Consider the following 115,343-nt stretch of genomic DNA (forward strand, 5'->3'; position numbering starts at 1 on the left):
CGCGCGTGAGAGGCGTGACATTACAGTCCCTACGGGAATATCAAGCATAGTTGCTGCTTCGCCATAACTATATCCTTCAACGACGATCAGCATCAGGACCGAGCGATTATCTTCCGGCAGACTGTTGATGGCTTCTTCAAGCTGTTGCAACTGAAAAGGATCGCTTTCCGTTGAAGGAGAGCTGATGTTTTCAGCAGCATCCAGCGTTTCGTGCCGGGTGCGTGCTTTGCTTTTATAGCTGTTGCGATAAAGGTTGGTCATCATCGTGAGTATCCACCCACGCAGATTGAGGCCTCGCCACTGGCCGCGCCGGGACAGCGCTTTGGTCACGCAATCCTGCAAAAGATCTTCGCCTTCGGCATCGGATTTTGCAAGACTGCGCGAATAGCGCCGCATGATCGGCAGGAGGGCCAGAAGCTGGCCCTCGAAACTGTCGGGAGCAGGACGGCTCACATCGGCCTCATGGCTTTGCGACGTGCCAGACTCCATTAACGCCGTCTCCAGTCACGTCGCCGGCTTTTTTGTCCTTCATCCAGTAATAAAGCGGCATTCCGTCTTTTGCCCATTGCTCGCTGCCATCCTTGCGCTTTACCAGTGTATAGGTGCCAGAAGCCTTGTCACCCTTAGCTGCCATAAAAGGCGGCCAGTTCGTGGCACAAGTATCATAGCAATTGGACATGCCTTTGCTATCCTTGTCAAAAGTGTAGAGCGTCATATCTTTGGCACCAGCCAAAACCTGACCTTTGGATGTTTCCATCGTTTTGACCATGGGCGCTGCGAGCACTGAAGTTGCCGATACTGCTGCAATAGCCAAAACAGACATAAACGTTGCGGTTCTCATGGTTTGCCTCACATGGGTTCCAATCGCGACATGCGATATGACGTAAGACAATCGCGACACTCATTTTATTCCCGCAGTTCGGAAAAAATATTCATTTGACTGGGTAACGTTTTCATTAGCTGGCACAACATTAGAACATTATTGATTGCTGCCCGATTGTGAACTATATATGTAGCTACTCATATTATAGATAGCTATACAATGTCTCAGTCCAAACTAGAATTAGAAGCCGCATTCACGATGGGCCTTTCAACCGCCGCTCGAAAAATGCGCAATCTTTTTGACTCTCGTGTTCGCGAACGCGGGCTAACGCTTGCGCGCGCTCGCGTATTGCTGCTGCTTGCCGAGCAGCGAGACTGGAACCAGCGCGAACTTGCCGATGCTCTTGAGATTGAGCATCCGTCTGTTGTGCGTCTCCTTGATGGTCTTGAAAAGCAGCAGCTTATCTATCGCGCGGCTGTGGAGGGCGACCGTCGTGCCAAGCGCATTGAACTGACTGAAGAGGCACAGGCTCAGGTCAAGCAACTTCAGGAAATCACACAAGCCATCCGCGCGGAGCTTCTGCAAAAGATTGATCAGAAGTCGCTCGAAACAGCGCTAACCGTCCTTCAGGAAATCAGCCAGACCGTTGAAGCAACGCTGGCTGATAAAGACAGGTGATGCGCTATGTCCGAGAGAGGCGATGATAAACCGATAGCAGCAAAAGAGCCTGTCGCTCCGACACAGGTTGCAACGCCTGCCGTTCCGCATATGCCGGTTTACATGTCTGCAATCTATATAGCAGCGTCTGTTCTCATGTGGTCGACGCGCGGCCTCAGCATGTATTTCATCTCGGCAAACACGCAGCAGATTCAAGGTTCGCTCGGCGCGACCTTGACCGAAACCTCATGGGTGATTGCCGCCTACATGGCGCCCTATGCGAGCCTCACCATTCTTCTGGTAAAGATCCGCACGCAGTTTGGTCTACGCCGCTTTGCAGAAATCGCGATTGCAATCTTTCTGGTATCTTCGCTGCTGCATCTGTTGGTCTATGACATCTGGTCAGCGATCCCCATCCGCTTCATCGCCGGTGCTGCCGCCGCACCCGTTTCGACCATCGGCTTTCTCTATATGCTGGAAGCTTTTCCGCCAGCAAAGAAGATGACCTGGGGACTTAGCCTCGCGCTCACCTGTTCTGCGGCGGCTGGTCCATTTGCGCGTGTAATCTCGCCGATGTTGTTTGATATTGGACAGTGGCAGCAGCTCTATATGGTCGAGATTGGCCTGTCGCTGGCGGCTTTTGCCGTTGTTTATGTACTGCCAATGACACAGGTTCCGCGTGCCAAAGTTCTGCATTGGCTCGATTTTGTGGCCTATGGGCTGATCGCTATCGGCTTTGGTCTTCTGGCGGTCATTCTGGTTCAGGGCAAAAACTATTGGTGGTTTGAAGCGCCATGGATTGGCGTGTGCCTTGCGATATCAATCGCGGCTTTGGCTTGCGCCGCAGCGATAGAACTCAACCGCGAACAACCGCTGATGAATTTGCATTGGCTGTTTTCGCCGGAAATCCTGCGTTTTACGCTGATCCTCTTTGTATTCCGCATTGTGCTTGCGGAACAGACAACTGGTGCTGTGGGGTTGTTTCAGGCTTTCGGTTTGCAGGATGGGCAAAGTCAGGGACTATATCTCATCATTCTCGCCGCATCACTGGCGGGTGGCCTTGTTTGTGGCATGTGGATGAGCCTAGAACGCGTCTCGACTATCTTCGGGCTGGCGCTGATTTTCATCGCGATGGGTGCCTATATGGATAGTCACGCGACCAATCTCACGCGTCCTCACAATGCTTATCTTAGTCAGGCGCTGATTGCCTTTGGTGGCGCGTTGTTCCTGCCACCTGCCATGTTGACGGGCATCACGAAGGCGCTCAAACAGGGTCCGACCTATATGACGAGCTTCATCGTCATCTTCCTGTTTACGCAGAATATTGGCGGGCTGATCGGCTCGGCAGTGTTCAGCACCTTCATTGCGATCCGCGAAAAATATCATTCGGCTCATCTGGTCGAACAGCTGGTGATGTCCAATCCGGTGGTTGCACAACGCGTTCAGGCGCTTTCGGGTACTTACTCGAAGCTGCTGGCCGATCAGGGGCTAACCAAGGCTGAAGGGCTGGCTTTACTCGGGCAACAGGTTACGCGTGAGGCAACAGTGATGGCTTACAATGATGCCTTTCTGGCAATCTCCGTAATCGCTGTCGCCTCGCTTGGCTGTCTGATCGCCTATCGCATTTATGAAAATATGCAAATCCGTCGTCATCCAGAAGTGACGACCGTTCGTTAATCGATGAGTGTTTGAAAATGTCTGTTGGAAAGCAATATATTCGCGGTGGTTTAGCCCTTATCATCGGCCTTGCAGGTGTCCTGATGGTTCTCTGGGCGTGGCAATTGCCGCCCTTCAAGCACAGCATCGAGACGACCGACAATGCTTATGTCCGGGGGCAGGTCACGGTCATAAGCCCGCAGGTTGCGGGTTATGTTACTAAGGTCGATGTAACCGACTATCAAACGGTCAAACAGGGACAGCTTCTGTTTGAAATCGATAGTCGCAGCTATCAACAGAAGCTGGATCAGGCAGAGGCTTCGCTTGCCAGCAAAAAGGCAGCGCTAGCCAATTCCGAGCAGAGCCAGCGTTCTGCGGAGGCAACGATCCAGTCGCGGCAGGCACAGATTTCAGGCGCTAATGCAGCGCTGGAAGTGGCGCAGGCCAATGCGAAGCGCGTAGAGGCTTTGCTGCCGCGCGGTGTTACAACCCAAAGCTCGGCCGACACAGCGCATGGTACGTTATTGCAGGCGCAGGCTTCCGTTGAAGAAGCGCAGGCAGCTCTTGCGGTTGCAAAGCAGGATCTCCAATCCATTATCGTCAATCGAGACAGCTTGAATGCCGATATAGCCAATGCGGAAGCAACGGTGGAACTGGCAAAGATCGACTTACAAAACACCAGGATCATGGCTCCGCGTGATGGAAAACTCGGCGAAGTTGGCGTGCGGCTCGGGCAATATGTGACGGCAGGCACTCAGCTTGTCTCGCTTGTTCCCAACACTAAATGGGTTGTTGCGAATTTCAAGGAAACCCAGCTTTACGGCATGAAGGTTGGCCAGCCGGTGACATTCACCGTCGATGCACTTCGCCACGCTGAGTTGAAAGGCCATATCGAGGCGTTTTCACCAGCTGCGGGTTCGGAGTTCAGTGTTATCAAATCCGATAATGCGACTGGCAACTTCACCAAGATCACACAACGCTTGTCTGTCCGCATCGCCATCGATGAGGGGCAGCCGGATGCTGATTTGCTTGCACCCGGCATGTCTGTTGTGGTTCGGGTTGATACGGCTGCGAATTAACAGGCCTTAAAGATCAACCATGGCTGGCATCATTCGGAACGAGGGGCTCTGTCTTTTTCACCTTGTCACGGTGGAAGATGAACAGACCAGCCAGAACAATGATTGCAGCCCCAAAGAGGGTTTGGCGATCCGGTAGATCGTTGAAGAACATCCAACCGAACACGATCGCCCACAGCAATAGCGTGTATTGTAGTGGCGCCAATACCGATGCCGGTGCGAGCTTGAGTGCCCGGGTAATCAGCAGATGTGCAAGGCAGGCAACGATACCAAGCAGAAGCAAAGCCAGCAATTCGCCTGTGGTAAACGGCGTCCAATGTCCGATACTCAGAACACCACCAACAACAAGACAGCCCAACGTCTGCCAGGTTACGAGCGTCGCGTCTGGTGTGGAGCGCAGAACACGTCCTAGTACCAGTGTCATCGCGAAGGAAATACTGCCCAAAAGGCCGAAAACGGAAGGCCATGACAGCATCGCTGAAGATGGACGCAGCGCGATGATAACGCCGATAAAACCAATGAAGACAGCAAGCCAGCGCCGCCAGCCGATGCGTTCACCAATCAGGAAGTGCGAGAGAGCTGCGACGTAGATTGGGCCTGCCATGTAGAAGGTCATCACGTCTGCTAGCGGAAGGAAAGTAACCGCCGCATAGAAAAGGCCTGTATCTGCAGTTGCCAGAACCACGCGCGCCAATTGAAGCGAAGGCTTTTCAACCTGAAACAATGCGCTTGCCGGCTGGCGCGATAACATCGGGCCGAGCACAAAGAAGGCACCAAACGAGCGGATCAACAAAACTTGACCAACTGAGAAACTGGCTACAAGCCATTTGCCCATGGCGTCGTTTAACGCGAACATGAAATCGCCAAGCAGCATCAGAAGGATACCGGCCAATACAGCGTTGCCGCCCACGGCAAGTGCCGCTTTCTTATTCATAATTTCTGGGTGCCCCGACCACTGGCTCAACGCGTTCTCGTGCGCAAATCCATTGCTGAAGTTTGCCGGATAATCTCGCTGCATGTTTGAATAGAATCTGCTTACTCCTCGCTTCATGCCTTTGCAAGATGCTCGGTGGCCTACGTACATCAGAACAAGCCTTCTCAAGTCACTCGTCCTGAGCTATAGCGGCTTCGCTTCACTGTGAGGTCATCATGGATTCTGGAAACGCTGAGTCGAAACCGATTTTCGGGATCGCGCTTGCCTCTGCAGGTTATGCCTGCTTCGCCTTGCAAGATGCCATTGTTAAATGGCTGGTTGCAGATTATGCGGTTCCGCAAATTCTATTCATGCGAAGCCTCGTGATTGTAGTCATTACCGGTGGGCTTGCGTGGCGGCTTCGCCATCCCTCAATTTTCAAGAGCAAGTATCGCGGCACTCTTGTGTTGCGCGCTGGTCTGATGCTCTTGGCTTGGCTTCTGTTCTATAATGCCGCCCGTCATCTTGGCCTTGCCGAGCTCACAACACTTTACTTCTCAGCGCCGATCATGGTGATGTTTCTGTCGATCTTTATTCTCAAGGAGAAGATCGGGGCAGGGCGCTGGGTCGCGTGTATGGGCGGCTTCGTCGGTGTGTTGATTGCGGCCAACCCAACCCATACTCCAAACCTGATACCCGCTATTATGTGCGTGATTGCAGGCTTTTGCTGGGCTCTGAGCACGATTTTGATCCGCCTCGTTAGCCGGACCGAAACGACTTTGACCCAGATGTGGGCCACAAGCCTTCTTTTTGGTATTGCCTGCGCTGTGTCCTTCCCATGGGTGTGGAAGACGCCTGACGCATCGGCATGGGTATTGATGATTGGCCTTGGCCTTGTTGCAACGATTGGACAATATCTTCTTTATGAAGGTTTTCGTCACGCACCAGCCTCGGCGCTTGCGCCGACAGAGTTTACTGGCCTCATTTGGGCGTTCCTCTATGGTTACGCAATCTGGGCGGAAATCCCGGCTTCAAATGTCGCTTTCGGCGCTGTGCTGATTGTTTGTTCGAGCCTTGTTTTGGTTGCCTGGGAGAAGAGCACGGCACGAGCACGGGCAGTACAACCTGGTTGAGTGTTGTGATCTCTGATCTGCTTTCGGGTTGATATTTAAAGAGGAATGCTTTTCGGTTGTGAAAGTTTGATGTATCGACGGGCATCACTGGAGACCGAAATGCTGACCACATCTTCTCAAGATTCGGTATTGAGACAGCGCTTTGAAAAGCACCGTTCGGAGCTGACACGCTCCGAGCTGGCGGTCATCGAGTATCTTTTGTCGATGCCCGTTGAAGAAATGATCTTTCAGAATGCTGAGGACATAGCTGCAAAGAGCGGAACCAGTGACGCGACGGTAATTCGTGCGGCACGTCGGCTGGGTTTCAGCGGTCTGCCGGAGCTCAAGCGGCTTTGCAGCCGTCCCATAGCAAAGGCACAGCCAACGACTGAAAGGCTGTCCCAACGGTTTCGCGCAACTGGCGATGACCTCTCGGTCGTCAAGAAGCGGGTTTTTGAAACAGCCCGCGAAATTGTAACCTCCACTGAAGAAAAGCTCGAAGCGGATGCGCTTGCGCAAGCTATGCAAGTGCTCGAACAGGCTGACACCATTTGGTGCATCGGCATTGGCCGCTCCGAAGTTGAAGCGAAACACTGTTCCATCGCATTGAGCCGTGTCGGGCTGCGGACAAGGTTTAGCGGTGAAGCCGGTTTTTCGCTCGCCAACGAGCTCATTGATCTGCGTTCGGGCGATGTCATTGTGCTTTTTCATGCAGCGCGCGAGACCAAAGAATTTAAACTCATTCTGGATCAGTTTGCGGCCATTGGCTGCCACGTTATACTCGTATGCGGCGCGCAGCTTAGGGATGCTTATCAGGATAAAGTGGCGGCAGTTTTGTGCTGCGTCGGCTCTGCGACAGGACTTGCCAGCTGGACGGTCGGTGCCATTGTCGTTTCTGAGACTCTGGCTTACAGCATCGCAACAAAAAATCAGCAACGCGCCCTCGATACAAAAAAGAAGCTCGCTGATTTCAGGAGCCGCCTAGCGTAGTTGATCGGACTCGTTGTGTTTGATAACTAAAAAACCTTTTAGTATCATATAATTATAATGGTATGCTCTCCGTATCTCTTTCTTCAAAAATAGAAATTCGATCCTCATCGAAAAAAGATGAGGGTTATGGTAATGTTTATTGAAATTCTCACTTCAGTAATGTAGTAGTCACAACATTGCCGCAATCGGCGGTGACCCAATTTCTGTTTTTGAGGCGCAGCAGATGAAATCCATTCCTGAGATATTGTTCTGACAATAGGTCATGACGGCAGGGTCGCCTTCATCTGACCTGCACCGCTTTCTGTCTTCCTTTCCGAGCACAATGCCAAAATGCGAAATGACATTTTCGCAGCGGCTCAGTGCAACTTTTTTCCGCCCTGAGGAACTTCCATGGTTCGCCATCGCATTATCGCCACGTCCGCTCTGCTGGCTTCCGTTGCCATCCTGCCTTTTCATGCTTTCGCTCAGGATGCTGAGAGCAGCCAGAAAATTGATGCTGATCGTGGAATTGTCCTGGACGCGATTACCGTTGTGGGCAACTGGCTTGATGCGCCCAATAAGGAAAAGATGCTCAAGCATCCTGGCGCACGAACAATCGTGGATCGCAAGGAGTTCGAGGAACGCGGCGCGCAGGATATTCGCGACGCGCTTAATCAAATTCCAGGCGTACAAGTGCAGGAAAGCAATGGCACCGGCGGCAGCGATGTTTCTTTGAACCTCGGTGTTCGCGGTCTGACATCCCGCCTGTCGCCACGTTCGACGGTACTGATGGACGGTATTCCTCTGTCTTACGCACCCTACGGGCAGCCGCAGTTGTCTCTGTTTCCGCTGACTTTAGGCAATGTGGAAACCATCGACGTGGTTCGTGGCGCAGGGTCGGTGCGGTATGGTCCGCAAAATGTGGGCGGCATCATCAACTTTGCTACCCACCCAATTCCTGAAGATTTCACAGCACGTTTCTCGGCGGGTGCTGAAATGAATGGTGGCACCAAGGCAACGCCTAGCGTGCTTATCGGCGGCACGAATGCTGACGGGTTTGGCGCAGCGCTTCTGTATTCAGGCATTCATGGCACTGGTTATCGCGACAGCAACGATCGGACTGATATTGATGACCTCATCCTGAAGGGCAAATACGAACTCTCGGATACGGATACATTAAGCGTTCAGTACCATCACTATACTGGCAAAGGTAAAATGCCGGGTGGGCTTACAACCGCTGAATTTGCAGAGGATCCGTTCCAGTCCACGCGCCGCTACGACGAATTCACTGGGCGTCGTAACGATATTTCGCTGCGTTATCAGCACAATGACGGTGTCAACAATCTGGAAATTCTTGGCTATTACGTCAGCTCATTCCGAGGCAGCCATGTCGAACAGCAGGGCACCGGGGCGAATGCAGGACGCTATCGTTTGACATCGGCACCGCGTGATTACTCCTATTATGGCATCGAGCCGCGGTATTCGCGTGTGATTGAGCTGGGAGAAACCACCCATGAAGTCACTGTAGGCTATCGGTATCTTTCGGAAGAAAGTTCGGAGGTCGCGGCGAGAACGGCATTCTATAACCGTGCCTCGGGCGTTAATCCTTATGCGCTTCCGATGAACACCTATCAGACGAGCGATGGCGGAACGACTGCTCATGCCGTCTATATCGATGACAAGGTTCAGTATGGAAACTGGACGATTACACCGGGTGTTCGTTATGAAATAATCAACACCAACAATACAGTAACCGATTTCAGTAATGGTGCAGTGACTGGGCAGAAATCACCGGAACTGGATGCAAAAGAAGCGCTGCCAACCATTTCCGTTGCTTATCAGGTCAATGATGTCTGGAGTGTCTTTGCAAATGCGGGTGTATCGTTTGGCCCGCAACAATATAGCCACCTCGCTTCGACGACCGAAGGTCTTCAGCCTGAGAAAGCCAAGACCTATGAAGTTGGCACGCACTATGAGGGCGACAGCCTGAGTGCTGAGTTCACGGCTTTCTATATCGATTTCGACAAGGAGCTTTATCTGGGCCGCACGATTGTTGGTGAAGGCATCTGGACCAACCTCGGCGCAACTGAACATAAGGGCATTGAAGCTGCCGCTCGGTACGATCTTGGTGGGGTATCACAAGCGCTGGAAGGCTTGTCCATCTATGGCAATTATACCTATACGGAGGCGACTTACAGCGCTGGAGCGTTCAAGGGGAAGGACTTGCCGTTCTACTCACGCCACACGGGAATGATCGGTGCGAGCTATCGTTATGCTGATTGGCTGTTCAATGCCGATGTTACAGCACAGTCCAAGCAGCGTTCGCCGGGTAATGCTACCGATGGCGCGACCTATGTGACCGAAGAGGACGCGACCGGCCGTCTGGGTGACATTCCCGGTTATGGGCTCGTTAATCTTCGGGTTGCTTATCAGCCTGAAGACATGAAATACGCCCCGAAATTTGCCTTCGGTGTTAAAAACCTGTTTGACAAAGAGTATTTCACGAGGGCGACCGATAACAATGGCGGCAAATTTGTTGGCCAGCCACGGACGTTCTTTGTGAATGCATCGGTTACGTTTTAAGAGCATACATTGCTACGCTGGGATTTCCCTGGCGTAGCTACCTACTGTGAGAGCTTTTCTCGGGCGCGCCGGGTAATGGCTCAAAACTTCGGATGAGTACATGGCAGGCATCAACCGTCGCGAATTCAATTTAGCGTTCATGAGCATGATCGTAGCGCAGGCCTGTGCGGCGTCTGTACCGGCATTGGCAGGTGACGACATTCGCTCAATAAAGCATGAACTTGGAACAACTGAGATTACGGGCAAGCCAACGCGTGTCGTTGCGCTTGAATTTTCGTTTTTACAGACCCTTGATGTATTGGGCGTTGTTCCGGTTGGTATATCGGACGACAATCAGTCAGCACGCGTCGAGCAACTGCTTAGCAAGAAGATTGATTATGCATCTGTCGGTACACGTCTGGAGCCCAATCTTGAGCTGATCAGCACGCTCTCGCCCGATTTGATCATCGCCGATGTGACCAGACATTCTGCCGTTTATCAGCAGTTGAGTTCCATTGCGCCGACCATCGTACTCAATAGTTGGGAAGGGGACTACGACACCATCAAGTCTTCGGTTATTACAATTGCCGAAGCGCTCGGTGAGCGCGCCAAAGGTGATGAAGCAATTGCGCGACATTCAGAAGTTATGTCGAAAATTATTGCTCGGATTCCGGCCACTGAACAGCGACGTATCCTGCTTGCAGTGGCGACACCGGATTCGCTTAGTCTACACACATCTTCTTCGTTCACAGGTTCCGTCTTTAAAGCGATGGGACTAACGCCTGCCATACAGTCGGATAAGCCTGTTGAAAGTGGTGCAAATCTTGAGCGCCTGATTGCCGTAAGCCCAGAGATTCTACTCATTGGTGTCGATTCCGGCGGCACGATTGTCGATCAGTGGAAAGATAACACTGCATGGACCAATATTCCTGCTGTTCAAAACCATATGGCGTTTGAAATAGACCGCACGCAGTTCGTGCGTTTCCGCGGGCTGAAAATCGCAGAATTGCTCGCTCAGGAAGTGCTTTCAAAAGTCTATGGCGGAAAGTAAGTAGCTGTGACAATGGAGGCCGGGCATAAGCAGACGTCAGGTTTGATCAACCCTGTTCTTTTGGGCGCGATCCTGCTGGCTGTCTTTTGGGTGGTGCTTCTGGCAAGCATTGCCTTTGGCGTATCTGATCTTTCTATCGGTCGTGCGTTACAACACCTGTTTCAACCAGATGGCTCAGCACAAAGCGCGCTTGTGTGGGATATACGTTTGCCGCGTGCCGTGCTAGCAACGCTGGTCGGCGCTAACCTCGCGGTTGCGGGTGTGCTGATCCAGACGCTGACCCGTAATCCGCTGGCCTCACCACAAACATTCGGCATCAATGCCGGCGCATCACTTTCAATCGTGATCTGTCTTATCGCTTTTCCGTCATTTCGTGGTGTTGGAACTGTCTGGCCTGCTTTTTTTGGCGCGGCAATCGTCGGTTTTGCGATGTGGATGCTGGCGATCTCCGGACGCATGAGCGATATAAAACTGGCTCTTGCCGGTATTTCGATCCAGCTCGTCCTCTCTGCGCTGGTTCAGGCGATTTTGATTGCCAACAACTCCGCGCAGGACATCATCTATTGGCTTGCCGGTTCGCTCAACGCGGCCCAATGGGCAAAGGTTTGGATTATTCTGCCATTCTCGCTATTGGGCGGATGCATTGCGCTTCTTGGTTCACGGCATTTTGCCATTCTGGCGCTCGATCAGAATACGGGTGCTTCACTTGGGCAAAATGCTCAGCGTGTAGGTGGTGTTGCTGCGCTACTTATCGTCATTCTGGCCGGTTCCGCAGTGGCCGTCAGTGGACCAATCGGTTTCGTCGGATTGCTTGTACCTCATGCTATGCGGCGTTTGGTCGGCGCAGATCAGACGAGTGTCATTGCCCTTTCAGCCATTGCTGGACCGTTGTTGTTGAATGCTTCTGATTTGCTAGGGCGTGTTCTCGCTTTTCCAGCCGAAGTGCCGGTTGGTATTGTGACGGCACTGATTGGCGCACCTGCTTTTCTGTTCATTCTTTATGGTAGGCGGCTTAAATGAACACGTCTGCCGAACATCAGGCTAACCGAAGCGCATTTGTAACATGCAGCTTTATTTTTGCGCTGCTTGTCGCGATTTCCATTCTTAGTATCATGGTTGGCGCGGTGCGTTTGAGCCTGTCCGACATCATAACCGCAATCAGCGGCGGTAAAAACGCTTTCATCGTCATGCAATACCGCCTGCCGCGCCTCGGCGTCAGTATATTGGCCGGAGGTGCGTTCGGATTGGCAGGGGCTTTCCTGCAGGGTGCATTGCGTAATCCGCTCGCTTCGCCCGATGTCGTGGGCATTACGAAATGGGCCGGTCTTGGCGCATTTTGTGCTGCGATGTTGGCGCCAGCTGCCTGGAGTGTTTGGGCCATTCCGCTTGGTGTTGTTTTAGGTGCCTTGCTGGGTGCCGCGACACTGTTTCTGATTGCACGGCAGTTCGGTGGAAGCATTACTGCACTGGTTCTGACAGGTGTTGCGGCAGGCATGATGGCGCACGCATTAATGCAATATATGATGGTCCTGTTTCCGACACGCGCTGATCAGTCCATGATCTGGCTTGCAGGTAGTGTCTATGGACGAACGCTGAATGATGTCGTCATCCTGGCGGTCTGGCTTCTTGCCTGCCTGCCATTGGTGGTCCTTGCTGGGAGCAAGCTTGACGCCAGCGGCTTTGGCGACGACACGTTGAACAGCATCGGATTGCCGCCTGCCATTTTACGAGGCGGGCTCGTTCTCACATCCGTATTGCTTTCCGCCGGTGCGGTTGCGGCTGTAGGCAGCATGGGATTTCTCGGTCTGTTGGCGCCGCATATTGGCCGCTTGATGGTTGGTTCTCGCAGTCGCTATTTGGTTCCGGCAAGCGCTTTGCTGGGAGCCTTGGCGCTATGTCTTGCGGATTTGATTGGGCGCGTGATTGCACTACCCAATGAGATACCAGCAGGCATCATTGCTGCAGTTGTCGGCGGGCCGTATCTCGTTTTTCTCCTTTTCAAGGAAGCAGGTCGAAATGGCTGATATCCATCCTTCTCGGCTATATGCCCGCAACATCACGGTTGGCTATGCGCAAGCCGACGTCCTGAAGGATGTTGATGTAACTATTCCTAACGGCCAGATCACGGCTGTTGTCGGTGCTAATGGCTGCGGAAAATCCACCTTATTACGTGCACTCGCGCGCCTTATTCAGCCGACAGAAGGTACCATTCATCTAGGTGAAAAACCTATTGCGTCGATGACTAGCAAATCTGTAGCACAACAACTCGCTTTTCTGCCACAAAACCCTGTTTCGCCTGATGGCTTGACCGTGCGGCAACTGTGCCGGTTTGGGCGCCATCCGCATAAAGGTTTTCTGTCGCCTCTCACGAAAGACGATGACAAGCTGGTTGAGCAGGCACTGGCATCAACCGGATTGATCGATTTTGCGGAGCGCCAGCTTGATCAGCTTTCAGGCGGTCAGCGGCAGCGAGCATGGATTGCCATGGCATTGGTTCAGGAAACGCCACTACTGTTGCTGGATGAGCCGACGACCTATCTTGATATTGCTCACCAGCTTGAAGTTCTTGAGCTTTTAAAAAAGCTTAATCAGGAGCGTGGACGTACCATCGTCATGGTTGTGCACGATCTTAATCACGCCGCTCTATATGCGCATCATCTGATCGCGATCAGCGAGGGCCGCGTTTATGCTTCGGGTTCACCAGCGCAGCTTTTGACACCGAAACTGGTGAAGGACGTGTTTGGGATTGAGGCGCTGGTCGTGCCACACCCGCTCTATGAAACCCCATATTGCTTTCCAATCGCGGCTCGATAAGCGGCTGCGACTAACATTTGGCGGCTCTAGCTGTCTGTCTGCGCATGTTTAAAGCGACACCTGTTCCCACTTTTATCGGGATAGTTTAATATGTCCTATAATAAGCCTATATTACATAAAAGAGACATTTCATCTCATTGAGGCATACTGAATGCAAACAATAGCTTTTGTGGTCTTCGACGGATTTTCATCAATGGCTCTGGCCGCGCAGCCGGTTTTCGAGGCAGCCAACTCGATTTTGGGTGAGGAGAAGTATCACGCGGCTGTCTTCTCAGAGCATGGCGGGCTTGTCAGCTCGTCTGGTGGTCTTTCGATCATGACCGCTCCTTTTGAAGACAATAAATTTGATACTGTGATCATCGCAGGTGGGACGACGGCTTTTGAGGACGCTTCCGAAGGGCTGATCCGCTTTGTGCGCAGCAGTTTTGAATCGTCGCGTCGTGTCGCTTCCATCTGTACTGGCGCTTTTGTTCTGGCACAGGCAGGGCTTCTAGATGGCCGACGGGTGACGACCCATTGGGCTTGTGCGCGCAGCCTGAAAGAACGTTTCCCAACCGTCATTCTGGATGAAGACCGCATCTTTGTGAAAGACGACAAAGTCTGGACATCAGCGGGTATGACTGCAGGTATTGATCTGGCACTTGCAATGGTGGAGGAAGATCATGGCCCAGATGTTGCCCGCCGCGTTGCGCAGGCTCTTGTGATGTACCACAGGCGTGCTGGCGGTCAGTCGCAGCATTCTGCTCTGCTTGATATGGGCGCAAAGTCGGATCGTATCCAAACAGCCCTTACATATGCACGCGCAAATCTCTCGCGGGCTTTAACGGTTGAAGATTTGGCTGAGGTTGCAAGGCTTAGTCCGCGTCAGTTCAGCCGCGCCTTCAAAGCGGAAACCGGACATTCTCCCGCGAAGGCAGTTGAAAATCTTCGCCTTGAAGCCGCGCGTCTTATGATGGAGCAAAGCCGACACAGCATTGATGAGATCGCCGGGCAAACCGGTTTCCTTGACCGGCGGCGGATGCGTGAAGCTTTTCTTCGTGGCTTCGGCCAGCCACCTCAGGTCATCCGTCGTAATGCGCGGCAAGGGGCGATCTAGTCGCACTCTTTGCAGAACAGAAGATGTCCTAATTACGTAATATATACGTCATTTGAGACGTGAGGCTTCTGGCTTATTTTTCAGATATCGGGTCGTTCCGACCATCTGGAGAACTAGAATGTCTGCGAATTCATTAGGTAAAGCCCTCATAACTGGTGCCTCAACTGGCATCGGTGCTGTCTATGCCGATCGTCTTGCCAAACAAGGCTACGACCTCATCCTCGTGGCGCGAAGTGCGGATAAACTCGAAGCTCTTTCGAATAAACTCATCGCTGCGACAGGGCGATCAGTTGAAGCGCTTCCAGCGGATCTGACGAACGCTCATGATGTCCGCGCCGTGGAAGATGTACTTAAATCTGACGAGAATATCAGTCTTTTGATCAACAATGCTGGAGCGGGTGGCGTGAAGCCGCTGCTCGATAGCGATGTGGACGATATGGAGAAGATGATTACGCTCAATATCACCGCACTGACACGGCTGACTTATGCCGCCGTACCTGGGTTTATCGCGCGGGGGCGTGGGACAATCATCAACATCGCGTCAGTTGTTGCGATAGCACCAGAGCTATTGAATGGCGTCTATGGCAGCTCGAAATCGTATGTTTTGAGCTTCAGCCACTCCCTCAACCATGAGCTGGCAGACAAGGGTATTCGTGTTCAAGCAGTTCTACCGGGCGCGACGGCCACCGACTTCTGGAGCATTGCTGGTAAACCAGTGGAAGAGCTGCCGCAAAGCATTGTGATGTCAACGGATGATATGGTCGATGCTGCACTTGCTGGTCTCAAAAATGGTGAGTGCGTTACCATTCCAGGGCTGCATGATGTTGAGAAATGGACAGGTTTTGAAGCTGCGCGCGGTGAACTATCCACGTTGTTTGGCAATTCAAAGCCCGCTGCGCGATACCTTTAAACATACTCCGAAAACTGTGATGCTGGGCGAGAAATCGCCCAGCACATTCATCAAATTAGGTGATCGCATATCGTGATATGAAATATCATTCATGCACGATAAGCTGGAACCAGGTGTCGAGAAAACGACTGCGTTTTAATCCGTCGAGATAAACCAGAAGCTCCGGTCCAAGCTCGACAGGTTGCAGTGATGCAACGTCCGAGGGACTCGTTTCTGATACAAGACCAGTTTCTTGAAGGATCGCCTGACCGTTAGAAGACAGAAGAAATGTGATCGCCTGCTCGGCGATGTTTGCGTGTTTGCTTCGATCCGGGATGAGTGCGGTCCAGGGCAGGGCGACAACGTAATCCTGTGGTACGATGACTGCAAAATCCCGGGCGTCATATTGCCATTTGCTTACGTCTGACAACGGCACATTATAGGCGAGATCGATGTTGCCAGCCGACAACGCCTGTAATAGCTCCTCACTTGTATCGAAAATTCGCGCTTGTGACGCGCCGAAAGCGCGGACGATACGCCAGAATAGTGGCGATCGGATCGAATCCTGAGCAGCCAATGTGTAACTGACATTATCAATGCCAATATTGACGACCCCGACACGCCGTTGAAACCGCGTTGCGTTTTGCTCCAGCAATCGTGCGAGTTCGATGCGTGTCGTTGGTAGTTCATTGTCGAGCGCACGGCGTTTGACAACACTCACCGCTGGATCGAAACCGATGCTGAACAATTCGCTGCGCCAGTGAGCTTGTGGTGCTAATCCGGCATTGCGGACAATTCCATTTCTTGGCTGCGCGCCGCCTTCATTGGCGATGAGTACCGCAAGATCGGGTGTCGAGAGGATAACGAGATCGGCGGCACTCGCTTCTTCGGCACCAGCTAGAAGCCGCGAGGTCCATTCGCCCGGTCTGATCTGTCGATAGGCGATATTGACGCTAGGCAACTGACGGGACAGACCAGCTTGTACGGGGGCTATGGTTTCGGGTGCGATGTCACCGACAATCTGAAACTCGGGCTTTGATGCCGGGTCATTTTGCGCATGCGTGTTATGCCATGAAGGAACAATCAATATCAGAACGGCACAGAATTGCAGGATGATGCGTTTCATGTGCGCTGCTCCGGTGTCGTTGCGGGCAATGTCACCAGCACGCTTGTTCCACCACCTTCGCGGTCACGCAGTTCGATCTGGCCGCCTAGTGCTTCCGCAACCATTTTTGCTATCGACAAACCAAGGCCGGAACCGGGCTTTGACTGATCCACTCGGACAAAACGCTCGAAGACACGGTCTTTCATGTCGGTCGCAAGCCCAGCGCCTCTGTCATGAACGCCAAGCGTGATCGTAGCTCCATTCTGGCTAAGGCTGATTTTAACAGGGCCGGGTGCATGAACGAGTGCGTTTTCGACGATATTGCGTATCATTTCTCTGAGGCTGATGGTTTCGCCACTCACATAGAGTGGCTCATCAGGCACATCAAAGCTGATGGTTTGTTGCAGATCAGAATAACTGCCTTCAGCGCGCAGTCTCCGGACTGCTTCCTGTGTAACCTGCCGCAGATCGAGCGTTTCAAGCTTTCGCGACTGAATACTGTGCAATGTCGTCGCTTCAGACAGAAGCTGATTTGCGAGAAGGCTTGCGCTTATGGAATTGGCATGGACGCGGGCAAGGATTTCCTTTTGCCGGTTTGGATCAGTTTCTTCGAGCGACAGTTCGGTCAGGGCACGCAAGGCCGTGAGTGGCGTGCGCATCTGATGCGCTGCGTCAGCTGTGACCAGCTTCAATCCGGCAAGCACATTGTTCAGACGTCCCATGAAGTCATTGAGTGCTGCGACAAGCGCGCTGACTTCCTTAGGAATAGGACCGGCCAGCGGGTTGAGATCGGATGAGGAACGCTGGCGCAGATCAGACTCAACCGTCCGCAGCGGTCTGAATGCAAATCGGATTGCGAGCCAGATAAGGACCAGTGCGAGCAAAGCCACTCCAAGCGCAGGCAAGAGAGTATTGAGGCTTAGTTGCAAGGTCAGCTGTCTCCGTGCTTCGCGCGTTTCCCCAACCAGGACATCGACCCAGCCGCCGCCTTTTGCGTCGCTGTGATAGCGTGCGACTGCAGCAATTCGTACTTTTTCCCCGCGATAAATACTGTCGCTGAGGCGAACGCGGCTATTATTGCCATGCGGAATTTCTAGCCCGAGAATGGGCGAACCAGTCAGGAGGCTGCCATCAGGTGCGACGACACGATAGAAAATGCGATTGAGACGAGAGGTGCCCAGAATGGAAAAGGCCGAGTGTGGGAGATCGACGCTGAGCGATCCATCCTGCAGAGTTATCGTGTCTGCGATGGATAGGGCAGCTGCACCAAGAACACGATCAAATGCTTCATCGGCCGCACGATGCGCATACCAGCGGCCAAGAAAGAAGAGCAGAACGGTGACAGCAAGCAGCGTCAATCCACTGCCCACCAGAATGCGGCGCTGGATTGAATATTCCCTGTTTGCTGCTCCTTTGACCATCAGAGTTGCGGCGCTTTAAGCCTGAGCAGATAGCCCACGCCGCGTTGTGTGACAATTTCAACTGTGCTGTTCTCGAGCTTCTTCCGCACGCGTGAAACCAGCAGTTCGATAGCATTGGGTGTGCCGGTATCTTCATGCCCAAACAGTTTCAGAACCAGCATATCTTTTGGAACCGTGACATTGAAACGAGTGGCAAGCATTTCCAGAACGTCGAATTCGCGCCGCCCGAAATCCAGTGGCTCGTCACCCTGCATCACTGATCTTTGTGTCAGGTTGATCGATAGTTCGCCGATCCGCAAAACCGGCTGCGCCACGCCCATATGCCGTCTTGCGACAGCTCTGATACGGGCAACAAGCTCCCTGAGATCGAAGGGTTTGACCAGATAATCATCAGCGCCAAGCTCGAGAAGGTCGATCTTGTCGGCAATCTGATTGCGAGCGGTGATTACCAATACCGGACATGACAGGGATTGTTCGCGCATACTGCGCAGGATGGCAAAACCGTCACGTCCCGGAAGGTTGATGTCGAGTACGACCAGATCAAAGGAGCCATTCACAGCCAGATCTTCCCCCTGCACGCCATCATAGACAGTCGTGACAGAGTGGCCTTCTTTTTCAAGCTTTGAAGCAATAGCAAACGCAATATCGATTGTGTCTTCTACAAGAAGGATACGCATGTTGTGTTCGACGATTCTATTCAAGGTTTTCGGGACGACAGGATTCTGACAGTTAGAATTGCTAGTATCTGAGACAATACTGGATGAGGCTGCGGCGCTTGTATCATAGCAAGTGTCCAGGGAGGAAAAAATGTTCTGGCGCGGGTTGGCATGTCGTATCGGCATGACCTTGTTTGGGCTTCAGCTGTGCATCGCTTATGCGAATGCCGCTGATGCTGCTTGCGCTTATCGCGGTGCGCTGGATGAGCGTTATTGCGACGAGAACCGCGACCTTGTCGCAGATACTCCCAAAGACGCTTCCCAGTGGCGTGATCCGCAAACACTCGTATGGGCTTATTCGCCCATCGAAGACCCGGCGGTTTATGCGCGGCTTTTCAAGCCGTTCACCCAGCATCTTGAGGCCTGCGTTGGACGGCAGATCGTTTATTATCCGATTCAGTCCAGTGCGGATGAAGTTGAGGCGATGCGTTCAGGACGTCTGCAATTTGCGGGCTTCTCTACAGGGCCGACAATTGAGGCGGTCAATCGTGCAGGTGCTGTTCCTTTTGCCGCCAAAGGCACTGGCGATCAGATGCGCGGCTATCGGCTGGTGGCGGTCGTGCGCGCGGAATCGCCCTATGAAAAATTGGGTGATCTTAAAGGGCATCGCGTCGCCCATGCATCATTGCTCTCAAATTCTGGCAATGTGGCGCCACGCGCTCTCTTTCCAAAAGAAGGTCTCACGCCGGGGCAGGACTATGCGCCTATCATGTCGGGCGGACACGATAAATCGATCCTCGGTGTTGTCGCCGGTGATTACGATATGGCGGCGGTTGCCTCCGATGTGCTTGAACGCATGATCGAGCGGGGGCTTGTGAAGCGTGATGCCGTTCGTCTGATTTATCAGAGCGATCTGTTTCCGACCTCTTCATTTGCTTATGCTCACAATCTTGCGCCGTCGCTCGTGGCGGAGATGAAGCGCTGCTTCTTCAATTTCACATTCACGCCTGAAATGAGAGCCGAGTTTCAGGGCGACGATCACTTCATTCCCATAGATTATGCAGCCGCGTGGTCCGTGGTGCGCGAGGTGAGCGAGAAGGCTGGCGCACCGCCTCCATAATTCGCTTCACAGCAAGCTATCAATTCGCATGGCATTTCTCTGAGTGCCAGCTCCCGCAGCAAGCCAGAACACAGTCAACTGCAACCCGATTGGGTTTCGGTCGGAGTCTCTTCGGCTCAAAGTGGATAAAATAATGAGTTTTTACAAGCAACTAACCTACAAATATAAGGTCTATAATGCAGACCCCACGACACTGATCGGGGTTATGCTGGCAATCGTTTTTGCCTATCTGATTGCAGCGCCAATCGTGCTGCTTTTGTCGGATGCAGTGATTGTCCAATTTGCTGATCGGGCACGCTCGGGCCAGCAGATTGGTGAATTGACCTTTTATTATCTCAACCGTGCGTTCTTCTCGGCGATTTCGACCGATGTGTTCTGGCGTCCGCTTTGGAACACAGCAATCATCGCACTTGGTTCGATTGCCTTTGCGCTTGTCACGGGCATTCCGCTGGCATGGCTTTTAAGCCGCACAAATTTGCCGGGCAAGAAGTGGTTCTCGACAGCATTGATCGTTCCTTACATGCTGCCTTCGTGGACCTTCGCACTGGCTTGGCTGACCCTGTTTAAAAACCGCACCACCGGTGGTCAGCCAAGCTGGATGGAAGCTTTGGGCTTCTCGCCACCTGATTGGCTTGCTTACGGCATGTTGCCAATCACGCTCATCCTGGCCATGCACTATACGCCATTCGTGATCCTGCTTTTCGGTAATGCGTTGCGGCAGTTTGATTCCACGCTTGAAGATTCAGCCCGTGTCATGGGCGCAGGTAAATTGCTGATCGCGCGCCGTATCATTCTTCCATTGATGCTGCCCTCGCTAGTGTCGGCTTCAACACTGATCTTCGCCAAATGCCTTGGTGACTTTGGTGTCGCCTATATTCTTGGTGTGCCGGTTGGTTTTGACGTTATGGCGACATCTCTTTTCCGCGCGATTTCGACCAGCCAGGCAGGCATGAGTGCCGTTCTTGCGGCAACCATTGTCGTGCTTGGTAGCATTTCAATCTTCCTCGATATGTATCTGCTCAAGGAAGCGCGCCGTTTCGTCACTATTGGAAATAAGGGTTCTATGAACCGCGAGACAGACCTCGGTCGTTTCCGTGTGCCTGCATTCAGCTTCGCCGCACTCATGTTCGTTGTTAGCGCGTTCATTCCGCTGATGGCGCTTCTGCTGACGACGGTTATGCGCGTGCCGGGCGTTTTCACGCTGGATAATTTCACGCTGGATTTCTGGATCGGCACCGATCTTAACACCACTGCAATGAGCAATGGCATCCTCCTGACAGGCGAGTTCTGGAAAGCGACCTGGAACACGTTGTGGATCGTCGGCTCGGCTGCATTGGGTGCAGGTCTGCTTGGTCTTCTGGTCGGCTATGTCGTGGCTCGTACGCCTGTTTCGCTTGTTGGCACGTTTCTGCGTCAGGTGACATTTCTGCCTTATCTGGTTCCGGGCATTGCATTTGCTGCGGCCTATCTCACGATGTTTGCAGTGCAGCGTGGTCCGCTTCCCGCCCTTTACGGAACGCCGATCCTGCTGGTTCTCGCGATCCTTGCCGATCAGATGCCGTTCGCATCGCGTGCGGGTATCTCTGCAATGATGCAGCTTGGCAAAGCGCCTGAAGAAGCGGCCCAAATCGCCGGTGCCGGTTTCTGGCGTCGTCTGGTTTCGATTGTCGCGCCGATCCAGAAAGGCTCTCTGGTTTCAGGTATTCTGCTGCCGTTTATCTCCGGCATCAAAGGCTTGAGCCTCGTTGTTGTGCTGGCTGTGCCGGGCACGGATGTTCTCACCACCTATGCATTGCGCCTCGTCGATTACAGCTACAGCCAGGCCGCAAATGCAGTCGTTTTGATGATCTGTGTCATCGCCTTTGGCGGCACGGTCATCGTTCAAAAACTCACCAACAGCAAATTGTCTGACGGATTGGGAGGCAAATAATGTCGAGCATTACTATTCGCGATGTCAGAAAGAGCTACGGCAAAGCCGCCCGCGCCGCAGTTGAAAAGCTTTCACTCGAAATTCCAAAGTCGGAGTTTCTCTGCCTGCTTGGACCTTCGGGTTGCGGTAAGACGACGACGCTCCGCATGATTGCGGGTCTTGAATATCCTACCGAAGGTCAGATCCTCGTTGATGGTCAGAAGATCGTATCGGTGGATGACGGCATTTACGTACCACCAGAAAAGCGTGGGATGGGGCTGGTGTTCCAGAACTATGCCCTTTGGCCACATATGACGGTCGAACAGAATGTCGAGTTCGGCTTGAAGTTGCATAAGGTCGCCAAGGCTGAGCGTCAGCGTATTATCGATGACGTTCTGCAGAAACTCGGCATCGAGCGTTATCGCGACCGTTTGCCAGCACAAATGTCTGGTGGCCAGCAGCAGCGCGTAGCGCTTGCGCGTATGCTGGCGCTTAAGCCCGATATTATTCTGCTCGATGAACCGCTTTCCAATCTCGATGCGAAACTGCGTCTCGAAATGCGCGCGGAACTCAAGCGTATTCATCAAGAAATGGGCTCGACTGTCGTATTCGTAACCCACGATCAGTGGGAGGCCATGACTTTGGCAACCACGATTGCGGTGATGAGCGAAGGCGAGTTGCAACAGCTCGGCACGCCTGACGACATCTACGAGCGCCCGGCCAATCGCTTTGTGGCTGAATTCATCGGCAATCTGCCGATCAATATCATCGAGCTTAATGACAGCAATAACGGCGCGTTGGCGACATGGGCACGCGATTACCTCAAGGCGCAGAGCATCGCGGCAAGCAATGTCGGATCCGTCGGTATCCGGCCGGAATCCGTGCGTCTCAGCGATACGCCTGTTGAGCAGGGGGGTGTGGCCAAAGTGGTCGATATCGTGCCCACCGGCGGTAGCTGGATCGTCGAAATGTCAGTTCATGGCGAGCAGTTTTTTGCAATCGCCGCAGATGCTCCAGCCCAGAAAGCTGGCGGTGAAATCTGGTTCCATGTCGAACGCAGTCACGTCCATGTGTTCGACAGAGAAGGCAAGCGCATCAGCGACTGAAAAGAGGCGCATCGAATGCGCGTCGATGCTTTCGCTTTCACACAATAATTATCAACTTTGGAGGAAATAATGAGTTCAACCCTTCGCAAATATGCGGCCCTTTCGTTGAGTGCCGCACTTCTGGCAAGCACAGCTGCCTTCGCAGAGCCTGTCGCTGAAATCGGCATCAATGATGCGGATTACTCGCTCGAAGCACTGATTGAAGCGGCCAAGAAAGAGCCGGGCATTACCGTTGTGGACGCCACTGGCAAGATCGTCACTATGGCTGAAGCCTTCACCGCAAAATACGGTGTGAAGGCTACAGGCGTGAAGATGAACGGCCAGAACCAGGAACAGGTCATTCTGCGTGAAGCGGCTGCGAACAATGTTCGCACTGATGTCTTCAACATGAGCAATCTGCCATCAGTTACATCGGAAATCATCGTTCAGGGCGCAGGTCTCAGCTGGCTTCCCGTCGATCTCAAGGATCAGGTGCCTGCGGAATATCAGAACCCGGCCATTACCAGCCTTAACCCATGGGTGTGGGCTTATAACTCAGATGTCCATGGCGATAAGTGCCCAATCGACAATATCTGGGCATTGACCACGGAAGAATGGAAGGGCCGCATTGCTATTCCTGATCCGCTCCTGCGCAACGAAACCATGTTCTGGTTCAATCAGATTGCCGAGCATGATGATGAAGCTATGCGCAAGGCCTATGAAGAGTTCTTCGGTGAGCCACTGAAAACCGATGAAGCAAGCGCGACTGCTGAGTGGGTCAAGCGCTTTGCCAAGAACCGCCCGAGCGTTACGCGGAGCGATACGGAAGTCGGCCCGATCATCGGTGCAAAGGGGCAGGAAAAGCCATTCATGGGCTTCCTCAGCACCTCGATTTTCCGTGATGCCAAGAAGAATGGCTACACGATGGGCATTTGTGCAGGCATGAAGCCTTGGGCCGGTCAGCTGACGCCACGCGTTGCCGTTATCGCATCCGGTACGAAAAGCCCGAATGCATCGAAGCTCTTCGTGCATTACATGATGACGGAAGAGGGCATGGCTCCGCAGTTGGCAGACGGAAAAATTTCGTCGAACAAGGGCGCCAAGATTCCAGAAAGCGAAGTGTCTGGCATCGTGAAAGTCATCGACCAGCTCTATGTTCCACATTCTGAGACCGCTGAAAGCGACTATTCAAAGCTTCAGGATTGGCAGGATTTCTGGACCATCAATTCGCGCTAAGTCGTGATTGAGTTCGTCTAACCGGCAGAAGGGCGGTCATCGCCCTCCTGCCACCAATGCCTTGTTTGCGGCTTATTCATTGTTAGAAATGTTAGAGCCGACAGCCTATTCAATGTGCGATACTGATCGGCAAGCAATAACTATCCTGCTTGAAAGGTCTCTCAATGAAGACGGTAGCATTTACACTTACTGCGTTTGCTTTTTGCGTGGGCTCTGCTCATGCATCCAGTCCGGCTGCTTGGGAGGCGCTTCATACCAAAGTCGTCAGTTCATGCATGGCGAAATCATCCATGGTCAGTCCATTTGTTTCCGAGCCTGTCGACTTTGATGATAGCGTTGGGAAAGTAGCACTGCTTTTGCGTGAAGGATCGACCCGCAATCGCAAGCAACCCAAAGATACAACGGTTGTTTGCCTCTACGACAAGCGTTCAGGTAAAGTCGCGATTGAAGAGGTTCAGTGGAAGAAGAACTGATCGGGTTTTGCTTTTGCAGCTGCATCAGGCCGTTGCCATAATTACCAGGCTTTCGATGCTATAATGTGTCGAAAGCCTTAGTTTTTTAAACTATCAGTCTTCGTCAGGATGCGCGAATAACACTTTGAAATCATTCGCATTGTAGCGATATTTGACGGAAACTTGTTACCAACCAATCATGGCCTGATCTTCGTGTATAGAAGGTGTAGAAGCACTTGGTATGTTCGACATATCAGGGAGTTTCAGTTCCTTTATAACGTTCTCCGCGACGTGTTTCTTGTACCTCTCCGTTATATTCACCAGCAACGGCTTGCGTTTTGGTTCGGCTCCATTGATAGGCTTGCTCGTTTGCGCTCAGCTTATAGATATTATAGGGAGGGCCATAATCGAGCATGACGCTACTGATGGGTGCGCCAATATAGTTTTTCATGATTTGCGAAGCACAGCCTGTCAGCATTACAGCTGTGCCAAGAGCGGCTATTCCCCAGTGGGAGGCAGGAAATAATCTGATTGCCATGATTGTTCCTATCGGTTGCTATTGGCAGCAACGATATGAGCCAAGATTGCAAGTACATTGCACGTTTTGGTTGTTCAGAGATGCCCTTAGCCACTGTTTAACAATGCCGCTCGGAAAGCTTATTGCAAGGTGCTAAATAGTAAGGGATGCCAATTGCAATGTAGTCGCAATGTTCGATGGCTAGTTGGGGGAATGAGGGCAAGAACTGGCCTCTGAGGGAAAATCATTGCGTATCCTGCTTCTTGAAGATGAACCTGAAATGGCGCGCGCTTTACTTGAAGCGTTGAGGCGACATGAAGTGCTGGTTGATCATGTCAGCACCATTGCCGATGCCGATGCTCTGGCGCGTGATGGCAATTACGATGTGCTGGTTTTTGATCGTCGTCTGCCTGACGGAGAGGGGCTCAATCTGGTCGCAGCGCTGCGCAAGAGTAAGCTCTCCGTACCCATTCTTGTTTTAACTGCGTTGGGAAGCGTCGATCACCGCGTCGATGGGCTAGATGCAGGTGCAGATGATTATCTTGCCAAGCCTTTTGCCATTGAAGAGCTGCTTGCACGACTGCGCGCACTTAGAAGACGGGGAACTTCGTTGTCAGATAAGTTTATGAGTTTCGGAAACCTTATCATTGACCCTCGGACCAATCAGGTCACTGTGCTTGATGCGGTTATTGATTTTCCGCGGCGAGAATATCTGGCACTGGAAGCGTTAATGCGGCGACCAAACCGTATTGTAACCCGTTCCAACCTCGTCGAAGCCGTTTACACGCTTGATGATGAGATTGAGTCAAACGCTCTTGATGCTCACATTTCCCGTATTCGGAAGAAACTGGCTCAAGCCGAAGCGACCGTCGAGATTAGGGCGGTGCGAAACATTGGTTATTTGATCCGGTCAAAAGCATGAAAAAGATGCGTAGCCAATCGCTGCGATGGAGTCTGATGAAACGCCTTTTCGTACTGCAGGCGTTTTTACTTGTGCTTTTCGTCATTCTGCTCGTCGGATGGATTTGGATCATCAACCCCGAGCTGGAAGATGCCAATGAAGAAGCAGTGCGCGTCGTTGCCGAAAGCGTGATGAAAGACGGGCAGGGCCATGTTCAGCTATTAGAGACGCCGCAATTTACGACGCTCAAACAACGGTATCCTGATCTGTGGTTCATCGTGAGAGATGAAAATGCGATTGTCTTGCAATATGGAAAGATACCGTGGGCCGGTCTTGATGCGACCTTCCCGTGGACCATTGACCGTGCGCGTGTGCAAACGGCCAATACGACGCGTGCTACAGTAGAAAATCGCAATACCTCCGTTGGCAAACTTCAAGTGATAGCGGCCACGGAAAAGGGGTTTGAAAACGACGGGATCAGCCTTTGGATCAGCATGCAGGTGGATCTCGCAAAATATCCTGATGGGGAAATTCATTGGTCCAATGTGTTGCCGGGCCTGGGTATCATCGTCCTTATCGCTGTCGTGCCGATGTTGATCCTGACTAGCATTGCGACATTGATCGTGACACCACGGGCTGTTGGCCGCTCCCTTCGCGGTCTCATGGAAACTGTGAAACAAGCGCAGGCTATCAATTTTGAGAACCGTTCTGCACGGATTGACCGGTCCAAGGTTCCGCAGGAAATCATTCCGCTGGTCGACGCCTTCAACACCGCGCTTTCGAAACTAGATGAAGGTTATAATCGCCGAAACCGCTTTCTTGCAGACGCTGCTCACGAGCTTAGAACACCAATCGCCATAGCTCGCACACGAGCTGATCTTCTAGCCGATGATGATGTAAGCAAGCAGTTGCGATCCGATATTGATCGTCTGTCTCGTGTGGCACATCAGTTGCTTGAAATGCAGGCTATTGGTGTTGTTGAACTGCGTGCTGAACGCCAGGATTTGAATGTGCTTGTTCAGCGACTGGCTGCTGATCTTGCACCGCTGGCGCTCGACGCCGGTTATGATTTTGATTTCGAGCCGAGCAGCAAAGAAGCTATTTTCACCGTTCAGACTTCGGTTATCGAGATGGCAGTCGTTAATCTGATCCGCAATGCGATCGACCATGCGGGCGGCAAAGGGGCTATCGTTATCAAAGTCGGCGCTTCTGGCATTATCGATGTTTGTGATGAGGGTTCTGGCATTCCTCTTTCTGAGCGCGAGCATGTGTTTGAGCCATTTCGGCGCATTAATACACATTCATCGGGTGCCGGACTTGGATTGAACCTTGTCCAAAAGGCTGCAGAAATTCACGGCGGAAAAGTCGTGTTTTTTGATTTGAAGCCTGGCTTTTGCGTGCGTCTACAGATTCACTCAGTCGCGGCGAGATCAGGCGCGGATCTAAACAAATAACAGCATTGAGCGGTTCATGTCTCAAAGCATAATTGCTTACTATTTAGTTAAAGAAATACGTGTAAATATATAAAAATAATAAATAAATTTTATGAAATTAATGTCCCTGCAATCTAGACGCAACTCTCGCGAGGAGAATGCCAGCATCTTCTGAATTAGTCAGCGCACATTGTTGATTGGGTTGGGAGATCAATAGGAGCCTGCTTCGGGCTCTCCAACGCGAACTGAAGCTTTGTAAGCGTCAATGAATGATGCGCTGGCTTCGTCTGGAGTTATACATGTCTTTTATCGCAAAAACCCTTGCGACCGCGACCGCCGCCCTGGCGCTCGCAACGAACGCATATGCAGCTGATCTCAACTACAATTCAGGGTCCTACGATTACGAAACCCCGCCAGCATTTTCATGGGGCGGCGCATATATCGGTGCTCATGGTGGTTTGGCTTCGCCGAAGATTAATCCGTTTACTGGCGGCAAGGGCATGACCGGCGGTGTGCAGGCTGGTTACAATTTCCAGTTTGGCCCTGCTGTTCTTGGTGCCGAACTTGAAGGTTCGTACATGGGAAATGAAGCGCGCGTACCGCATGGCCGGTTGAAAGAGCGGTTTCGTGGTGCAGCGAAGGCCAAAGCTGGTCTCTCGTTTGATCGGTCATTGGTTTACGGCACAGCAGGTTTGACCATGACGAAATTCAAAGACGGCGATGACGTTACCGGTCCTAACGGCTGGAAATCTGGTTATCTTCTGGGCGGTGGTATCGAACAGGGATTTGGCGGCGGTCTGTCGGCAAAAATCGAGTATAACTACGTGACAACCAAGGATGTCTCGAGCACGACATCATATGGTACCACCAAGACGAATGTGCATGACCATGTCATAAAGGCAGGCGTAAACTACCGCTTCTGATGAAGTTATTCTGACGCCTATAACAGGGAAGGCGTTCAAACCAGTTCTGCAGCATTAGTTTCGAAGGCGATACTTCCCCCGCCAGTCGCCAATGTGGAACGATATGTCATTTGAGAAAACACTTAAGATAAGCCGATCTCATTCCGAAAGTTCATATGGCTCAAGCTCAACTTGTGCTGCGTAAGCCCGAGCACGTGAACGAATGAAAGCCATTGAGAAAGGCTTTGGGTTACACGATTAGTCATTCATATGCAGAAAGGCCGGAGGTTTTGCCTCCGGCCTTAATGTTTTAGACTTCAGCGTGAGCATCCAGTATTTCTACTTTCGGTCCAGCATGTTTCAGCGGACGTTCGCCGGTCAATTTGCGGATCAGCACATAAAACACCGGCGTCATGAAGATACCGAAGGCCGTCACGCCGATCATTCCTGCAAACACTGCGATACCCATTGCCGAGCGCATTTCCGCACCAGCCCCTGTCGATATGACAAGCGGCACGACGCCCATGATGAAAGCCATCGAAGTCATGAGGATCGGACGCAGACGCAGCCGGCTTGCCTCGATAGCTGCTTGAACTGCCGTTCTTCCAGATAGTTCCAGCTCACGGGCAAACTCAACGATCAGGATCGCATTCTTGGCGGACAGCCCCACCAGAACGATCAAACCAATTTGGGTGAAGACATTGTTATCACCTCCTGTCAGCCAGACGCCGATCAGTGCGGCCATGATGCCCATTGGTACGATCAGGATGATCGAGAGTGGCAGAGTGAGACTTTCATACTGCGCAGCCAGCACGAGATACACCAGCAGCAGCGCCAGCGGGAAGACAAGGAAACCCGAATTGCCAGCCAGAATTTGCTGATATGTCAGGTCGGTCCATTCATAGGCAATGCCTGCAGGCAAGGTCTCTTCCGCAATCCGCTCAATGGCAGCCTGCGCCTGACCGGATGAAAAGCCGGGAGCCGGGTTGCCGTTGATATCGGCTGAAAGGAAGCCGTTGTAACGGATTGCGCGCTCTGCCCCCACGGTCTGCTCAACTTTAAGAAGGGCGGACAATGGGATCATCTCACCAGACTGCGAACGAACCTTCAGCTTGCCGATATCTTCGGCATGGCTGCGATAATTCGCGTCTGCCTGAATACGCACGCTGTAAGTGCGGCCAAAGGCATTGAAGTCGTTGACGTAAAGTGAACCAAGATAGATTTGCAAAGTTTCGAAAACATCCGTAACGGCCACGCCCAGCTGGCGTGCCTTCACGCGGTCAATGTCAGTGAAAAGTTGCGGAACGTTGATCTGATAGCTCGAGTACAGACCCGCCAGTTCCGGTGTCTGATACGCCTTGGCAAGAAATGCCTTGGTTGCATCGTCAAGCGCGCGGAAGCCTAAACCATTGCGATCTTCCAGCTGAAGCTTGAAGCCGCCGGTGGTGCCCAGTCCCTGTACGGGAGGGGGTGGGAACATGGCGATGAAGGCATCCTGAATGGATCCAAACTGCTGGTTGAGCTGCATGGTGATGGCATTTGCAGAGAGTTCAGCTGTCTTGCGCTCTTCAAACGGCTTCAAGGTTACAAACACAATGCCGGAGTTCGACGAGTTGGTGAAACCATTGATCGACAAGCCCGGGAAGGCGATAGCATTGGCGACGCCAGGTTGCTTGAGTGCAATATCCGTCATCCGGCGGATAACATCTTCCGAACGGTCGAGTGTCGCCGCATCCGGCAATTGTGCAAAGCCGATCAGATATTGCTTGTCCTGCGCCGGAACGAAGCCGCCGGGCACTGCACGGAACAGAACGAAGGTGACGCCGAGCAACACGACATAAAGGCCCGTCACAAGCGACTTGCGTGTGAGAATACCACCAACACCGCGACCATAGGCATTTGAACTTGCACCAAAAAAGCGATTAAAGCCGCGGAAGAACCAGCCAAACAGCTTGTCCATAATGCGGGTCAGCCGGTCTTTCGGTGCATTGTGGCCGCGCAGCAGCAAAGCTGCCAACGCTGGCGACAGCGTCAGTGAGTTAAAAGCCGAGATCACGGTCGATATGGCGATAGTCAGCGCAAACTGACGATAAAACTGGCCAGTCAGGCCGGTAATGAAGGCCAGCGGTACGAAAACTGCCACCAGCACCAATGCAATGGCGATAATCGGGCCGGACACTTCCTGCATGGCGCGATAGGTCGCCTCAATCGGAGAGAGGCCCTGTTCAATATTGCGCTCGACATTTTCCACCACCACGATCGCGTCATCGACGACGATACCGATCGCAAGCACGAGGCCGAAGAGGCTTAGTGCATTGATGGAGAAGCCAAATACATACATCACCGCAAAGGTGCCGACGATGGAAACGGGAACAGCTACGAGAGGAATGATCGAGGCTCGCCATGTCTGTAGGAACATGATGACCACGATTACCACCAGTACGATGGCTTCAAGCAGAGTGTGAATAACCGACTCGATAGAGGCTTTAACGAACGCTGTTGTGTCATAGACGATATCGAAGTCCACGCCTTCCGGCATGGTTTTCTTCAGATCAGCCATGGCAGCATGGACGTTTGTGGAAATATCAAGGGCATTGGAACCGGGCGCTTGAAAAACACCCATACCGACGGCTGATTTATTATCGAGCAGCGAGCGCAACGAGTAATCCGCTGCCCCCATTTCAACGCGCGCAACATCGCCAAGGCGCGTAACTTCACCCTGGCTGCCGGATTTCACAACGATATCGGCAAAGTCTTCAGGTGTTTGGAGACGTCCCTGAGCATTAACTGAAAGCTGCAGATCGAGACCTGAAACGGATGGGGAAGCGCCAATAACACCAGCTGCGGCCTGAACGTTTTGCTGGCGGATAGCGTTGGCAATGTCTCCGGCCGAAAGTCCGCGTTCAGCGGCCTTTTGTGGATCAATCCAGACGCGCATCGAATAGTCGCCACCGCCGAAAATCTGCACCTGACCGACGCCTGGAATACGAGCAATACGATCCTTGACGTTGAGAACAGCATAGTTGCGCAAGTAGTTCACGTCATATCGGCCGTCGGGCGATATCAGATGAACAACAAGCGTAAGATCGGGCGAGCTCTTAGCTGTCGTGACACCGAGCGTGCGTACTTCTTCCGGCAGGCGTGGCTCGGCCTGCGAGATACGGTTTTGCACCAGCTGCTGGGCCTGATCGGGATCTGTGCCGAGTGCGAAAGTGACTGTCAGGGTCATGACACCATCAGCGGTCGCCTGGCTTTGCATATAGAGCATGCCTTCGACACCGTTGATCTGCTCTTCAAGCGGTGTTGCGACAGTTTCTGAAATAACGGCTGGATTGGCGCCCGGATATTGTGCACGCACCACGATCTGTGGTGGCACGACTTCCGGATATTCCGAGATCGGCAAACCTGTCATGCCGATCAGACCGGCAACAAAGATCAGAACCGACAGAACGCCAGCGAAGACCGGTCGGTCTACGAAAAAGCGTGAAAAATTCATCTTATTATCCCCCTTTAGGCGGATGAGCAAAAGACTCTCCCGTTCCCGCGAAAACATGTGTTCTCGCGGGATGAATAGGCTGAGCTTTTTGCGTTTGCGCGCGCCGACAGACGCGCCGTTTCAATTAATTCTTGGCAAGTGTTTCGGTTACGGGCTGCGGTGCAACGACTACGCCTGGGCGAATACGCTGCAGGCCGTTGACGACGATGTTTTCGCCGGGCTTCAACCCGCTTTCGACAATACGCAGGCCGTCATAGTTACGACCAAGCACCACCTGCCGGTATTCAACCTTGTTGTCTGCACCGACCACGAAGACGAATTTCTTGTCCTGATCCGACGAAATTGCGCGATCACTTACCACGAGCTTCTGATCAGGGTCCGGTTCGCCAAAGCGAATGCGGACAAACTGTCCAGGAATGAGCCTGCCATCCGGATTATCGATGGCTGCACGAACACGGATCGTGCCTGTCGTGGCATCGACCTCGTTGTTGATAAGCTGAATATGTCCTGAAATCGGTGTGCCATTATCCGCTGCCGTTCCTATCTGCACGGGGATGCGCTCGATGGAATTGCCGCCGGGGGATGTCGCGAGCTTAGCAAGCGCTTTGGTGACAACTTCTTCATTGGCACTGAAGCTTGCATAGATCGGGTCGACCGATACGAGTGTCGTTAGTACTGGTGATGCTGAACTTGCTGCGACCAGATTACCAGCCGTTACTTCCAGACGTCCGACACGACCGGAGATTGGTGCGCGCACCTCGGTATATTGGAGGTCAAGTTCAGACGAGCGCAGTGCTGCCTTTGCAGAACGCAGACTTGCCTGCGCTTCATCAAAGGCGCTTGAACGCTGATCAAGGCCGCTTTGTGCAATGGTACGGGTTGTCACCAGCTGGCGTCCGCGTTCCAGTTCAGCTTTGGCGAGTGCTACACGCGCTTCTTCTGCTGAAACCTGTGCCTTGGCCTTTTCAACGGCAGCGGCATAAGGTTCTGGATCGATTGTGACGAGCAGATCGCCCTGCTTTACCAAAGCACCTTCGCGGAAATGTGCCTTCAAGATTGCGCCGCCGACACGCGGACGAATTTCAACGCGGTCAATGGCTTCCAAACGACCGGAAAATTCTTCCCAACTGTTGATGGCGCGCTGTTCGGCTGCTGCAACTGAAACCGGAACTGCGGGCGGTGGAGCAGATACATCGGTTGCGGCGTCGGCTTTCAGGTGCGGCATACCGAAAAGAATGGCGCCACCACCTGCTGCAGACAATAGGATACTCAGGCCGGCGCCCCATAGGGCCCGGCGGGCAATGTTCGATGTCATGTTGTATCTCCTAACCGGTGGGGGCCGGCTTCAAATTGAGCGTCAGGCCAAAGGTTGGGAGACCGTTCGAGCTGACGTTATGCTTCGATTTGCTTAGCACCTGCTTGCCGGAAGAAATCCGAAAACAGGTCGATCAGTGTCTTTTCCTGCGGCGTCCAGTCCGTGCGCGTGACTTTGTTCTCGGGTATCCAGCCGGCTTGTCCGGGCAGGACATGCGACTGAACCTTGACGCCGGCCTGACGAAGACGCTCTGCATAGGCCCGCGTTTCGTCACGCATTGGACATTGGGCACTGGTGACGAGCAGAGTTGGCACCAAACCACCAAGCCGCGTACAAAGGGCGGGCGCGGCATAAGGGTGGGTGAACCCTGCACATTCGCCAAGATAGTTCTGCCAGCCGTCTGCAATCGTCTGAACGGCACTTTCCGGACAATATTTGCGGAAAGATGCCGTGGCGAGGCAGGGATCAAGCATGGGCGAGAGCAATATCTGACCCTTAAGGTCTGCCAGATGCTGATCGCGCGCCATGAGTGCCACGCCGGCTGCAATATTACCGCCCGCCTCTTCACCGGCGACGAACAGCATTGACTTCTTATGCGCAAACTCCGGGCAACGCGCGCGCATTGAGGTCATTATCGAATAAGCCACATCTAGCGCCGCCGGGAACGGGTTGAGACAGGCCGATGAATATTCAGGCGACACGACCACCGCACCTGCCTCGGCAAGTGTTTCGGCAACGCGTTCGCAGGCACCAAGACAGCTGTTTGAGAACGCTCCCCCATGCAGGTGTAAAACCACTGGTGGCGGTGAAAGCAACTTGGCACCGCGATAAATGCGTGCCGTGCAGGTGGCATCACCAGCTTGCATTGTTCCAACCGTAAATTTCTCGCACATCTTTCTTGCTTTCGTGACTAGCGGTCATTTGATTCTGACATTTGTTCGACCTTTGTAACTCGTAAGAGCAAATGTCGGAATCAAACCACTAGCGGCAAACTGCCATGTTGAGATATTATCATTGTCTATTATCTGGAATAGTCCCCATGTATTGGTTACACTATCCAAAATTTCGAACAATGATGGCTATTGAAAATGGATCAGCTCTCCGCCATGCGCGCATTTCTCCGGGTTGTCGAAACCGGTAACTTCACGCGCGCGTCTGCTTCTCTCAATGTGCCGAAGGCAACAATCAGCAATCTTATTCAAGGATTGGAAGCCCATCTTCGTACAAAACTCCTCAATCGTACGACCCGCCGTGTTCTCGTAACACCAGATGGCGCACTTTACTATGAGCGCGCTGCACGCTTGCTTTCCGATCTCGAAGAACTGGACGGCAGCCTCTCAAGCGCCCAAACACTGCCCAAAGGCCGCCTGCGCGTAGAAATGGCGAGTGCGGTTGCCAATCTGATTATCATCCCGGCACTAATCGAGTTCCATCAACGCTATCCCGATATTCAGATTGATCTTGGCGTATCAGACCGCCCTGTCGATTATGTGGCGGAAAACGTCGACTGTGCGATTCGGATCGGCGAGTTGAGCGATCAGTCGCTGATTGCGCGCCGGATAGGTGATATGCATTTTATCGCCTGTGCGTCTGCGGAATATCTTAATCGGTGCTTCACACCTAAACATCCATCCGACCTGAGCAATAATTGTCATGTAGTGGGTTATTTCCGGCCTTCAACCGGCCAGCAAATGCCATTTCACTTCAAACGAGGTACAGAAGAAGTCGAGGTCAATGGACGCTATGTTGTCGCGGCTAATGAATCGACCACCTATCTTGCCGCTGCGCGTGCTGGCTTAGGCGTGGTGCAGGCGCCCTTATTCATGGTGCAGGAGGATATAGCGAACGGCACCTTGCGCCCGGTATTGCAGGACTGGCAGATCGAACCGATGCCGATCCATCTCGTCTACCCACCCAATCGCCATTTGAGCAATCGCCTCCGCGTTTTTGCTGATTGGGTCGTTAAAGTCGTTGCGCGATCTCAGAATCTTGCACCGAACGGGACGAATGGATCAGCAAAGTAGGTGATTCATGGCTTCATGCTTCCATATTTGCCAAAACGACAGGGATGTTCGCTGTTGCAAGCAAGGTGGATAAAACTGGGGCTGGCATCTCGTTGGTTATGACGGCGGTAATGTCGTGAACCGATCCAAGTCTGACCATCGCTCTTTTGCCAAATTTTGAGCTGTCAACTGCGAGCAGCTTGTGTGCCGCTTGTCGCAATGCGGCTGAAACGACGGCCACTTCCGTATGGTCGTCGTCACAAAGATCACCGTCATCATCAACGCCGCTGACGGAAATGATTGCATAGTCGAACTTGAAGCGTCGGATGAATTCCGGTGTATCTTCCTGAAACATCCCACCATCGATAGGTCGAACAAAGCCACCAGGAACGGCTAAAGTGAAATCCGTTTTCTCACTAATAATGGCGGCGGATCTTAGGCTATATGTGACAACATGCAGGCGTTCTCTGCTTACAAGTGCATTGGCAATCGCTTCGCATGTGGTGCCGGTGTCAAGAAAAATAGTGGCGTTATCGGGAATGAGCGCGACCACAGCTTCAGCAATTCGAGCCTTTTCATCTGCCCTATCATGCCTGCGCTGACGATAGGTGACGGGGTCCAGCGGAGCTAGCTGTGATACGCCACCATGTAGCCTTCTGACTTTGCCCTGATGCTCCAGATCCGCAATGTCACGTCGGGCTGTTTGCGTGGTAACGCGGAATCGTTCAGCGATCTCCTCCAGCGAAACATAATGGCTGTTCTCAATCCACTGAAGCAGCATTTGCTGCCGTATTTCTTTCTTTTTGCCACCGGAACCAGAAAGTTCGCTCATATTTGCTGTCGCATCCTTATGCGCGTGGTTGCTCACATCCATCTCTCATTCCCAGGTTGAAATAGGCAAGGAAATTGTGGGCTTAGGCCACAAGAACTCCCAGAGGCGATAGCAAATAAAAATGTAATATTAATGACATTTACTGTTCATGGGGCGAAAGAATTGAGTCTTCCAAAGTCGCTCTAGAGTAAAATGTAATAAAAGTGACATTGAACTCTGTCATTTCAGCATCAGGTGAAGTTGGATGATCAATCCGGCTCTCACATTGATGAAATGGATGCATTTTCCAAGAAAAGGACTGAGGGATGGTACCGGGGACAACCAAACGTAACCGAAAGCTTCTGGCTTTAACTGCGCAGCTTTTATGTGGTGTTGCAGTTGCAGGAATAGCCGCGGCTCCAGCACGCGCGGCCGATAGCTATGACATTCGTGTCATGACGCTCAATATCTGGAACAAGTTCAAACAGAACCCGGAACTGACCGCGGATTTTATGGCAGCCGCCAATTTTGATGTCCTCGGTATGCAGGAAATCAACGGTAGTACTTATGTTACGCGTATCCCCGATTTCCTCCAAACCGCTGGTCGTGGCACTTACGGCAACGTGCAGGTCGGCGATGTGGGTATTATTTCGCGTCTCCTAGGCACGTTTGGAACACTTAATCTGGGTGGATCGACGCAGGGGCGCTATGTCAGCTACACTCAGCTGGATGCCCAAGGTTCCCGCCCGCAGACAATGATCGGTACGGTTCATCTTGATTATGCAGACGGTTCAACTGGTCGCCTGAACGAAGCCAAAGCCCTCAATACGTGGGCAAAAGGATTTAACCAGCCCATCATCGTTCTTGGCGATTTCAATGCTGGTGATGTTTCTGAGCGTGGTCTTCATCACATTGATGCACAAATTAGGCTGATGCAGCAGTCTGACGGCAATACATTTTACCGCGACCTGACACGGCAATATGTTCTCAACGCCAATCAGCAGACTATGCGCGCGGTCATACAGGAAGCATATGCTGGACAAAACATCGACAGCCTGTCGTGGAAGCAATGGGGTGACGCTCTTTCAGCCGCCTACAGAGCTGGTAAGGATGTTGGTCTGCAAGAAGAAACCTATGCGGTTGATAACAACACGCCGGTTACCATGAATGTTCTCAAGAAGCAGTATATGCTGCTTCAGACTGATGCGGCCCGTGAAGGTTTCAAGCCACATGATCTCAACGATGGTAGCACCACATGGCCATCGGCAGGCGAAGACGCAACCAATACCTGGGCGAGCTGGGACCGTGCCAAGATCGACCATTTCCTCGTCTCGCGACCATTCGGGAAGTGGTATGAGATTGTAGATGATCCCAATGATCCCTACATCGGGGTGATTAAAGACGTAAAAGTCACGCGGCCGGGCCGCCAGCCAGAAGCAATCTCGGATCATGAACCCGTTGCGCACGATTTCCGCTGGGTCGGGCCTCAGTTGCAGACCTATTCGGAAAACCAAGTGCAGAAAACACGCCTCGTTTGGGGTGCGAATGCTTATGGTTTTGCGGACAAGAACAAGGAATTTGTTCTAACGCGAAACAACCATCGTACAGATATCTATCTTGGCCAGATTTCGGATGCCAATGGCAAACCAATCCTGAACGATCTGACGCTTGAAGAGAAGAAGACATTGCTCAACTGCGATAGCACCGATGCGCGCTTCCAGCAGGCCATCAAGGACTATTGTATTGATGATCATTCCTTCATTGGTGAAACAGCAGTCACCGACGGCGGAACGATCCTCGTCAGCGAAGATGCGGCTCTTGGCAATGCCGCTGCTCGCCTGCGTCTCATTGATGGCGGTTTGCGCATAACCGGCAGCGATATGAAAACGCTGGATCGCACCGTGTCGCTTGAAGGGCTTGGATGGATCGACATTGCTGATGCAAACAACCGTGTGACGTTGTTGCAGCAAGCCACGGGCGAGGGCGCTCTGCTCAAGCGTGGAGCCGGTACGCTCGTACTGGGGCAGGCAAACAACTATACGGGCGGAACCTTGGTTGAAGGCGGTGTTCTTCAGGCTGGTGTAGATGGTGCATTCGTCAACAACACGGCTTTCGCCGTGAATGGTGGCAAGCTTGATCTCAATAATTTCAATGTGAGCATGTCGTCACTGATGGGTGAGGGCGGAACATTGAGCCTTGGCTCTGCAGCTTTGACTGTAAACCAGTCTGCCAATACGCGTTTTGACGGCAACATTGATGGTACTGGCAGCCTTACGAAGTCCGGCTCAGGTGTTCTGGTTCTTAATGGTGCCAACACCTATACAGGTGGTACAACTGTAAAAGAAGGCGGACTGGTCATCGGTGATGCATCCCATTCAGGTGCATTCCTTGGCGGCACGGTTAGCGTTGAAAATGGCGCACATCTTAGTGGTGCAGGCTTCATCGGCGGACTTTACGCCGGTGCTGGCAGTATCATAGCGCCGGGCAATTCTATTGGCACGCTGAAGGTTACCGGCAATCTGGCATTTGATGCGGGAGCTACTTATGTTGCTGAAATTGATGCCGCCGGTAAAAGTGACCGTATCGATGTGAGTGGAACGGCAGCGCTTGGTGGCGCTAAGGTTTATGTAGAAAAGGCCGCTGGCACCTATATGCCGGGCAAGCGTTACACCATTCTGAGTGCTGAAGGCGGCATCACAGGTACATTTGGCGATATGAGCCAGAACATGCCTTTCGTAGATCTCGGTTTGGCTTATGACGCCAATGCGGTTTACCTCGATATCGCTCGTAACGATGTCGACTTCATTGCTACAGCAAAGACAAGTAATCAGAAGTCGGTAGCCCTCGCTGTGGAAGAGCTTGGTGCTGGCAACGCTGTTTACGACACGGTCGTCATGCAGGACAGCGAAGACAATGCGCGCCGCGCATTTAATTCTCTTTCGGGTGAAGTTCATGCTTCAACGCGAACTGCGATCATCAATGACAGTTCCATTGTTCGAAATGCAGTTATGGACCGCATTGGTGCAGCATTTGGTGGTGAGCGAAATGCTGCATCCTCCTCGGTCGCAACGGATGCTGATTCAGCTCAGATTTCCGCACCGCGCGCAGCAATCTGGGGACAGGCGCTCGGTCAATGGAGTGAAACCGGAGCTGACGGAAATGCCGGTAAGTTGAAGCAATCCACGGGTGGCTTCGTTGCAGGTTATGATGCGGAAGTTGTCGAAAACTGGAGGCTGGGTGCTCTCGCAGGATATAGCCGCACCAACTTCGATGTGAATGATCGCAACTCGTCGGGCCACAGCGATAATTATCATCTGGGTATCTATGGTGGCACTCAATGGGACGCGACACTGCTCAAAGCAGGCGTTGCCTATAGCTGGCACAAAATCGAAACTGATCGTTTTGTCGCCTTCCCGGGCTTTTCAGAGAGTCTTGATGCGGATTACAGCGCAAATACCTTCCAGGCTTTTGGTGAACTCTCACATCGTTTCGATCTGAATGGAACAGCGATTGAGCCATTTGCGAATGTTGCTGTGGTACGTCTGCAAACAGACCGCTTTAACGAGCATGGCGGCAATGCTGCGCTGCAGATTGGAAAAGAAACAACGACAACTACGTTCACTACGCTTGGTCTTCGTGCTTCTGCTCCTGTCGTGTTTGGTAGCATGAATGCCAAGCTCAACGGAACAGTCGGCTGGCAGCACGCCTATGGCGACACTATACCGACTGCAGCTGCTGCATTTGATGCTGGAACAGTATTTGAAGTGGCTGGTGCACCAATTGCCAAGGATACTGCGATTATCAAGGCTGGTTTTGATATTGATCTCGGCAACCAGACGACCCTGGGTCTTGAATATTCTGGTCAGTATGGTTCGAGCTTTAATCAGAACTCGGGTAAGGCCAAGCTTAGCGTAAAGTTCTAAGCCCTATTGAGCAAAGTTGTGGCCGGTGAGACATTCATGTCTCACCGGCCATTTTGTTTTAGGAACTATGAGTTTGCGCAGCCAGCACACGCTGATTGCGGCGGCGATAAGCTGACCATGTTCCCCACACGAGTAGTGCGGCTGTGACGGCGAGAACCGTGGCACTGATTGGACGGTCGATGAATGTGGAGAACGAGCCACGCGACATCAACATCGCCCGACGGAAGTGCTCTTCCATAAGCGGTCCGAGCACAAAGCCGAGCAACAGGGGTGCGGCGGGGAAGTTGAAGATACGCATGAGGTATCCGGCAAAGCCAAAGAACACCACGAGCCAAACTTCAAATGCACTGTTGTTGACCGAATAGGTTCCAATACAGATGAACATAAGAACGGCAGGAAACAGCAGGTGATATGGGATTGTTAGCAATCTCACCCAGATGCCAATCAGTGGAATATTGAGGATCACCAGCAAGAGATTGCCGATCCAGAAACTCATGATCAGACCCCAGAACAGAGATGGTTGATCGGTCATGAGAGTAGGGCCAGGCGCAATGCCGTGGATCATCAGAGCGCCCAGCATCAGCGCCATGGTCGGACTGCCTGGAATGCCCAGTGAAAGCGTGGGAATGAACGAGGTCTGATCTGCGGAATTATTGGCAGACTCCGGCGCCATGATACCTTCGATCGCACCTTTGCCGAAGCGCTCCGGTTCTTTTGCCACACGCTTTTCGACAGCATAAGCCATGAAAGCCGCCACTGATGGTCCGGTGCCCGGCAAAGTGCCGAAGAAGGCGCCGATTGACGATCCACGTAGCATCGGGAACCATGACCGGCTTACGTCCTCGCGGGATGGTTTCATGGCCTTGAGTTTCACACTCTCTGGGTCAATGTCACCGACATTAACTTTACGCACGCTGGCAATCACTTCGGACACGCCGAAAATACCCATGGCAAGCGCGATCAGGCTGATGGCGTCGGTCAGTTCGAGTACGCCAAATGAAAAGCGTGCAGTCCCGGTGTAAATATCAGCCCCTACTGTGCCAAACATGATGCCGAGAACAACCATTGCGAGGCCCTTTGCCAGCGAGCCATCCGATATTGTGGACGCAGCAACCAGCCCCAGAACCATTAGTGAAAAATAGTCCGCCGAACCAAAGCTCAACGCATATTTTGCGATGATGGGTGAGAACAACATCAGCAAAACAATACCAATGGAACCACCAACGAAAGACGCGACCGTGGTCATCAGAAGCGCGACACCGCCGCGCCCCTGACGCGCCATCGGATACCCGTCGAGGCAGGTGACAGCATTGGCAGGCGTTCCGGGGATATTGAGCAGAATGGAGGCTGTGTTCCCTCCATAAGAAGTGCCGTACCAGATACCTGCCAGCATGATGAGAGCGGTGGTAGGCTCTAGATAGAAAGTGATCGGGAAAAGCATCGAAATGGCTGAAAGCACCCCGATACCTGGAATGACGCCAATCAGAGTTCCCAGAAACACGCCCAGAAAACAATAGAACAGATTGTTAAGCGTCAGAGCTGTTTCCAGGCCAATCGCGATATTGGAGAATATATCCATCAGAACGGCCACCGGAACATTGCAACAGGAAGCCCAAGTCCGACACGGAAGACGAGCCAGGCGATAAGGCAAAGTGCGGTTGAAAGAATAGTCAGGCTAAGTGGCTTCACACGCAACTCGGCGAAAGACGAAATCACGACAACGCTCAACACTGCCGGGATCAAGCCAAAGGGCCGGATCATGAGCGCGAACGCTCCGACGCCCAACAGAACATAGATCGGTGTCCAGACACGGATTTCCGGCATAACGCCCGGACGGAAGAACGCTGGTATGGCAATCACCAGACCGAAGCCAACCAGTACAACGCCGAGTGATGTCGGGAACATACCCGGCCCCATGCGCCGCAACGTGCCAAGCTCGTAGTTTGCAGCCGCATACCAGGAGAAAGCGAGACCGAGGGCAACCAGCAGGATGCCCCCCACAATATCTCTATAATCTCGGGACAGCATTTTGCGATACCCCAATGAAACGGATTAAATTTTTTCAGTTTTTAGTTCGCGTAAACGCCTGCTTCTTCAATGACGGGGCGCCAGAGCTCGATTTCGCTCTCAAGTTTTGCTTTAAGTGCGGTCGGCGTCGCGTCTTCCTCTGACGACGGCACCGTGCCTAGATCTGCGAAGCGAGCGATGACGGTTTCATCCTTGAGTGCGACCTGAAGAGCTTTGCTCAGGCGCTCAACCACAGCTTCGTCCGTTCCGGCCGGAGCATAAAGGCCATGCCAGATACTGACGTTAAAATCTGGAAAACCCTTTTCCGCGATGGTCGGCAAATCCGGCAGACTTGCAACGCGTTCCGGTACCGTGACAGCGAAAGCCTTTACCGACTTGTCACGAATTTGGTTGGTAGTATTTGTCGTCTGGTCACACATCAGATCAACCTGTCCACCCATAACGTCAGTCATTGCAGGACCGGTGCCCTGATAAGGAATTGTGGTCATCTGAGTGCCAAGCGCGTTCATCAGCAATAGGCCACAAAGATGCGACGCCGCACCAATGCCCGCATTGGCATACATAACCTCTTCGCCATTGGTCTTGATGTATTCGATAACTTCCTCAACCGAGTTGGCTTCAAGATCCGAGCGACCGATAATGGTCATCGGTACTTCCGTAACCAGACCGACATAGGAAAACGCTTCGAGCGGTTTATATGGAAGTTCACGGTAAAGAGTGGCCGATGTCGCCATACCGATATGATGAAGCAGCAGCGTGTGACCATCATTTTTTGCTTGAGCAGCCCTTGCGGCGCCGAGCGTTCCGCCTGCGCCACCAACATTTTCAACGACAATCTGACTGCCCAGATCGCGGCTCATGGCCTGCGCAACAAGACGTGTCACAGTATCGGTCGGCCCACCCGCGGTGAATGGCACAATGATTGTGATCGGTTGGCTTGGAAAGGATTGCGCAAACGCGGTTGCAGTAAGAGCGGTGAATGTCAAAGCTGCGAGAATTGCTTTTTTCAATTGAATTCCTCCGGATGTCTTTTGCCCCTGATGCCCTCAAAAGGCTCGCGGTGTGGACGGGCGGAATAGAGCAAGCGGACACGATATGCCCGCTCACGCCGTGGTTCCTCCCAGACCACTTAATGCGATAACGCGGGTTGATCATTTGCCGTGCAAGGAAAAGCTCAGCACAAACATTCGGTTTTTGCCAGTTTGTGGATGGCCATGGGTGGAAATGGTAACGTCGGCGTAAATAGATGGGTGGATTTCCACCCATCTCGGCGTTCAGTCTTCTTGTGAGCTGATGAAGTTCTGCTTGTCCAAGCCGAACTTCTGCATCTTTTCATAAAGTGATTTGCGCGATAGCCCGAGCGTTTCGTAGACGGGTTTAAGGCTTCCGCGATGCATCACAAGCTCACTTGCAATGATGCTTTTTTCAAACGCGGCAACGCGGTCAGCAAGACGCATCGGGCGTGTCTGATGTTTGCGATCATCATCAAATTGCAGGCCAAGCCCAAGCCCGAAACGGTCGGCCGCATTGCGCAGCTCGCGGACATTTCCCGGCCATTCACGCTCCGTAAGCGTGGTGATCAGGTGAGGCGGAACAGGGGTCGGGTCGTTGCGATAGCGTGCAGCTGCTTCGTTGACGAGTTTGAGGAAAAGCACCGGAACATCTTCACGCCGCTCTGCGAGCGATGGAACTTTAATCGTCACGACATTGAGCCTGTAAAGCAGGTCGGCACGGAAGCGGCCAGCAGCCACTTCATCTTCCAGATTGGCTTTGCTGGTCGCGATGAAGCGAACATCCAACGGATAAACTTCGTTCGATCCCAGCCGCGTGATTGTACGCTCCTGAATAACGCGCAGTAATTTTGCCTGCGTGTCGATGGGCATGGTTGCGATTTCATCAAGAAGAATGGTTCCTCCTTGTGCGAGTTCAAACTTGCCAAAGCGGGCCCGCATCGCACCGGGGAAAGCACCCGGTTCGTGGCCGAACAATTCGCTTTCGATGAGATTACTCGGAAGTGCGGCACAGTTAATCGCGATAAAAGGTTTGTCGGCGCGGGTGCTCAGATCATGCAACGTCCGCGCGACGACTTCCTTGCCCGTGCCCGTTGCACCGACGATCAGAACATCGGCGTCTGTAGGACCGACGGCGCGGACATGATAGCGCAAATCAATCATAACCTGTGTTCGCCCGACAAGTCGTTGCTCGATGTCGTCTTTTTGTCCGGCAGCAGCACGAAGGAGGCGGTTCTCCATGACCAGTTGCCGGCGGTCGAGTGCACGCCCGACCGTCTCCGCCAGTTGCTGCATGGCAAAAGGCTTTTCGAGAAAATCATATGCGCCGTCACGCATCGCACGTACTGCCAATTGCACATCGCCATGACCTGTAAACACAATGACGGGTGTTTCCGGATCCAGCTCATGAATGCGTGACATGAGTGTCAGGCCATCCATGCCGGGCATACGTATATCGGTGACAACAATGCCTTTAAAACCAAAGCCGACCAGTTCAAGCGCACGTTCCGCATTCGACAATTGGCGCACGCGATATCCCATGAATTTTAGCCCAAGTGCTATCGCCTCGCGGGTCTCTTCTTCGTCATCAATAAGGAGGATTTCGCCAACACTCATATGTGTTTTCCGGTTTCCTGGTTGGTTGGAGCAGTCGCTTGATGGAGGCTGATGCAAAACTCGGCACCACCCTCCGTTAAATTTTGCACAGAGAGTTCCCCATCAAAATCTTTGACGATGTTGTAGGAAATAGAGAGACCCAGACCCAAGCCTTTGCCCACGCCCTTGGTCGAGAAAAACGGATCATAAATGCGGGCCGCTATAGCATCCGGAACGCCAGGGCCATTATCTGTGATCGCGATCTGAACCTTTTCAGGCTCTGTCTTGATTTCAATACCAATAAACCGGCTCGCTTGACCTTCAACGGCATCAGCTGCATTTGAGATGATGTTGACGAGCACCTGCTGCAGACGCACGGAGTCCGCTACCACCCAGGTCTCTTCGTCTTGCTGGTTGAAGGAGAGATCAACCTTCGCGACGCTCAGACGCCATGAAATGATTTCCTTCGTATCACGTATGACATCCTGCACTTTCACAGCGCGTAGCTTTTTGTTGGGTCGTCGGGCAAAGTTGCGCAGATGTTTGCTGATGCTCGTCATGCGCTCGACGACCTTTAATATCCGGTCCAACCCCGCTTTAGCATCGCGCTCGCGCCCCTGATCGAGCATCAGGCCAGAAACTTCGGCATAAGCGCGGACTGCGGCCAGCGGTTGATTGAACTCATGCGATAGCGCCGCTGACATCTGCCCAAGTGCCGCAAGTTTTCCGGCGTGAACTAGTTCGACCTGTGTTCGCCGCAACTGCCGCTCGGTTGCTCTGCGTTCTTCGACTTCGCTTGCCAGTTTGTCGTTTGCCGTCGCCAGTTCAACCGTACGTGCCGCAACACGAAACTCCAGTTGCTCTTTGATTTCACGCTGGGCTGCGAGACGTTCGGCAAGCCGTGTGCGGTTCTGCAGAAAGACAGCAATGGCCATTGCGCCAAGCCCAACCAGCAGCAAGAGGGCAAGCACGGAGGTATAAGCCTGGTTTCGGGCCGGGCGCGTCGCCTGCAACACGCTGACGGTCCAACCGGCATCGACCATTTCTTCCGATAGGATCAGATATTCAATGGTGCGCTCTGCGTCATCCATCTCAAGCAAAGTGTCACCACGATCCGTTTGCGTGCTGCGGACCGGTATTTCGATCAGCGGTGTTTCCGCATAGCGACGGGTGTGAGCCGTGCGAGCAATCTGATCAGCGGTGAGGGGGCCTATACTTTTAAACAGCCAATCGGGTCGCCCCGACATGAAGATGATGCCTTCGGGATCAGTCACGATGATTTCGAAATCATTGCCATGCCATGACCGCTCAATCACATCCATGTCGACTTTGAAAGCAAGAACACCGCGTGCTTGACCGTCGACCATTACCGGGGCGCTGAAATAGTAGCCGCGTTTTCCGGATGTTGTGCCGAGTGCAAAGAACCTGCCGCTATCCCCCGCAATTGCATCGAAGAAATAGGGACGATAACTGAAATTCTCTCCGACAAAAGGCCTTTGTTCATTGTAGTTTGAGGCGGCAATTGTCACGCCTTCGTCGTTCATCAGATAGATGTCTGAGGATTCGAGCAGATTATTGATGGATTGTAGATACTGATTCACTGCCGTCACATTTTGAGCTGCAGGATTGCGTACCAGATTTTGAATGGTGTCGTGTTCAGCAATGAGCGCTGGTAGCTTTTCATAGCGGGCCAATTGGCCGCCAAGCGCCGATGAAGCTAGACCCAAAGTGTTGGCACCACGCTGATGCAGCCCATTTAGTGCGATAGACATCATATGATTGGTGCCGAAAACGGCAATCAGGACCGATAACAAAAGAGCTAGTATAGCCAAAGTCATCCAGTCAAATCGCCAATGCCATCTCATTCCACCTCCTCCAAAACAGGTATAGAAATATATACTCTGCTGAAAAATCCTATATGGAAAATTTCATCATCAAAAACATTACGGGCGTATAACCATAATATTCGATGCTCAGTGGTTGAAAAAAATAATATTTGATAATCTCAGCTTTGGAGACTGGATATTCTTTTGAGGCATCAAAAGGCAACTTAAATGCAAGCTTTTATCCATGATACGAGATGAAAAATTTAGTTGTAAAAAGGGTCTGGTGGTGCATTACGCGCCACCAGACCCATAAGTTGTAAATTGGCTGATTTAGAACGAAACAGCCAGTTTTACATTGAAACCGTTCTGCTTCACATCCTTGGCAAACTGACCGGTGTAGGCGACCCCAAGAACTGTCGATGGCAGCAGATTGAAGTCCAGCCCTGCCTCAAGCGTAGCGACGTCTTTTGCCACGGGAGTTCCCCCAACAGTGAAGATGTCGGAACCCGTGAAACGTGCTGACGATTCTGAATCGACGTCACCATACGCGTGTCGCCAGCCAATATCGGCTCTTGCTTTCGGTGAAATGTTGCCCAGATCAAACGTCGTCGCCGCGCGCAGACCAAGTGTTGTAAAGACGGTGTTGGTCTTGTCGGAATCTACATTCAACGCAGCAAGTGTATTGCCGGTTTCATTAAAACCATTGGTTTTGTGATAGACATTCGTCAAATTGGCATAAGGCTCAAAAGTGCTTCTGCCAGCTGCGATTTTGTAGCCAAGTTCACCAAAGGCAACCAGGCTGCCGGCATCATAATCTGCGTTTAGACGATCAGAGAACCCGTTAAAAGCAACAGATCGCTCTGTTTCCAGCTGATGCCAAGTGTAAGCGATGCCGGAACTGAACGCGAGTACGCCATGCGACATCGCCCATTGCGATCCTGCATAGGCTCCAAGCGTATAATTGTCGCTATTGCCCGATGAAGCACGGTCATTGCTGTGAAAGCTTGTCTGTCCATAGCCTGCCAGCACGCCGACACGCCAGCTATCAGCGATAGTGGTGTCTACACCTGCCACGAAACCGCCTGACGAAGCGCTGAATTCGCCGACATTGCTATTGCCGTCCTGTTTAAGCCAGTGGCCATAGCCTTGCGCCCACCCACCATAAGTCGCGGCTACTCTGTCTTTATCGACAACGCTGTTAAATGCCGCAGGCTGCTTGCTCTCTGGTCCGTAGCCAAGAGGCTCGATTGAAGGCGTTGCGACAGGCTCATTGAAAGCAGAGCGCAAGCGATTGGTTATAGCATTCTGTGTCAGCAGGGTATTTTCGATCAGTGCTGATTTAGCTGATGCATGCACTTCGCCGGATAATGCATCAAAGCTGCTCTGGATTGTTGCTTGATCGTCGCCCAAAGTAACAAGAGCGGTGTAAAGTGCGTTCCCATCAGCCTTGAGGGTGTCCAAGGCACCGGCCAATGACCGCTGATTTGCGGTCATAGCCTTGTTGGCAAATTTCATATCGTTCCGCGATAACTTTAGATCGACCGTTTTTTTCGCATAGTCATAAATAAGCTCAGGTGTCAGGAATGCGAAGGTTGAGGTTACGCCGTTGAATGTGCCGGTTAGTTCATTTCCAACGGTCAGGATGCGATAGGTCGAAAAAGGGTTATAGTTGCCGCTTGCACCAACATGGAGCACGGAGCCACCATTGAGCGAAGCTTTGCCAGAAACGTAAACATGATCAGATGCATTGCTTTTTGGGTCAACATTGACCTGATAGGACGAGCCAGCGGCAAAAATCAGATCGCCATTGATTGTCAGTCCCCCGTTCAGATTGCCCGGTGCAAGGATGCCTCCTGAAGCAATTGTCACAGACGAAAGCGCATCGGTTGTTCCAATCGCGCCTGAGCCGCCTAACGCACCACCACCGCTGACAAGTACGTCGCCACCAAGCTTGTTGCCGATCAGCAATGTGCCGCCTTCAACATAGGTCTTGCCTTGGAAAAGCGAATTGTCGCCCGACAAAAGTGTGTTGCCAGAACTCTGATGCAGTTCATGGGTTCCAACGGTAATACCGTCTTTCCACGTATTGCCATCAATGTGCTTGCTGATCAATTTCCCGGAGAATTCGTAAAGCTCATTGTTGTGACGGAAATCGAGCGTTGATTTGCCGTTTCCAAACCAGATTTCATCGGCGTTGAGCTTGGCATTTGAGCCGGAAATTGTGACGGACGAATTAGAGCCGGCGAGAATCCCCATTCTGAGAGAATTGGTGTTCAGCGCTCCACCGTCGCGCACGATGATGTCGGACTTCCCGGAAGTTCCTGCCAGAATAGGGCCGGTCGTTACGACAGTACCTTTGCCGCTTACTTCAAGCAAACCTTCTGAGCCAGCCTGCGTAGCCAGGCGAATTCGTGCACTTTTGAGTTCGGCGCCATTTTCCACCTTAACGTCGGCTTTGCCATAGAAGCCGACATAGAACTCGTTGACGTCGATTGACGAGCCTTTATCCTTAAGAAGCAAGCTGCCTTGACCGTCAGTGTCATAACCGACGAAGAGGTCGTCTCCACTGAGAGCGCCGCCGTCCGCGATGGTCATAGTGCCTTTTCCGCCGGAACCGATATCCATTGCATAGTCGAAAGACCAATGTGATCCGGTGCCAGTGATTGTAGTGTTGCCGACCGATCCTGCACCCCAGCCAACAGCTGAGAAAGGACCGCTTGTAACCTTTGCGCCTTTTTCAATCGACAGAGTGCCGACGCCGTCATTGCCAACTATGAGCCGCTCGATATTGTTCCAAGCAGAGTTTGGTCCAGTGACAAGGACTTCGCCTTCAGAACCTGCAACGTCACCGACGATACCACGCAGGTTTTCGAGGGTGCCACCGTTAGAAATGACAAGGCTGGCTTGTTTGCCGCTCGTCGTTCCGACGATTGCGTTGTCACTCGGATGAGATACCTGGAAACCATTTATCTCAACCGCGCCTTCATCTACCGTTACTGGCAGCAGAGAAGGTGCCATGCTTGCAAAGCAAGGGGGCGATCCACCCGGTAAACTGCAATTGGCTGCGGCAGTATCCAATGCCGATATGCTCATCAGAAATGCGAGCGTCAATATAGAGCTGCTCGATAGCAGCATCTCAGGCTTTTTCATTATCCCCTCCCACGGCTTTCTGCCGTCCCACAGCTTATTTAGCGTGTCCTTAAACGTCCCGCTAGTTGAATCACAAACATTGCGCAAAGATTGCGTGTATAATTCTTGCTTTTGGTTCAGAGGGATTGGTCGCCTTATTGTCCCGGGGAGTTGCGGCAATGCAACTCCCTGGAAAGACCAGTGCGGCTAACCTTGCATGGAAGGAGTGAGGTTAGATATCGCGGGTCCGATTTCCAAAGTTTACGAAGATGAACTGTCCTGCATAAGCTGCAATCGCTGCTTTGAGGAGATCACCGGGCACGAAGGCCAAATCTCCAATTATGGCGCTCCACGGGGAGAGGCCGACATAGGCGACAAGCCATGCGACACCGAAGATGTGGTCGATAATAACGCCGACCGTTGCAGCGATGAAAAAGCCTGCGAAGGTTTTCCAGCCACCGATCGTGCTTTGGGCCACTTTGTTTGAAATCCAGCCTGTCACAAAGGCCGCAGGCAAGAAGCCCACCAGATATCCAGCGGTTGGGCTGAAGAAGATGCCGAGGCCGCCTCTGCCTCCGGAAAGAACAGGTAAGCCAATTGCGACGAGTGCTATCAGAAGTAAGACGGACAGCGCTCCACCGCGGGCGCCGAGCACCACACCGGCGAGCAGGACACCCAGACTCTGGGCATGAATAGGTACAGGTACGAAGGTGAGCATAATCGGTGGTATCAAGCCCAGCACCACGATGATTGCTGTAAACAGCGCGATCATAACCAAAGATCTCGTTTGCACGTCGTGTACCTTCTTACTGACGATATTGTGGCTGTAAGCGGCGGCGCGCCTACCTGTCTAATTGTGTTTGCGCTGCTGCGAACGAATGCATCTCGCATCAATAGCGTTTGCAATTTCATCCGCACTTTGCATCGTGCCAATTACCATCGGTACGATAACCGTGGATAGCCGCATTTTTAATCCCCGCGCGCGGTGAGCTTCCGCTACCGATTTATAGCGTGCATGAACCTCAGGCACGAAGCGAATAACGAGCCCAATCGCTAATCCAATGTCACGAGCGTTGCCTATACCAATTGCTTCAAATGGTTGTGCGGCTCTGGTTATCGTGTCGATGAACTGACCAATCGTTGTTGTGGCCGTAATGACGGTTGCAAAAAGGCTCAATGATCCCAGCCGCATCAGAACGATTGAAGCCGCTTCAAAACTGTTGGCATAGGCAGTCCAAACAACGACAACGGCAATCGTCAGTAAGAGTGGCCAAGATTTTAGCCATTGAACGACCGCCGAACGACAAAAGGCGAGGGAACTGAACGCCACGAGAGCAGTTAAAATTCCAAGTGCAACCGGAGTGTTGATCATGAAGAGAACGACACTTAACCCGAAAAGAGCAATGAGTTTGATTGCTGGTGGCAGTCGATGGATTGGTCCATTTCCGCGCGCTTCATAGAAGTTCATGAGACTAACGCCAGATAATGCGCAATCGTCTCATCAGCGGGGCCATCCTCGACGAGTTTACCCTGATGGAAAAGCAGCACACGGTCGAAGCCCGACAACAAGGTTAGATCGTGGCTGACCACGATAACATTTTCCTTAAGTTCACGGATGGTCCGCTCCACTATATTTCTGTTCTTCAAGTCGAGCTGATTGGTCGGTTCGTCCATGATGACAATATCAGGTTCCGTGACCAGAACCGAAGCGAGCGCTGCGAGCTGCAACTCACCTCCGGATAGCTCATGTGCGCGGCGTTCGGACAGATGCGCTATCCCAATGCGATCAAGTACCGCTGAAACCGTGTTCGCCAATTCTTGCTTGCTCAGCCCACGCGATTGCAGGCCTAATGCAACGTCGTCTTTGATTAGTGGCAGTACGATCTGGTTCGCGGGGTTCTGAAAGATATAGCCAACCGCCGCGCGCACTTTCGCTCCGTCAATTGCTGTGTCATGGCCATTTGTCAGAACGCGTCCTGACGATGGCAAAACCAGCCCATTCACCATGCGTGAAAAGGTGGACTTACCTGATCCATTGAGGCCAATGATACCAATGCGCCGTTCTGAAAGCTCAAGCGAAAGCGGTTCCAAAACCACCTTATCGGCAAACTTCGCCTCGGCTTTATCAAACAGAATGTTCAACTCTTGATCCCAAACAATATAACTTTGCTTTGCCTGCCATGACCATGGTTGGTCAAGCATGTAATGCGAAGCGGTTGGTTAAAGCTGATCAATGAGCAGTGCAATAAGGCCGTAATACTTTTATTTCGTTGTTTTTGATTTTTGACCTTTGCAAATGTTTCAACAAAACGACGGCAGCTTCGTCGTTTTGAATAAATTACCCCCACAAAATTTGTCATATCAAAGGCTTGCACGGTTGATCCATCGATGGAACTCTGATCTTCTTATATGAAGGCGTGACTTAGGGAGGGGATCGCTGAATGTCTGTTGTAATGCCCGAATTGCGTGCTGATACCATTATTCATAACGGCACGATCTGGTGTGGATACGAAGAGGGCACGGTAGAGGCCCTGGCAATCTGGCAAGGCAAGGTTCTAGCCACCGGTACTAATGACCAAGTCTGGTCTCTCAAAGGTGACAAAACGAAAGTCATCGATCTGGAGGGGCGTTTCGCTACACCCGGATTAAACGATTCTCATCTCCACCTGATTTCAGTTGGGCTGACGCTCAAGTGGCTTGATGCAACACCGCAAGCAGCACCCACTTTGGAAAGTCTGCTTGGTTCGATACGCGAAATGGCGGCTTCGGTTCCTCCGGGGACGTGGATCAGAGCTCGTGGCTATGATCAGACCAAACTCGACATCGGTCGCCATCCACATAAGTCAGAACTCGACGCTGTTGCACCCAATCATCCGGTGATGCTGGTGCGTGCCTGTGGTCACGTTTCGATCTTCAACTCAAAAGCTTTTGAGCTGGCCGGTATCGATGAAAAATCGCCAGTGCCGGACGGCGGTTTGATCGAACAGCATAATGGTGTGCTGACCGGAATGGTTGCGGAAAATGCACAAGGGGCAGTTCGCAAAGCAATTCCAAAAGCAACAACGGAAGAAATGATCGAAGCCATTGAGGCTGCTGGTAATCTGTTGCTTTCATATGGCATTACCAGTGTTATGGATGCAGCCGTTGGGCAGGTTGCAGGCTTTGACGAAATTCGCGCCTATAATATCGCGAAACTTCAGAAACGGTTGCCGGTGCGCACTTGGCTGGTTCTGTTGGGTGATCCTGGCCCATCAATTGTGGAGAAATGTTACGAAGCCGGATTGGTGTCCGGGGGCGGTGATGACATGCTGACGATTGGTGCAGTCAAGATTTTCCTTGATGGCTCGGCAGGTGGGCGGACCGCATGGATGAGCAAGCCTTATCTCGGCGACGATAATAATATCGGCGTGCAGATATTACCGGATGCGGAACTGGAAGCACTGGTACTTGATGCCCACAAGAAGGGTTATCAGCTTGCCTGCCACGCAATCGGTGACGCAGCGATTGGTCAGCTCATTACTGCCTACGAAAAAGCACTTGCAGCGCATCCCGATCCTGATCGTCGCCACCGTATCGAACATTGCGGCTTCTCTACACCGGAACAGCACGAGAGGATGAAAAAGGCTGGCATCTATCCATGCCCGCAACAGGTTTTCATCTACGACTTTGGCGATGCGTATATTTCCGTGCTTGGTGAAGAAAAAGCATTGTCGAGTTATCCACTCAAGACGTGGAAAGACCTCGGTTTCAAACCTGCTACAGGAAGTGACGCGCCTGTCTGTCATCCAAATCCTTACCCCAACATCTATTCGATGCTCACGCGCGAAACTGGCAAGGGAACGGTGATGGATGCCCGTGAGCGTGTTTCGATCGAAGAAGCACTTCAGGTCTATACTGAATACGGTGCTTTTTCGCAGAAACTGGAGGATGTGAAAGGCAAACTGGTTCCGGGACAGGTAGCCGATATCGCGGTGTTTTCACGCAATATGCTTACCGCAAAACCACAGGAAATTCTCAACGACACGCATTGTATGCTCACTATTCGCGAAGGCGAAGTGGTGTTCGAACGTTCGTAAGGAGGACAGGCAGCGAGGCTTCGGTCCCGCTGCCTGAAGACGTTCATTCGGATCAAGAAAAATAAAGTAAAAGGGGAAGACTATGAGGAAATTTACATTGCTTGCGGCGGTGTCCATTGCACTGATGGCGGGTACTGCCGCCTATGCTGCTGACGAACCACGTTCGGGAGGCGTTATTAATTTTGTTGCACCTTATGGTGACAGCTTCTCGACGCTTGATGTTCAGGCTTCACCTGCAACGCAGGACGAGTTTTATGCCAAGGCCATTCATCGCACGCTGTATGATTGGGATGCGGATCAGAACAAGCCGGTACTCGGTCTGGCAACAGATGTAAGCGTTTCTGAGGATAGGCTCGTCTATACCTATAAGCTGCGCCAGGATGCATTTTTCCATGATGGCAAGCCATTAACGGCTGACGACATTATCTGGAGCTACACCCGCATAATGGACCCGAAGAAGGCTTTCCCGCCAGCGCGCTATATTGCCGAAATCAAGGGTGCCGAAGAATATACACAGGGCAAAGCCAAGGAAATCTCCGGTCTAAAGAAGATCGACGACCATACGCTTGAGATCACGCTGAAACAGCCAATTGATCCTGGCTATCAGTTCATGCGCAACAACACGGCGATTTATCCTGCCGGTCAGGGCGACAGCGAAGAATATCAGCGCCACCCAATCGGTCTTGGGCCTTACAAGTTTGCCGAATACGTCCCCGGCTCCCGTTTGACGGTTGAGAAGTGGGACAAATATTACGAAAAGGGCAAGCCATACGCAGAAAAGATCAACATCATGATCATGGGCGATGCTGCTGCGCGTGACGTTGCGTTCCGCAATAAGGAAATCGATGTGGCGGTGCTCGGACCGGCGCAGTACACTGCCTATCTTGCCGATCCTGAACTTGCGAAGAATATGGTGGAAGTCGCCGAAGTCTATACCCGCGCTGTTGGCTTTAACCCGGATTTCAAGCCGTTTCAGGACAAGCGTGTCCGCCAAGCAATCAACTACGCCATTGATAGCGATCTGATCATCAAGCGCCTCGTCAAGGACAAGGCCTATCGTGCCGTGGGCTGGCTTCCGAACTCGTCGCCTGCCTTCGACAAAGATGCGAAGCCTTATCCCTATGATCCTGAAAAAGCCAAAGCTTTGCTTGCTGAAGCTGGCTATCCAGACGGTTTCGAGTTTGAGCTGACGGCAACGCAAAACGAAAGCTGGGGCTTGACCATCGTTCAGGCGATCATCCCGATGCTGGATAAGGTTGGGATCAAGGTTAAAGCGAAGCCGGTTGAAGCCTCCGTACTTGCGGATGTAATTCCGTCTGGCAATTTCCAGGCCTATATGTGGTCGCTCGAAAGTGGCCCAGATGCGCTGACCGCAATGCAGTGCTTCTACTCCACGACACCGCAATCTGCATGTAATTATCAGAAGTTCGCCAATGCAGAATTTGATAAGATCGTCGATGAAGCAAAACTCGCGAAAACAGAAGACGAAAAGAATGCGCTGCTGAAAAAAGCCAACAACCTGCTGCAGGAAGAAGCGCCAGTCTGGTTCTTCAACTACAACAAGGCCGTCATGGCGCATCAGCCATGGTTGCACGGATTGCAGCCAAACTCTGCGGAGCTCGCAGTACAGTCCTATGAAAAGCTTTGGGTCGACGACACGGTTCCGTCCGGTCGTTAATTCCGGCTGATCTGGATCGGCCCGCTCGATTTCGGGCGGGCCACTGATCCCCTTTGCTCCAGCGTCTTTCACGCTGATCCGAAAGGAGGACCGTGTGCTCTATTTTATCGCCCGCCGCGTCTTGCAGATGATACCGACAGTCATTGCGGTGTCGCTCCTGATCTTCGTCATTTTCAGCGTCGTTCCGGGCAGCATTGCTTCTGGTCTTATCGCCAACGGCAAGGGCATGAACGACCCGAAGATGGTTGAAAAGATCACGCAGGAGTTCGGTCTCGACAAGCCTGTTCATGTGCGTTTCGGCAACTATCTGGTGCAGTTGGCACAGTTCGATCTTGGCACGTCCTACCGATCAAGGCAGCCGGTTGTTTCGCTCATTCAGGAGCGCATGTGGCCAACGCTGAAACTCGCTTTTGCAGCTATGGGATTTGCCATTCTGATTGGGGTTCCACTTGGATTTATAGCGGCGCTGAAGCCCGGAAGCATTCTCGACAGTGTGACGATGATAGGCGCGGTCTCCGGCCTTTCACTGCCGCAATTCTGGCTAGGACTGCTTGCCATGTATCTCTTTGCACTGACGCTTGGATGGTTGCCAAGTTTCGGTTACGGCAATGGCGGCATACACAACATCATTCTGCCAGCACTCACTTTGGGTGTTGCACCGCTGGCGCTTCTCGCAAGGACAACACGCGCAGCTGTTCTTGAAGTGATGGGCGCGGATTTCATTCGCACAGCCCGTTCAAAAGGAATGAACAGCTTCAGGCTGGTGACGTGGCACGTCATGCGAAATGCGCTTGTTTTAATCATTACGACAATCGGTCTGCAATTCGGATCGATGATGGGGCAAGCCGTGGTGGTTGAAAAGCTGTTTTCATGGCCGGGCCTTGGCTCATTGCTGATTGATAGCGTTTCGCTGCGCGACATTCCCGTCGTACAGGGGGCTATTCTCGTGATCGTATTGTGGTTTCTGGTCATCAATACGATTGTTGATATTCTCTACGCGGTTATCGATCCGCGCATAAGTCACGAGTAAGCCCATGAAGCTCCGTTTCAATCTCGTATTTGGCGGGTTCGTGTGCATCGTAATCGTGGGCGCTGCCGTATTTGCACCATTGCTGGCGCACTATAATCCGGTTCTCGATGCCGATCTGATGAATGCAGAACTGCCACCCGATGCACAATTCTGGTTCGGCACTGACGCACAAGGCCGCGATGTATATTCGCGCATCCTCTATGGCGCGCAGGTGTCATTGACCGTTGGTGTGGTCTCACAGTGCATCAACACGGTCATTGGCCTCTGTTTTGGAATTTCTGCTGGCTATTTCGGCGGCTGGTGGGACGATTTCGTCAATGGTCTCACAAATCTCATGCTGGCGATCCCGTCGCTGATCTTCGCGTTGGCGATCATGGCTGTTCTCGGCCCCGGTTTGCCGAGCCTTTTGCTCGCGCTTGGTCTCACAAACTGGTCCTGGACGTGCCGCATTGCGCGCAGTTCCACCCTTTCGCTCAAGAAGCAGGGCTACATTCAGGCCGCCAAGATGCTGGGCTATAGCGATGTTCGCATCATGATTACGCAGATCTTGCCGAACATGATTGGACCTATCCTTGTGATCGGCACACTGGGAATGGGTGACGCGATCCTCGCAGAAGCTGCCCTTTCCTATCTGGGTCTTGGTATCAGTCCTCCTGATCCTAGTTGGGGCAATATGCTCACTGATGCGCGTGAGTTGATCGTGAATGCACCTTGGGCAGCCGTATTCCCCGGTCTAGCAATCTTTTTCACAGTGCTTGGTCTCAATCTGTTCGGTGACGGTCTTCGTGACTGGCTCGACCCGCATATGAGGACGCGCAAAGTATGAGCGAACAAACACTTCTCGAGGTCGAAAACCTGCGGATCGATATCGTGTCTGGTTCGACCAAGCATAATGTTGTTGAAGACGTATCCTTCACAATCGGTGCCGGTGAAACATTCGGTTTGGTTGGAGAGTCCGGCTGCGGAAAGAGTATCACCGCATTGTCAATGATAGGATTGCTGCGCAAACCACTATCGATAACCGGTGGCGCGATACGGTTCAAAGGGCAGGATTTGCGATCCATGTCATCACGCGAAATGCGAAAGCTGCGTGGTAATCGCATCGCGATGATCTTTCAGGAACCGATGACCGCACTCAATCCGCTTTCACCTGTAGGGCGGCAGATTGCAGAAATGTTCGTGCTGCATCAGGGTGCAACTTGGCATGAAGCAGAGCGCAAAGCGGTCGAAGCGCTTGCCAGCGTTCAGGTGCCAGCGCCAGAGCAACGCGTGAAAAATTATCCGCATCAGATGTCGGGCGGTATGCGCCAGCGAGTGATGATCGCTATTGCGCTTGCATGCAACCCTGATCTTTTGATCGCCGATGAGCCCACGACTGCGCTTGATGTTACGGTTCAGGCGGAAATTCTTCGTCTGATGCAGGAGCTTTGCACAGCGCGTGGGACTTCCGTACTCATGATCAGTCATGATCTTGGTGTTATTGCGAAAATGTGCCGTCGCGTGGGTGTGATGTATGCCGGGCATCTTGTCGAGGAGCGCATAACAGCGGGTCTGTTTCACCATCCGGCGCACCCTTATGCGCATGGACTTCTGGCTTCGCTCCCGCAACTTGGTTCTCGCCAGAAAGAAGGTCAGTTACGGCTGCAGGAAATCGAAGGCGTGGTGCCTTCCATTTCCGCTTTCCCGGCAGGCTGCAGATTTGAGCCGCGCTGCACGCGTGCCACCGATATTTGCCGCGCGCAAAAGCCGGGCTGGACGCCACTTGAGGATGCGGGTGTGGTGAGGTGTTTCCATCATGAATGATATGCATTCGACGAAATTGGCAGAGCCACTGGTCAGAATTGATGATGTCTGCGTTTATTTCCCGGTGAGTGGCGGCATCTTCAGCCATTCCAAGCAATTGCTGCGCGCCGTCAATAATCTCAGCCTGACCCTTAATAAAGGCGAGTGCTTGTCCATCGTGGGTGAGTCCGGCTGTGGCAAATCTACGCTCGCACTCTCCATCGTAGGCCTTCAGAAGCCAACCAGTGGTCAGATCTATTTTGAAGGACGTCCGATCACTGGCAAGAATGAGCCTTCGCGGCTGGAACGGGCAAAGATGGCGCAGATGGTCTTTCAAGATCCATTTGCTTCACTCAATCCACGCCAGTCGGTCTATACATCGCTCGCAGCACCTTTAAGGCTTCATGGTGTAAAATCACGTAGCGAGGTTGATGGGCGGGTTGAGGAAATTCTACGCCTCGTCGGATTGAAACCCGAGCAGGCAAAACGTTTCCCGCACGAGTTTTCCGGGGGGCAACGCCAGCGCATCGGGATTGCGCGCGCCTTGCTGCTCAATCCGAAAGTTATCGTGCTGGATGAACCTGTCTCAGCGTTGGATGTTTCGATCCGGGCACAGATCATCAATCTGCTGCTGGAGCTCAAAGAGCGGCTTGGTCTTTCCTACATCATGATCAGCCATGATCTGAGCGTCGTAGAGCATATGAGTGATCGGGTGGCCGTCATGTATTTCGGCCAGATTGTTGAGAGTGGCCCGTGGGATCGGATATTCTCGAACCCGACGCATCCCTATACGCGGCGGCTGATTTCGGCCATTCCCGATCCGATGACGGAATTGACAGGCGGTCGGCTGATCGATGATAGAAACCCACCCAACGCACCAGAAGGCTACGCGTTTTATCCCGAAAGCTTTGGTACACATGATGTGCATCAAGTGCCGCCACCCACGCAGTTTATAGATATCGGCGGTGAGCAACGTATCCGTGTGATTCAAAAAACATAAAAGCGCCGGACACCGACGCTTTTCTTCAGATCATTTGACGTGGAGGAACTGCGTCTCCCACTTCCGCTTTTTGAACTGAGTGAGATTATTTACGAAGCTCGGCTTCGATCTCGTCCAACGCTTTGTCTTTTCCGATACCAGTCAGGAAGGGTAGACCCTTGATGACTGGCTTGGTGACGGAAGCGGAAATAGGCGTGGTTGAAACGATGAAATCCACATTGTCAGCTAAGGAGGCTACTTCCGTGGCCTTTGCCTGCTGAGCATTGAAGGTAAGCCCGCGCTTTTTCATTTCTTCGGTGACTGTTGCGTTGACTGCCGTAGATGTCGCTACACCTGTTCCGCAAGCGAAGAGAATTGTTTTTATTCTAGCCATGGTTTCCTCCAATTGGTGTTCGTGCATTCCATGAAACGCGCGAATGTCGTATTTTTGTTGTCTCGAATTCGGCTATTAAGATCTACTCTTAATTCAGCGCAGTTTGAATATCTTCAAGCGTGCGCGCCGCCTTCAGCCTATCGAGTGCATTCGGATCCTGAATTGTCGCCATGATTTGCTGCAAGGTTTCAATCTGTTTGTCCTTGTCATTGATGGCAAGCAGAAAGACATATCCAACAGAAACCGCCTCTTCAGGATCTTCCATATTGGCAAATTCAATTGGTGACTTCAGTGTCGCAAAGGCAATGCCAGCCTTAAGCACATGCTCAGGATCAGTATGTGGCACGGCAACGTTTTCTTCGCGCTCAAGCGGCAATCCTGTTGGCATCGTCAGTTCGCGGCTTACGACCGCGTCGGCGTAGCTTGGCTTTACATAACCCAGCTTTTCCAGCTTACCCGCCAGAATCCGGATGATCTCTTCATTGGTTTTTGCTTCGCTCTGAAGCTCGATCGCTTGAGGGTCGAGAAAATCAATCAGACCAGCAGCCATTTCATTCTCCGTTTAAAGAAGGTCGCACGTCGGTCTCGACGTGCGACTTTTATTTCATGTGTCGATCATTGCCAATTTTAGGCGGCAATTTCGTCTGCTGGTTCGTCCTCAGCGCCTGCCGCACGCTCCCATGCCTGGGTATTGCGGCGATAGAGCATGAAAAGTGCAGCAATAACAACGGCGATCACCGCGATACCAATAGCACCAAGCCACTGGATGGCCGATATGATGATGTATGGCACCCACAGGAATCCGTCGACCACTGAAGTGATCTGCAAGGCGTTCTCAGGCAGCTTGAAGCCGGATGAAACCGCAGCACTCGTAAACAACGGAGCAAGCGCATTGGCTACATAGAAGCCGATTGCCAGTGTGATCGTTCCTACGACGACCATGCGGAACACGTTTCCTTTCAGAAGCGGTGCAGTCATGGCGACGATGAAAGGAATGACGGCAAGGTCGGCAAACAGGATGACGCGGTTGCCTGGCAGGATGACCGAAAGAATGATCGCAATAGGCACCAGAATGAGCGACGACGAGATCGCGGCTGGATGTCCGATAAGGATTGCCGAGTCGAGACCAACAAGAAGTTCGCGGTCGCCGGTGCGCTTGCGCACAAATTCCTGTGCAGCGTCCGAAACCGGAAGCAGGCCTTCCATCAGGATTTTGACCATACGCGGCAGAAGCAACATAACGGCGGCAAGTGTCATACCTGTGCCGAAAACCTTCGCGAGTACGACGCCAAAATCCCCTGCATTATAAAAAGCGATTAGGCCGAGCACCAAACCGATAATCAGGCCGAGCACAACCGGTTCGCCGAATACACCGAAGCGACGTTCGATGGTTTCCGTGCTGATGTTGATCTTGTTGATGCCGGGAATGCGATCCATGATCCAGTTGAGCACGATTGCAATCGGCAGAATCTGTGCCGAGGCCAGATGCGGCACGGAAACTCCCGGTACACCGTAGAACTGCTGAACAGCACGCGCCGACCAGTCTGCAAAAAGTAGCGAAAGGGCCGCAACAAGTGCTGCAACAATGATGCCGTAAGCCAGGTTATCGGTTGCAGCGACTACCAGCGAACCGACGAAAGCAAAATGCCAGAAGTTCCACACGTCGACGTTCAACGTGCGTGTCCAGCGAAGCAGAAGCAGCACGATGTTGACCAGAATACCGACTGGAATAACCCAAAGACCCACCGATGAGCCGAAGGCGATTGCTGCAGCCGAAGGCCAGCCTACGTCAACGATATCGCGCTTGATGCCCGTGTTGGTGACGATTGCCTGAGCCACTTCACCAATAGAGGTGAACATCAAGCCCAGGACCAGATTGATACCGATGAAAGCAACGCCGATGGTGATGGCTGCACGGAAGGCTTTGCCCACCTTTGCGCCAAGTACCACCGCAATGATGAAGATGACGATAGGCAACAGAACCGTTGCCCCAAGCGTATCGACTGCCGTTTTTAGTCCGCTCAGAAATGCGTCCATTTATTTCTCCTCCCCCCGGAGCACTCCCAAAGTGCGCCGAGCTAACAGAACGCCATTATTAGCTCGCACGTATCGACGTTTCAAAATGTGAATTGTGCGAAACGGCAGAACATTTGTATTCTATAGCAAACTAAAGTTGAATAACAAGATGGCATTTGCGAGCGGGTTGAAGTGTGCAGTTTATGAACACTGGTATTGACTTAGAAACAAATGTTCATTAATCGATAGGGTATCAGAGGAGACTGCGAGAATATTTGCAGGGACGTTCAGGAGGAAACGATGGCAACCAATGTGGCGTTGACAGGTTTGGCGCGTGACATGCAGGCGCGGGCGGATAGTGGGCGACCGATCCGTATCGGACTGATTGGCTCAGGCGAAATGGGCACGGATATTGTCACACGCGTTGCGCATATGCCGGGTATCGAAGTTGGTGCTATTTCTGAGCTGCGCGTTCCCAATGCATTGAAGGCCGTCGATATTGCTTTTCAGGAAGAAGGTCATGGCCGTGAGGTTTCGACTGCTTCCGATCTGACAGCCGCCATGGAAGCGCATAAGGTTGCCGTAACAGATAACGCCAATCTGATCCTCGAAAACGATCTTATCGATGTTGTGATCGACGCAACGGGCGTTCCGGCTGTCGGTGCAGAGATTGGCCTGCGCGCCATGGAACACGGCAAGCATCTGGTCATGATGAATGTCGAAGCAGACGTGACAATCGGGGCCTATCTGAAAGCGGAAGCCGAACGTCTTGGTGTTACCTATTCGCTGGGCGCTGGTGACGAGCCGTCATCTTGCATGGAGTTGATTGAGTTTGTGACTGCCATGGGTCATCCGATTGTGGCGGCAGGCAAGGGCAAGAACAACCCGCTCAATATCGATGCAGTTCCTGATCAATATATGGAAGAAGCCACGCGCCGTAACATGAACGTGCGCATGCTGGTGGAATTCGTCGATGGTTCAAAGACCATGGTCGAAATGGCCGCCATTGCCAACGCGACAGGTCTTGTTCCGGATAAAGCCGGTATGCACGGTCCCGCTGCAACGCTCGACCAGCTCAACAAGACACTGATTCCTGAAAAGGACGGCGGTGTGTTGTCCAAAGTTGGTGTGGTTGATTATTCAATCGGGAAGGGTGTAGCACCTGGCGTGTTTGTCGTCGCCGACATGTCGCATCCACGTATTTCCGAGCGCATGGAAGACCTGAAGATGGGCAAGGGTCCATATTTCACATTCCATCGCCCATATCACCTGACTTCTCTCGAAGTGCCGCTTACCTGCGCCCGCGTTGTTCTTTACGGCAAGCCTGACATGGTTCCGCTTTCAAAGCCGGTCGCAGAAGTGGCTGCGGTTGCAAAGAAGGACATGCAGCCGGGCGAAAAGCTCGATGCGATTGGTGAGTATTGCTACCGCGCATGGATCATGACTTCGGGCGAGGCGCGCAGTGGCCATGCGATCCCTTGTGGACTTCTACAGGGTGGCAGCGTGACCAAGCCAATCAAGAAGGGGGAGCTTATCACCTACGATAATGCGGCCGTGGCTCCCGGTTCCAAGATTGCTGAACTGCGCGCGCGTCAAGACAAGCTCGTTTACGGAGCGTGAGGACAAAACATCATGGCTCAAGCCAAAAAAGTCGAACCGCAGGATACGGGTGACCGTCATAACTTGCCTTATGCCTTCCGCACCTATTCGCCGGAGCAACTGAAAGAAGCACTGCATAAGATGTATCTCATCCGCCGCTTTGAAGAAGGCGCGGAAGAAAGCTACACGCGTGGTCTCATTCACGGAACGATGCACCTTTCCATCGGTCAGGAAGCGAGCGCGATGGGATCGTGCCTGCCGCTCAATGATGATGACATGATCACGTCGACCCATCGCGGCCATGGCCATTGCATCGCCAAGGGTGCAGACGTGAAACGTATGTTTGCTGAGTTTTTCGGCAAGGAAACAGGTTATTGCAAAGGCCGTGGTGGCTCGATGCACATTGCCGATGTTTCCAAGGGAAATCTCGGCGCGAACGGTATTGTCGGTGGTGGTATTCCGATTGCGGTCGGTGCTGCGCTTTCCGCCAAGAAGCAGAAAAACGGCAAGGTAGTCGTATCGTTCTTTGGTGATGGCGCAAATAATGAAGGCGCTTTCCACGAAGCTCTCAATATGGCGTCTGTCTGGAAGCTTCCTGTTGTTTTCGTTTGTGAAAACAATGGCTACGGCATGTCCACCTCTACCAAGCGCTCGACAGCAGTTGCCAATGTTGCAGACCGCGCCTCGGCCTACAATATGCCCGGCGTGATCGTCGATGGTAACAATCTGTCGGAAGTAGCAGAGGCCATCAATGAAGCCACGGAACGCGCACGGCGCGGCGATGGTCCGACGCTGATTGAAAACAAGACGTACCGCATTCGTGGTCATTCCAAGAGTGATCGCAACCGCTATCGCACCAAGGAAGAAATCGAGCATTGGCAGAATGATCGCGATCCAATCGCACATTTTGAGGCCGACTTGAAAGCCTATGGCTTCATCAATGACGCCGAGATTGAGGAAATCCGCGCTCAAGTGGAGAAGGAAATCGCTGACGCGATCGAGTTCGCCAAGAACAGCCCGGCACCTGATCTGACCAACCTGACCCGCGACGTTTACACGGACGATATTTGAATATGGACACGACAATCCGTGAGTTGAGCTATTCGCAAGCCATCCAGGAAGCAATGGCAATTGCCATGGAACGCGACGACCGCGTGTTCCTGATGGGTGAAGATATTGGCGTCTATGGCGGCGCATTTCAGGTGACTGGTGATCTGGTGCATCGCTTTGGTGAAGACCGGGTCATGGACACGCCGATTTCAGAATTGGGCGGTGCAGGTGTTGCTGTCGGTGCAGCACTGACCGGTATGCGCCCGATCTTTGAGTTCCAGTTCTCCGACTTTGCAGCACTTGCGATGGAACAGATCGTCAACCAGGCTGCGAAAATTCGCTATATGCTTGGCGGTGCGGTTTCTGTGCCGCTGGTTATGCGGTTTCCGGCAGGGTCGGGAACGGGTGCTGCGGCACAGCACAGCCAGAGCCTTGAAGCTTGGCTGGGACATGTGCCGGGTCTCAAAGTTTTGCAGCCAGCGACACCTTACGATGCCAAGGGCATGTTGCTCGCAGCCGTTGAAGATCCCGATCCGGTTATGATTTTTGAGCATAAGTTGCTCTACAAGACCAAAGGTCCGGTTCCTGAAGGCTTCTACACCGTGCCAATCGGCAAGGCGGAAGTGGTTCGCGAAGGGCGCGATCTGACCATCGTTGCAACGGCAATCATGGTGCACAAAGCCCTTGATGCCGCCGCTGAACTTGCCAAGGAAGGCATTGATGTTGAAGTGATCGACCTGCGCACCGTGCGTCCGATTGATCGTGAAACCATCATTAAAAGCGTCAAGAAGACGTCGAAGCTTCTTTGCGTTTACGAGGCAGTAAAGACCCTTGGTATAGGCGCTGAAATATCTGCCATTGTAGCGGAAAGCGATGCCTTCGATTACCTCGATGCGCCGATTGTGCGTCTGGGCGGAGCCGAAACGCCAATTCCTTATAATCCCGACCTTGAACGCGCGACCGTTCCGCAGGTGCCTGACATCCTGAAAAGCGCTCGTGATCTGGCCAAAGGAGTGCGCTAGCCATGGCTGTGGAAGTCATTCTCCCCAAGGTCGATATGGATATGGAGACGGGGCAGATTTCGCGATGGTTTGCTAAAGATGGCGATACCGTCACGAAAGGTCAGCTTCTCTTTGAAATTGAGACTGACAAGGCGGCGATGGAAGTCGATGCGCCAGCATCGGGTATTATCGCGGATATCAGTGCAGCTGAAGGGACTGTTGTGCCTGTCGGTCAAGCTGTCGCCTGGATTTATGCTGAAGGTGAAGAGCGTAACGGCAAGTCAACACCCGTCGTTGAAGAGCCAGTTGCTGCTGCACCCGTAGAAGCTGTCATCGAGCCGGTGGCTTCAAAACAGGCTGAACCAAAATCCTCCCAGGACTTTGAGCCGAGTTCAGCCAATGATGTGCGGGCGACGCCGCTCGCTCGTCGGCTTGCGCGTGAGGCAGGTATTGATCTCAAATCCGTTCAAGGCTCAGGTCCGAAAGGTCGTGTGCAGAAAAAGGACGTTGAAGGCAATATCAGCATTGCGAAGCCTGCCATAGCTGCGGTTGCTGCTAAACCGCCAGTGAGAAACACTGCTGAACCGCTTGCACCTGGACAGCTCAATGCAGTCTGGCTGCGTGAGGGGGAAGCTGGCCGTTTGCCGGTTGTTCTGATTCATGGTTATGCCGCTGACCTCAACTCGTGGCGTGGATTGTTTGCCGGTGCATCGCTTGGTCATCCAATCCTTGCACTCGATCTTCCGGGACACGGCAATTCACCACGCGTCGTTCCTGAAAGCATAGATGAGATTGCAGCAAGCGTGGAGGCAACGCTTGCGTCATTGGGTGTAACATCCTGCCTTCTGGTCGGACATTCACTTGGTGGAGCGGTCGCAACTGTCACCGCGGCTCGCGGTGTTGTCGATGTGCGTTCGCTGCTGCTCATTTCGTCAGGTGGCTTGGGACCACAGGTCAATGGGGCATTTATAACGGGTCTCGTCGGCGCGAAAAGCGAAGCCAGCATCGTTCCCTGGCTGAAACTGCTCGTCGCTGATGAGAGCCATCTGACAAGACCTTTCATCAATGCGACCGTTACTCAGGCTGCGGATGCAGAACTGCGCGATACGCAGGAAGCAATTGGTGCGCGGTTCTTTGCAGATGGCACGCAAACCTTCGAGGTACGCTCAAGCATTGCTTCGCTGGCGATGCCAGTGCGGCTTATCTTCGGTGTCGAAGACCGTGTTATCCCGGTTGCTCATGCTCATGGTTTGCCGGGGAAGGTGGGCGTCCACATTTTTGCAGGTTGTGGACATATGCCACAAATCGAAGAGCGGGCTGCGGTGTTGCAAATCCTTAAAGAATGCGCAGCAGCTGCCAATTGATGCCGGTTTCGTCGCAAATGCGGCAATAAAAAAAAGCACATCGTTTTGCGACGATGTGCTTTTTGCATTTAATTGGATTGCGCTCTGAGCATCTCAGCAGCACTTTCCTCATCAGTGATGAGAACAGTTGGCTTCAGAAGCTCCACTGCGCCAAGCAGAGCTGCGATTTTTTCTTTGCCACCTGATGTAAGAATACGTTGCGGCGTTTTCTGAAGGCTCTCAATTTTGGCCGACATGACACGGTCATGCACTGGATCATCAACGATCTTGCCATTTATATCGTAGAAGTGAAACAGCACGTCGCCGACGGCACCGTTCTCTATCAGCGACAGTTTCTGCGCCTCGTCGATCAGGCCCACGCGATATGACGTGCTACTCGCAGTCTGAATATCGCCAACGCTGAGCAAAACCATATCGAGTTCTTCGGCCATGTCCAACACGGTATTCAGCCCACAACGCTCGATAAGTGCGATCCGCGTTTCTTTGCTGTCGACCAGAGCAGGGGCGGGGATCAGATAGCCTTCACCCTGAAAAATCTGCGCAAACTGCCACGCAAATTCCGGTGGGTTTGAACGACGCGGTTGCACGATGCCGCCAAGCAAAGAAATTACCTTGAGATCATTGAGCGGGCGGGCACCGATATGTTGCAGGGTACTGGAAAGTGTGCGGCCCCAGCCCACGCCGATTGTCATGCCGTGCTGCACTTTTTCCGAAAGATATGCGCCGGTTGCCGCGCTGATCGGTGGTATTGGATCAATGTCAGCCGACGAGAGGGGCGCGACAATGGCGCGCTCAAGCCCGAAGGTTTTCTCAAGCTCAACTTCCAATGATGTCAGACTTGCGAGCTTGCCTTCGATCGTAATTTTTACTTCATTGCGAGCGCGCGCATCAGCAAGAAGGCGAACGATAGTGACACGGCCGACACCCAGCGCTTCCGCTATGTCATTTTGGGTCATTTGTTCGACGTAATACATCCACGCAGCGCGGGTTCGCAGTCGGCTTGTACGGTTTTCCGCAGCCACACCTTCCGATCCAATGATGAGGTCTGCCGCTTCCGGATTTTTCTGCGTCTTCTTGCCGGCTTTTTTCAAAACTGTCCCTCAAATTATTGGCGTATTATTACATTATAGAAGTAGTGTTCTTACACCGAAACTATTGCTTTTCCACGCGAAGGCAAACAATAATTCATGTGCTTGGTTCATCCTGTTACGATGGCGCTGCAGTTGAGGAAAATGAACATGTTACGCATTCTTTCGGAAGAAATTGCTGTCAATCTGAAGGACCGCCTGCGGGAGGTTCGATACATGATTCGTCGCAATCGTCATGAAAGTTTGCAGGTCGAACAATCAGCGACACGTCCAGGAGAAATCGTGTCGCCGGAATTGCTGCTGGGACACGCCGCAAGCGTGATGGATAAGGCGCTGACAACGGCTGAAACAATTTCGATTTCGCTGATTTCGTCTAATCCAAATGTGCACAACAGCGCGCCGCATGTGAAAAGCCTGTCGGTTTATTTCGGCGCTGGTGCGGAGGGCGCACGCGCTTTTCGTAAGGATATGTATTACCTCACAAAAGACGTGCTCCGTCGTCATCAGTTGCAGAACGTGCTGATTCAGGAAGCCACATTTGTCACGGTCCACGCCAGAATGATGCAAAAGCATGGCTCGTTGTTGAAGAGCGTTTTTTCATCAGAAGCTGGTGATACGAAGATTGCAGCAACGGCCAAAGCTGTCGCGGCTATGTTTTTGGAGCTGCTTGAAGAAAGACCAGTACGATTTATCTCGATGGATGGTCATTGCGACCCGCAGGCGCTGCGTAGATTTGAAACAACGTGCTTTGCGGCTGTTGGTATCGCTTGTGGTCTGGCAACAGCAAAAGCGGCAGATCTGGCAGGCGTCGATCCTTTGGAAAGCGCCATTCTGGCGCTGGATGTACGCCATGATCGTCTCATGCAGGCTGCAGAAGACCGCGATGAGGCTCAGCTCGAAATACTGTTCCAGACTTTGATTGCTCATCTTCCTTAAAATAAAAGCCCGGACAGCGATATCCGGGCATCTTATAAGTGCTTGCAGGTCAAATTTAGCTGCTAAACATATCTGCGATATGCTTTTTTGCACGGGGAATTGAAGCCGGACTCATGCTGAGTTCGGTCAATCCCATACGAATGAATTCGCCGATGAGCTCGGGCTTACCAGCTGCTTCACCGCACATGCCGACCATGATGCCTGCTTCCGTTCCCGCTTTCGCGGTCATCTCGATTGCAGCCATTACAGCCGGATGACTGACATCATTGAGCTTCGCAACGGTTGGATTGAGCCGATCCGCAGCCATCACATACTGTGTTAGATCATTGGTGCCGATGGAGAAGAAAGCAGCTTCTTTTGCGAGCTCTCGGGCAGCGAAAACTGCCGCAGGAGTCTCGATCATTACGCCCAGGTCAAACTCTGCAAATGCTTTGCCTTCGGTTTTAAGCTCAGTGATGCATTCCGCGATCAGGCGTCTGGTTGCACGAATTTCTTCAACATCCGAAACCATGGGCAACATCACTTTGAGATTGCCGTTAACCGCTGAACGCAACAGCGCTCGCAATTGCGGTTTGAATACATCCGGGCGGTCCAGACACATACGAATGCCGCGCCAGCCAAGGAAAGGGTTTTCTTCCTCGGGAAACTCAATCCCCGCAATCGGCTTGTCACCACCAATATCCAACGTGCGAACGATTACGGAGTTTGGTGCGAAAGCTTTCAGAAGTGCCGTATAGGTTTCTGTCTGCATATCTTCTGAAGGCAGGTGAATGTGCTTCATGAACAGAAGTTCGGTGCGGAAAAGTCCGACACCCATCGCACCGGCTTCGAGGGCAACATCGATTTCTTCCAGCGCACCCATATTGGCTGCCACTTCGATGATTGTTCCATCAGCGCGACGCGGCGTGATGGAGCGGTAGGCATCCAGCGCCTGCTTTTCCTGTAGCGCTTTGGAAATGCGCGCTTCGATTTCGTCGCGGGTGGCTATATCCGGATCGGCATGAACGATGCCGAAACTTCCATCCACTGCTACGGTTTTCGCATTCTTGAGCTGTTGAACTGCACTTCCGAGGCCAAGAACCGCCGGAATACCGTGCGTGCGGGCGATGATGGCGACATGCGATGTTGCGCCGCCATGGCCGCAGACAACCCCTTTGATCTTCTTGAGCGGCGCGCGCGCCAGATCCCAAGCGCCGATGTCTTCGGCAATAAGTACTGAGCCTTCCGGCAGACCTTCCAGATTGATGTCTTCCTTGCCAAGCAGCGCCAGACAAATCTGGCGGCTGACAGCGTGTACATCATCCGCGCGTGCGTTGAGATACGGGTCATCAAGTGCTGCAAATTGGCCGGCCACAGTTGAAGCAGCAGCGAGCATGGCCGAAATTGCATCAAGACCGCCCCGAATAAGTCCAAGCGCTTCGTCGGTCAGGCTATCATCCGCAGCAATATCTTTTAATGCGGCGATGATGCCCCTATCTGCGTCAGCGAGATTACCGCTGGAGAGGGAAGCATCCATGCGCTGCTGCACTGTCGCGATTGCAGATTTGAAATGGGCAATTTCGGCGTCTATTTCAGTTGCTGCAAGTTTTCGACCCGAAGGTTTGATCTCTTCAGGAAAGAACGGAAAAGCTGTTCCCAAAGAGATGCCTTCGCTGGCCCCCACGCCCTTTATCTGACCAGCAGGAAGCTTGATCGAGATTGCAGGCTGCGGGGTGACTTCAGCTTTAGGCGTAGTCTCAGGAGTTGGAGTTGTCGGGATTGTAGTTTCTTCAAGGCCAGCCTGGGGGTTCTCCAGATAGCCTATCAAAGCTTCAATGGCTTCAATAGCATCTGCCCCATCAGCACGAACGGTCACTTCATCGAGCTCTTTTACGCCAAGCAGCATCAGCTTGACGGAGCTTTTGGCACTTACGCTTTTTCCGGCCTTGGCAATTTCGATGTCACTCTCAAAGCCTTTGGCCAGTTTAACAAAGCGAGTTGCAGGGCGTGCATGCAGCCCTTCATGCACCCGGACGATAGTCGAGCGTTCCATTTATGTAAGCCTCAAATCGACAATTGAACGATTTCACATCCATGACGTAAAAATCATCTCAATTGTCTGTTTTAACACGCAATTATTATTCCAGAGATCGCCAGTTTCTAGCCGTCGATGGTGATAATCTGCCCTTCTTTGAGAGCAGCGACAAGGTCTTCACCTGCTATTTCGCTGGCACAGATTTCACCGGGGCGATCAGTTGAATTCGCACCCGTGAACGAAATAACGACGTGCCCGATTTCGCGCACCTTCTGCCAGGCGCTTTCGCCAACGGCAGTAATCTCTGCTTTGAGAGAACCAATGGTGATCTTTGCTCCAATAGCGGGAGCAGATGCTTCAGGACCTTCTTCCACGACGTGAAGAACAGATACTTCTGCCAGTTCAGGTGGCGAGCCGTCAGCAAACAGGATGAGAACGCCGCCTTCGGCGAGATCCGCTACTTCCGGGCCGATCGCGGTGATCCGCGTTTTCAGATGTATCGACATAGAGGCGGTCCTTTCTTGGTTTGGTCGTTCGATGCCCGCAAAAGTCGATGAGGAACATCGATATTGTAAATGTTTGGGAAATTGCCTGCCGCCGCTTCTGCCGCGGCAGGCTCAGAGTTTTAAAGCACTGCGAGGCTGACGAGCCATGCGATCAGAACCGAAAGTGGCCCCATGATCTGACGACTGATCAAAACTGCCGGAACACCAATTTCAATGGTCTTCGGCTTCGCTTCTCCAAGTGCCAGACCAACCGGCACGAAGTCGCAACCGACCTGTGTGTTGTAGGCAAACAGTGCTGGCAGGGCCATCGCCGGGGCGATTGTGCCGTTTGCGATCTGTGGCCCGATGATTGCCACGCCAACAACCTGCGCAATAACCGCACCTGGTCCGAGGATTGGCGAAAGGAACGGTAGGCCGCAGATTGCAGAAAGCACCAGCAAACCAACAATGTTATTGGCAAGCGGTCCGAGCGGCTGAGCAAGGATGTCACCGATACCTGTGTAGAGGATCAGGCCGATCAGCATCGTTACGAAAGCCATGAATGGCAAAACGTTACGGATAACCTGATCAATTGTGCGGCGACCAGCCTGGAAGAAGATACCAACCACACGACCCATCACGCGACCAATGCTGCTGATGAGGCCGACAATACCGCCTTCGCTTGGCAGTTCTACCGGCGCAGGCGCCTCTTCTTCTGCGGCTGCTGCAGCAGGAGCTGCGGCGGCCGAACCATCAGCTGGAACAATATTCTCTGGCTTCACACCTGAAACATAAATATCCTCGGTGATGAATTGTGCGAGAGGCCCGGATTGTCCAACCGGTGTAATGTTCACCGTTGGAATGCGCTTGCGTGGATAGACGCCGCAACGGGCTGTGCCCCCGCAATCGACAACCACAACGGCCATTTCGCTTTCGATTGGTGGTGAGCGGAAACCGTCAACGGCTTCCGCGCCGGTCAGCTCAGCAATCTGGCGTGCAAGTGGATGGATGCCACCGCCAGTGACCGAAACCACCTTATTACGCTGCTCGGTTGGCTGAATGACCAGCGGGCCGCCCCAGCCATTTGAGCCGCGGGAAATCTTAACTGCCTTATAGGTCTTTACCATGTCGTCCTCCCCAATTCCCGCTTAAAGCTCAATGCCCTGACGCCGCGCCATGATGGCGGTGATGCGTTCTGTGAGTATGCCTTTAAGGAGGATCACGACGAGACCAACGATGGCGTACCAGATGGCGACGTTGATGTGATAGCCTGTTGGAACCGCGCCCTTCTTCTCAAGTTCGAGAAGTGCAACGAGCACGCCGCCCCAGACAAAGTACTCGCCCGGATTGATATGCGGGAAGAGACCCAGCGGAGGATGGACGTAGGACACAGCCGCGTCATAGAAAGCAGGCTTGTATTTTTCGTCCAGGAATGAACCGAATGTATAAGCCATTGGGTTGGTCAGGAAGAAGACCGCGAGCACTGGCAGAACCGTGTAGCGGGTAAGCGCGATACGTCCGGCGCTGCGTGCGAGGCCATGGACGCGCTTTTCACCGACCAGCTCAGTTACGGCGTAAAACGCTGTCATCAGCACGACGAGTGTCGGGATGATACCAGTTACAAATCCGGCGAAAACTTCGCCACCTTTCTGAAAGACGCCAATGAAGTGCTTGCCAATAGAGGCAAGCCAGCCAAGCTGTTCTTCCTGCTGGACGTTCTGAAGTCGTTCTTTGAACTGATCGACGGTAATTCCGCCGCTGCCAGCATCGCCCGGCGCGGTGGTGGTCGCTTGTGCAAGCTGTAGTAAGTCATTTCCTGCGTGCTCTGCGGCGTGTTTGCCGTGCAGGGCGGCATCGGAAATCATGCTGCCAGCCATATGTATTGTTTGCATCGTTGTGTCGGCATGTTGTGCCAACATCGTCACTATCGACATTGTTCCTCCTCGATTGCTTGTTTCAGGCAAGCAACTCCTATGCTCCCACTGCCTTCAGACCTTCGAGCTCGATCCCATCGGATTGATCTCTTATGCGACCGATCTGCTCCATCGCCTGTTTGGCAGCAGCCACCACTTCAGGCGTTCCTTCTCCAATTGCGGGATTGTCCTGCAATTCGCTGAGGCGCATTCCCTCGAAGCCTTCGCGGCGGCTGAATTGTGCAAAAACCGTCCGTCCGCTCATTTGCAGGAAGCGTCGCACCACCAAGTTGCGGTCTACGACGATCAACACGATGACGCCTTTGCCGAAGCGTCCCCGAATATGCCCAGCACCAACAAAACCGTCAGAATATTTCGAAGTGATGCCCTTCATCACATCGGAATAGTGGCGCATCTGGAACCAGACGCCCAGCGACTGAAAGCCCCACAGCAAAGCAAGCGCCAGCAAAGCCCATTGCCAGATAGCCATTTTTGATCTCCTCCCACGAAGGACGAACAGGATATTTTCCGGGTTCGTCTTTCATCAATTAGAGAACATTTGTCTTCTTGAATGTCAATATGTATAATTTTACCGATAATCGAAGACGAATGAAGACTGACATTTCTATCGGTTTCGAATAATGTCATTTGCAAACGGGAGGTCGCTCGCAACATGGACTTGCTACTCAGAGAACAAATGGCATCAATGCCTGATTTGCGCCATCGACTGCGCCAGCTGCGCTGGTTCAGGGCGACATTTCGCAAACATGCCGGTCTGTTGCATGAGCTCTATGGTGTTGAATACGACATCGATGAAAAGAAGCTCACCGAGGCGTTTCTGAACTGGGTAGAGCTGGTCAATCAAAACAAGCGGTTTGCCAAGGTGGACCGCAAGGATTTCATCACTTTTGCAGCAGGTCTTGTGTTGCGCGAGTTGATCCGTTTGTCGCCAGCGAAGGTCGTTTCACCGCCGAAACATGCCACAGGCGATTCTGCCCGCCTTTACGAGATCATCAGCTTCTGGCCGGAAGGTTTCCTCTGCACCAACTACTGCATCTGTGCGATTGCCGCTGTGCAGGAGCAGGAGTTTGGCACGGTGCCGGATATCGACCAATGTGCCGATGAGCTTCGGACATGGTGGTCTTACAAAGAAAATGTCTCGGAAATGCCAGGCTATGCGATCGCGTTTCTCGATAAGTTTCTTGGCAGCGAGCCGAACTGGGTTATGCCGGATCTGGCTTCGGCGCGTGCCGCTGTGAAACGCGCCCTTGGCGAAAGTAATCCCGTCACGAAGATACAGAGAAAATAACCGCCACCCTTCTTAATGGTGTCTTTAACCGTCTTTGCTGCGCGGCTAGATTTCCCGCGCCAACGGATCGGCTTATTGCGTCGTTTTGACGGATAAAAACGGCATCCAATTGTCTAGAAGTGGCCGGAAATTTGAAGCCTTTGATTGAGATGTTTCTCCGAAAGTGTAATTACGCACCTCAAAATTCTTACATTTTTCGATAGACAATCGACAAATGTAAGAATTTTGATTAACGTTGAAGTTGAGCTTAGGAGGAAGGCTCTGCTGGACCAGAATGAATGGGCCAGAAAAGCCGAGAATCCGGGCTTTTGAAAGACCAAAAACAAAATGTGTTGACAAGCGACAACATAGGCTGACAAATGTCAGTGCGAGGTGGCATAAATCATTCAGGCCGAAAGTCTAATGGATTGCTGGCTCATTTAAGGGGTGGGAGCCCCTGAATACCGGGAGGAGACGACGTGTCATCGTATGGCGTGGATAGGCAGACTCTATTTCTGCTTTTGATCAATTGCGCAGTTCTGGCTGCTGGCGCGGCTTTTGCCGGCGCCAATTTCATGGATAGCTATAATCTGCAGTCCATGGCCGCTCAGGTGCCTGAGCTTGGTCTGCTTGCGCTGGGTGTTATGCTCGCCATGATCTCGGGAAACGGTGGCATTGATCTTTCGGGCATCGCGCTTGCCAATCTTGCGGGCATTGTTGCTTTCCTGTTGACCCGAAACCTTATTCCGGTCGCCGATGCACCGCTTCTGTTTTCTTGGACTTTTGCCGGTTTGGCACTGGCAGTCGGCCTCGTTGGCGGCTTCATCAACGGCATCATGATCGCCTATGCACGGCTTACGCCGCTGATTGCGACCCTTGGCACACAGCTGGTTTTCACGGGTGTAGCAGTCTTCCTGACCAATGGTTCTGCGATAAGCCTTGGCTATATCGAGCCGCTGGATAATTTCGGCAACATGCCGGTGTTAAGCATTCCAATGTGCTTTGCTCTGTTTCTCGCAATTGCTGCTCTTCTGGCTTTTCTTCTGAAATACACGCCATTCGGCGTGAAGCTGATGCTGATGGGCAGCAATTCAAAAGCCGCGCGTTATGGCGGCATCAACGAAAAGCGTATGCTGCTTATTACCTACACGATCTGCGGCGTACTGGCCGCAATCGCGGGTATCATCATTGCAGCACGCAATTCGTCCGTGAAGTGGGATTACGGCGGCTCTTATGTGCTGATCGCTATTCTTATCGCAGTGCTCGGCGGCGTTAAACCGGAAGGTGGCTACGGTAAGGTTCTTTGCGTGCTGCTGGCCGCAACAGCACTGCAGATTCTCTCGAGCCTGTTCAACTTCATGAACATTTCCAATTTCTTCCGCGACCTTGCCTGGGGTGTGCTGCTTCTGGTGCTGCTAGCTTCGGCACGCGTGCATCTGGGCTACTGGTTGCGACTAAGAAGATAACCAATTCCCTGATGTCCAGCGGGAGGAACTTTGCTGCTCATCAGGAATGAAACTCAACAATAAGCATCATTATAATTGGAGGAGAAGCATGCGTATAATTTCCAAACTGGCTGCTTGCACAATGCTCGCAGGTGTTGCGATGGCCGGTATTGCCGTTGCACAGGACAAGCCAACCATCGTCACTGTCGTGAAGGTAACCGGTGAAAACTGGTTCACACGTATGAACGAAGGCGTCGATGCCTTTGGCAAAGACAATGCCGATGTCAGCGCAAGCCAGGTCGGGCCGGCAAAGGCAGATGCTGCACAGCAGGCTCGTATTCTTGAAGATCTCGTTGCAAAAAACGTGTCTGCAATTGCCGTTGTACCGATGGACCCATCGGCACTTGAAGGCGTGCTGCGTCGTGCTGCCCAGCGTGGCATCAAGGTCATCGCACACGAAGGTGACAGCCTGACCAATGTCGATGTCGACATCGAAGCTTTCGACAACAAGGCATTCGGAACGCGTATCAATGAAGCGCTCGCAAATTGCATGGGTAAGTCTGGCAAATGGACTTCATTCGTAGGTTCGCTCGGAAGCCTTACGCATAATCAGTGGGTTGATGCAGGTGCTGCCAACGCAAAACAGTATCCAGATATGGAACTTGTTGCCGAGAAGAATGAATCCTTCAACGATGCCAACAAAGCCTATGAAAAGGCTAAAGAAATCCTGCGTAAATACCCGGATATCAAAGGCTTCCAGGGCTCATCGGCTATCGATGTGATTGGTATCGGCCGCGCTGTTGAAGAAGCTGGTTTGCAGGACAAGACCTGCGTTTATGGTCTTGGTCTGCCAAAGGATACCGGCCCATATCTCGAAAGCGGTGCCGTCGATCAGATCTTCTTCTGGGATCCGAAAGACGCGGGCTATGTCATGAACAAGGTCGCTGATCTGGTTCTCAAGGGTGAGGAAATCAAGGACGGTATGGACCTTGGCGTTCCTGGCTATGAGAAGATGACGGTGATTAAGGGACCGGGCAAGGGCGTCATCATGCAGGGTCAGGCATGGGTAGACGTGGACAAGTCCAACTACAAGAACTTCCCGTTCTAAGAAGCACTGCGCCTGTCCGATAATATTCCGGGGCTGTAGCACCACAGCAGCCCCGGAACTGCGGTATCGCACCCAACCAGTTCGCGCCTTGAGAAAATGCACGGCGCAGAAGTGTCTGAGAGTTTCAGGAAATTTCCATGCACGCTACAGATTCAACACCTGCATCAACACCGCCATTTCTTGAGATCAGAAGCGTCAAGAAATCCTTTGGCGGCGTCAAGGCACTCAAGGAAGTAAGCCTTGTTATCGAAGCGGGCCAAATTTATCACCTGATGGGTGAAAATGGCTGTGGCAAAAGCACATTGATCAAAATCCTCTCCGGCGCGCAGCCTGCCGATGAGGGGCAGATTTATATCGACGGCGAACCAACAGGCGCCCGCGCAGGCGACATTGGTGCCATCGGTTCTTTACGCGCAGGTATTGAGACGGTTTATCAAGACCTGTCGCTATTGCCGAACCTTTCGGTTGCCGAGAATGTCGCCTTCACCGAGCAGCTCGTCGAAGCGTCCGGGAAACTTGCGCGTAGGCTCGATGTTTCGGCACTGAATGAAACAGCGCGCCGTGCTCTGGCGGAAGTGCATCTTCCAACCGATAACGCCTTCCTGAAACGCAGAACAGATACATTGCCGCTTGCTACGCGGCAGCTTATTGCAATCGCACGCGCGGTTGCTTCCGAGGCACGTCTGGTTATCATGGATGAACCGACGACCTCACTGACGCGACAGGAGGTTGTCAATCTTCTGCGCGTTGTCGAAAAGCTGCTTAGCAAAGGCGTTGCTGTCCTTTTCGTCACGCATAAGCTTGATGAGTGCAAGTCACTCGGCGGTCGTGCAATCATCATGCGTGATGGCCTGAAAGTCGCTGAACTTGATGTAGCAACACATACGAAGGCTGAGTTCAGCCATTGGATGACGGGTCGCGAAATCAGTGAAACCCGATATCGCACCGACCCCAAACTGGGCAATGTGATGCTGGACGTCGAACATCTAGGTGACGGACAGAATTTTGAATCCGTTTCGCTTTCGTTGAAGAAGGGCGAAATCCTTGGCGTAACTGGTCTGCTTGACTCAGGTCGCAATGAACTGGCGCTGGCGCTTGCTGGTGTTGTGCCGGCAAGCTCTGGCAAAATCCGGTTGAACGGCGAAGAAATCGCGCCACAATCGGCAGCTGACGCGATCCGCTTTGGCATTGGCTATGTTCCGGAAGATCGGCTTACGGAAGGTCTGTTTCTGGAAAAGCCTATTCAGGACAATATAACGCTTCCGGTTCTTGATCGTTTGCGCAATGCGCTGGGCATGATCAGTGGCAGACGTGCCAGAAAGGTTGCGGAAGATAGCGTCGCCGATCTTCAGATTGTTGCACCTGATGTCACGATCCCGGTTCAATCTCTATCCGGTGGCAATCAGCAACGTGTTCTGATTGGGCGCTGGTTGACCATCAATCCGCAGCTTCTGATCCTGCATGGTCCGACGGTTGGCGTCGATGTCGGTTCCAAGGATACAATCTTCCGCATCATCCAGCGTCTTGCTGACGATGGAATGGGCGTCATCATTATCAGCGACGATCTGCCTGAACTCTTGCAGAACTGCGACCGCATTCTCGTCATGCGGCAGGGACGTATCGTTGCCGCACACAATGCCGATGGACTGACCGAAGACGCGATCTATGCATCCATGGCCAGCACTGCAAAGGAGATCGCGCAATGACCGACATAGTATCGGTAGAAAAGGCCAGCGCGAAAGAGCGCGGCATACTGCTCCGGCTTTGGGACTTGATGGGCGCCAGACCGGAACTGTTTACGCTTCTGCTGACAGTCATTACTTGTTTTGTGGTTATCGCGGCCAACCCTGATTTCCTGCAGATGAGCAATCTGGTTGATATCCTGCGTGCATCCGTCGTGCGCGGTTTGTTTGCGATGGGGGTGCTCGTCGTTCTCGCATCAGGTGGTATCGACGTCTCGTTTACAGCTATTGCCGCTTTTGTCATGTATGCGCTGACAATGTTGGTGACGAACCTGTTTCCAGAAATGCCGATGGCTCTCATTCTGGTGCTGGCTGCTCTCGGCGGTGCCTGCTTTGGTGCGCTCAATGGTTTTCTCGTGCAAAAGCTGCAAGCGCCTTCGCTGATCGTCACGACCGGCACGCAGTATGTGATCCGAAGCTTCCTTCTGACCTTCGTCGGCACTGCACTTTTCATGAATATTCCGGCCGCCATGGACGCGTTCGGTAAGGCGTCGCTGTTCACGCATCGCGCGTCGAACGGCGTCGTATCCGTTCTGCCGGCCACTGTGCTGGTTTTGGTGGTCGCAGCTTTCGTGACGTGGTTTATCCTTGAACGCACATTGATGGGACGCGCTATTTTCGCGGTTGGTGGTAATCCATCCATCGCCGAGCGACTTGGGATCAACCTTTTCCGTGTCCGTATTTTTGTCTTTGCCTATGCAGGTTTGCTGGCGGGTATTGCGGGTGTGGTTCACGTCTCCAGCAATCGTCTTGCCAATCCTTTCGACCTTGCGGGGATGGAGCTTGAAATTATTGCAGCGGTGGTCCTTGGCGGAGCGCGTATCACCGGCGGTTCAGGATCGGTTATAGGGACATTGCTGGGCGTTTTGTTGATAACGCTTGTCAGTAACGTCCTGATCTTTGTGGGCATTCCAAGCACGCTGCAGCTGGCAATCGTTGGGGCTTTCATCCTGCTTGCTGGCACGATCTTCGCGTTGCGTGACAGGACTTGAAGCAAGCCTGATGAGCAAAACCATCAACTATTGAAATTGAATATTGTTGGGCAGTCTGTGTTGTTTACACAGACTGCTCCCAACTGAAATCTGGGAGGATCTCATGTCTCACGATGTGTCCGTTATCGGGCTTTATATTCTCGACGTACTAGGGCGTCCGGTTGATGCAATTCCACCGGGCGGCAATGTCGAGTTTATTGATGAAATCCGGCTGACAGTTGCGGGAACCGCTGGCGGAACAGTTGTCGATCTGGCGAAGCTTGGTCTAAACTGCCTTGCGGTTGGGGCCGTGGGGGACGATGAGAAAGCTGATTTCGTACTGGCGACTTTGCAGCGCTTTGGCGTAGACGTTGCGCAGATGCAGCGTCTGAAAGGCGTTCCTACATCTTCGACTATTCTCAATATCCGTCGCAACGGTGATCGCCCGGCACTTCATGCACGCGGCGCGTCAGATCATTTTGAAATTGCTGACAGCGCGCTCGATGCAGTTCTGGCACCACCAATCATTCATTTGGGCGGAACCGGTCTGTTGGCAAAACTTGATGGTGAACCAAGCCGTAAATTGCTGGCCGAAGCCAAGGCGCGTGGGCGTATTACAACCTTTGATCTTTTGGGAGCCAATGATGGTACTCTCGATCTGATCTCTCCGCTTTTCCCACATATTGATTATTTCATGCCATCTATTGAGGAAGCAAAGCAGATTTCGGGCGCGGCTGATGTCGAAGGCGCGGGACATTTCTTTATCGAACGCGGCGTGAAGCATTGTGTTTTCACGCTTGGTGGTGATGGTGTATGCTTCTTGGATGCAACTGGCGCGGTTCTGCGTCAGCCAGCATTCCAGATTGAAGTGGTTGATACGACAGGTTGCGGAGATGCATTCGATGCAGGTTTCATCACGGCATTGCATCGCAAAATGGATGTGAAAACCGCACTGAATTTTGCGCAGGCATCCGCAGCATTGGTTGCCACAGGACTTGGTTCAGATGCCGGTATCCGTTCGTTTGAGGATACACTGAATTTCATGAATACTGCGCCAATCAAGCAGTAATTAAAACTGCGGCGGGTTATTAAAACGACCCGCCGCTTTTTGCTTTATTGCGCGAGCAGCAGTTCTGCTGCTTCAAAATCGGTAACGAGGTGAGTTGCATAGCCGCCGGTTAAAACTGCGCGGATCGCTTCGACCTTGCGCGAACCACCCGCCACACAAAGCCTGCGCGGAACCCGATGCAATTCATCCAGCTCGATGCCGATGACACGCTTGTCGAGTTCACGAATGACCTGCTTGCCGTCATTGTCGAGGAAGCGACAGATCAATACCGCGACCGCACCATCCTTGGCATAGGCGTCGATTTCTTCGTCGCTGGTGACATCGGCAATGCGCATCGTGCTTTCTGATGATAGTCCGCCAACGCCAAAGACAATCATGTCTGACTGAGCAATCAGTTCAAATTGCCGTTTAAGCGCAGGTTCGCCCATCAATGCGTCGCGCAAGCCAGCACTGCTCAAAATCGCTGGAGCCAGCATGTTTACGCTGGTTGCGCCGACATTGCGGGCCATGATCGAGGTGCAAAGCTCTGCAGCAAATTCACGTTTGCCCATCGACGAGCCCGTTACCTGAACGACGGTCAATCCTTCGATGGGGCGAGGCAGCGAGATCGCATCTGCGATTGCCAGAACGGTTCGCCCCCAGGACACGCAGATCGTATCGCCCGGTTTGACCATACGTTCAATGAGGCGTGCGCCGCCGGTTCCCAGCGCCTGAAGTCGTGCTTCTGGGGAGGCTGCTTTTTCGCTGGGAATGACTAGGACCTCGTCCAAACCATACCGGGTTGCGAGTTTTTGGGCGATCTCGGTTCGGGTGAGTATCTCCGAATTCATCAGAATCCGCACCACGCCCCGCTGCCGTGCTTCCTGCAGGTAATTGACGATGGTCGCGCGCGAAACGCCCATCTTCTTCGCGATATCGTTCTGGGTGAGCTGGTCTTCATAATAAAGCCAGGCAGCCCATACGATCGCGTCATCAAATTCAGCCGGGATGGCATGCGTAGACGGTGTCAGATCGTCCGATGTCATACTGATTTCCTGATGTTAACCGTTGATCTGGTTCGCACAGAAACGAGTTTTAATCAACAAGCCAATGAAGGAAGTTGACTAATGTCAGTATATAGTGTCAATTGTTTTCAGGTGAGGAGATGTCTTCATAAATTATTGTTTTGCCATGGAAAAACACACTTTCCGTGAGCGCTTTTCTATGTCTGTGACTTGAGGGTCACAGATTGCCAACTGAGGAGTAGGCAGATGAAGTCGAATTGGTCGGATGCGGATTTCAACGCAATTGTTGGTGCATATGAGAAAGCAGGCATCAACCGTGATGTGGCCATCCGCACATATACCACGCGCTTGCTGGGTTCGGAACCAAAGCTCGTTCTTCATGGCGGCGGTAATACCTCAGTTAAGACGGTGTTGAATGACCATGATGGCACCCCGGTTGAAGTGCTTTGTGTGAAGGGAAGCGGTTGGGATATGGGCAAGATCGAGCCCGCAGGATTGCCCGCGCTCAATCTTGAGCGCCTGAAAGCTATGGTCAATTACGATACGCTTAGCGATGACGATATGGTGATGCTGCAGCGCCGCCTGCTGCTCGATCCGTCATCACCAAATCCGTCCGTCGAAGCGATCCTCCATGCAATTCTTCCGTTCAAGCATGTCGATCACACCCATGCCAATGCGATTGTCGCGCTGACCAATCAACCAAACGGGGAAGCGATCATTCGCGAACTCTTTCCAGAGATGATCATCGTACCCTATGTCATGCCAGGGTTTGATCTTTCCAAAGCCTGTCAGAAAGCCTTTTCTGAGCGCCCGGATGCACCAGGCATGATCCTGCTTAAACATGGCATTTTCACATGGTCGGAAGATCCCCGCATCGCCTATGAAAATATGATTGAAGCGATTGATCGGGCCGAGAAACGGATTGCTGAAGGCAATTCGCAACCGTTCGGTCATGCAAGTAAAAACGAGCATAAGCAAGAGCTCGCGTCTGTCTCCGATATTGCGCCGATACTGCGCGGAGCAATTGCGCTTTCAGGAAAGGAAGAAGGTCGTCCGCGCCGTTTCATCATGGAGCATCGTTCGAATGACGATATCCTTGATTTCTGTGGAGCGCCCAATGTTGCGGATATTGTTCGCCGCGGCAACGCAACGCCGGAGCACGTCATCCACATCAAGCGTTATGGTGTATCGCTTCCTGCCCCTTACGCACACGATATTGAGAGCTGGGCACAGATCGTTAAAGACAGCGTTGCATCTTATGTCGCTGGATATAAAGAGTATTTTGAGCGCAACAATGCGCGCGTCGGTGGTGGTAAAACCATGCTCGACCCTATGCCGCGGGTTTTCTATATCGACGGTATTGGTTTGTTTGCTGCGGGGCCAACGCAAAAAGCGGCGCGCATCGGTGCGGATGTGGCTGAAGCTACTATCGAAGTCATTCGCGGTGCTGAAGGGATCGATCAATTCGAGGCCCTGAGCGAAGAAGACCTTTTCGACATTGAATATTGGTCGCTAGAGCAGGTCAAACTCGCCAAACAGACCGAGAAGCCGCTGACCCGTCAGGTAGCAGTCGTAACTGGTGGGGCAGGCGGTCTTGGTCTTGCCATTGCAGAACGTCTGCGGGAGCAAGGTGCCGAAATCGCGCTGATTGATATTGATGCAGAACGTGTGGCAGCCGAAGCCAAGCGACTAGGCGGCAAAGCTATCGCTTGCGATCTGACAGACCCCCAGTCCGCGGAGAAGGCCATTGCTGACATCGTTGCAGCTTTTGGTGGCGTTGATATTCTCGTTTCCAACGCCGGAGCGGCTTTTCAGGGAGCACTGACGTCAGTTGATGATGCTTTGTTCAAATCGGCATTCGATCTCAACTTCTGGAGCCATCATTACATCGCTCGCGCTGTCGTTAATGTTATGAAGCGACAGGAAACCGGCGGTTCCATCGTGTTCAACGTGAGCAAGCAGGCGGTCAATCCGGGTCCCGACTTCGGCCCGTATGGCACTTCAAAAGCAGCACTGATGGCCCTGATGCGCCAGTATTCGCTGGAACATGCCGCGGATGGAATTACAGTGAATGCCGTCAATCCAGATCGTATCCGCACAGGCCTGATGACTGACGAAATGGTCGAAGAGCGTGCGCAGGCTCGTGGTGTGACGCCGGAAGTCTATATGCGTGGTAATCTGCTCAAACGAGAAGTTTCGGCGAATGATGTGGCGGACGCATTTTTGCATCTCATTTCAGCGCGTACTTCAACCGGTGCCGTGGTCACGGTCGATGGTGGTAATGTCGCCGCTATGATGCGCTGATACTTAGTCTTATGCCCGAGGACAGCTCTTATAATTGCTGTCCTCGGTCCCGTTTTGCTTATCGATTATAGGCAGAGGCAGTCTTTATTCCTCAATATCGACCTTCTCGAAACGATGTGATCCGAGTGGCTCCATCACATAGTTTTTGACTTTATTCGACATTGGCAACACGACAGTTGAATGCGCCAATGGTACCCAAGGCGCCTGATCGCTGATGATGGCTTGCGCTTCCTGATAAAGTTTAGTGCGCTCATCCTTATTCGAGCTCACGCGCGCTTTTTGCAGAATGTCTTCAAGCGGTTGGTAGCACCAATTCGCATTGTTGCTTCCTCCAACACCAGAGCAGCTGAAGAAATAGCTCAACAGATTGTCCGGATCGCCGTTATCGCTGGTTCCACCCAAAACGATTGCGCCATCGCGCTGCTTGTCGCGCGCCTTTTTGAGATACTCGCCCCATTCATAAGAAACGATCTCCACATTAATGCCGACTTTGCCGAGATCTGCTTGCATCAATTCTGCTGCGCGACGTGCGTTCGGCATATAAGGCCGACTGACGGGCATAGCCCATATCTTCATTTTCAGGTCTTTGACACCAGCTTCATCAAGAAGCTTCTTTGCTGCAGCTGGATCGTAGCTGTAACCTTTGATGTCAGCATTATAGCCCCACATGGTTGATGGCAGCACACTTTGTGCAACCTGACCCATGCCCTGATAAACCGCATCAACAATGGCTTTGCGATCAATTGCCATGTTTAATGCACGGCGTACTTCCACCTTATCAAATGGTGCATCCAGTGTGTTCATCGCCAGATAAGCGACGTTCAGTCCGGGCTGTTCCATTACAGTGAGATTTGGATTTTTCTTCAAGTCTGCAACGTCGGCCGGAGCGGGATAGGCAGCAATGTGACATTCACCTGCCTGCAACTTTTGCATACGGGTGGAGGCGTCTGTTGCAATCACGAAAATCAGATCATCTACCTTGGGAGCACCATCCCAATAGTCAGTATTTGCAGCAAAGCGAATTGCTGCGTTGGTTTGATAATCAACAAAGCGGAAAGGCCCGGTACCGACAGGCTTATGGTCTAGATCCTCGCGCTGTCCGGCTTTGTCCAGTTGTTCTGCATATTCAGCAGACATGATTGAACCAAAATTCAACGCAAGCTTTGCAAGCAATGAAGCATCGGGCTGGTTGAGCACAAATTTGACGGTGTGATCGTCAATTTTGATGACTTCTTTGATAATCGTCGGCATGTCCATCGCATTGAACATTTCCCAACCAGCGCCCACGAAATAGTTGTTCCAAGGGTGCTGTTTATCGAGCTGACGATTATAAGTGAAAAGCAGATCGTCCGCATTGAACTCAGGGCTTGGAGTGAAACTGTCCGTCGTGTGGAATTTCACGCCCTGACGTAGTTTCAGTGTATATTCAAGATTGTCGTCAGATATAACCCAGCTTTCGGCCAGCCCCGGAACGACATTCGTTGTGCCGCTTTCGAATTCGGTCAGGCGATCATAAATCGTCTCGGCAGAAGCATCCCATGTGCTGTTGGTAGTATAGAGCGCGGCGTCAAAGCCTTCGGGCGAACCTTCCGAACAATAGACAAGTGTCTTGGCCATAGCCGGGGCCAGTGCCACCCCGGAAAGTGCTGCCGCTGCTGCCAATGAGAGTAAAGTCTGACGCGCTCTTTTTGATTTTATTATCATGTTTGTTCCCTCTTAATTATTTGGCTGTTGTCGCCGATTATTCGGTTCTGCCTTCAGTTGTTCCAAGGCCGCGTCCTGCCGTCCAAACGGGGTCGGGTTTGGTCCAAAGCACTTCATTGCGGATCAGTTTCACAATTTCTCGTGCATGAAGATCGAGGAATTTTTCGCCCTTTTCGGCAGTGGCGCTGCGTGGATCACCCCACGTTCCGGTGACGGGTGCGCGCTCCGCAAATGAGTAGAAACGCGAAACATCTGCTGGCACATCAATAGGGTGTTGCTGATTGCCAAAGGCCTGACCAAACATTTCGGACTTTACAGCATCACCGGCAATCGCGAGCATAACAGAAGCTTCGCCCTCGCAAGCATGGTGTGGTCCGCTATCGACCTCGAAGATTTTGGCTGCGTCTTCGTTTGCCAGCATCCAAGGTGTGGTGACGACAATCGGCATTCCAAATTCGACCGCAAGTTCACGGGCAGCGACAGCAAGTGGATCGATATTGCCGCCATGACCATTAACGATAAAAAGACGTGAGAAACCGATTGCCTTCAACGATCTCACAATGCAGCGGATGACACGGTTGAGAGTTTCGTAATCAAGAGTGATCGTTCCGCCAAAAGGCAGGTGGTGTTCGCTCATGCCAAGCCATTGCCCGGGAAGGACAGCGATTGGAATTTCGTCGGCGACCTGACGTGCTGCCCGGATGGACGCTGCCGAAGCACTAGCCGTATCTGTAATGACCGGCAGATGCGGCCCATGCTGTTCTAGCGAGCCAATCGGTAAGATGGCAAGCGCACCGGGTTTTCCCGCTATTTCACGAAGGGCAGGGGCGGTCATGCGCGCCCATTCAACTTCCTTTGTCATATTCAACTCTCTCCCAATTATTTTAGATTGCATGATGTCGACCAGCCGAAAGCTATCGTTTTAGGTTTGTCGGCCTCTGGCGTCGGTCTTTAAGATGTGCGGTCGTCCATCAAGTTTGCGCAATGTGACCCGATCAAACTGTGCAACAACCGCGCAGGAATGATTTGGGAAAATGCGAACACGGCTACCGATCGCCGGTGGCGTATCGGAGAAACGAACGAAACCATGCTCTTCCGAAAGGCGCTCTACTTCCCATGCATGGGTGGCGTCTCTCACATTGACCGCAATCCCGAAGCCACTGCCACCAGAGCCATGTGCGCCAAGATCGGATGACAGGGTTTTTGAACCTGCATCGACAATGAAATGATGGTCGTTATGGGCGACGACCGTTGCAATTACAGAAAGCGACAAGTCATCCGAAGATGCGATGCCCAAACGAAGTGCAGTGCGATCCAGAAAAGCGTAGTTTCCGGGCCGTATTTCAGTAATCCCTTCTGGGATAGCTGCGCCCAGACAGGTTGGTGTTGCGCCCACCGATATGTGAGACACTTCGATACCTGATTTTTTCAATTTTTCTGCAAGTTCGAGCAGATCTTGCGCTTCTTTATTGGCGATGCTTGTCAGCTGCTCGACGGACTTGCTGCCATAAGAGTGCCCAGCGTGTGACAGTAGCCCTGTGAATGTAAGATGAGGGTGGCGTGCAATCTTCTCTGCCAATTGGATCGTTGCGGGATCTTGTGGCTTAACGCCGACACGACCTAGCCCAACATCGATTTTTAGAAAGACACCAAGTTTTACGCCGTGCGTTTGAGCCGATGCTCCGATCGCTTCAATACCGATCTCATGAGCCGCAATGAACTGGAGTTCGGTCTGGTGGGCTTTTGCACCCTTAACAAGCCGCTCAATGGATTCAGACCTGACGATTGGGTATGCAATTGTAACCGACGGCACGCCAGCTTCCACAAAAACAAGCGCTTCTTCCGGTTTAGAAGCTGTGACGCCAATTGCTCCGAGTTCGAGCTGTCGTCCCGCGATTGCAAGATTTTTGTGGGTCTTGATATGAGGGCGTAAAGCGACGCCAGCTTGGTTGGCCCGCTGTTGCATCGCCTTGAGATTACGCATCAAACGCTCTTCGTCGATCTCTACATAAGGCGTAGGAAGGTCGGCCGGTATTGGGCGATTGAAATCTTCGATTGCCGCATGGTCAGACAATGTTGTCTCCAACAGTGGTGCCGGCCGCATGCATAGTTTCAGCCAGCTAATTCAGCTGTACCCGAAGGTAGTCGGTGCAAGTTCGCACAGCTCTGAAAGGCAATCAATTTATTTTCTTATAAGAAACATAATTTTCGCAAACTATTCTGCGAAATGATGCATTGATACGAGAGTTTCTGCTCAGTTGGCCTTGAATTTAATCGTCTGCTGGTTGACGAGCGTGGAAACCAGTTCAGTTTCCGGTGTTGAGCAGACACATAGGATTTGTGCAGGTTCTTCACTCACGCTCAAATAAGCATGACCCGTCATTGCATCAAAATACGCAGAGTCACCTTTCTTGAGGCGCAAAGGTGCATAGATCTCCGAGTGCAGTTCCAGTTCACCTTCGACGACGTAGAAAAACTCTTCACCTTTGTGATGGATAAGCGGGCCGAACTCTTCGAGGGTGCGGGCATGTGCGACCGCCAGAATAGGCACCATCGCCTTCTTGTATATTTCGGTGCAGAGATACAGGTAATCGTAGTTCTGCGTAATGATCGATTTTCCCTCGCCCGATTTCGTGTATGTGCGACGGCCCATAACATTTGATGTCGCATCGGGGCTGGCGACTGTGCCAAAAAGCTCGGCAATGTCGATGTTCATTCCCTGCGCAAGTTCAATAAGCCGATCATAGGTGAGCTGCATTTGATTATTCTCGACCTTGGAGAGAGTCGATACGGCCAGCCCTGTCATCGCGCTTACTTCGGCGAGCGTCCATTGGTTACGATTGCGAATGTCTCGCAGAATGTCGCCGAGGCTGGATTTCGCATCATTCATTCTTGACGTCTCCAATTCGCCTTCGACCAGATCGTGGAGGTGTGCGACAAGCGAGACTAACCCAGCTTACGCGGTGATAGAACTATTCAATGAACACGAGCGCGTAATCAATATGTCATTGAAACGCAATCCATTCTACGAGCGATCGTCTTGCGGGTTTTAGTGACTGGCTACTGAGCCAGTGGATCGGCGACGCGTGGCCAATATGGCTTTGTAAGCTTGGTAAATGGCAAGTCTTCGAAACGAGGCTGCAATGCGCCCGGCGCTCCAACATAAAGAATATCGCTCGCTATAGGTTCAAAACCAGCCCGGAAATGGTTGCTGGATTTGACCACCACTATCTTCTTTTTGGATGGGTCGAGCCCCAATGCGGACATACATTCTGGATGGAAAGTTTGCGTGCGCACTGTGTTCAGAACGATGTCAATGCTGCCTGCACTAACCCATACGGCATCACCAATGCTAAGCGGTGTTGGCCCGAAATGCTGAGTAACTCCAGACGCAACTCGCCTGACTTTGACTGTGAGGTCGAGTGGATCGCCAGATACTTTTCCTATTTTGCCACCGATCCTTAAATCCAAAATTGCGCCTTCGCCAGCCTCGCGGCACATGCGTACTGCAACAGGGTCCCAATAGAGGCAAGAAGCAACATTTTCGATGCCGCGCTCAAGAATGCGGCGCAAAATAAAAGTTGAATCGCCGGGTGCGCCGCCACCAGCATTATCCGAAACATCGGCGAGCACCACTGGTCCGTGCTTTATAGCAATGGCACGATCCAACGCATCGTCGATTGTCAGATACTCGCCGCGCATTGGTTCGCGTGCGTTATATATTTCCCGACCAAAATTTTCAGCAATGCGTGCAGCTTTGTCTGGATCATTATCGGTGACTACGAGCATTTTAGCCCCAACATCTGCAACATCACCCCATGGAAAGCCGTGTCCGAAGGAAACAGCAAGCACGCCATCCTGCCCTTCCATGTCTTTCATGCGATCGACGATGCCACGCAATGGAGCCTTATGTGGGTGAAAAATGCTGACGAGGCGGCAATCATATGTGGCCATGGTTGGTCGGATTTGGCCTTCAAGTGTGTTTGCCAATAGGGAAAAAAGCTGGGCTGCAACTGTTTCGATATCGGTGTGTGGGTATTCCTTATAAGTCATGATTATGGATGCATTTGTGGTCATGACATCTGTGATGTGACAGTGAAGGTCCAGCTCTACAGCGATGGGGATATTAGCGCCGACAAGTGCGCGAATATGTGAAATCAGATCACCTTCTACGTCGTCATAACCGTCTGCAACACATGCGCCATGAAGAGCCAGCATAACGGCATCAATGGGCATGGCTGCCTTCAGATCATCGAGAATTGTTTTACGGAAATGTTCATAGACCGAACGCGTGGTCCGCCCGCCCGGTTCTGCGACAGCGCACAGGCTTTCAACAACGCGCCAGCTTCTTTTTTGTGCGGCATCGCGCCAGACAAAAAGCTGCGATGAGCAACAGTTCAATGGTTTCTGGGTTGCATCGCCGTAAGCAATGAGATTCTCAGAGAATGCCTCAAGGCCGGTTTGCATCGGTGAAAATGTGTTGGTCTCTGTGTCAAGTCCGGCGATGAAAAGCTTCATTCTGATCTCTCAAATACAAGAATGGCATTTTCGAATAATAAAAATATGTTTATTGTCGTAAAGTCAAATTGATTAACGTGGTCGGGTAGTCGTAGGCTCGCGACCATCAAAAGTTTTCTGCCAGATTTTTCCAGATTTTAATGATGGAACTGAACAATGACTGACGCAATCGTTCTTGGAGCCGGTATGGTCGGTGTTTCTACCGCTCTTGCTTTGCAGGAGAGGGGGCACAATGTGGTCCTTGTCGATCGCACGGCGCCGGGACGAGAGACGAGTTATGGCAATGCCGGTATCATTCAAACCGAGGCGGTTGAGCCTCATGCTTTTCCGCGTTCTTTACGCGAAATTCTCTCCGTTGCGTTAAAACGTGGCAACGACGTTGATTGGCAAGTGCGTGATATGCCGCGCTTGGCTGAACCGCTTTGGCGTTATTTTGCGCATTCGGCACCGCAATCTTATGCCCAAACGGTGGCGACCTATTCGAAACTCGTCCTGCGGGCGAGTGAAGACCATGCAAAGTTTATCGTGCCTGCAGGTGCAGATGAGCTGATTGTTCGGAAGGGCTGGCGAATTGCCTATCGTACGACCGCTAAATTCGAAGAAGCAGCGGTGAGGGCGGAGCGTCTGAAGCAGCTATATGGCGTGCCAAACACAGTGCTGGGGACAAGCGATATTGCCGCGGCCGAGCCAACGCTGCGTCGTCCGCTAGCAGGTGCAGTTCACTGGACGTCTCCCTGGACATGCCGTGATCCGGGAGAGTTGGTTAGCCGTTATGCATCGCTCTTCATCTCACGCGGCGGAACGTTTGCAATCGGCGATGCAACGAGCTTAAAGCAGGATGCCAAAGGCTGGCGAGTTTTGTCGAATGAGGGGCCGTTTTCCGCGCAGAGCGTCGTTATCGCTCTCGGTCCGTGGTCGCCAGCACTTCTTGAGGCTTTTGGCTATCGCATTCCGATGGTCTTCAAGCGCGGTTATCACCGACATTTCGCCGTTGAGCAGGAGCCGCAAATAGCAACGCTGGACGTTGAAAACGGTGCATTCATCGCACCGATGAACAAGGGGCTACGTATTTTAACCGGTGCCCATATGACCCCGCTGGGTACCGCTGCTTCAACGCGGCAGGTACTTCGTGCTGAAGCTGCGGCGCGCGAGCTGTTCATGCTGCAAAAGCCAGTCGAAGAAAACCCATGGTCAGGCACGCGGCCTTGTATGCCCGATATGTTGCCGGTCGTAGGGCCTAGCAGACATAAAGGTCTATGGTTTAACTTTGGTCATGGTCATCAGGGCTTTACACTTGGACCAACAACTGCAACTCTTCTGGCTGAGCAGTTCGATGCGCAGGGCGTGAATCCGCTTATGAAGCCGATATTACCTTCAGCCAGGCATTGGTTCTAACGTGTCCAATTCTGCCACTAGGATCGATGCACACTATGGTGCGAGTGCTCACACCCGCATCTGGAGCAACGCTTATTTGGCCATGGATGGTAAATATATAGGCCAAATATACTCTCGCTTCTAAAGAGTGAAAACGAGCATTGGGGACACACAAAAACGAACATGAACATCAGCGCACCAACGACTAATGCGACTGATCCTATCGCGGCGCTGCTTACTCCTATGGCAATGCCAATACCCACTGTCCAATCAGGAGAGGTTAAAACCAAAACGGACGCTATAATAAGAAATAGCCAAGCTTTTTTGTATAGAGACATCCTCACCGTATTTCTTTTATCATCATTCGACAAAAACCTTTATCCTTCGTGTGGCCATCACGAGGGTGAGTTTCTACTGAAGTGATCAGCTTGGCGGCTTCACTTTCACCCATCAGCTTAACGGCGTTGCGCTTGGCAGTTTTATACACTTCTTTATCGTTCAAAACTTTCTCACATTGATAGGCCACTGTGAGTTCAAAAGCTGCTTTCTTAATATATGCCTCATTCTGAGAAGCGCTGACTTGGCTGAGTGGCGTTAAAGCCGCAATGGCACTGATTGCAATTATCGGATGAAATTGGTGCATACCTGCGTTCCTTTTGTGCCAAGGAAATCTTTTCGACTGACTGCTTAAATGAATGTATTTACTGGTAAAAAATCCGGTCATGCATAGTTGCTTGGGATGACAAATCAGGTGCTTTCGTGCTCACTTGATGAAATGGGTGGTCAATCTTTAGGCGATACATCAATGGTTCCGGCATTGATGATGCTTTTGACAATCTTTTGTGCTGATAGGACACTTTCAAGGTAAGTTATTGATAGAAAGCCATTTTTGATAGGTTCAGCTATGCGGACCTCAGAAAGAGTTTGGTCGCCGACCTTAATGGAAACTGTTCGGCCAATGTTTCTTTGGGTCATGTCACTAAAACGCCGAATATCTGGCTGCATAATCTTCATCGCTATTATGAGCTCACCATTCGAATTATCGAAAGCGACATTAGCGTTTTGGACCGCAAACGGTTCAGCGCTGACGCCTTGGCATGAAAGTAGAACTATCATTCCGGCAAGAAATTTTATCACAACACTACTCGTTTAATCGCTGCTCTAATCTGGACAATACCGAATATGGATCCGATTGCCAGTCGTGTAGTCGTTGCAGGTATTCGGTAACTGTGAAAGGCGTGAAGAAACTCGCGAGGACTCGAAAGAGGGTAACAAGCATCTTGACCAGATGCTGGCCAGTTTAGCGTGGGACAAAATATAGCCCCGCTTGTTTTAAACGCAGCGGGGCTGTTTTCTTACTTCGGCATATTTGCTGCGGCCTGTTTCAATGCATTAGCCATCATTTCGCAAAGCTTGGCTTCTTCAATGCCTTGTGCCTTTGCTGATGTTGCCAGATCTTGTTCCATGCCCATAGCCGAAACCTTACCCTGCTTTCCAGCTGCTTCCGCTGCGTCGCCTTTCGAAGCATCCGCAGGTGTAGGAACAAGTGTCATCAGCTTAGTCTGAATTTCAGAAGCACTACCATCAATGAAACCTTTTTCCTGACAGTATGCGAGCACGCCAAGTTGATTACGTGCCGCATTATAAGCCATTTCCATTTGTTCCGGTGTCGGCTGCTGAGCAAATGCAGAAGTCAATGTGGTTCCAACAATTGCCGCTGTGAGGATTAAACGGTTCATATTCGTCTCCCTAGTTTAAAGTACTTCCGATTATTTCTTATTGTCATTAAGCAAGGAGGTGCAAGAGCGCGTTTATATTTGTAGAACAAATTTCATAAATTCTTGAAATTCAACGTTTGTTTGTCCATTATGTGACATGTTTTATTTAGGGAAATCAAATGATTGTACCTAAAATCGGCAAAATATTTTCTGAAGACGAATACTTCAGTTAATTTTAACCCTTAGTGCCATCACGTATGAATCTGCGCAAATCTTTGACGCTCAGATCAATTCAGAAACACAGTAGGCGCTTTCCTAAGCACGGTTTTCATTTTATGACGGTCGGCTTCCATCCACGAGCAAAGCCCATCGACATTGCAAGGCTGGCGTACTCGATCTCTTTGACGAGGAAGTCTCGGTCTTTCAACAGGGCTTCTATTGCCGCTCGCACATCGCCTTTGTGATAAGCCAGCACCAATTCAATCTCGTCGTCGTATCCATTTTCTTGCGCAACCGCATTCATTGTCCTGCTCCGTTAAAGCAGACACACTCGCCGCCAGACGTGTCCATATATTACGATGTTCTTATTTTGTTCACTGCGCTAAAAGAGTCAATACGACCCCACAAAAATAAACGAAATAGGTTGGGATGGGTGGTGTGTAAGGGGAAAAAGTTGCCACCCCCAAAATAAGTGTGGCAGAACACCGTAAGAACGGATTGCCACACCTTGAAAAATATCAAAGCGATTTCAATCAGTTATAATGATTTTTGAAAACTGTTGGAGGCCTCACCCGGAATCGAACCGGGGTGCAAGGATTTGCAGTCCTCTGCGTAACCACTCCGCCATGAGGCCTTCCGAAAGAGTACTGTCAAATCAGTCAGCGCTCTCTTGAGCAGTTCCAATATTGATCCAGACACACTTCGTCAAGCCGTTACCAACGATTGAGTCATTTTTCTCCAACACTTTCCAAAAGATGCTTCAATACAGGATTATTCATCCGGGTCGCGATCTGATGGTGTTTGCGGTCTGGCGAGATTGCCTTTTGAAAATGTGTAGCCGGTTTCAACCGCGTTGCGTCCGAACTTGTCACGCAGACGGTCGATGGCGCTTTCAGCCACTGCGCGCTTTGTAGCTTGAGTATCAACAAGGTCTGGCGGATCTGCACGTTCATCTGATGAAAGTTCGCTTACCCCGATGCCGAGTAGACGGAATCTGGTTCCGTCCAGTTCCTTATCTAGAAGCTGCAGGCCGGTGCGGAAAATGCGGTCGGCAAGTTGCGTTGGATCGGCGAGCTGCCGATTGCGCGTTCGTAGTTTGAAATCTTGTGTCTTGAGCTTAAGTATAACGGTGCGTCCCGCTATATCCCCAGCCTTTAGCCGTTGTGAGACCTTCTCAGATAAAGCGCGCAGCACGGGTATGAGATCAGTAGCCTGAGAAAGATCTTTATTGAAGGTGGTTTCAGCTGAAACACTCTTCATATCGTGCTCAGGTTCGACTTTACGGCTGTCCTGCCCGCGTGAAAGTCGAAACAGCCGCTGCCCCATCGTGCCGTAAGCCTTCATGAGTGTGCCTTCATCCATCGTCTGAAGCTGCCCAATGGTGCGAATGCCATCACTTTCTAGCTTTGCATTAAATGATTTTCCGACACCCCAGATCATGCTGACAGGCTTGTCGCGAAGAAAATCCAGCGCTTCCATTTCACCAATAACGGAGAATCCGCGTGGTTTTTCGAGATCGGACGCAACCTTTGCGAGATATTTGCAATAAGATAGCCCGACAGAGATCGTGATTCCGATTTCAGTTTCGACACGCTTGGCAAACCGCGCCAGCACCATGGCTGCGGGCGCTCGGTGAAGACGTTCAGTGCCGCCCAAATCGAGAAAAGCCTCGTCGATAGAAATAGGCTCGACCAGTGGTGTCAGTTCGCGCATCAGTTGCCGAACCTCCCTGCCTACCTGAGAATATTTTTCCATGTTGGGTTTGATGACAACGGCTTGTGGGCAGGCTTCCAACGCCTTGAACATTGGCATGGCAGAGCGCACACCATGAATGCGTGCAATATAGCAAGCGGTCGAGACGACACCGCGTGTTCCACCACCGATGATGACCGGCTTATCGCGTATATCGGGATTGTCTCTTTTCTCGACTGAAGCATAAAACGCATCGCAATCCACATGAGCGAGCGACAGCTTGTAAAGCTCAGGATGACGTACAAGGCGAGGGCTTCCGCAGGTCCGACAGCGCCGAGCTGATTCCAGCTTTTGCAGCGACAAACAATCGCGGCAAAAGCCTTGCTCCGAGCGGTTTATAGCGAGTTGGTCAGCCATGGCAGTGTGCGTTTTTATGAACATAAAAGGAACATCGCCTTATAGCACTAAAGCGAGCCAATGCCATCGATACTCTGTCACCCTGTCAGCTGTGCCCTTGACATTGGCAAGGATATCACCAAGTTTAGTGTTATGAACAACCGCTTTGCTTCCATACTCCATCGGGTTCAACCGATCACGGGATAGCAACCCTCGAGGCCTGCCTTGCGCAGAGGGCTCCGGGGGACGGGTTGCCGCTTGGCTTCAAGCGGAATTGCTAAAAGCGCTTTCATCCAAAATTCAAGCAAATGCTCCAGCCGGGATTCGGTGCGGAGAACAATTATCCTTAGACAGCAGTGAGCTATCGTCATGAGCGAAAAGAATCGCAAGAAGCCAAAGATCGTCGTCAGCGATATTGACCATGAGCGCCTGACAATTCTGGCCGGCAACGTCTCCGAAAAGTTGGAGGAAGTGGCTGAGGAGTTGATGCAGGAACTCGATCGCGCAAAAGTTGTGCCGCAGAAAAAACTGCCGGCAGACGTCGTTCGCATGGGCTCGACGGTAGAGTTTCGCTCAAACGACGGGCATGAACGCAAAGTAACGTTGGTTTATCCCGGCGAGGCAGACATTGCTCAGGGCAAGATTTCTATTCTAACGCCAATCGGCACTGCTCTTATTGGCCTTACTCCGGGCCAGTCCATGTCGTGGACTGCACGCGACGGCAAAGCTCATGAGCTGAGCGTCATCAGTGTGATAAACGCTGAAGCGGTCAGCGCTGCATAGTTCTGCAGGCTGCAGGTGAGAAAGCCCCGCGAGGCGGGGCTTTTTTCAAAGATGATGATTAAGGCCACCTGGCAACAGTGTCATGGCCTTTTCTATAAGGGCAGGATCGCGTCCCGTTTCTTCGCAAAAACGTATCAATGTTGGTTCATGCCCGAGAAAGAATTGCAGCACTCCTGCGAGAAAGCCCGGTTCCTGTGCTGCAGAGCGAATAGATGACGCTTCAATGCCGGTGAGTGCGAGAAAACGCGGCAATAGATCCTTGTCTTGAGCCAACCACACAAGCGCTTCGACTGCTAGGTTTTCCGCGTCGGTTTGGCTTAACAGCGTCTTCATATGGCCTCTCCAATTAACTCGTTGTTTTTACGTGATTTTATGCAGAAAAATCGCTTCTGCCGTTTTGAGGAAAGCTTTAGACTGTGGCCTTTGTTTAATCGCCCAAAGTCTTAACGACAATGCGGGATTTGGCGAATATTTGCCTTTCGTCAATGAAATGCGCTTAAACTATAAGGGAGCTATATGGGTAGGACAAACAAGACAGCCTTGTTTTACCTCGGGAAAGATTAAGGCCAGGGAATATTCGATGACGAAAAGTGTCATGATCGTCGAGGACAACGAACTCAATATGAAGTTGTTTCGCGATCTTATCGAAGCCAGCGGATATGAAACCATCAGGACACGCAACGGTCTTGAGGCACTTGATCTTGCGCGCGAACATCGTCCCGATCTGATTTTGATGGACATTCAGCTTCCGGAGGTATCCGGTCTGGAAGTGACCAAGTGGCTTAAAGATGATGAGGAATTGCGGCATATTCCTGTGATTGCGGTGACGGCCTTCGCAATGAAAGGCGATGAGGAACGCATTCGGCAGGGAGGCTGTGAGGCCTATATATCCAAGCCGATCTCGGTGCCGCGGTTTATAGAAACCATAAAATCTTACTTGGGTGACGCTTAAACTTTTTCGATTTGGGGTATCTCGCAAGGGTGAGAATTTGGGGGCTGGCTGATATGACTGCAAGAATTCTTGTCGTTGATGCTGCAGAATCGAATGCAAAGCTGCTCGAAGCGCTGCTCTTGCGCGAATATTACGAGGTCGTAACCGCTAATAAAGGCGCGGAGGCGATCGAGATTTGCCTGGGCGGGCAGATCGATGTGATTATCCTTGATGTCGTCATGTCAGATATGGACGGCTTTGACGTTTGTCGTCGCCTGAAAGACGACCCGCGCACCACCAATATTCCGGTTGTGATTCTAACGGCTCTGGATAGTTCTGAAGACAAGATCAAAGGGCTTGAGGCTGGAGCGGATGATTTCCTGTCCAAGCCCGCTCAGGATCTCCAACTCCTTTCACGCGTGAAAAGCCTCGCGCGTCTTAAAATGGTTTCGGATGAGCTTTTCCAGCGCACTGGAACTGTCGCTGACACAGAAGTCGAAGCTCTACTCGTGACCAAATTATCCGGGCGCTTTGGCGGTGGGGAAGATGCAGCACGTATTCTGGTGGTGGATGAGAATGAACTGGCAGCAGCACGGTTGCGCCTCATCCTCGGCGAGGATTATTTCGTCGATGTCGCACATGACGCAAATGCGGCTCTCATCAAGGCGATTGAGAATGATTACGACAGCATCGTCATTTCGGCAGATTTTACCTATTACGACCCATTGCGATTATGCTCACAGATACGCACAATCGAGCGCACACGGCTTGTTCCGATCATTCTGATCGTCAATGAAGACGAGGGCGCTTTGGTCGTTCGTGCGCTTGAACTGGGCGTAAATGACTATGTTATGCGTCCGCTTGAGAAGCTGGAGCTTTATGCGCGGTTGCGCACCCAGATCAAGCGCAAATGCTATAATGATTTGCTGCGTCAGAGCTTACACCGCACAATCACAATGGCGGTAACTGACAGCCTCACCGGGCTGCATAATCGGCGTTACCTTGATACGCACATGCCAGTACTCTTGTCGCGCGCTACAGGGCGCGAGAGGCCGCTTTCGGTCATCATGATTGACTTCGACCATTTCAAACGCGTCAATGACAAATACGGGCATGACGGTGGCGACGATGTTCTGCGAGAATTCGCTGCGCGGCTGCGTAAAAAGATACGCGGCATGGATGTCATGTGTCGCTATGGCGGCGAAGAATTTGCCATCGTATTACCGGATACTGATTTAACAGCTGCCACAGCGGTAGCAGAGCGCATTCGCGAAGCTGTTGCCGAAGCGCCGTTCCTCATCATTGGTGGTAAGCACAAGATCAATATGACGATCAGCATCGGTATTGCCGGGCTACGGCTTATGGGCGGAGATACTGCTGAGGCACTTTTTGCACGAACGGATGCAGCACTTTATGAAGCCAAGAAAACAGGCCGGAATCGCATCGTTCTTTCCGCCGCCTGATTAGGATCTCCCAAATAAAAAAGCCGTCTCTTGAGAGACGGCTTTTTTTGATTCCTGCCAGTAATCTGGCGTCGGAAACGAATTACTTGATCTTCGTTTCCTTGAAGTCGACGTGCTTGCGCGCAATCGGGTCGTACTTGGTCTTTGTCATCTTTTCCGTCATCGTGCGGCTGTTCTTCTTCGTTACGTAGAAGAAGCCGGTGTCAGCGGTCGACAAAAGCTTGATCTTGATGGTCGTAGCCTTGGCCATATCGAAATACCTGCTCTTTCATGATTAAACCGCTGCGAGTCTGTCCAATTGGTCAGAAGCGGAAATTCGGCGCGACACTACGGATTAAGGGCGAAAAGTCAACCCCGCTTCTTCCTTTGAACAAGTCTTATCGCAGCAAAGAGTGCAAAAGCTGCAAAAAAGACGCCCAGAGTCAGTGGAAAGCCCTTGGGTCCAGCCATATCCATACCCACGCCAACGGCCTGTGGGCCTGCCAACATGCCGATTGCATAGCAGAAGATGAAGGCGGCATTGGCTGATGCAAGCTCGCGACCGGTGAGTTCTGAACCAAGATGCGCAAGCCCGACAGTGTAGAGGCCCGCAACGACACCGCCCCAGAGGAACAGCACAGCCGCCATTAGATACCAGTTCTCCATCAGATAGGGCAGGGCCATCATCCCGGCGAGACCCGTAACGGCGCAGAACAGCAACAGTTTGCGGCGATCCGAAATGCGGTCGCTGATGATTCCCAGCGGTATCTGCATCAGGACATTGCCAAGACCGATCATCGTCAGCAGCAGGGCTGCATCGCCTTCGTCATAGCCAACACGGGCGCCAAAGACCGGGAACAGGGCGAAACCGCCAGTTTCAACTGCGCCAAATACGAAGACTGCCATCGTTGCCGTCGGTACGGCAAAAATAAACGGCAGAAAGGGAACGTGTTCGCCTTCCTCGAAATCCGGGCTGTCGCGCCATGCGACAACCACCGGAATGATGGCGATCAAGATGATGGCGAAGCCGACATAGAACGGCAAACCGCCCGCGCTGCCGATCTTTGAAAAGAGCCAAGGCCCGAGCGCAAAGCCGAGCGAAAGCGAGGTTGCGTAAATGCCGAGCACAAGGCCACGTTTTTCAGGCGGAGCTGAGGCGTTGATCCAGTATTCCGAGAGAACGAAAAGCACTGTCAGCGCAAAATGCAGGACGATTCGCAGAGCAAACCATGCCCAGAGTGGCTGAAAAAAGTGAAAGCCCAGAAATGCGACGCTGCCAATCAAGAGCATCAGAACAATTGCCTTGGCCACACCGAGGCGGGCGGCAATGGGTGCTGCGAGCGGTGCGGCAACAATGGATGCAAGACCTGCGACTGCAGTGTTCGCACCGATAAGGCTGGCTGAGTGACCGCGGCTTTCAAGCAGAACGCTCAGAAGCGGAATACCAAGCCCGATCGCTGCACCCATGGCGCTGATCGTGGCGATTGCCGCTGCAAGGGAACGCCAATGCATCTGGCCCTGGGTGTTCCCGCCGTCTGGTTCCTGGGGGATGATGTCGGCAGGATAAACTTCTTTATTCATTAGGTCAGATCACTTCGCGAACAAAGCGGCCATGCCGCTTGCTGTATTGCACCACTGGCAGAGTGGCTGGCAGTTCAAGCCGGGTTTCCGTCAGCAGCGTTTGCGCTTCTTTCAGAATTGTCTGAGTAATACGGGCGACGTCCAGTTTATCAACGTCATCGACGGCCACCCAATCCAAATCTTGTAGTTCTCCACTGGGAACAAGTTTCTGGCTTGCCAGTTCTGGCAGGCTGTCACGGAAAGCAATAAAAAAGCGCGTGTCGAAACGACGTACATTTCCGGGCGGAGTGATTGCACGGGCGAAATAGCGCAGGTCTCCCAGCGCAGGTAACGCTCCACCTTCCAGAAATGCCAACCAGTCCTTGTTTGCAGGATAATTGGCACCGTTTAATGACAAGGCGTTTTCCGCCCCGGGACGCGCGAGTTTTAGCCCGGTTTCTTCAAATGTTTCGCGAATGGCACAGAGCCCAAGCGCTCTTGCGCGGCGTTGTGAAGCGCGCGCACCCATGCCAGATACGAGCTTCTGCGTGTCATCGGAGCTAAGCTCGGAGGCAGCGCCAATGCTGCCATCGATAGGATCGGCTCTGCCGCCAGGGAATACGTATTTTCCGGGCATGAACGCGAGAGACGGATGGCGTCTGCCCATCAGAATGCGGGGGACGCGTTCCGTGCGGTCAATAAGAAGCAATGAGGCAGCATCGCGCGGGCGAAGCGGCAGCCTTGGTGTATGCGTTGTGGCGTGTGAAGGGGATGTCACGGGGATGAACCCTGTCAGGTGACGTCGCCGTAATCACCTTCGCCCTTACCGCCGAAACCATGCATGAACAGCGCCCATTGAAGGCCGATGGTTGCGCCTTTGATTGGCTGCAGCATGAGAAGCGACAGGATGACGGTCATCGGCCCCCAGATAGCCATATGCGCCCAGAGCGACAGGTTCGTGGTTGCTTCAACGCCCATGAAGGCGCCAACGACGATGTGTCCAACAACAAGGATTGTCAGATAGGCCGGAAGGTCGTCTGCGCGCTGCTCGGTGTAATCTTCACCGCAGACAGAGCAGCTATCGACAGGCTTTACAAAAGCCCGAAACAGCTTGCCTTCGCCGCAATGCGGGCAGCGGCACTTAAATCCGCGCCACATCGCCTGACCCAAATCGCGGGTCGGGCGGGCAGTTTTCTGGCTTTCACCACCGAAAACGTGGATCTGACTATCTGTGGAATTGGCCTCTAGCGTGCTCATCTGTGACCTTTTCTCTTGGAGCGCGAAACGCCTGCCGGCTTTCCTTTGCGCCCGCGCATCCCTTTGCTTGCTTTGTGATGCGAACGCGTCGACATCGGCAAGGAATGCGGTTCCGAAACCATCTCAAACCGAAGCGCACCCGCGACAGGGAGCGCTTCCACCAGTCTAACCGTTACATTGTCGCCCAGACGGAAGCCTTTTCCGCTTTTTTCTCCGGCGAGTGCATGGTTTGCTTCGTCATACAGATAGTATTCATTACCCAAAGTTGAAATGGGGACAAGTCCGTCTGCGCCATATGTCGCAAGGGATACGAAAAGCCCGGCTTTTGTGACACCAGTTACGCGTCCCTCATATTCATCACCAAGATGCGCTGCGAGGAAATGGGCAATCAGGCGATCAACGGTCTCGCGCTCTGCAAGCATCGCACGGCGTTCGGTCGAAGAAATGAGCGCCGCAGTTTCTTCCAGATGCGCTTCTTCATCGGTGGTCAGACCATCCTTGCCAAATCCCAAAGCCTTGATCAGAGCGCGATGCACGATCAGATCGGCATAACGGCGGATCGGCGAGGTGAAATGCGCATATTTGCGCAAATGCAGACCGAAATGACCGATATTATCCGGGCTGTAGATCGCCTGGCTTTGCGTGCGTAGCACCACCTGATTGACCAGATCTTGATGATCTGTTCCATCAACAGCTTCGAGAATACGATTGAACTGTGCCGGCTTAAGAGCAACACCTTTGGCAAGATTAATTTCAAGCGTGCGCAGAAACTCCCGCAAAGATTCCTGCTTTGCCAGTGCCGGTTCATCGTGGATACGGAAAATCAACGGCTGACGATGTGCTTCAAGCACTTCAGCTGCGGCCACATTTGCCTGAATCATGAACTCTTCGATGAGCTTATGGGCGTCCAGTCGCTCAGGTACGATAACCTTGTCGACCTTGCCGTCAGGCCCGAGCAGGATTTTCTTTTCCGGCAAATCCAGCTCGAGCGGTTCGCGTGCATCGCGACCGCGTTTGAGGGCGCCATAGGCGGCCCATAGCGGCTTGAGGATCGTGTCCAGAATAGGTGCAGTCTTCTCATCCGTTGCGCCGTCTATCGCTGCCTGTGCCTGCGCATAGGCAAGCTTTGCAGCGGAACGCATCAGGATGCGATGGAACTTGTGAGACTTCTTATGTCCGTTGGCGTCGAACATCATGCGGACGGCAAGAGCTGGGCGATCTTCCAGTTCACGCAGCGAGCATAGATCGTTGGAAATGCGCTCTGGCAGCATAGGTACAACCCGGTCGGGGAAGTAAACCGAATTGCCGCGCTTTAATGCTTCGCGATCAAGCGCCGAGTTGGGGCGCACATAGGCTGCCACATCAGCAATCGCAACGACGACCACATGACCACCGACATTGTCGGGATCAGTGTCCGGCTCTGCATAAACGGCGTCATCGTGATCCTTTGCATCTGACGGATCGATGGTGAGTAGCGGCAGCTCGCGCCAGTCTTCACGACCGTCAAGCGTTGCAGGCTTTGCGGCTTCTGCTTCGCGGATCACATCATCCGGGAAAACATGCGGGATTTCATGCTCGTGAATGGCGATCATCGACAGGGCTTTTTCGCTGTCGATTGAACCCACCACCTGTCGCACCTTGCCGCTCGGCAAGCCATAGCGACGAGACGACGTCAGTTCCACCTCAACCAGATCGCCACTTTCCGCATCGGCAAGCGACTTTGGATCAAGCTGTACTTCCGGCTGCTTGCGATTGACTGGCTCGAGCCGCCATTCGCCATTGCTGAGCTTACGCAATACGCCAAGTACCGCGTTGCTGCCCTGATCGACAACCTTGATTACGCGCGCGGAATACTCCGGACCGTCATTGTCCTTGTTGCGGAAAATCTTGGCCAGTACCCGATCGCCAACACCGACTGCCGGACCATCGGACGACTTGTTGAGGCGGGTTCGACGGATAGTGACGACTGGCGGCTTGCCGTAGTTTTCTTCGTCCCATTCAGCCGGGCGTGAGATGAGTCCGCCGTCATTGTCACGGCCGATAATGTTCAATACGGAAATTGGTGGCAGGGTGCCGGGGCGGGAGAGGCGACGGGCACGCTTTTCAAGCAGGCCTTCATCACCGAGTTCACGCAGCAGATCCTTGAGATAGACGCGTGCATCGCCCTTGATATTGAATGCCTTGGCCAGATCGCGCTTGCCTGCGCGGTCCGGGTTCTCTTCGATAAACTTGAGAACCTCGTCACGCGTCGGCAGGAAGGAGGTTGAATCTCCTGCCTGTGCAGCTTCTGATTTTGCTTTAGCAGCACGCCGTTCGGTCCGTGCGGATCGTCCGGTATCGGGTTTGGGGAAACGACGCGCCAATTCTTACTCCTCTGCCGCCTTCGCCTTTGCTTTGGAAGGGGCTTTTTTCTTCGCCGCCGGCTTCTTTGCAGCAGCTTTTTTCGGTGCGGCTTTCTTTTCGCCATCTGCGGCCTTGGCGGCAGATTTGCGGGCAGGAGCCTTCTTTGCCTTTGTGCTGCCAGCTTTTGCGGCAACGAGTTCCAGCGCTTCTTCCAGCGTCACACTGGCCGGATCCTTGCCCTTTGGCAGCGTAGCATTCACCTTGCCCCAGTTGACGTAAGGACCGTAACGACCGTCACGAACGGTGACTGCGCCACCATCTGGATGATCGCCCAATGTCGCAAGGGCTGCAGGTGTCGAGCGGCCACGACCACCCTTCGACTGTTTATCCGCAAGGACGGAAACAGCGCGATTGAGGCCCACCGAGAACACTTCATCAGCGTTTTCGAGATTGGCAAACGTGCCATCATGGCTGACGTAAGGACCATAGCGGCCAATGCCAGCAGAGATCATCTTGCCGGTTTCAGGGTGCTGTCCAACATCACGCGGCAACGACAGCAGCGCCATTGCTTTTTCATGATCAAGCGTATCGACCGTCCAGCCTTTTGGCAGGCTGGCACGCTTGGCTTCCTTGCCTTCGCCCCGCTGAACATATGGGCCGAAACGACCGGTTCGCGCGGTGATTTCTTCACCGGTGAATGGATCTTTGCCCAGCTGCTTCGGTTCGTCGGAAGCTGCTGCTTCTCCGTTGCCTTCACCGCCCAGCTGACGGGTGAACTTGCACTCCGGATAATTCGAACAACCGACGAACGCGCCGTATTTTCCGAGCTTCAGCGAAAGCTGGCCCGTGCCACAGGTTGGGCAGGTGCGCGGGTCGCTACCATCGCCGCGATCAGGGAAAGCAAGCGATGAAAGCTCTTCGTTGAGCGCATCCAGAACGTTGGTAACGCGCAGTTCCTTGATATCATCAACAGAACCGGAGAAGTCCCGCCAGAAATCACGCAGCACGTCTTTCCAGGAAAGCTTGCCATCGGAAATGAGGTCGAGCTTTTCTTCAAGGTCCGCTGTGAAATCATATTCGACATAGCGTTTGAAGAAGCTTTCAAGGAACGAAATAACCAGACGGCCCTTCGGTTCCGGCATGAGCTTACGCTTGTCGATGGTGATATATTCACGATCACGAAGCGTTGCGAGCGTCGCTGCGTAGGTCGATGGACGGCCAATGCCGAGCTCTTCCATCTTCTTGATGAGCGATGCTTCCGAATAACGCGGTGGCGGCTCGGTGGAATGCTGCGTGGCGTCGATCTTTTCGCGCGCAATCGCCTCACCGGAGCGGATTTCAGGCAGCTTTGCGCTGTCTTCATCCTCATCTTCTTCTTCGCGGTGATCCATATAGGCCGCGAGGAAGCCGTCAAACTTCGTAACCGAACCGTTGGCGCGCAGCATGGCCGAGCGCGAACCATTGGTTGCTTCGATGTCAGCGGTTGTGCGTTCAATGTCGGCAGCCTGCATCTGGCTCGCGATAGCGCGCTTCCAGATCAGCTCGTACAGACGCGCCTGATCTTCATCGAGATAGCGGCGCACTTCTTTCGGATGGCGCGTGAATTCCGTCGGACGGATCGCTTCGTGCGCTTCCTGAGCGTTCTTGGCCTTGCTCGAATAGTAGCGAGGCTTTTCCGGCACATATTGTGGACCGAAGCTCTTGCCAATCGCATCGCGGGCGGCAGTGATGGCTTCGGGGGCCATCTGCACGCCGTCGGTACGCATATAGGTGATCAGACCGGCGGTTTCGCCGCCAATGTCCACGCCTTCATAAAGACGCTGCGCAACCTGCATGGTGCGCGATGCCGAAAAGCCGAGCTGTCCTGATGCCGCCTGCTGAAGCGTCGATGTGGTGAATGGAGGGCCGGGATTGCGCTTGGTCGGCTTGGCTTCGACAGAAACTGCCTTGAAGCTTGCGCCTTCCAGCATGGTACGGATGGCCGTTGCCTGCTCTTCATTCTCGATGTCGAGCTTGCCGAGCCTCTTGCCGTCGACCGCAGTCAAACGAGCCGAGAACGCATCGTTACGCGGTGTTTTAAGCGAAGCGGCGATATTCCAGTATTCTTCGCGGATGAAGCGTTCGATCTCGGATTCGCGGTCGCATACGAGACGCAGAGCTACCGACTGAACACGGCCTGCCGAACGAGCGCCGGGCAGCTTGCGCCACAAGACCGGTGAAAGCGTAAAGCCAACGAGATAATCAAGTGCACGACGAGCGAGATAGGCATCGACCAGCGGCTCATCGATATCGCGCGGATTTGCGATAGCGTCGAGAACGGCTTTCTTGGTGATGGCGTTAAACGCGACACGCTTGACGGTCTTTCCCTTCAAGGCCTTTTTCTGGTTGAGCACTTCGAGTACGTGCCACGAAATGGCTTCCCCTTCGCGATCAGGGTCAGTTGCCAGAAACAGACCATCACTGTCCTTCAACGCTTTGACGATATCCGCCAAACGCTTGGAAGAGTTGCTGTCAACTTCCCAGGACATTGCAAAATCTTCGTCCGGACGGACAGACCCATCCTTGGCTGGCAGATCTCGCACATGACCAAACGAGGCCAGAACCTTATAGTTCGACCCGAGATACTTGTTGATAGTTTTGGCCTTTGCAGGCGATTCGACGACAACGACGTTCATTACAACAGCCCAGATTCGCGATGTTTACGGGTAAGTTATCCCTGTATCGCGTTCAAATAGTTGCCTTTCACATGAACAGCGGTTTGCGTTTGGTCAAGAGCTAGACGGTAAAAATCGTCAAATACAACCTAAAGTTGCTATATGTAAATATAAAGCTTGTGGTAGTGTCTGGTCGGGGTATATCCGTCGGGTTTGAACCAGAAGGGTGATTTTCATTTGAAGGAAACCGGCACATTTTGGGGGCAAAGGTGGTTCAGCGAGATACAACTCGTCAGGAGACACTGGCTTATATAGAAGAAATGCTACAAGAACTCGTCAAAATGGCCAGAGGGACGGATAGTCATCTTCTCGTCTATCTCATGGACATGGCATTGCAGGAAGCACGCGACAATCAACATCATTGCCCGTGTGATTGAGTTTAAAAATGCTCATCGCGTGGCACAAGGGCGACCTGATTGCCGGGATAGCGTAACAGCCTCCCGGCAAGATCAAGTTCCAACAGGATTAGTTGGGCATTGCTTGCATCAAGGCCTGTGTGTCTGACAAGCGTATCAACATCGATCGGAACCGGCCCAAGAGCATCGACGAGAATATCGCGTTGCTCATCCGTTGTTATGGCTTGAAGCGGCTCAGGCGCTTCATCGATCTGGGTCAACAGATCGGGCTGCGCTGCTTCGGCTTTGAACGTATCGCGGCCGATGAGCGGGGACAAAGAATCGATAACGTCGTCGGCGCAGGTTACAAGCGTTGCGCCTTGTTTCAGAAGTGCATTGGTTCCGCGGGCGCGTGGATCGAGCGGCGAACCAGGCACTGCGAACACTGTTCGGCCCATTTCACCAGCCATGCGGGCGCTGATGAGCGAGCCTGAACGCTCGGCAGCCTCCACCACGATGAGACCAAGCGAAAGTCCAGCTATGATGCGGTTTCGACGTGGAAAATCACGCGCACGGGGCTCTGCACCCATCGGCATCTCGGTAATGAGTGCACTGCCGTTTTCGGGTATGGCACGATAGATCGGCAGGTTTTCGGGTGGGTAGGGTTTATCAAGGCCACCGGCCAGCACAGCCACGGTTCCGCTTTCTATGCTGGCTTTATGTGCTGCCGCATCGATCCCGCGCGCAAGGCCGGAGATTATTGCGAAGCCAGCGTCACCCAGATCACGCGCGAGACGCTCTGTGAAGCGTGCGCCGACCACAGACGCATTGCGCGAGCCAACGATGGCAACAGGGGGCTTGCGAAAGACATTTGGATTGCCCTTGATAATGACAAGTGGCGGTGGTGCTTCGCAATTTTTGAGCTGTTGCGGATAGTCCGGTTCGCCCATGCCAACAAGACGCGCACCTATCCGCTCGATGGCTTCCAGCTCGCGTTCGGCATCTTCCAGCGGTGTCACGCGCACGGGCTTAGCGCCACCGCCGCGTATGTTGAGGTCAGGTAATCTTTCTATGGCGCTGGCGGCAGAGCCACAGAACATGATGAGGTCGCGGAAAGCGACAGGACCGATGTTTTCAGTGCGAATGAGGCGCAGCCAGTTGAGCCGCTGTCGGTCGGAGAGGCGAATTCCGGAAGTTGAATTCGCGCTCTGTTTCATCCTTTTTTGCCTATCTTGCTTTCAGTGCCGCTGAGGAGGCGCGAGATATTGGCGTGATGCTTTATGAAGACAATAATGGTCAGCACAGCAAACAAAGCCGCAATCGCGTGATCACCGCGTGCATAAAGTGCGATTGGCACGATCAGACTGGCAACAAGCGCTGACAGTGAAGAATAGCGGGTGAGAAGTGCCGTGATGATCCATGCCGCGATGAAGACCAGCGCGCCGGGCCATGCAAGGCCGATCAGAATGCCAAGATAGGTTGCAACACCCTTGCCGCCTTTGAAGCCGATCCAGACCGGGAAAAGATGGCCGATAAATGCACCGAAACCAGCTGCAATTGCAGCTTCCTGGCCGAATTTTGAGGCGATTAATACGGCTGCCGTGCCTTTAAGCGCATCAAGAATGAGCGTTGCCGCCGCGAGCTTCTTGTTGCCGGTACGCAGAACATTGGTAGCACCAATATTGCCGGAACCAATCGAACGTACATCGCCCAGTCCTGCAAACCGTGTCAGGATAAGCCCGAAGGGAATGGAGCCGAGAATATAGCCGAATATCAGCGTGCAGATTGTCACTAAATTGACCAGACCTGTTTCGGCCATGGAACTCCCCATATGTTCTTTATTCAAATTACTTGAGAAGAAAAGCCGCCCAAAAGCAAGACGGCTTTTCTGAAAATGTTAAGCCGAATAAACTGTCTTGCCGCCGACTATAGTGCGGTTGACGCGACCTTGGAAGCGGGCACCTTCAAAGCAGCTATTCTTTGAGCGCGAATGCAGGTCTTGCTCACGAACCACCCATGGCTCGTCCAGATCAACAATCGCAAGATCAGCCTTGGCGCCGGGCTTCAGAGTGCCTGCATCCAGTCCAAAGATGCGCGCAGGCGCAGTCGAGAGCACTTCAACCAGACGAAGCAGCGGAATGCTGTCGTTGTGATGAAGTCGTAGGGCTGCAGCCAGCAGCGTTTCCAGGCCAATTGCACCAGCTTCTGCATCGGCAAAAGGCAAGCGCTTGGTGTCAACATCCTGCGGATCGTGTGCAGAAACGACAATGTCGATTGTGCCGTTCTTGACGGCTTCAACCATTGCCAGACGGTCTTCCTCGCTGCGCAGAGGCGGCGACAGACGGAAGAAGGTGCGGAACTCGCCGATGTCGTTTTCGTTGAGCGACAGGTGATTGATGGAAACGCCTGCCGTTACATTGGTGCCAAGGTCTTTTGAGCGCCTGAGCGCATCGGCTGACATGGCACAGGAAAGCTGTGCTGCGTGGTATTTGCTGCGGGTGAGAGCCGCCAGGCGCAGATCACGCTCCAGTGGAATGACTTCCGCTTCGCGCGGGCTACCCGAAAGGCCGAGCCAGCTTGCGAAGAGGCCTTCATTCATGACGCCATTGGCACCGAGATACGGATCACGGGTTTCACAGGCAATCACGGCATCAAAGTCGCGCGCATAAGTCAGAGCACGGCGCATCAATTGTGTATTGGTGAGGGTGTTGCGCCCTTCAGTGAAGGCAACCGCACCCGCATCGCGAAGCAGGCCGATTTCCGTCATTTCCTCGCCATGCAGGCCCTTGGTAATGGCAGCGGCGGGATGCACATTGACAATAGCCGTGTCGCGCGCAGTGCGCTTCACAAACTCGACCAGCGCCACATCATCGATAACCGGATCGGTATCCGGCATCATGATGATGGAGGTTACACCGCCAGCTGCTGCGGCCTGACTGGCCGATGCAATGGTTTCACGGTGTTCAGCACCGGGCTCGCCGATGAAAACGCGGGAATCGACCAGACCCGGCAGAATAGCCATGCCGTTGAGGTCGATGATTTCAGCGCCTTCAGGCGCACCTTGATTGCGGAAATCGGCACCGCTGGCGACAATCTTGTCGTCTTTGATCAGCAGGCTTCCGACTTCATCCAGTCCGCGAAACGGATCGATGATGCGGGCATTTTCAAAAAGGATCGCACTCATGCACGTTCTCCTGCGGCTTCTGCGCGACGCGGATCGAGCAGGGCTTCCATAACCGCCATACGCACAGCGACGCCCATTTCCACCTGTTGCTGGATCATGCTCTGGGGGCCGTCCGCTACATCGGATGCAATCTCGACACCGCGATTCATCGGGCCGGGATGCATGACCAGTGCATCAGGTCGGGCAAGCTTCAGCTTTTCCTTGTCGAGACCGTAGAAGCGGAAATACTCACGCACCGACGGTACAAAGGAGCCGGCCATGCGCTCACGCTGAAGGCGCAGCATCATCACGACATCGGCGTCTTTCAGGCCTTCTTCCATGGTGTTGTAAACTTCAACACTCATATCGGCGATGCCGGAAGGCAGCAGGGTCGAAGGGGCGACGACGCGAACGCGTGCGCCAAGTGCATTGAGCAGCAGAATGTTGGAGCGCGCAACGCGCGAGTGAAGCACATCGCCGCAAATGGCAACGATCAGGTTTCCGATGTCGCCCTTTGCGCGGCGGATGGTCAGCGCGTCGAGCAGCGCCTGTGTCGGGTGCTCGTGAGCACCGTCGCCAGCATTGACGACTGCGCAGCCGACTTTTTGCGCAAGTAGCGCCGCAGCACCGGCAGACGCATGGCGTATGACCAGAATATCTGGCTGCATAGCGTTCAGCGTCATCGCAGTGTCAATGAGCGTTTCGCCCTTCTTGACCGATGAGTTGCCGACCGACATGTTCATCACGTCCGCGCCCAGCCGTTTTCCGGCCAGCTCGAACGATGATTGCGTTCGCGTCGATGCTTCAAAGAAGAGGTTGATCTGGGTGCGACCGCGCAGCACGGACTTTTTCTTCTCGGACTGTCTGGAGACAGCCACTTCCTGATCCGCAAGATCGAGAAGACAATTAATGTCCAGGGGCGATAGCCCCTTGATGCCAAGCAGGTGGCGATGAGGGAAAATCGGTGAGACCGTTTGATTTGTCATGGCAAGTCACCCGTATAGAGCCGTGAAAGCTGGACCGCAACCGCCCTTATAAAGGCTTTAGCGGATTCACAAAGAAAAACCTGTATTCTTTGGGCATAAAGCGGTGAGCTGTCGGAAAATGTTAGTAAATTACAATGCAAGAACGCATAGAATGTAAGCTCTGCGCGCCTCAATCGGCTCGCAAGCTGATTTTGAGTTGAACAAAGCCGAACGGATAAGCCTGTGAAAACGCATGAAGTCACCAACCAGACCCCGTCTATGACGGGTACCAATGCATATCTGGGCGATCCGCTTCTGATTCAGATCGCAGCGCGTTTCCCGAAAGAACTGCATACTGACCTCGAGAATACCGGGCGTTTTGTCATGTCGGCGGAAGCGCAGGATCTTGCACGTCTCGCCAATACCGAATTGCCAAAGCTGCGCACCCATGATCGTCAGGGGCGCCGTGCCGATCTGGTGGAATATCATCCAGCCTATCATGCACTGATGCGCCGTTCGATTGCGCAGGGTCTTCATTGCTCGATATGGGAGGCCAATCCAGCTGAAGCCGGACGTCGCCATCAGGCACGCGCCGCGCGTTTCTTCCTCACCGCACAGCTTGAGGCAGGCCATCTCTGCCCGCTGACCATGACCAATGCTTCGCTCGCAGCAGTGATGGCTTCGCCTGATCTTTACAAGGAATGGTCGCCGCAGATTCTGTCGCGCAAATATGATTCCTCGCAAAAGCCCGCCTTGCAGAAGCAGGGGATTACGCTTGGTATGGGTATGACCGAGAAGCAGGGTGGCACGGATGTCCGCGCCAATACCACCCGCGCAGAACGCAATGAAGACGGCACCTATACAATCAGCGGCCATAAGTGGTTCATGTCTGCGCCGATGTCGGATGCTTTTCTGGTGCTGGCGCAGGTGGAAGAGGGGCTTTCCTGCTTCCTGCTGCCGCGCCTGACCAATGAGGCGGCTGGAAACGGCTTCTTCTTCCAGCGTTTGAAGGACAAGCTCGGAAACAAGTCCAATGCTTCCTCCGAAGTCGAGTTCGACGGCGCTATCGGTCATCTTGTCGGAAATCCCGGCGAAGGCGTCAAAACCATTATGGATATGGTCACGCTGACGCGACTTGATTGCGCTGTTGCCTCCGCTGGCCTGATGCGCTCGGGGCTGGCCGAGGCCGTTCATCATGCACGTCATCGCGAGGTAGGTGGGCAAAAGCTGATCGAACAGCCGCTGATGAGCCGCGTTCTTGCCGATATGGCGCTGGATGTTGCAGGTGCGACCGCACTTTCCATGCGTCTGGCGCGTGCCTTTGACATGGCTGCAAGTGATCGCGCGGAAGCTGCTTTCGCGCGATGCATGACGCCAGTTGTCAAATATTGGGTCTGCAAAATCGCACCGGCATTGCTTTATGAAGCGATGGAGTGCCTCGGTGGCAATGGATACATCGAGGACGGCAATCTCGCACGCGCCTATCGCGAAGCGCCGGTCAATGCGATCTGGGAAGGCTCGGGCAATGTAATGGCGCTCGACGTGGCGCGCGTGCTCTCACGCGCACCTTCGCTGTTCGACGAAGTTCTCGACTGGATCAGCGGACAGCTGGGCGTGCGTGGTCAGGGTACGATTGATGTGTTGCAGGCGGCATTGCAACTGACCGAAACCGATCAGGGCGTTGCGCGTCTTCTGACGGAGCAGCTTGCTTATGCGGCTGCTGCCGCCGAATTGCGCAATCTTGGAGCGGATGATGTGGCGGATGCCTTCATCGAAACGCGTCTTGGTGGGCAGTGGCGCTCGACCTATGGCATGTTGGATGCACGTCATAATGCCAACCGGATACTCGATCAGCTTTATCCGGCGTCGTAATCGCTGTCATCGACGTGCGATGAGCGCAGCATGTGCAGGCGATCCAGTGCGCCTTGCAAAATGAAGGAAGCTGCGGCCGAATCGATGCGTTCGGCCCGCTTACCGCGTGAAACGTCCATGCCGATGAGTGCGCGTTCGGCTGCGACCGTGGACAGGCGCTCGTCCCAGAACACGAAGGGCAGGTCGGTCAGTGGCTGCATAGTGCGCACGAAAGCCCGCGTCGCCTGAACGCGTGGTCCGGCTGACCCATCCATATTCATCGGCAGGCCAATAATAATGACGCCGACCTTGTCTGCTTCGAGTGCTTTCAGAAGCACCTGTGCATCGATTGTGAACTTGGTGCGTTTGATAACCGGACGGGGATGCGAGAATGACAGGCCCAGATCGGAAACCGCAAGGCCAATAGTTTTGGTGCCGAGATCAAGCCCGGCGACTGTCTGGCCAGGTTGCAGAATTTCCAAAACTTCTTCGATCTCAACGACGGCCATAGGTCCTCATAGTATTTTGATCAGGCTTCATATTGCCTGATGGAATTGAGCCGTAATATCTGTTTTAAAACTGAAAATCGAGCCGCAAGGAGACACACAATGAAAATCACCTGGTTGGGCCATGCAGCCTATCGCGTTGAAACGGATAAGGCCGTCATTCTGATTGATCCGTTCATCAATGGAAATCCGGGTGCCAAGGGCATCGATTTCAAGGAAGCCACCAAGGGAACCACGCATATTGCGCTGACTCATGGTCATGGTGACCATATCGGCGATACCATTGAGATTGCTAAAGAAACCGGTGCAACTGTTATTGCAAATCCAGAAATCACCGGCTGGCTGGGTCGCAAAGGTTTGGAAAAGTTCAGCATGGGCAATACCGGCGGAACCATTGTCCGCGATGGTTTCAGCGTAACGTTTGTTAACGCACTGCATTCTTCAGCGTTGATGACAGAAGACGGCATCACTCAGTCGATGGGTAATCCGAACGGCCTGGTATTTCATTTCGAGAATGCGCCGACACTTTATCATATGGGTGACACGGATATTTTCTCTGATATGGCGCTGATCAATGAACTGCATCAGCCAGAAATCGGCATTGTGCCTGTCGGTGATCGTTTTACCATGGGCGGTGCTGTGGCAGCTCTTGCGTGCCAGCGTTATTTCAATTTTAAAACCGTTCTGCCGTGCCATTACGGCTCATTCCCATTTATTGAAAAGACGGCAGACAAGTTTGTAGCGGCAATGTCTGACCATAAGGAAACGAAGGTGTTGGTGGCTGACGCTGGCACTGTTCACACGTTCTAATTTTGGCTAACTATGGATGGAAGCGCAAGAAATGTTGCGCTTCCCCACCCGCACCGTTATAGCCGGTAAAAGAACCTTTTCGGGGTGGCGGTTGGCCGTCCTAAATTATGAATTTGCGGAGAACAGAATGTCCGTCGATATTTCCACCGTCAAGCGCGTCGCGCATCTTGCGCGCATTGCTGTCAATGAAGACGAAGCAGAGCGTATGACCGGCGAACTCAATGCAATTCTGGGCTTTGTCGAGCAGTTGAACGAAGTCGATATTGAAGGCGTTGAGCCGATGACCTCGGTAACGCCGATGAAGATGCGTCTGCGCGAAGATGCAGTAACGGACGGCAATATCGCCAGTGCTGTTGTTGCCAATGCGCCTGTGACCGAAGATAATTTCTTCGTCGTGCCAAAGGTCGTGGAGTAAGTCGATGGCTATTCGGGTTTCCGTCGAGACCCCATTGCAGGATGATGTGCGTGATCTGGTCGAAGCCTTGAACGCGCATATGCTGCCGCTTTCGCCTCTCGAGTTCCAGTTCAAGATGACTGTTGAGCAGATGGCGGAGCCGGACACTACGGTTTTCGTTGCGCGAGATGAAGACGGCAAGGCCGTCGGCTGTGGCGCGCTGAAGATGCACGATAACGGTGTGGGTGAACTCAAGCGCATGTTCACGCGCCCGGAAGTTCGAGGCAAGCGTATCGGCTCACATCTTGTCGATGCGATTGTCGAGCTGGCAAGAGCCAAGGGTGCTTCGCGTCTGGTCCTTGAAACGGGCACAGGGCCCGGCTTTGATGGTGCCTGGCGGCTTTATGGAAATTCGGGTTTTGCGCGTTGCGGAGTGGTTCTGGATTATCCTGACTCCGAATACAGCGCCTTTTTTGAAAAGCGTCTCGCTGAGGCGTGACTTTACAGGATTTGATGATGAGCGAACTGACCGCACTGACCATTGCCGAAGCGCGCGACAAGCTGAAGGCTAAGGCCTTCACCGCGACGGAACTGACAGAAGCCTATATTGCGGCTATTGAATCCGCCAATGACAAGCTCAATGCCTATGTCGCTGTTACGCCTGAAAAGGCGCGCGAAATGGCAAAAGCTTCTGATGCCCGCATTGCCGAAGGCAAGGCTGGTGCTCTCGAAGGTATTCCACTTGGCGTGAAGGATCTGTTTGCGACCAAGGGCATTCACACGCAGGCCTGCTCGCATATTCTCGATGGCTTCAAGCCTGAATATGAATCGACCGTCACC

The 115,343-nt window shown here is 52.7% G+C and carries 100 protein-coding genes, 1 tRNA gene and 1 pseudogene (2 of these 102 cut by a window edge); 49 read left to right on the forward strand and 53 right to left on the reverse strand.

Annotated elements, in window-relative coordinates; translation table 11 throughout:
- Both RT142_RS04945 and RT142_RS04950 read right to left on the reverse strand, forming a co-directional pair.
- Positions 1-489: the 5' portion of an RNA polymerase sigma factor gene (locus RT142_RS04945; protein ID WP_064321539.1), read on the reverse strand. 63 nt of this gene lie to the left of the window's left edge; 489 of the gene's 552 nt are visible here — the first part of the coding sequence; the start codon lies at positions 487-489; its stop codon lies beyond the left edge, outside the window.
- Positions 461-841 (reverse strand): hypothetical protein, encoded by a 381-nt coding sequence (locus RT142_RS04950; protein ID WP_112806099.1) that lies wholly within the window; start codon positions 839-841, stop codon positions 461-463. The genes RT142_RS04945 and RT142_RS04950 overlap by 29 nt, the downstream gene beginning before the upstream one ends.
- Positions 842-1,042: 201 nt before the next feature.
- On the opposite strand from RT142_RS04950, the gene RT142_RS04955 reads away from it, so the two are divergent.
- Genes RT142_RS04955 through RT142_RS04965 form a run of 3 tightly spaced genes read left to right on the forward strand, consistent with a single transcriptional unit; the run spans position 1,043 to position 4,215 of the window.
- The gene (locus RT142_RS04955; protein WP_039860581.1) at positions 1,043-1,501 is read left to right on the forward strand and encodes a MarR family winged helix-turn-helix transcriptional regulator; all 459 of its coding nucleotides are present in this window, start codon (positions 1,043-1,045) and stop codon (positions 1,499-1,501) included.
- 6 nt (positions 1,502-1,507) lie between these two features.
- Positions 1,508-3,157, forward strand: coding sequence for an MFS transporter (locus RT142_RS04960; RefSeq protein WP_409558565.1), 1,650 nt, complete (start codon positions 1,508-1,510; stop codon positions 3,155-3,157).
- Between the two features lie 17 nt (positions 3,158-3,174).
- Positions 3,175-4,215, forward strand: a complete 1,041-nt coding sequence (locus tag RT142_RS04965) for an HlyD family secretion protein (RefSeq protein WP_079213065.1) — start codon at positions 3,175-3,177, stop codon at positions 4,213-4,215.
- Between the two features lie 13 nt (positions 4,216-4,228).
- On the opposite strand, the gene RT142_RS04970 is transcribed toward RT142_RS04965, so the two are convergent.
- Complete coding sequence (locus RT142_RS04970) at positions 4,229-5,146, reverse strand: DMT family transporter (RefSeq protein ID WP_313027766.1); 918 nt, start codon at positions 5,144-5,146, stop codon at positions 4,229-4,231.
- Between the two features lie 215 nt (positions 5,147-5,361).
- Here RT142_RS04970 and RT142_RS04975 point away from each other — a divergent pair, with 215 nt between their 5' ends.
- The 9 genes from RT142_RS04975 to RT142_RS05015 all read left to right on the forward strand — a co-directional run bounded on the left by RT142_RS04975 (position 5,362) and on the right by RT142_RS05015 (position 15,639).
- Positions 5,362-6,258: a DMT family transporter gene (locus RT142_RS04975; protein WP_064321542.1), complete on the forward strand. Its 897-nt coding sequence runs from the start codon at positions 5,362-5,364 to the stop codon at positions 6,256-6,258.
- A 99-nt stretch (positions 6,259-6,357) separates the two neighbouring features.
- A complete protein-coding gene (locus RT142_RS04980; protein ID WP_007878441.1) occupies positions 6,358-7,227 on the forward strand; it encodes a MurR/RpiR family transcriptional regulator in 870 nt (289 codons plus the stop codon).
- 390 nt (positions 7,228-7,617) lie between these two features.
- Positions 7,618-9,789, forward strand: a complete 2,172-nt coding sequence (locus RT142_RS04985) for a TonB-dependent siderophore receptor (protein WP_313027771.1) — start codon at positions 7,618-7,620, stop codon at positions 9,787-9,789.
- Between the two features lie 100 nt (positions 9,790-9,889).
- Positions 9,890-10,819, forward strand: coding sequence for an ABC transporter substrate-binding protein (locus tag RT142_RS04990; RefSeq protein WP_113158402.1), 930 nt, complete (start codon positions 9,890-9,892; stop codon positions 10,817-10,819).
- Between the two features lie 42 nt (positions 10,820-10,861).
- Entirely contained in the window at positions 10,862-11,839 is a 978-nt protein-coding gene (locus RT142_RS04995) for an iron ABC transporter permease (RefSeq protein ID WP_313027774.1), read from the forward strand.
- Positions 11,836-12,843, forward strand: a complete 1,008-nt coding sequence (locus RT142_RS05000) for a FecCD family ABC transporter permease (RefSeq protein ID WP_112812933.1) — start codon at positions 11,836-11,838, stop codon at positions 12,841-12,843. The genes RT142_RS04995 and RT142_RS05000 overlap by 4 nt, the downstream gene beginning before the upstream one ends.
- Positions 12,836-13,633, forward strand: coding sequence for an ABC transporter ATP-binding protein (locus tag RT142_RS05005; protein WP_112812932.1), 798 nt, complete (start codon positions 12,836-12,838; stop codon positions 13,631-13,633). Before RT142_RS05000 ends, RT142_RS05005 begins: the two co-directional genes overlap by 8 nt.
- Before the next feature lie 151 nt (positions 13,634-13,784).
- Positions 13,785-14,729, forward strand: a complete 945-nt coding sequence (locus RT142_RS05010) for a GlxA family transcriptional regulator (protein ID WP_112812931.1) — start codon at positions 13,785-13,787, stop codon at positions 14,727-14,729.
- Positions 14,730-14,847: 118 nt separating this feature from the next.
- On the forward strand, positions 14,848-15,639 hold the full coding sequence (locus tag RT142_RS05015) for an SDR family NAD(P)-dependent oxidoreductase (RefSeq protein ID WP_112806095.1): 792 nt from the start codon (positions 14,848-14,850) through the stop codon (positions 15,637-15,639).
- A gap of 85 nt (positions 15,640-15,724) precedes the next feature.
- Here the strand turns inward: RT142_RS05015 and RT142_RS05020 are convergent, their stop codons facing one another.
- Genes RT142_RS05020 through RT142_RS05030 form a run of 3 tightly spaced genes read right to left on the reverse strand, consistent with a single transcriptional unit; the run spans position 15,725 to position 18,821 of the window.
- Positions 15,725-16,744 (reverse strand): ABC transporter substrate-binding protein, encoded by a 1,020-nt coding sequence (locus RT142_RS05020; RefSeq protein WP_112806093.1) that lies wholly within the window; start codon positions 16,742-16,744, stop codon positions 15,725-15,727.
- Positions 16,741-18,144, reverse strand: coding sequence for a sensor histidine kinase (locus RT142_RS05025; protein WP_112806091.1), 1,404 nt, complete (start codon positions 18,142-18,144; stop codon positions 16,741-16,743). The genes RT142_RS05020 and RT142_RS05025 overlap by 4 nt, the downstream gene beginning before the upstream one ends.
- A complete protein-coding gene (locus RT142_RS05030; protein ID WP_112806089.1) occupies positions 18,144-18,821 on the reverse strand; it encodes a response regulator transcription factor in 678 nt (225 codons plus the stop codon). The genes RT142_RS05025 and RT142_RS05030 overlap by 1 nt, the downstream gene beginning before the upstream one ends.
- Before the next feature lie 130 nt (positions 18,822-18,951).
- Between RT142_RS05030 and phnD the strand changes: the two genes are divergently transcribed.
- From phnD to RT142_RS05055, 5 genes are all read left to right on the forward strand, one after another.
- A complete protein-coding gene (gene phnD / locus RT142_RS05035) occupies positions 18,952-19,920 on the forward strand; it encodes a phosphate/phosphite/phosphonate ABC transporter substrate-binding protein (RefSeq protein WP_313027784.1) in 969 nt (322 codons plus the stop codon).
- A 133-nt stretch (positions 19,921-20,053) separates the two neighbouring features.
- On the forward strand, positions 20,054-21,850 hold the full coding sequence (locus RT142_RS05040; protein ID WP_313027786.1) for an iron ABC transporter permease: 1,797 nt from the start codon (positions 20,054-20,056) through the stop codon (positions 21,848-21,850).
- Entirely contained in the window at positions 21,850-22,935 is a 1,086-nt protein-coding gene (locus RT142_RS05045) for an ABC transporter ATP-binding protein (RefSeq protein ID WP_112806086.1), read from the forward strand. The genes RT142_RS05040 and RT142_RS05045 overlap by 1 nt, the downstream gene beginning before the upstream one ends.
- A 69-nt stretch (positions 22,936-23,004) precedes the next feature.
- Positions 23,005-24,150, forward strand: a complete 1,146-nt coding sequence (locus RT142_RS05050; RefSeq protein ID WP_313027788.1) for an ABC transporter substrate-binding protein — start codon at positions 23,005-23,007, stop codon at positions 24,148-24,150.
- 290 nt (positions 24,151-24,440) lie between these two features.
- Positions 24,441-24,623: a hypothetical protein gene (locus tag RT142_RS05055; protein ID WP_231195103.1), complete on the forward strand. Its 183-nt coding sequence runs from the start codon at positions 24,441-24,443 to the stop codon at positions 24,621-24,623.
- 130 nt (positions 24,624-24,753) lie between these two features.
- On the opposite strand, the pseudogene RT142_RS05060 reads toward RT142_RS05055, so the two are convergent.
- Positions 24,754-25,140, reverse strand: a pseudogene (locus RT142_RS05060) (hypothetical protein).
- A gap of 226 nt (positions 25,141-25,366) precedes the next feature.
- Between RT142_RS05060 and RT142_RS05065 the strand changes: the two are divergent.
- The 3 genes from RT142_RS05065 to RT142_RS05075 all read left to right on the forward strand — a co-directional run bounded on the left by RT142_RS05065 (position 25,367) and on the right by RT142_RS05075 (position 28,376).
- Positions 25,367-26,041 (forward strand): response regulator transcription factor, encoded by a 675-nt coding sequence (locus RT142_RS05065; RefSeq protein WP_007878482.1) that lies wholly within the window; start codon positions 25,367-25,369, stop codon positions 26,039-26,041.
- Complete coding sequence (locus tag RT142_RS05070; protein WP_313027789.1) at positions 26,038-27,474, forward strand: HAMP domain-containing sensor histidine kinase; 1,437 nt, start codon at positions 26,038-26,040, stop codon at positions 27,472-27,474. Before RT142_RS05065 ends, RT142_RS05070 begins: the two co-directional genes overlap by 4 nt.
- A gap of 278 nt (positions 27,475-27,752) precedes the next feature.
- Complete coding sequence (locus RT142_RS05075) at positions 27,753-28,376, forward strand: outer membrane protein (RefSeq protein WP_007878485.1); 624 nt, start codon at positions 27,753-27,755, stop codon at positions 28,374-28,376.
- A gap of 289 nt (positions 28,377-28,665) precedes the next feature.
- Here RT142_RS05075 and RT142_RS05080 read toward each other — a convergent pair whose 3' ends face one another.
- The 3 genes from RT142_RS05080 to RT142_RS05090 form a co-directional block, all read right to left on the reverse strand.
- Positions 28,666-31,851, reverse strand: coding sequence for a multidrug efflux RND transporter permease subunit (locus tag RT142_RS05080; RefSeq protein ID WP_313027791.1), 3,186 nt, complete (start codon positions 31,849-31,851; stop codon positions 28,666-28,668).
- A 124-nt stretch (positions 31,852-31,975) separates the two neighbouring features.
- Complete coding sequence (locus RT142_RS05085) at positions 31,976-33,166, reverse strand: efflux RND transporter periplasmic adaptor subunit (RefSeq protein WP_064321558.1); 1,191 nt, start codon at positions 33,164-33,166, stop codon at positions 31,976-31,978.
- A 77-nt stretch (positions 33,167-33,243) separates the two neighbouring features.
- Entirely contained in the window at positions 33,244-34,059 is an 816-nt protein-coding gene (locus RT142_RS05090) for an alpha/beta hydrolase (protein ID WP_064321559.1), read from the reverse strand.
- Between the two features lie 195 nt (positions 34,060-34,254).
- Here RT142_RS05090 and RT142_RS05095 point away from each other — a divergent pair, with 195 nt between their 5' ends.
- Positions 34,255-35,190: a LysR substrate-binding domain-containing protein gene (locus tag RT142_RS05095; protein ID WP_313027793.1), complete on the forward strand. Its 936-nt coding sequence runs from the start codon at positions 34,255-34,257 to the stop codon at positions 35,188-35,190.
- A 13-nt stretch (positions 35,191-35,203) separates the two neighbouring features.
- Here the strand turns inward: RT142_RS05095 and RT142_RS05100 are convergent, their stop codons facing one another.
- Positions 35,204-36,043, reverse strand: coding sequence for a DeoR/GlpR family DNA-binding transcription regulator (locus RT142_RS05100; protein ID WP_084479842.1), 840 nt, complete (start codon positions 36,041-36,043; stop codon positions 35,204-35,206).
- A 263-nt stretch (positions 36,044-36,306) separates the two neighbouring features.
- Between RT142_RS05100 and RT142_RS05105 the strand changes: the two genes are divergently transcribed.
- Positions 36,307-39,903 (forward strand): autotransporter domain-containing protein, encoded by a 3,597-nt coding sequence (locus RT142_RS05105; RefSeq protein ID WP_313027795.1) that lies wholly within the window; start codon positions 36,307-36,309, stop codon positions 39,901-39,903.
- A 58-nt stretch (positions 39,904-39,961) separates the two neighbouring features.
- Here RT142_RS05105 and RT142_RS05110 read toward each other — a convergent pair whose 3' ends face one another.
- The 9 genes from RT142_RS05110 to RT142_RS05150 form a co-directional block, all read right to left on the reverse strand.
- Positions 39,962-41,482: a tripartite tricarboxylate transporter permease gene (locus tag RT142_RS05110; protein ID WP_064322511.1), complete on the reverse strand. Its 1,521-nt coding sequence runs from the start codon at positions 41,480-41,482 to the stop codon at positions 39,962-39,964.
- Positions 41,482-41,931 carry a tripartite tricarboxylate transporter TctB family protein gene (locus tag RT142_RS05115; RefSeq protein ID WP_064321561.1) on the reverse strand — a complete coding sequence of 150 codons (450 nt, stop codon included), beginning with the start codon at positions 41,929-41,931 and terminating at the stop codon, positions 41,482-41,484. Before RT142_RS05115 ends, RT142_RS05110 begins: the two co-directional genes overlap by 1 nt.
- A 41-nt stretch (positions 41,932-41,972) precedes the next feature.
- Positions 41,973-42,947, reverse strand: a complete 975-nt coding sequence (locus RT142_RS05120) for a tripartite tricarboxylate transporter substrate-binding protein (RefSeq protein WP_162699547.1) — start codon at positions 42,945-42,947, stop codon at positions 41,973-41,975.
- Positions 42,948-43,205: 258 nt separating this feature from the next.
- Positions 43,206-44,558, reverse strand: coding sequence for a sigma-54-dependent transcriptional regulator (locus RT142_RS05125; protein WP_007878517.1), 1,353 nt, complete (start codon positions 44,556-44,558; stop codon positions 43,206-43,208).
- Positions 44,555-46,402, reverse strand: coding sequence for an ATP-binding protein (locus RT142_RS05130; protein ID WP_064321563.1), 1,848 nt, complete (start codon positions 46,400-46,402; stop codon positions 44,555-44,557). Before RT142_RS05130 ends, RT142_RS05125 begins: the two co-directional genes overlap by 4 nt.
- A gap of 291 nt (positions 46,403-46,693) precedes the next feature.
- Complete coding sequence (locus RT142_RS05135) at positions 46,694-49,513, reverse strand: autotransporter domain-containing protein (RefSeq protein WP_113158393.1); 2,820 nt, start codon at positions 49,511-49,513, stop codon at positions 46,694-46,696.
- A 211-nt stretch (positions 49,514-49,724) separates the two neighbouring features.
- The gene (locus RT142_RS05140) at positions 49,725-50,264 is read right to left on the reverse strand and encodes a biotin transporter BioY (protein ID WP_210346718.1); all 540 of its coding nucleotides are present in this window, start codon (positions 50,262-50,264) and stop codon (positions 49,725-49,727) included.
- Positions 50,265-50,342: 78 nt separating this feature from the next.
- Entirely contained in the window at positions 50,343-50,960 is a 618-nt protein-coding gene (locus RT142_RS05145; protein WP_007878534.1) for an energy-coupling factor transporter transmembrane component T family protein, read from the reverse strand.
- Positions 50,957-51,634: an energy-coupling factor ABC transporter ATP-binding protein gene (locus tag RT142_RS05150; RefSeq protein WP_039860634.1), complete on the reverse strand. Its 678-nt coding sequence runs from the start codon at positions 51,632-51,634 to the stop codon at positions 50,957-50,959. Before RT142_RS05150 ends, RT142_RS05145 begins: the two co-directional genes overlap by 4 nt.
- A 311-nt stretch (positions 51,635-51,945) precedes the next feature.
- Here RT142_RS05150 and RT142_RS05155 point away from each other — a divergent pair, with 311 nt between their 5' ends.
- The 6 genes from RT142_RS05155 (at position 51,946) to RT142_RS05180 (ending at position 59,058) form a co-directional block, all read left to right on the forward strand.
- Entirely contained in the window at positions 51,946-53,568 is a 1,623-nt protein-coding gene (locus tag RT142_RS05155) for an amidohydrolase (protein WP_409558569.1), read from the forward strand.
- An 82-nt stretch (positions 53,569-53,650) separates the two neighbouring features.
- Complete coding sequence (locus RT142_RS05160; protein ID WP_313027798.1) at positions 53,651-55,246, forward strand: ABC transporter substrate-binding protein; 1,596 nt, start codon at positions 53,651-53,653, stop codon at positions 55,244-55,246.
- 94 nt (positions 55,247-55,340) lie between these two features.
- Complete coding sequence (locus tag RT142_RS05165; protein ID WP_313027799.1) at positions 55,341-56,276, forward strand: ABC transporter permease; 936 nt, start codon at positions 55,341-55,343, stop codon at positions 56,274-56,276.
- A gap of 4 nt (positions 56,277-56,280) precedes the next feature.
- A complete protein-coding gene (locus tag RT142_RS05170) occupies positions 56,281-57,102 on the forward strand; it encodes an ABC transporter permease (protein ID WP_007878544.1) in 822 nt (273 codons plus the stop codon).
- Positions 57,099-58,079: an ABC transporter ATP-binding protein gene (locus tag RT142_RS05175; RefSeq protein WP_007878545.1), complete on the forward strand. Its 981-nt coding sequence runs from the start codon at positions 57,099-57,101 to the stop codon at positions 58,077-58,079. The genes RT142_RS05170 and RT142_RS05175 overlap by 4 nt, the downstream gene beginning before the upstream one ends.
- Positions 58,072-59,058, forward strand: coding sequence for an ABC transporter ATP-binding protein (locus RT142_RS05180; protein ID WP_105519438.1), 987 nt, complete (start codon positions 58,072-58,074; stop codon positions 59,056-59,058). The genes RT142_RS05175 and RT142_RS05180 overlap by 8 nt, the downstream gene beginning before the upstream one ends.
- A gap of 85 nt (positions 59,059-59,143) precedes the next feature.
- On the opposite strand, the gene RT142_RS05185 is transcribed toward RT142_RS05180, so the two are convergent.
- The 3 genes from RT142_RS05185 to RT142_RS05195 form a co-directional block, all read right to left on the reverse strand.
- Positions 59,144-59,431, reverse strand: coding sequence for a PTS sugar transporter subunit IIB (locus tag RT142_RS05185; protein ID WP_079213033.1), 288 nt, complete (start codon positions 59,429-59,431; stop codon positions 59,144-59,146).
- 88 nt (positions 59,432-59,519) lie between these two features.
- Positions 59,520-59,981, reverse strand: a complete 462-nt coding sequence (locus RT142_RS05190; RefSeq protein ID WP_007878548.1) for a PTS sugar transporter subunit IIA — start codon at positions 59,979-59,981, stop codon at positions 59,520-59,522.
- A 77-nt stretch (positions 59,982-60,058) separates the two neighbouring features.
- Entirely contained in the window at positions 60,059-61,468 is a 1,410-nt protein-coding gene (locus tag RT142_RS05195) for a PTS galactitol transporter subunit IIC (RefSeq protein ID WP_007878549.1), read from the reverse strand.
- Positions 61,469-61,747: 279 nt separating this feature from the next.
- Here RT142_RS05195 and RT142_RS05200 point away from each other — a divergent pair, with 279 nt between their 5' ends.
- The 4 genes from RT142_RS05200 to RT142_RS05215 are packed head-to-tail and all read left to right on the forward strand — an operon-like array spanning position 61,748 to position 66,461.
- Positions 61,748-63,067 (forward strand): NAD(P)H-dependent oxidoreductase, encoded by a 1,320-nt coding sequence (locus RT142_RS05200; RefSeq protein ID WP_112806068.1) that lies wholly within the window; start codon positions 61,748-61,750, stop codon positions 63,065-63,067.
- A gap of 12 nt (positions 63,068-63,079) precedes the next feature.
- Positions 63,080-64,117: a thiamine pyrophosphate-dependent dehydrogenase E1 component subunit alpha gene (locus RT142_RS05205; RefSeq protein ID WP_064321569.1), complete on the forward strand. Its 1,038-nt coding sequence runs from the start codon at positions 63,080-63,082 to the stop codon at positions 64,115-64,117.
- 2 nt (positions 64,118-64,119) lie between these two features.
- Positions 64,120-65,118 carry an alpha-ketoacid dehydrogenase subunit beta gene (locus RT142_RS05210; RefSeq protein ID WP_007878559.1) on the forward strand — a complete coding sequence of 333 codons (999 nt, stop codon included), beginning with the start codon at positions 64,120-64,122 and terminating at the stop codon, positions 65,116-65,118.
- A gap of 2 nt (positions 65,119-65,120) precedes the next feature.
- Complete coding sequence (locus RT142_RS05215; RefSeq protein ID WP_105519443.1) at positions 65,121-66,461, forward strand: acetoin dehydrogenase dihydrolipoyllysine-residue acetyltransferase subunit; 1,341 nt, start codon at positions 65,121-65,123, stop codon at positions 66,459-66,461.
- A 68-nt stretch (positions 66,462-66,529) separates the two neighbouring features.
- On the opposite strand, the gene RT142_RS05220 is transcribed toward RT142_RS05215, so the two are convergent.
- Positions 66,530-67,552, reverse strand: coding sequence for a sugar-binding transcriptional regulator (locus RT142_RS05220; protein WP_112806066.1), 1,023 nt, complete (start codon positions 67,550-67,552; stop codon positions 66,530-66,532).
- Positions 67,553-67,699: 147 nt separating this feature from the next.
- On the opposite strand from RT142_RS05220, the gene RT142_RS05225 reads away from it, so the two are divergent.
- Entirely contained in the window at positions 67,700-68,485 is a 786-nt protein-coding gene (locus RT142_RS05225) for a hypothetical protein (protein ID WP_112806064.1), read from the forward strand.
- A 55-nt stretch (positions 68,486-68,540) separates the two neighbouring features.
- Here RT142_RS05225 and ptsP read toward each other — a convergent pair whose 3' ends face one another.
- The 5 genes from ptsP to RT142_RS05250 all read right to left on the reverse strand — a co-directional run bounded on the left by ptsP (position 68,541) and on the right by RT142_RS05250 (position 73,387).
- Complete coding sequence (ptsP, locus tag RT142_RS05230) at positions 68,541-70,517, reverse strand: phosphoenolpyruvate--protein phosphotransferase (RefSeq protein WP_105519446.1); 1,977 nt, start codon at positions 70,515-70,517, stop codon at positions 68,541-68,543.
- Positions 70,518-70,624: 107 nt separating this feature from the next.
- A complete protein-coding gene (locus RT142_RS05235; RefSeq protein ID WP_007878564.1) occupies positions 70,625-71,005 on the reverse strand; it encodes a PTS glucitol/sorbitol transporter subunit IIA in 381 nt (126 codons plus the stop codon).
- Between the two features lie 119 nt (positions 71,006-71,124).
- A complete protein-coding gene (locus RT142_RS05240) occupies positions 71,125-72,111 on the reverse strand; it encodes a PTS glucitol/sorbitol transporter subunit IIB (protein ID WP_079213027.1) in 987 nt (328 codons plus the stop codon).
- A gap of 21 nt (positions 72,112-72,132) precedes the next feature.
- Positions 72,133-72,918: a PTS glucitol/sorbitol transporter subunit IIC gene (locus RT142_RS05245; protein ID WP_084479843.1), complete on the reverse strand. Its 786-nt coding sequence runs from the start codon at positions 72,916-72,918 to the stop codon at positions 72,133-72,135.
- A gap of 37 nt (positions 72,919-72,955) precedes the next feature.
- The gene (locus RT142_RS05250; RefSeq protein ID WP_064321575.1) at positions 72,956-73,387 is read right to left on the reverse strand and encodes a transcriptional regulator GutM; all 432 of its coding nucleotides are present in this window, start codon (positions 73,385-73,387) and stop codon (positions 72,956-72,958) included.
- Between the two features lie 183 nt (positions 73,388-73,570).
- Between RT142_RS05250 and RT142_RS05255 the strand changes: the two genes are divergently transcribed.
- The 6 genes from RT142_RS05255 (at position 73,571) to RT142_RS05280 (ending at position 80,520) form a co-directional block, all read left to right on the forward strand.
- Positions 73,571-74,206: a hypothetical protein gene (locus RT142_RS05255; RefSeq protein WP_112806062.1), complete on the forward strand. Its 636-nt coding sequence runs from the start codon at positions 73,571-73,573 to the stop codon at positions 74,204-74,206.
- Between the two features lie 458 nt (positions 74,207-74,664).
- Entirely contained in the window at positions 74,665-75,651 is a 987-nt protein-coding gene (locus tag RT142_RS05260) for an ABC transporter permease (protein ID WP_105519448.1), read from the forward strand.
- Positions 75,652-75,739: 88 nt separating this feature from the next.
- The gene (locus RT142_RS05265; protein WP_007878576.1) at positions 75,740-76,738 is read left to right on the forward strand and encodes an autoinducer 2 ABC transporter substrate-binding protein; all 999 of its coding nucleotides are present in this window, start codon (positions 75,740-75,742) and stop codon (positions 76,736-76,738) included.
- 137 nt (positions 76,739-76,875) lie between these two features.
- Complete coding sequence (locus RT142_RS05270) at positions 76,876-78,444, forward strand: sugar ABC transporter ATP-binding protein (protein ID WP_112806058.1); 1,569 nt, start codon at positions 76,876-76,878, stop codon at positions 78,442-78,444.
- Complete coding sequence (locus RT142_RS05275) at positions 78,441-79,472, forward strand: ABC transporter permease (RefSeq protein ID WP_313027805.1); 1,032 nt, start codon at positions 78,441-78,443, stop codon at positions 79,470-79,472. Before RT142_RS05270 ends, RT142_RS05275 begins: the two co-directional genes overlap by 4 nt.
- Before the next feature lie 103 nt (positions 79,473-79,575).
- Positions 79,576-80,520, forward strand: a complete 945-nt coding sequence (locus RT142_RS05280; RefSeq protein WP_007878581.1) for a carbohydrate kinase family protein — start codon at positions 79,576-79,578, stop codon at positions 80,518-80,520.
- A 44-nt stretch (positions 80,521-80,564) separates the two neighbouring features.
- Here the strand turns inward: RT142_RS05280 and RT142_RS05285 are convergent, their stop codons facing one another.
- Positions 80,565-81,545 carry a sugar-binding transcriptional regulator gene (locus tag RT142_RS05285; RefSeq protein WP_007878586.1) on the reverse strand — a complete coding sequence of 327 codons (981 nt, stop codon included), beginning with the start codon at positions 81,543-81,545 and terminating at the stop codon, positions 80,565-80,567.
- Positions 81,546-81,770: 225 nt separating this feature from the next.
- Here RT142_RS05285 and RT142_RS05290 point away from each other — a divergent pair, with 225 nt between their 5' ends.
- Positions 81,771-83,828: a bifunctional aldolase/short-chain dehydrogenase gene (locus RT142_RS05290; protein WP_313027806.1), complete on the forward strand. Its 2,058-nt coding sequence runs from the start codon at positions 81,771-81,773 to the stop codon at positions 83,826-83,828.
- An 84-nt stretch (positions 83,829-83,912) separates the two neighbouring features.
- On the opposite strand, the gene RT142_RS05295 is transcribed toward RT142_RS05290, so the two are convergent.
- The 5 genes from RT142_RS05295 to RT142_RS05315 all read right to left on the reverse strand — a co-directional run bounded on the left by RT142_RS05295 (position 83,913) and on the right by RT142_RS05315 (position 90,050).
- The gene (locus tag RT142_RS05295) at positions 83,913-85,532 is read right to left on the reverse strand and encodes an ABC transporter substrate-binding protein (RefSeq protein WP_409558566.1); all 1,620 of its coding nucleotides are present in this window, start codon (positions 85,530-85,532) and stop codon (positions 83,913-83,915) included.
- Between the two features lie 37 nt (positions 85,533-85,569).
- A complete protein-coding gene (locus RT142_RS05300; RefSeq protein WP_312469122.1) occupies positions 85,570-86,394 on the reverse strand; it encodes a creatininase family protein in 825 nt (274 codons plus the stop codon).
- A gap of 60 nt (positions 86,395-86,454) precedes the next feature.
- Positions 86,455-87,606 (reverse strand): alanine racemase, encoded by a 1,152-nt coding sequence (locus tag RT142_RS05305; protein ID WP_313027808.1) that lies wholly within the window; start codon positions 87,604-87,606, stop codon positions 86,455-86,457.
- Positions 87,607-87,786: 180 nt separating this feature from the next.
- On the reverse strand, positions 87,787-88,422 hold the full coding sequence (locus tag RT142_RS05310; RefSeq protein ID WP_064321585.1) for a helix-turn-helix domain-containing protein: 636 nt from the start codon (positions 88,420-88,422) through the stop codon (positions 87,787-87,789).
- Positions 88,423-88,592: 170 nt separating this feature from the next.
- Positions 88,593-90,050, reverse strand: coding sequence for a M81 family metallopeptidase (locus RT142_RS05315; RefSeq protein WP_079213017.1), 1,458 nt, complete (start codon positions 90,048-90,050; stop codon positions 88,593-88,595).
- Between the two features lie 156 nt (positions 90,051-90,206).
- On the opposite strand from RT142_RS05315, the gene RT142_RS05320 reads away from it, so the two are divergent.
- Entirely contained in the window at positions 90,207-91,445 is a 1,239-nt protein-coding gene (locus RT142_RS05320) for an NAD(P)/FAD-dependent oxidoreductase (RefSeq protein ID WP_105519458.1), read from the forward strand.
- Between the two features lie 319 nt (positions 91,446-91,764).
- Here RT142_RS05320 and RT142_RS05325 read toward each other — a convergent pair whose 3' ends face one another.
- The 6 genes from RT142_RS05325 to RT142_RS05350 all read right to left on the reverse strand — a co-directional run bounded on the left by RT142_RS05325 (position 91,765) and on the right by RT142_RS05350 (position 95,470).
- Positions 91,765-92,148, reverse strand: coding sequence for a hypothetical protein (locus RT142_RS05325; protein ID WP_146112687.1), 384 nt, complete (start codon positions 92,146-92,148; stop codon positions 91,765-91,767).
- A 59-nt stretch (positions 92,149-92,207) separates the two neighbouring features.
- Positions 92,208-92,561: a SecDF P1 head subdomain-containing protein gene (locus tag RT142_RS05330; RefSeq protein WP_146112688.1), complete on the reverse strand. Its 354-nt coding sequence runs from the start codon at positions 92,559-92,561 to the stop codon at positions 92,208-92,210.
- A 218-nt stretch (positions 92,562-92,779) separates the two neighbouring features.
- Positions 92,780-93,163: a pore-forming ESAT-6 family protein gene (locus tag RT142_RS05335; RefSeq protein WP_064321589.1), complete on the reverse strand. Its 384-nt coding sequence runs from the start codon at positions 93,161-93,163 to the stop codon at positions 92,780-92,782.
- Between the two features lie 307 nt (positions 93,164-93,470).
- A complete protein-coding gene (locus RT142_RS05340) occupies positions 93,471-93,665 on the reverse strand; it encodes a CUE domain-containing protein (protein ID WP_064321590.1) in 195 nt (64 codons plus the stop codon).
- 256 nt (positions 93,666-93,921) lie between these two features.
- A tRNA-Cys gene (locus RT142_RS05345) sits at positions 93,922-93,995 on the reverse strand.
- A 137-nt stretch (positions 93,996-94,132) separates the two neighbouring features.
- On the reverse strand, positions 94,133-95,470 hold the full coding sequence (locus RT142_RS05350; RefSeq protein WP_194779371.1) for a DNA polymerase IV: 1,338 nt from the start codon (positions 95,468-95,470) through the stop codon (positions 94,133-94,135).
- Positions 95,471-95,818: 348 nt separating this feature from the next.
- Between RT142_RS05350 and rnk the strand changes: the two genes are divergently transcribed.
- A complete protein-coding gene (rnk, locus tag RT142_RS05355; RefSeq protein WP_007878612.1) occupies positions 95,819-96,232 on the forward strand; it encodes a nucleoside diphosphate kinase regulator in 414 nt (137 codons plus the stop codon).
- Positions 96,233-96,277: 45 nt separating this feature from the next.
- Here the strand turns inward: rnk and RT142_RS05360 are convergent, their stop codons facing one another.
- Positions 96,278-96,565: a DUF3572 domain-containing protein gene (locus RT142_RS05360; protein ID WP_064321591.1), complete on the reverse strand. Its 288-nt coding sequence runs from the start codon at positions 96,563-96,565 to the stop codon at positions 96,278-96,280.
- Positions 96,566-96,812: 247 nt separating this feature from the next.
- Here RT142_RS05360 and RT142_RS05365 point away from each other — a divergent pair, with 247 nt between their 5' ends.
- Both RT142_RS05365 and RT142_RS05370 read left to right on the forward strand, forming a co-directional pair.
- Entirely contained in the window at positions 96,813-97,184 is a 372-nt protein-coding gene (locus RT142_RS05365; protein ID WP_007878616.1) for a response regulator, read from the forward strand.
- 53 nt (positions 97,185-97,237) lie between these two features.
- Positions 97,238-98,626, forward strand: coding sequence for a PleD family two-component system response regulator (locus RT142_RS05370; protein WP_007878619.1), 1,389 nt, complete (start codon positions 97,238-97,240; stop codon positions 98,624-98,626).
- An 82-nt stretch (positions 98,627-98,708) separates the two neighbouring features.
- On the opposite strand, the gene rpmG is transcribed toward RT142_RS05370, so the two are convergent.
- The 10 genes from rpmG to RT142_RS05420 all read right to left on the reverse strand — a co-directional run bounded on the left by rpmG (position 98,709) and on the right by RT142_RS05420 (position 110,963).
- Positions 98,709-98,876 carry a 50S ribosomal protein L33 gene (rpmG, locus tag RT142_RS05375; protein WP_007878621.1) on the reverse strand — a complete coding sequence of 56 codons (168 nt, stop codon included), beginning with the start codon at positions 98,874-98,876 and terminating at the stop codon, positions 98,709-98,711.
- Positions 98,877-98,974: 98 nt separating this feature from the next.
- Positions 98,975-100,117, reverse strand: coding sequence for an MFS transporter (locus RT142_RS05380; protein WP_007878622.1), 1,143 nt, complete (start codon positions 100,115-100,117; stop codon positions 98,975-98,977).
- 73 nt (positions 100,118-100,190) lie between these two features.
- A complete protein-coding gene (locus RT142_RS05385; RefSeq protein ID WP_328588265.1) occupies positions 100,191-100,802 on the reverse strand; it encodes an NUDIX hydrolase in 612 nt (203 codons plus the stop codon).
- Positions 100,803-100,957: 155 nt separating this feature from the next.
- Entirely contained in the window at positions 100,958-101,422 is a 465-nt protein-coding gene (locus RT142_RS05390; protein WP_112812893.1) for a DUF983 domain-containing protein, read from the reverse strand.
- Positions 101,419-103,785 carry a ribonuclease R gene (rnr, locus tag RT142_RS05395; protein ID WP_313027816.1) on the reverse strand — a complete coding sequence of 789 codons (2,367 nt, stop codon included), beginning with the start codon at positions 103,783-103,785 and terminating at the stop codon, positions 101,419-101,421. Before rnr ends, RT142_RS05390 begins: the two co-directional genes overlap by 4 nt.
- A gap of 3 nt (positions 103,786-103,788) precedes the next feature.
- On the reverse strand, positions 103,789-106,440 hold the full coding sequence (topA, locus tag RT142_RS05400; RefSeq protein ID WP_313027817.1) for a type I DNA topoisomerase: 2,652 nt from the start codon (positions 106,438-106,440) through the stop codon (positions 103,789-103,791).
- Between the two features lie 418 nt (positions 106,441-106,858).
- Complete coding sequence (gene dprA / locus RT142_RS05405; protein ID WP_112806034.1) at positions 106,859-108,031, reverse strand: DNA-processing protein DprA; 1,173 nt, start codon at positions 108,029-108,031, stop codon at positions 106,859-106,861.
- Positions 108,028-108,633, reverse strand: a complete 606-nt coding sequence (gene plsY, locus RT142_RS05410; protein ID WP_007878647.1) for a glycerol-3-phosphate 1-O-acyltransferase PlsY — start codon at positions 108,631-108,633, stop codon at positions 108,028-108,030. Before plsY ends, dprA begins: the two co-directional genes overlap by 4 nt.
- A gap of 78 nt (positions 108,634-108,711) precedes the next feature.
- Positions 108,712-109,998 carry a dihydroorotase gene (locus RT142_RS05415; RefSeq protein ID WP_313027819.1) on the reverse strand — a complete coding sequence of 429 codons (1,287 nt, stop codon included), beginning with the start codon at positions 109,996-109,998 and terminating at the stop codon, positions 108,712-108,714.
- Positions 109,995-110,963: an aspartate carbamoyltransferase catalytic subunit gene (locus RT142_RS05420; RefSeq protein ID WP_007878655.1), complete on the reverse strand. Its 969-nt coding sequence runs from the start codon at positions 110,961-110,963 to the stop codon at positions 109,995-109,997. The genes RT142_RS05415 and RT142_RS05420 overlap by 4 nt, the downstream gene beginning before the upstream one ends.
- A gap of 222 nt (positions 110,964-111,185) precedes the next feature.
- Here RT142_RS05420 and RT142_RS05425 point away from each other — a divergent pair, with 222 nt between their 5' ends.
- Positions 111,186-112,814: an acyl-CoA dehydrogenase family protein gene (locus RT142_RS05425; RefSeq protein WP_112806030.1), complete on the forward strand. Its 1,629-nt coding sequence runs from the start codon at positions 111,186-111,188 to the stop codon at positions 112,812-112,814.
- Here the strand turns inward: RT142_RS05425 and ruvX are convergent.
- Positions 112,799-113,302: a Holliday junction resolvase RuvX gene (gene ruvX, locus RT142_RS05430; RefSeq protein ID WP_313027821.1), complete on the reverse strand. Its 504-nt coding sequence runs from the start codon at positions 113,300-113,302 to the stop codon at positions 112,799-112,801. The two genes, RT142_RS05425 and ruvX, sit on opposite strands and share 16 nt — an antisense overlap.
- 99 nt (positions 113,303-113,401) lie before the next feature.
- On the opposite strand from ruvX, the gene RT142_RS05435 reads away from it, so the two are divergent.
- The 4 genes from RT142_RS05435 to gatA all read left to right on the forward strand — a co-directional run.
- Entirely contained in the window at positions 113,402-114,109 is a 708-nt protein-coding gene (locus tag RT142_RS05435) for a metal-dependent hydrolase (protein ID WP_112806026.1), read from the forward strand.
- 127 nt (positions 114,110-114,236) lie between these two features.
- Positions 114,237-114,524: an Asp-tRNA(Asn)/Glu-tRNA(Gln) amidotransferase subunit GatC gene (gatC, locus tag RT142_RS05440; RefSeq protein WP_007878659.1), complete on the forward strand. Its 288-nt coding sequence runs from the start codon at positions 114,237-114,239 to the stop codon at positions 114,522-114,524.
- Positions 114,525-114,528: 4 nt separating this feature from the next.
- Positions 114,529-115,002 carry a GNAT family N-acetyltransferase gene (locus RT142_RS05445; RefSeq protein ID WP_112806024.1) on the forward strand — a complete coding sequence of 158 codons (474 nt, stop codon included), beginning with the start codon at positions 114,529-114,531 and terminating at the stop codon, positions 115,000-115,002.
- Between the two features lie 17 nt (positions 115,003-115,019).
- On the forward strand, positions 115,020-115,343 hold the beginning of the coding sequence (gene gatA / locus RT142_RS05450; protein ID WP_112806186.1) for an Asp-tRNA(Asn)/Glu-tRNA(Gln) amidotransferase subunit GatA. Its footprint extends 1,158 nt past the window's final position; the window shows 324 of its 1,482 coding nt (coding positions 1-324); its start codon is at positions 115,020-115,022; its stop codon lies off the right edge, out of view.

Origin of the sequence: Brucella sp. (genome assembly GCF_032066345.1) — a bacterium.
Lineage (GTDB): Bacteria > Pseudomonadota > Alphaproteobacteria > Rhizobiales > Rhizobiaceae > Brucella > Brucella pseudogrignonensis.

What these genes read in the sequence shown, in the direction of transcription:
- RT142_RS05325 (WP_146112687.1), bottom strand. Translation starts at nt 92,148, where the DNA reads ATGACCGGATTTTTTACCAGTAAATACATTCATTTAAGCAGTCAGTCG.
- RT142_RS05010 (WP_112812931.1), top strand. Translation starts at nt 13,785, where the DNA reads ATGCAAACAATAGCTTTTGTGGTCTTCGACGGATTTTCATCAATGGCT.
- RT142_RS05285 (WP_007878586.1), bottom strand. Translation starts at nt 81,545, where the DNA reads ATGACATCGGACGATCTGACACCGTCTACGCATGCCATCCCGGCTGAA.
- dprA (WP_112806034.1), bottom strand. Translation starts at nt 108,031, where the DNA reads ATGAAACAGAGCGCGAATTCAACTTCCGGAATTCGCCTCTCCGACCGA.
- RT142_RS05195 (WP_007878549.1), bottom strand. Translation starts at nt 61,468, where the DNA reads ATGGACGCATTTCTGAGCGGACTAAAAACGGCAGTCGATACGCTTGGG.
- RT142_RS05310 (WP_064321585.1), bottom strand. Translation starts at nt 88,422, where the DNA reads ATGAATGATGCGAAATCCAGCCTCGGCGACATTCTGCGAGACATTCGC.
- RT142_RS05155 (WP_409558569.1), top strand. Translation starts at nt 51,946, where the DNA reads ATGCCCGAATTGCGTGCTGATACCATTATTCATAACGGCACGATCTGG.
- RT142_RS05055 (WP_231195103.1), top strand. Translation starts at nt 24,441, where the DNA reads ATGGTCAGTCCATTTGTTTCCGAGCCTGTCGACTTTGATGATAGCGTT.
- RT142_RS05040 (WP_313027786.1), top strand. Translation starts at nt 20,054, where the DNA reads ATGAGTTTTTACAAGCAACTAACCTACAAATATAAGGTCTATAATGCA.
- RT142_RS05340 (WP_064321590.1), bottom strand. Translation starts at nt 93,665, where the DNA reads ATGAATGCGGTTGCGCAAGAAAATGGATACGACGACGAGATTGAATTG.
- ptsP (WP_105519446.1), bottom strand. Translation starts at nt 70,517, where the DNA reads ATGGAACGCTCGACTATCGTCCGGGTGCATGAAGGGCTGCATGCACGC.
- RT142_RS05025 (WP_112806091.1), bottom strand. Translation starts at nt 18,144, where the DNA reads ATGGTCAAAGGAGCAGCAAACAGGGAATATTCAATCCAGCGCCGCATT.
- RT142_RS05245 (WP_084479843.1), bottom strand. Translation starts at nt 72,918, where the DNA reads ATGTCGATAGTGACGATGTTGGCACAACATGCCGACACAACGATGCAA.
- RT142_RS05435 (WP_112806026.1), top strand. Translation starts at nt 113,402, where the DNA reads ATGAAAATCACCTGGTTGGGCCATGCAGCCTATCGCGTTGAAACGGAT.
- RT142_RS05135 (WP_113158393.1), bottom strand. Translation starts at nt 49,513, where the DNA reads ATGAAAAAGCCTGAGATGCTGCTATCGAGCAGCTCTATATTGACGCTC.
- RT142_RS05130 (WP_064321563.1), bottom strand. Translation starts at nt 46,402, where the DNA reads ATGAGATGGCATTGGCGATTTGACTGGATGACTTTGGCTATACTAGCT.
- RT142_RS05295 (WP_409558566.1), bottom strand. Translation starts at nt 85,532, where the DNA reads ATGATAATAAAATCAAAAAGAGCGCGTCAGACTTTACTCTCATTGGCA.
- RT142_RS05005 (WP_112812932.1), top strand. Translation starts at nt 12,836, where the DNA reads ATGGCTGATATCCATCCTTCTCGGCTATATGCCCGCAACATCACGGTT.
- RT142_RS04985 (WP_313027771.1), top strand. Translation starts at nt 7,618, where the DNA reads ATGGTTCGCCATCGCATTATCGCCACGTCCGCTCTGCTGGCTTCCGTT.
- RT142_RS05070 (WP_313027789.1), top strand. Translation starts at nt 26,038, where the DNA reads ATGAAAAAGATGCGTAGCCAATCGCTGCGATGGAGTCTGATGAAACGC.
- RT142_RS05390 (WP_112812893.1), bottom strand. Translation starts at nt 101,422, where the DNA reads ATGAGCACGCTAGAGGCCAATTCCACAGATAGTCAGATCCACGTTTTC.
- RT142_RS05255 (WP_112806062.1), top strand. Translation starts at nt 73,571, where the DNA reads ATGGACTTGCTACTCAGAGAACAAATGGCATCAATGCCTGATTTGCGC.
- RT142_RS04955 (WP_039860581.1), top strand. Translation starts at nt 1,043, where the DNA reads ATGTCTCAGTCCAAACTAGAATTAGAAGCCGCATTCACGATGGGCCTT.
- RT142_RS05360 (WP_064321591.1), bottom strand. Translation starts at nt 96,565, where the DNA reads ATGAAGACGCTGTTAAGCCAAACCGACGCGGAAAACCTAGCAGTCGAA.
- RT142_RS05250 (WP_064321575.1), bottom strand. Translation starts at nt 73,387, where the DNA reads ATGGCTATCTGGCAATGGGCTTTGCTGGCGCTTGCTTTGCTGTGGGGC.
- RT142_RS05240 (WP_079213027.1), bottom strand. Translation starts at nt 72,111, where the DNA reads ATGGTAAAGACCTATAAGGCAGTTAAGATTTCCCGCGGCTCAAATGGC.
- RT142_RS05265 (WP_007878576.1), top strand. Translation starts at nt 75,740, where the DNA reads ATGCGTATAATTTCCAAACTGGCTGCTTGCACAATGCTCGCAGGTGTT.
- RT142_RS05350 (WP_194779371.1), bottom strand. Translation starts at nt 95,470, where the DNA reads ATGGCTGACCAACTCGCTATAAACCGCTCGGAGCAAGGCTTTTGCCGC.
- RT142_RS05080 (WP_313027791.1), bottom strand. Translation starts at nt 31,851, where the DNA reads ATGAATTTTTCACGCTTTTTCGTAGACCGACCGGTCTTCGCTGGCGTT.
- RT142_RS05085 (WP_064321558.1), bottom strand. Translation starts at nt 33,166, where the DNA reads ATGACATCGAACATTGCCCGCCGGGCCCTATGGGGCGCCGGCCTGAGT.
- RT142_RS04975 (WP_064321542.1), top strand. Translation starts at nt 5,362, where the DNA reads ATGGATTCTGGAAACGCTGAGTCGAAACCGATTTTCGGGATCGCGCTT.
- RT142_RS05100 (WP_084479842.1), bottom strand. Translation starts at nt 36,043, where the DNA reads ATGGATGTGAGCAACCACGCGCATAAGGATGCGACAGCAAATATGAGC.
- RT142_RS05275 (WP_313027805.1), top strand. Translation starts at nt 78,441, where the DNA reads ATGACCGACATAGTATCGGTAGAAAAGGCCAGCGCGAAAGAGCGCGGC.
- RT142_RS04960 (WP_409558565.1), top strand. Translation starts at nt 1,508, where the DNA reads ATGTCCGAGAGAGGCGATGATAAACCGATAGCAGCAAAAGAGCCTGTC.
- ruvX (WP_313027821.1), bottom strand. Translation starts at nt 113,302, where the DNA reads ATGGCCGTCGTTGAGATCGAAGAAGTTTTGGAAATTCTGCAACCTGGC.
- RT142_RS05210 (WP_007878559.1), top strand. Translation starts at nt 64,120, where the DNA reads ATGGACACGACAATCCGTGAGTTGAGCTATTCGCAAGCCATCCAGGAA.
- RT142_RS05200 (WP_112806068.1), top strand. Translation starts at nt 61,748, where the DNA reads ATGGCAACCAATGTGGCGTTGACAGGTTTGGCGCGTGACATGCAGGCG.
- RT142_RS05105 (WP_313027795.1), top strand. Translation starts at nt 36,307, where the DNA reads ATGGTACCGGGGACAACCAAACGTAACCGAAAGCTTCTGGCTTTAACT.
- RT142_RS05380 (WP_007878622.1), bottom strand. Translation starts at nt 100,117, where the DNA reads ATGCATTGGCGTTCCCTTGCAGCGGCAATCGCCACGATCAGCGCCATG.
- RT142_RS04950 (WP_112806099.1), bottom strand. Translation starts at nt 841, where the DNA reads ATGAGAACCGCAACGTTTATGTCTGTTTTGGCTATTGCAGCAGTATCG.
- RT142_RS05140 (WP_210346718.1), bottom strand. Translation starts at nt 50,264, where the DNA reads ATGATCGCGCTGTTTACAGCAATCATCGTGGTGCTGGGCTTGATACCA.
- RT142_RS05000 (WP_112812933.1), top strand. Translation starts at nt 11,836, where the DNA reads ATGAACACGTCTGCCGAACATCAGGCTAACCGAAGCGCATTTGTAACA.
- RT142_RS05290 (WP_313027806.1), top strand. Translation starts at nt 81,771, where the DNA reads ATGAAGTCGAATTGGTCGGATGCGGATTTCAACGCAATTGTTGGTGCA.
- RT142_RS05115 (WP_064321561.1), bottom strand. Translation starts at nt 41,931, where the DNA reads ATGCTGTCCCGAGATTATAGAGATATTGTGGGGGGCATCCTGCTGGTT.
- RT142_RS05385 (WP_328588265.1), bottom strand. Translation starts at nt 100,802, where the DNA reads ATGCCCGGAAAATACGTATTCCCTGGCGGCAGAGCCGATCCTATCGAT.
- RT142_RS04965 (WP_079213065.1), top strand. Translation starts at nt 3,175, where the DNA reads ATGTCTGTTGGAAAGCAATATATTCGCGGTGGTTTAGCCCTTATCATC.
- RT142_RS05315 (WP_079213017.1), bottom strand. Translation starts at nt 90,050, where the DNA reads ATGAAGCTTTTCATCGCCGGACTTGACACAGAGACCAACACATTTTCA.
- RT142_RS05225 (WP_112806064.1), top strand. Translation starts at nt 67,700, where the DNA reads ATGTTACGCATTCTTTCGGAAGAAATTGCTGTCAATCTGAAGGACCGC.
- RT142_RS04970 (WP_313027766.1), bottom strand. Translation starts at nt 5,146, where the DNA reads ATGAATAAGAAAGCGGCACTTGCCGTGGGCGGCAACGCTGTATTGGCC.
- RT142_RS05110 (WP_064322511.1), bottom strand. Translation starts at nt 41,482, where the DNA reads ATGGATATATTCTCCAATATCGCGATTGGCCTGGAAACAGCTCTGACG.
- gatC (WP_007878659.1), top strand. Translation starts at nt 114,237, where the DNA reads ATGTCCGTCGATATTTCCACCGTCAAGCGCGTCGCGCATCTTGCGCGC.
- RT142_RS05215 (WP_105519443.1), top strand. Translation starts at nt 65,121, where the DNA reads ATGGCTGTGGAAGTCATTCTCCCCAAGGTCGATATGGATATGGAGACG.
- RT142_RS05160 (WP_313027798.1), top strand. Translation starts at nt 53,651, where the DNA reads ATGAGGAAATTTACATTGCTTGCGGCGGTGTCCATTGCACTGATGGCG.
- RT142_RS05190 (WP_007878548.1), bottom strand. Translation starts at nt 59,981, where the DNA reads ATGGCTGCTGGTCTGATTGATTTTCTCGACCCTCAAGCGATCGAGCTT.
- RT142_RS05030 (WP_112806089.1), bottom strand. Translation starts at nt 18,821, where the DNA reads ATGCGTATCCTTCTTGTAGAAGACACAATCGATATTGCGTTTGCTATT.
- RT142_RS05235 (WP_007878564.1), bottom strand. Translation starts at nt 71,005, where the DNA reads ATGTCGATACATCTGAAAACGCGGATCACCGCGATCGGCCCGGAAGTA.
- RT142_RS05175 (WP_007878545.1), top strand. Translation starts at nt 57,099, where the DNA reads ATGAGCGAACAAACACTTCTCGAGGTCGAAAACCTGCGGATCGATATC.
- RT142_RS05335 (WP_064321589.1), bottom strand. Translation starts at nt 93,163, where the DNA reads ATGAACCGTTTAATCCTCACAGCGGCAATTGTTGGAACCACATTGACT.
- RT142_RS05420 (WP_007878655.1), bottom strand. Translation starts at nt 110,963, where the DNA reads ATGACAAATCAAACGGTCTCACCGATTTTCCCTCATCGCCACCTGCTT.
- RT142_RS05370 (WP_007878619.1), top strand. Translation starts at nt 97,238, where the DNA reads ATGACTGCAAGAATTCTTGTCGTTGATGCTGCAGAATCGAATGCAAAG.
- RT142_RS05170 (WP_007878544.1), top strand. Translation starts at nt 56,281, where the DNA reads ATGAAGCTCCGTTTCAATCTCGTATTTGGCGGGTTCGTGTGCATCGTA.
- RT142_RS05045 (WP_112806086.1), top strand. Translation starts at nt 21,850, where the DNA reads ATGTCGAGCATTACTATTCGCGATGTCAGAAAGAGCTACGGCAAAGCC.
- rnk (WP_007878612.1), top strand. Translation starts at nt 95,819, where the DNA reads ATGAGCGAAAAGAATCGCAAGAAGCCAAAGATCGTCGTCAGCGATATT.
- RT142_RS05320 (WP_105519458.1), top strand. Translation starts at nt 90,207, where the DNA reads ATGACTGACGCAATCGTTCTTGGAGCCGGTATGGTCGGTGTTTCTACC.
- RT142_RS05415 (WP_313027819.1), bottom strand. Translation starts at nt 109,998, where the DNA reads ATGAGTGCGATCCTTTTTGAAAATGCCCGCATCATCGATCCGTTTCGC.
- RT142_RS05300 (WP_312469122.1), bottom strand. Translation starts at nt 86,394, where the DNA reads ATGACAAAGGAAGTTGAATGGGCGCGCATGACCGCCCCTGCCCTTCGT.
- RT142_RS05205 (WP_064321569.1), top strand. Translation starts at nt 63,080, where the DNA reads ATGGCTCAAGCCAAAAAAGTCGAACCGCAGGATACGGGTGACCGTCAT.
- RT142_RS04980 (WP_007878441.1), top strand. Translation starts at nt 6,358, where the DNA reads ATGCTGACCACATCTTCTCAAGATTCGGTATTGAGACAGCGCTTTGAA.
- plsY (WP_007878647.1), bottom strand. Translation starts at nt 108,633, where the DNA reads ATGGCCGAAACAGGTCTGGTCAATTTAGTGACAATCTGCACGCTGATA.
- RT142_RS05180 (WP_105519438.1), top strand. Translation starts at nt 58,072, where the DNA reads ATGAATGATATGCATTCGACGAAATTGGCAGAGCCACTGGTCAGAATT.
- RT142_RS05075 (WP_007878485.1), top strand. Translation starts at nt 27,753, where the DNA reads ATGTCTTTTATCGCAAAAACCCTTGCGACCGCGACCGCCGCCCTGGCG.
- RT142_RS05090 (WP_064321559.1), bottom strand. Translation starts at nt 34,059, where the DNA reads ATGTGCGAGAAATTTACGGTTGGAACAATGCAAGCTGGTGATGCCACC.
- RT142_RS05185 (WP_079213033.1), bottom strand. Translation starts at nt 59,431, where the DNA reads ATGGCTAGAATAAAAACAATTCTCTTCGCTTGCGGAACAGGTGTAGCG.
- RT142_RS05050 (WP_313027788.1), top strand. Translation starts at nt 23,005, where the DNA reads ATGAGTTCAACCCTTCGCAAATATGCGGCCCTTTCGTTGAGTGCCGCA.
- phnD (WP_313027784.1), top strand. Translation starts at nt 18,952, where the DNA reads ATGTTCTGGCGCGGGTTGGCATGTCGTATCGGCATGACCTTGTTTGGG.
- RT142_RS05145 (WP_007878534.1), bottom strand. Translation starts at nt 50,960, where the DNA reads ATGAACTTCTATGAAGCGCGCGGAAATGGACCAATCCATCGACTGCCA.
- RT142_RS05365 (WP_007878616.1), top strand. Translation starts at nt 96,813, where the DNA reads ATGACGAAAAGTGTCATGATCGTCGAGGACAACGAACTCAATATGAAG.
- RT142_RS05095 (WP_313027793.1), top strand. Translation starts at nt 34,255, where the DNA reads ATGGATCAGCTCTCCGCCATGCGCGCATTTCTCCGGGTTGTCGAAACC.
- topA (WP_313027817.1), bottom strand. Translation starts at nt 106,440, where the DNA reads ATGAACGTCGTTGTCGTCGAATCGCCTGCAAAGGCCAAAACTATCAAC.
- RT142_RS05280 (WP_007878581.1), top strand. Translation starts at nt 79,576, where the DNA reads ATGTCTCACGATGTGTCCGTTATCGGGCTTTATATTCTCGACGTACTA.
- RT142_RS05125 (WP_007878517.1), bottom strand. Translation starts at nt 44,558, where the DNA reads ATGAGTGTTGGCGAAATCCTCCTTATTGATGACGAAGAAGAGACCCGC.
- RT142_RS05020 (WP_112806093.1), bottom strand. Translation starts at nt 16,744, where the DNA reads ATGAAACGCATCATCCTGCAATTCTGTGCCGTTCTGATATTGATTGTT.
- rpmG (WP_007878621.1), bottom strand. Translation starts at nt 98,876, where the DNA reads ATGGCCAAGGCTACGACCATCAAGATCAAGCTTTTGTCGACCGCTGAC.
- RT142_RS04990 (WP_113158402.1), top strand. Translation starts at nt 9,890, where the DNA reads ATGGCAGGCATCAACCGTCGCGAATTCAATTTAGCGTTCATGAGCATG.
- RT142_RS05445 (WP_112806024.1), top strand. Translation starts at nt 114,529, where the DNA reads ATGGCTATTCGGGTTTCCGTCGAGACCCCATTGCAGGATGATGTGCGT.
- RT142_RS05015 (WP_112806095.1), top strand. Translation starts at nt 14,848, where the DNA reads ATGTCTGCGAATTCATTAGGTAAAGCCCTCATAACTGGTGCCTCAACT.
- RT142_RS05270 (WP_112806058.1), top strand. Translation starts at nt 76,876, where the DNA reads ATGCACGCTACAGATTCAACACCTGCATCAACACCGCCATTTCTTGAG.